Origin of the sequence: Oceanococcus atlanticus, assembly GCF_002088235.1 — a bacterium.
GTDB lineage: Bacteria > Pseudomonadota > Gammaproteobacteria > Nevskiales > Oceanococcaceae > Oceanococcus > Oceanococcus atlanticus.
In genome coordinates, this window is the sequence record NZ_AQQV01000001.1 from 1 (window position 1) to 114166 (window position 114166).

Annotated in this window: 110 protein-coding genes and 1 tRNA gene (1 of these 111 cut by a window edge); 36 read left to right on the plus strand and 75 right to left on the minus strand. The window is 60.4% G+C overall.

The window, feature by feature from the left end; translation table 11 throughout:
- Positions 1-54: 54 nt before the first annotated feature.
- The 19 genes from ATO7_RS00005 to ATO7_RS00095 form a co-directional block, all read right to left on the minus strand.
- Positions 55-780 carry an autoinducer binding domain-containing protein gene (locus ATO7_RS00005; protein WP_083558874.1) on the minus strand — a complete coding sequence of 242 codons (726 nt, stop codon included), beginning with the start codon at positions 778-780 and terminating at the stop codon, positions 55-57.
- Between the two features lie 159 nt (positions 781-939).
- The gene (locus tag ATO7_RS00010) at positions 940-1671 is read right to left on the minus strand and encodes a hypothetical protein (RefSeq protein WP_158522953.1); all 732 of its coding nucleotides are present in this window, start codon (positions 1669-1671) and stop codon (positions 940-942) included.
- A gap of 24 nt (positions 1672-1695) precedes the next feature.
- Positions 1696-2973 carry a tetratricopeptide repeat protein gene (locus tag ATO7_RS00015; RefSeq protein ID WP_083558876.1) on the minus strand — a complete coding sequence of 426 codons (1278 nt, stop codon included), beginning with the start codon at positions 2971-2973 and terminating at the stop codon, positions 1696-1698.
- A gap of 1 nt (position 2974) precedes the next feature.
- Positions 2975-3628 (minus strand): energy transducer TonB, encoded by a 654-nt coding sequence (locus ATO7_RS00020; protein ID WP_083558877.1) that lies wholly within the window; start codon positions 3626-3628, stop codon positions 2975-2977.
- An 11-nt stretch (positions 3629-3639) separates the two neighbouring features.
- A complete protein-coding gene (locus ATO7_RS00025) occupies positions 3640-4050 on the minus strand; it encodes an ExbD/TolR family protein (RefSeq protein ID WP_083558878.1) in 411 nt (136 codons plus the stop codon).
- Positions 4043-4588 carry a MotA/TolQ/ExbB proton channel family protein gene (locus tag ATO7_RS00030; RefSeq protein WP_083558879.1) on the minus strand — a complete coding sequence of 182 codons (546 nt, stop codon included), beginning with the start codon at positions 4586-4588 and terminating at the stop codon, positions 4043-4045. The genes ATO7_RS00025 and ATO7_RS00030 overlap by 8 nt, the downstream gene beginning before the upstream one ends.
- A gap of 10 nt (positions 4589-4598) precedes the next feature.
- Positions 4599-5981, minus strand: coding sequence for a MotA/TolQ/ExbB proton channel family protein (locus tag ATO7_RS00035; protein WP_083558880.1), 1383 nt, complete (start codon positions 5979-5981; stop codon positions 4599-4601).
- Complete coding sequence (locus ATO7_RS00040) at positions 5978-6820, minus strand: DUF3450 domain-containing protein (RefSeq protein WP_158522954.1); 843 nt, start codon at positions 6818-6820, stop codon at positions 5978-5980. The genes ATO7_RS00035 and ATO7_RS00040 overlap by 4 nt, the downstream gene beginning before the upstream one ends.
- 53 nt (positions 6821-6873) lie before the next feature.
- On the minus strand, positions 6874-7287 hold the full coding sequence (locus ATO7_RS00045; RefSeq protein WP_083558882.1) for an ExbD/TolR family protein: 414 nt from the start codon (positions 7285-7287) through the stop codon (positions 6874-6876).
- A gap of 11 nt (positions 7288-7298) precedes the next feature.
- The gene (locus ATO7_RS00050; RefSeq protein ID WP_158522955.1) at positions 7299-8621 is read right to left on the minus strand and encodes a MotA/TolQ/ExbB proton channel family protein; all 1323 of its coding nucleotides are present in this window, start codon (positions 8619-8621) and stop codon (positions 7299-7301) included.
- Between the two features lie 205 nt (positions 8622-8826).
- The gene (locus ATO7_RS00055) at positions 8827-9975 is read right to left on the minus strand and encodes an OmpA family protein (RefSeq protein ID WP_083558884.1); all 1149 of its coding nucleotides are present in this window, start codon (positions 9973-9975) and stop codon (positions 8827-8829) included.
- Between the two features lie 103 nt (positions 9976-10078).
- Positions 10079-12625 (minus strand): TonB-dependent receptor, encoded by a 2547-nt coding sequence (locus tag ATO7_RS00060; protein WP_083558885.1) that lies wholly within the window; start codon positions 12623-12625, stop codon positions 10079-10081.
- Between the two features lie 148 nt (positions 12626-12773).
- A complete protein-coding gene (locus ATO7_RS00065) occupies positions 12774-13103 on the minus strand; it encodes a hypothetical protein (RefSeq protein ID WP_146680084.1) in 330 nt (109 codons plus the stop codon).
- Between the two features lie 86 nt (positions 13104-13189).
- Positions 13190-13585: a nuclear transport factor 2 family protein gene (locus tag ATO7_RS00070; protein ID WP_083558887.1), complete on the minus strand. Its 396-nt coding sequence runs from the start codon at positions 13583-13585 to the stop codon at positions 13190-13192.
- A 20-nt stretch (positions 13586-13605) separates the two neighbouring features.
- Positions 13606-13914, minus strand: a complete 309-nt coding sequence (locus tag ATO7_RS00075; RefSeq protein ID WP_083558888.1) for a 2Fe-2S iron-sulfur cluster-binding protein — start codon at positions 13912-13914, stop codon at positions 13606-13608.
- A 5-nt stretch (positions 13915-13919) separates the two neighbouring features.
- The gene (locus tag ATO7_RS00080; protein ID WP_083558889.1) at positions 13920-15155 is read right to left on the minus strand and encodes an NAD(P)/FAD-dependent oxidoreductase; all 1236 of its coding nucleotides are present in this window, start codon (positions 15153-15155) and stop codon (positions 13920-13922) included.
- Positions 15152-15985: an enoyl-CoA hydratase-related protein gene (locus ATO7_RS00085; protein ID WP_083558890.1), complete on the minus strand. Its 834-nt coding sequence runs from the start codon at positions 15983-15985 to the stop codon at positions 15152-15154. Before ATO7_RS00085 ends, ATO7_RS00080 begins: the two co-directional genes overlap by 4 nt.
- Before the next feature lie 27 nt (positions 15986-16012).
- Positions 16013-17251, minus strand: a complete 1239-nt coding sequence (locus ATO7_RS00090) for a cytochrome P450 (protein WP_083558891.1) — start codon at positions 17249-17251, stop codon at positions 16013-16015.
- Between the two features lie 68 nt (positions 17252-17319).
- The gene (locus tag ATO7_RS00095; RefSeq protein ID WP_083558892.1) at positions 17320-18759 is read right to left on the minus strand and encodes a coniferyl aldehyde dehydrogenase; all 1440 of its coding nucleotides are present in this window, start codon (positions 18757-18759) and stop codon (positions 17320-17322) included.
- 131 nt (positions 18760-18890) lie between these two features.
- On the opposite strand from ATO7_RS00095, the gene ATO7_RS00100 reads away from it, so the two are divergent.
- Entirely contained in the window at positions 18891-19481 is a 591-nt protein-coding gene (locus ATO7_RS00100; protein ID WP_083558893.1) for a MarR family winged helix-turn-helix transcriptional regulator, read from the plus strand.
- A 21-nt stretch (positions 19482-19502) separates the two neighbouring features.
- Here ATO7_RS00100 and ATO7_RS00105 read toward each other — a convergent pair whose 3' ends face one another.
- The 4 genes from ATO7_RS00105 to ATO7_RS16880 all read right to left on the minus strand — a co-directional run bounded on the left by ATO7_RS00105 (position 19503) and on the right by ATO7_RS16880 (position 22230).
- Positions 19503-19838, minus strand: a complete 336-nt coding sequence (locus ATO7_RS00105) for a zinc ribbon domain-containing protein YjdM (protein ID WP_083558894.1) — start codon at positions 19836-19838, stop codon at positions 19503-19505.
- 118 nt (positions 19839-19956) lie between these two features.
- Entirely contained in the window at positions 19957-20823 is an 867-nt protein-coding gene (locus ATO7_RS00110) for a metal-dependent hydrolase (RefSeq protein ID WP_158522956.1), read from the minus strand.
- Positions 20824-20924: 101 nt separating this feature from the next.
- The gene (locus ATO7_RS00115; protein WP_158522957.1) at positions 20925-21950 is read right to left on the minus strand and encodes a helix-turn-helix transcriptional regulator; all 1026 of its coding nucleotides are present in this window, start codon (positions 21948-21950) and stop codon (positions 20925-20927) included.
- Positions 21951-22002: 52 nt separating this feature from the next.
- The gene (locus ATO7_RS16880; protein WP_158522958.1) at positions 22003-22230 is read right to left on the minus strand and encodes a hypothetical protein; all 228 of its coding nucleotides are present in this window, start codon (positions 22228-22230) and stop codon (positions 22003-22005) included.
- A gap of 153 nt (positions 22231-22383) precedes the next feature.
- Here ATO7_RS16880 and ATO7_RS16885 point away from each other — a divergent pair, with 153 nt between their 5' ends.
- Complete coding sequence (locus ATO7_RS16885; RefSeq protein WP_158522959.1) at positions 22384-23370, plus strand: NAD-dependent epimerase/dehydratase family protein; 987 nt, start codon at positions 22384-22386, stop codon at positions 23368-23370.
- Here ATO7_RS16885 and ATO7_RS00125 read toward each other — a convergent pair.
- Complete coding sequence (locus ATO7_RS00125) at positions 23367-23960, minus strand: DUF4124 domain-containing protein (RefSeq protein ID WP_158522960.1); 594 nt, start codon at positions 23958-23960, stop codon at positions 23367-23369. The two genes, ATO7_RS16885 and ATO7_RS00125, sit on opposite strands and share 4 nt — an antisense overlap.
- Before the next feature lie 115 nt (positions 23961-24075).
- On the opposite strand from ATO7_RS00125, the gene ATO7_RS00130 reads away from it, so the two are divergent.
- Both ATO7_RS00130 and ATO7_RS00135 read left to right on the plus strand, forming a co-directional pair.
- Positions 24076-24975 (plus strand): TraB/GumN family protein, encoded by a 900-nt coding sequence (locus ATO7_RS00130; RefSeq protein WP_158522961.1) that lies wholly within the window; start codon positions 24076-24078, stop codon positions 24973-24975.
- A gap of 71 nt (positions 24976-25046) precedes the next feature.
- Complete coding sequence (locus ATO7_RS00135) at positions 25047-25835, plus strand: enoyl-ACP reductase FabI (RefSeq protein WP_083558898.1); 789 nt, start codon at positions 25047-25049, stop codon at positions 25833-25835.
- Positions 25836-25844: 9 nt separating this feature from the next.
- Here the strand turns inward: ATO7_RS00135 and ATO7_RS00140 are convergent, their stop codons facing one another.
- Positions 25845-26753 (minus strand): hydroxymethylglutaryl-CoA lyase, encoded by a 909-nt coding sequence (locus ATO7_RS00140; RefSeq protein WP_456238501.1) that lies wholly within the window; start codon positions 26751-26753, stop codon positions 25845-25847.
- 10 nt (positions 26754-26763) lie between these two features.
- Entirely contained in the window at positions 26764-27705 is a 942-nt protein-coding gene (locus tag ATO7_RS00145; protein WP_146680085.1) for an MBL fold metallo-hydrolase, read from the minus strand.
- A 156-nt stretch (positions 27706-27861) separates the two neighbouring features.
- Here ATO7_RS00145 and ATO7_RS00150 point away from each other — a divergent pair, with 156 nt between their 5' ends.
- Positions 27862-29382 (plus strand): inorganic phosphate transporter, encoded by a 1521-nt coding sequence (locus tag ATO7_RS00150; protein WP_083558900.1) that lies wholly within the window; start codon positions 27862-27864, stop codon positions 29380-29382.
- Positions 29383-29392: 10 nt separating this feature from the next.
- Here ATO7_RS00150 and ATO7_RS00155 read toward each other — a convergent pair whose 3' ends face one another.
- Positions 29393-30553 carry an alpha/beta hydrolase family protein gene (locus ATO7_RS00155; RefSeq protein WP_083558901.1) on the minus strand — a complete coding sequence of 387 codons (1161 nt, stop codon included), beginning with the start codon at positions 30551-30553 and terminating at the stop codon, positions 29393-29395.
- A 57-nt stretch (positions 30554-30610) separates the two neighbouring features.
- Positions 30611-32080 carry a flavin-containing monooxygenase gene (locus ATO7_RS00160; protein WP_206044743.1) on the minus strand — a complete coding sequence of 490 codons (1470 nt, stop codon included), beginning with the start codon at positions 32078-32080 and terminating at the stop codon, positions 30611-30613.
- Between the two features lie 85 nt (positions 32081-32165).
- Between ATO7_RS00160 and ATO7_RS00165 the strand changes: the two genes are divergently transcribed.
- The 5 genes from ATO7_RS00165 (at position 32166) to ATO7_RS00185 (ending at position 36922) form a co-directional block, all read left to right on the plus strand.
- Positions 32166-32789 carry a TetR/AcrR family transcriptional regulator gene (locus ATO7_RS00165; protein WP_083558902.1) on the plus strand — a complete coding sequence of 208 codons (624 nt, stop codon included), beginning with the start codon at positions 32166-32168 and terminating at the stop codon, positions 32787-32789.
- A gap of 105 nt (positions 32790-32894) precedes the next feature.
- A complete protein-coding gene (locus ATO7_RS00170; protein ID WP_158522962.1) occupies positions 32895-33701 on the plus strand; it encodes an SDR family NAD(P)-dependent oxidoreductase in 807 nt (268 codons plus the stop codon).
- 3 nt (positions 33702-33704) lie between these two features.
- Positions 33705-34796 (plus strand): NAD-dependent epimerase/dehydratase family protein, encoded by a 1092-nt coding sequence (locus ATO7_RS00175; protein ID WP_083558904.1) that lies wholly within the window; start codon positions 33705-33707, stop codon positions 34794-34796.
- The gene (locus tag ATO7_RS00180) at positions 34793-35542 is read left to right on the plus strand and encodes a hypothetical protein (protein WP_083558905.1); all 750 of its coding nucleotides are present in this window, start codon (positions 34793-34795) and stop codon (positions 35540-35542) included. The genes ATO7_RS00175 and ATO7_RS00180 overlap by 4 nt, the downstream gene beginning before the upstream one ends.
- Positions 35543-35656: 114 nt before the next feature.
- Positions 35657-36922, plus strand: a complete 1266-nt coding sequence (locus ATO7_RS00185; RefSeq protein ID WP_083558906.1) for a serine hydrolase domain-containing protein — start codon at positions 35657-35659, stop codon at positions 36920-36922.
- 6 nt (positions 36923-36928) lie between these two features.
- Here the strand turns inward: ATO7_RS00185 and ATO7_RS00190 are convergent, their stop codons facing one another.
- Positions 36929-38320: a WS/DGAT/MGAT family O-acyltransferase gene (locus tag ATO7_RS00190; RefSeq protein ID WP_083558907.1), complete on the minus strand. Its 1392-nt coding sequence runs from the start codon at positions 38318-38320 to the stop codon at positions 36929-36931.
- A 62-nt stretch (positions 38321-38382) separates the two neighbouring features.
- Between ATO7_RS00190 and ATO7_RS00195 the strand changes: the two genes are divergently transcribed.
- Complete coding sequence (locus tag ATO7_RS00195) at positions 38383-39060, plus strand: acetoacetate decarboxylase family protein (RefSeq protein WP_083558908.1); 678 nt, start codon at positions 38383-38385, stop codon at positions 39058-39060.
- A gap of 17 nt (positions 39061-39077) precedes the next feature.
- On the opposite strand, the gene ATO7_RS00200 is transcribed toward ATO7_RS00195, so the two are convergent.
- On the minus strand, positions 39078-39377 hold the full coding sequence (locus tag ATO7_RS00200) for a hypothetical protein (RefSeq protein WP_083558909.1): 300 nt from the start codon (positions 39375-39377) through the stop codon (positions 39078-39080).
- 122 nt (positions 39378-39499) lie between these two features.
- Between ATO7_RS00200 and ATO7_RS00205 the strand changes: the two genes are divergently transcribed.
- Entirely contained in the window at positions 39500-39922 is a 423-nt protein-coding gene (locus ATO7_RS00205) for a PH domain-containing protein (protein ID WP_083558910.1), read from the plus strand.
- A complete protein-coding gene (locus ATO7_RS00210; RefSeq protein ID WP_083558911.1) occupies positions 39919-40326 on the plus strand; it encodes a GFA family protein in 408 nt (135 codons plus the stop codon). Before ATO7_RS00205 ends, ATO7_RS00210 begins: the two co-directional genes overlap by 4 nt.
- A gap of 47 nt (positions 40327-40373) precedes the next feature.
- Here the strand turns inward: ATO7_RS00210 and ATO7_RS00215 are convergent.
- The 3 genes from ATO7_RS00215 to dapA all read right to left on the minus strand — a co-directional run bounded on the left by ATO7_RS00215 (position 40374) and on the right by dapA (position 41690).
- Positions 40374-40463 (minus strand) — tRNA-Ser (locus ATO7_RS00215).
- Positions 40464-40524: 61 nt separating this feature from the next.
- Positions 40525-40803 carry a hypothetical protein gene (locus ATO7_RS00220; RefSeq protein WP_146680086.1) on the minus strand — a complete coding sequence of 93 codons (279 nt, stop codon included), beginning with the start codon at positions 40801-40803 and terminating at the stop codon, positions 40525-40527.
- Positions 40800-41690 (minus strand): 4-hydroxy-tetrahydrodipicolinate synthase, encoded by an 891-nt coding sequence (gene dapA / locus ATO7_RS00225; RefSeq protein ID WP_083560941.1) that lies wholly within the window; start codon positions 41688-41690, stop codon positions 40800-40802. The genes ATO7_RS00220 and dapA overlap by 4 nt, the downstream gene beginning before the upstream one ends.
- A gap of 78 nt (positions 41691-41768) precedes the next feature.
- Here dapA and ATO7_RS00230 point away from each other — a divergent pair, with 78 nt between their 5' ends.
- The 5 genes from ATO7_RS00230 (at position 41769) to ATO7_RS00250 (ending at position 47118) form a co-directional block, all read left to right on the plus strand.
- Positions 41769-42308 carry a glycine cleavage system protein R gene (locus ATO7_RS00230; RefSeq protein ID WP_083558913.1) on the plus strand — a complete coding sequence of 180 codons (540 nt, stop codon included), beginning with the start codon at positions 41769-41771 and terminating at the stop codon, positions 42306-42308.
- 36 nt (positions 42309-42344) lie between these two features.
- Positions 42345-42806, plus strand: a complete 462-nt coding sequence (locus ATO7_RS00235) for a peroxiredoxin (protein ID WP_083558914.1) — start codon at positions 42345-42347, stop codon at positions 42804-42806.
- A gap of 13 nt (positions 42807-42819) precedes the next feature.
- Positions 42820-44247, plus strand: coding sequence for a PhoH family protein (locus tag ATO7_RS00240; protein WP_083558915.1), 1428 nt, complete (start codon positions 42820-42822; stop codon positions 44245-44247).
- Positions 44248-44416: 169 nt separating this feature from the next.
- On the plus strand, positions 44417-45199 hold the full coding sequence (locus tag ATO7_RS00245) for a putative porin (protein ID WP_083558916.1): 783 nt from the start codon (positions 44417-44419) through the stop codon (positions 45197-45199).
- A gap of 8 nt (positions 45200-45207) precedes the next feature.
- Positions 45208-47118, plus strand: a complete 1911-nt coding sequence (locus ATO7_RS00250) for a hypothetical protein (RefSeq protein WP_206044744.1) — start codon at positions 45208-45210, stop codon at positions 47116-47118.
- A 3-nt stretch (positions 47119-47121) separates the two neighbouring features.
- Here the strand turns inward: ATO7_RS00250 and ATO7_RS00255 are convergent, their stop codons facing one another.
- Both ATO7_RS00255 and ATO7_RS00260 read right to left on the minus strand, forming a co-directional pair.
- A complete protein-coding gene (locus ATO7_RS00255) occupies positions 47122-48984 on the minus strand; it encodes a sensor histidine kinase (RefSeq protein WP_158522964.1) in 1863 nt (620 codons plus the stop codon).
- A 31-nt stretch (positions 48985-49015) separates the two neighbouring features.
- On the minus strand, positions 49016-49666 hold the full coding sequence (locus tag ATO7_RS00260) for a response regulator transcription factor (RefSeq protein ID WP_083558919.1): 651 nt from the start codon (positions 49664-49666) through the stop codon (positions 49016-49018).
- Between the two features lie 118 nt (positions 49667-49784).
- Between ATO7_RS00260 and ATO7_RS00265 the strand changes: the two genes are divergently transcribed.
- Positions 49785-50786, plus strand: coding sequence for a hypothetical protein (locus ATO7_RS00265; protein ID WP_083558920.1), 1002 nt, complete (start codon positions 49785-49787; stop codon positions 50784-50786).
- A 79-nt stretch (positions 50787-50865) separates the two neighbouring features.
- Here ATO7_RS00265 and ATO7_RS00270 read toward each other — a convergent pair whose 3' ends face one another.
- Both ATO7_RS00270 and ATO7_RS00275 read right to left on the minus strand, forming a co-directional pair.
- Positions 50866-51528, minus strand: a complete 663-nt coding sequence (locus tag ATO7_RS00270) for a response regulator (protein ID WP_083558921.1) — start codon at positions 51526-51528, stop codon at positions 50866-50868.
- Positions 51529-51572: 44 nt separating this feature from the next.
- Positions 51573-52190 (minus strand): sensor histidine kinase, encoded by a 618-nt coding sequence (locus ATO7_RS00275; RefSeq protein WP_158522965.1) that lies wholly within the window; start codon positions 52188-52190, stop codon positions 51573-51575.
- 281 nt (positions 52191-52471) lie between these two features.
- Here ATO7_RS00275 and ATO7_RS00280 point away from each other — a divergent pair, with 281 nt between their 5' ends.
- A complete protein-coding gene (locus ATO7_RS00280; RefSeq protein ID WP_083558923.1) occupies positions 52472-54820 on the plus strand; it encodes a serine/threonine-protein kinase in 2349 nt (782 codons plus the stop codon).
- 12 nt (positions 54821-54832) lie between these two features.
- Here ATO7_RS00280 and ATO7_RS00285 read toward each other — a convergent pair whose 3' ends face one another.
- Positions 54833-55930 (minus strand): AI-2E family transporter, encoded by a 1098-nt coding sequence (locus ATO7_RS00285; RefSeq protein WP_083558924.1) that lies wholly within the window; start codon positions 55928-55930, stop codon positions 54833-54835.
- Between the two features lie 67 nt (positions 55931-55997).
- On the opposite strand from ATO7_RS00285, the gene ATO7_RS00290 reads away from it, so the two are divergent.
- Positions 55998-57512, plus strand: a complete 1515-nt coding sequence (locus ATO7_RS00290) for a M48 family metalloprotease (RefSeq protein ID WP_083558925.1) — start codon at positions 55998-56000, stop codon at positions 57510-57512.
- Between the two features lie 3 nt (positions 57513-57515).
- Here the strand turns inward: ATO7_RS00290 and ATO7_RS00295 are convergent, their stop codons facing one another.
- Positions 57516-58655, minus strand: a complete 1140-nt coding sequence (locus ATO7_RS00295; protein WP_146680087.1) for a succinylglutamate desuccinylase/aspartoacylase family protein — start codon at positions 58653-58655, stop codon at positions 57516-57518.
- A 236-nt stretch (positions 58656-58891) separates the two neighbouring features.
- On the opposite strand from ATO7_RS00295, the gene ATO7_RS00300 reads away from it, so the two are divergent.
- From ATO7_RS00300 to ATO7_RS00310, 3 genes are read left to right on the plus strand one after another with little or no spacing between them, the layout of a single operon-like run.
- Entirely contained in the window at positions 58892-59440 is a 549-nt protein-coding gene (locus tag ATO7_RS00300) for an ATP-dependent zinc protease family protein (RefSeq protein WP_158522967.1), read from the plus strand.
- Positions 59437-60951: an inactive transglutaminase family protein gene (locus tag ATO7_RS00305; RefSeq protein ID WP_083558928.1), complete on the plus strand. Its 1515-nt coding sequence runs from the start codon at positions 59437-59439 to the stop codon at positions 60949-60951. The genes ATO7_RS00300 and ATO7_RS00305 overlap by 4 nt, the downstream gene beginning before the upstream one ends.
- Positions 60951-61988, plus strand: a complete 1038-nt coding sequence (locus tag ATO7_RS00310; RefSeq protein WP_083558929.1) for an alpha-L-glutamate ligase-like protein — start codon at positions 60951-60953, stop codon at positions 61986-61988. The genes ATO7_RS00305 and ATO7_RS00310 overlap by 1 nt, the downstream gene beginning before the upstream one ends.
- On the opposite strand, the gene lapB is transcribed toward ATO7_RS00310, so the two are convergent.
- The 12 genes from lapB to gyrA form a co-directional block, all read right to left on the minus strand.
- Complete coding sequence (lapB, locus tag ATO7_RS00315) at positions 61928-63172, minus strand: lipopolysaccharide assembly protein LapB (RefSeq protein WP_083558930.1); 1245 nt, start codon at positions 63170-63172, stop codon at positions 61928-61930. The two genes, ATO7_RS00310 and lapB, sit on opposite strands and share 61 nt — an antisense overlap.
- The gene (locus ATO7_RS00320) at positions 63165-63455 is read right to left on the minus strand and encodes a LapA family protein (RefSeq protein WP_083558931.1); all 291 of its coding nucleotides are present in this window, start codon (positions 63453-63455) and stop codon (positions 63165-63167) included. The genes lapB and ATO7_RS00320 overlap by 8 nt, the downstream gene beginning before the upstream one ends.
- Before the next feature lie 9 nt (positions 63456-63464).
- Positions 63465-63749, minus strand: coding sequence for an integration host factor subunit beta (locus ATO7_RS00325; protein WP_083558932.1), 285 nt, complete (start codon positions 63747-63749; stop codon positions 63465-63467).
- Between the two features lie 176 nt (positions 63750-63925).
- Entirely contained in the window at positions 63926-65608 is a 1683-nt protein-coding gene (gene rpsA, locus ATO7_RS00330) for a 30S ribosomal protein S1 (protein ID WP_083558933.1), read from the minus strand.
- Positions 65609-65737: 129 nt separating this feature from the next.
- Positions 65738-66400, minus strand: coding sequence for a (d)CMP kinase (cmk, locus tag ATO7_RS00335; RefSeq protein ID WP_083558934.1), 663 nt, complete (start codon positions 66398-66400; stop codon positions 65738-65740).
- Positions 66397-67716, minus strand: a complete 1320-nt coding sequence (gene aroA / locus ATO7_RS00340) for a 3-phosphoshikimate 1-carboxyvinyltransferase (protein WP_083558935.1) — start codon at positions 67714-67716, stop codon at positions 66397-66399. Before aroA ends, cmk begins: the two co-directional genes overlap by 4 nt.
- The gene (locus ATO7_RS00345) at positions 67716-68585 is read right to left on the minus strand and encodes a prephenate dehydrogenase (RefSeq protein WP_083558936.1); all 870 of its coding nucleotides are present in this window, start codon (positions 68583-68585) and stop codon (positions 67716-67718) included. Before ATO7_RS00345 ends, aroA begins: the two co-directional genes overlap by 1 nt.
- Positions 68582-69706, minus strand: coding sequence for a histidinol-phosphate transaminase (gene hisC, locus ATO7_RS00350; RefSeq protein ID WP_083558937.1), 1125 nt, complete (start codon positions 69704-69706; stop codon positions 68582-68584). Before hisC ends, ATO7_RS00345 begins: the two co-directional genes overlap by 4 nt.
- Before the next feature lie 8 nt (positions 69707-69714).
- On the minus strand, positions 69715-70794 hold the full coding sequence (pheA, locus tag ATO7_RS00355) for a prephenate dehydratase (protein ID WP_083558938.1): 1080 nt from the start codon (positions 70792-70794) through the stop codon (positions 69715-69717).
- A gap of 12 nt (positions 70795-70806) precedes the next feature.
- A complete protein-coding gene (locus ATO7_RS00360; protein ID WP_083558939.1) occupies positions 70807-71988 on the minus strand; it encodes a phosphoglycerate dehydrogenase in 1182 nt (393 codons plus the stop codon).
- 103 nt (positions 71989-72091) lie between these two features.
- A complete protein-coding gene (gene serC / locus ATO7_RS00365; protein WP_083558940.1) occupies positions 72092-73171 on the minus strand; it encodes a 3-phosphoserine/phosphohydroxythreonine transaminase in 1080 nt (359 codons plus the stop codon).
- A gap of 56 nt (positions 73172-73227) precedes the next feature.
- Entirely contained in the window at positions 73228-75798 is a 2571-nt protein-coding gene (gene gyrA / locus ATO7_RS00370; protein WP_083558941.1) for a DNA gyrase subunit A, read from the minus strand.
- 218 nt (positions 75799-76016) lie between these two features.
- Between gyrA and ATO7_RS00375 the strand changes: the two genes are divergently transcribed.
- The 4 genes from ATO7_RS00375 to ATO7_RS00390 are packed head-to-tail and all read left to right on the plus strand — an operon-like array spanning position 76017 to position 79515.
- Positions 76017-77336, plus strand: a complete 1320-nt coding sequence (locus tag ATO7_RS00375; protein ID WP_083558942.1) for a TRZ/ATZ family hydrolase — start codon at positions 76017-76019, stop codon at positions 77334-77336.
- Positions 77333-78049 (plus strand): bifunctional 2-polyprenyl-6-hydroxyphenol methylase/3-demethylubiquinol 3-O-methyltransferase UbiG, encoded by a 717-nt coding sequence (gene ubiG, locus ATO7_RS00380; RefSeq protein ID WP_083558943.1) that lies wholly within the window; start codon positions 77333-77335, stop codon positions 78047-78049. The genes ATO7_RS00375 and ubiG overlap by 4 nt, the downstream gene beginning before the upstream one ends.
- 13 nt (positions 78050-78062) lie before the next feature.
- On the plus strand, positions 78063-78773 hold the full coding sequence (locus tag ATO7_RS00385; RefSeq protein ID WP_083558944.1) for an SDR family NAD(P)-dependent oxidoreductase: 711 nt from the start codon (positions 78063-78065) through the stop codon (positions 78771-78773).
- Positions 78774-78831: 58 nt separating this feature from the next.
- A complete protein-coding gene (locus tag ATO7_RS00390; RefSeq protein WP_083558945.1) occupies positions 78832-79515 on the plus strand; it encodes a response regulator transcription factor in 684 nt (227 codons plus the stop codon).
- A gap of 33 nt (positions 79516-79548) precedes the next feature.
- Here the strand turns inward: ATO7_RS00390 and ATO7_RS00395 are convergent, their stop codons facing one another.
- From ATO7_RS00395 to ATO7_RS00430, 8 genes are all read right to left on the minus strand, one after another.
- Positions 79549-80460 carry a hypothetical protein gene (locus ATO7_RS00395; RefSeq protein ID WP_083558946.1) on the minus strand — a complete coding sequence of 304 codons (912 nt, stop codon included), beginning with the start codon at positions 80458-80460 and terminating at the stop codon, positions 79549-79551.
- Positions 80461-80573: 113 nt separating this feature from the next.
- Positions 80574-81242, minus strand: coding sequence for a lysophospholipid acyltransferase family protein (locus ATO7_RS00400; protein ID WP_158522968.1), 669 nt, complete (start codon positions 81240-81242; stop codon positions 80574-80576).
- 96 nt (positions 81243-81338) lie between these two features.
- Positions 81339-82079, minus strand: coding sequence for a putative porin (locus tag ATO7_RS00405; RefSeq protein WP_083558948.1), 741 nt, complete (start codon positions 82077-82079; stop codon positions 81339-81341).
- 130 nt (positions 82080-82209) lie between these two features.
- The gene (gene rluB / locus ATO7_RS00410) at positions 82210-83091 is read right to left on the minus strand and encodes a 23S rRNA pseudouridine(2605) synthase RluB (protein ID WP_083558949.1); all 882 of its coding nucleotides are present in this window, start codon (positions 83089-83091) and stop codon (positions 82210-82212) included.
- Positions 83024-83764 (minus strand): SMC-Scp complex subunit ScpB, encoded by a 741-nt coding sequence (scpB, locus tag ATO7_RS00415; RefSeq protein WP_083558950.1) that lies wholly within the window; start codon positions 83762-83764, stop codon positions 83024-83026. Before scpB ends, rluB begins: the two co-directional genes overlap by 68 nt.
- Positions 83764-84561, minus strand: a complete 798-nt coding sequence (locus tag ATO7_RS00420; protein WP_083558951.1) for a segregation and condensation protein A — start codon at positions 84559-84561, stop codon at positions 83764-83766. Before ATO7_RS00420 ends, scpB begins: the two co-directional genes overlap by 1 nt.
- A complete protein-coding gene (gene trpS, locus ATO7_RS00425; protein WP_083558952.1) occupies positions 84562-85566 on the minus strand; it encodes a tryptophan--tRNA ligase in 1005 nt (334 codons plus the stop codon). It abuts the gene before it with no gap.
- Positions 85567-85635: 69 nt separating this feature from the next.
- Positions 85636-86262 (minus strand): L-threonylcarbamoyladenylate synthase, encoded by a 627-nt coding sequence (locus tag ATO7_RS00430; RefSeq protein WP_083558953.1) that lies wholly within the window; start codon positions 86260-86262, stop codon positions 85636-85638.
- 43 nt (positions 86263-86305) lie between these two features.
- Here ATO7_RS00430 and ATO7_RS00435 point away from each other — a divergent pair, with 43 nt between their 5' ends.
- Genes ATO7_RS00435 through ATO7_RS00450 form a run of 4 tightly spaced genes read left to right on the plus strand, consistent with a single transcriptional unit; the run spans position 86306 to position 88237 of the window.
- Complete coding sequence (locus ATO7_RS00435; RefSeq protein WP_083558954.1) at positions 86306-86842, plus strand: inner membrane-spanning protein YciB; 537 nt, start codon at positions 86306-86308, stop codon at positions 86840-86842.
- Entirely contained in the window at positions 86842-87141 is a 300-nt protein-coding gene (locus ATO7_RS00440; RefSeq protein ID WP_083558955.1) for a YciI family protein, read from the plus strand. The genes ATO7_RS00435 and ATO7_RS00440 overlap by 1 nt, the downstream gene beginning before the upstream one ends.
- A complete protein-coding gene (locus ATO7_RS00445) occupies positions 87138-87398 on the plus strand; it encodes a BolA family protein (RefSeq protein WP_083558956.1) in 261 nt (86 codons plus the stop codon). Before ATO7_RS00440 ends, ATO7_RS00445 begins: the two co-directional genes overlap by 4 nt.
- Positions 87395-88237: a MipA/OmpV family protein gene (locus ATO7_RS00450; RefSeq protein ID WP_083558957.1), complete on the plus strand. Its 843-nt coding sequence runs from the start codon at positions 87395-87397 to the stop codon at positions 88235-88237. Before ATO7_RS00445 ends, ATO7_RS00450 begins: the two co-directional genes overlap by 4 nt.
- On the opposite strand, the gene ligA is transcribed toward ATO7_RS00450, so the two are convergent.
- The 3 genes from ligA to smc are packed head-to-tail and all read right to left on the minus strand — an operon-like array spanning position 88238 to position 94485.
- Complete coding sequence (gene ligA, locus ATO7_RS00455; RefSeq protein ID WP_083558958.1) at positions 88238-90271, minus strand: NAD-dependent DNA ligase LigA; 2034 nt, start codon at positions 90269-90271, stop codon at positions 88238-88240.
- Positions 90272-90280: 9 nt separating this feature from the next.
- The gene (locus ATO7_RS00460) at positions 90281-90955 is read right to left on the minus strand and encodes a cell division protein ZipA (protein ID WP_083558959.1); all 675 of its coding nucleotides are present in this window, start codon (positions 90953-90955) and stop codon (positions 90281-90283) included.
- 41 nt (positions 90956-90996) lie between these two features.
- Positions 90997-94485 carry a chromosome segregation protein SMC gene (smc, locus tag ATO7_RS00465; RefSeq protein ID WP_083558960.1) on the minus strand — a complete coding sequence of 1163 codons (3489 nt, stop codon included), beginning with the start codon at positions 94483-94485 and terminating at the stop codon, positions 90997-90999.
- A 103-nt stretch (positions 94486-94588) separates the two neighbouring features.
- On the opposite strand from smc, the gene queF reads away from it, so the two are divergent.
- Positions 94589-94981 (plus strand): preQ(1) synthase, encoded by a 393-nt coding sequence (queF, locus tag ATO7_RS00470; protein ID WP_083558961.1) that lies wholly within the window; start codon positions 94589-94591, stop codon positions 94979-94981.
- A 3-nt stretch (positions 94982-94984) separates the two neighbouring features.
- On the opposite strand, the gene ATO7_RS00475 is transcribed toward queF, so the two are convergent.
- Positions 94985-95770, minus strand: a complete 786-nt coding sequence (locus ATO7_RS00475) for an HAD-IA family hydrolase (RefSeq protein ID WP_083558962.1) — start codon at positions 95768-95770, stop codon at positions 94985-94987.
- A gap of 238 nt (positions 95771-96008) precedes the next feature.
- Here ATO7_RS00475 and dksA point away from each other — a divergent pair, with 238 nt between their 5' ends.
- From dksA to phaR, 3 genes are read left to right on the plus strand one after another with little or no spacing between them, the layout of a single operon-like run.
- On the plus strand, positions 96009-96458 hold the full coding sequence (gene dksA, locus ATO7_RS00480; protein WP_083558963.1) for an RNA polymerase-binding protein DksA: 450 nt from the start codon (positions 96009-96011) through the stop codon (positions 96456-96458).
- The gene (gene gluQRS, locus ATO7_RS00485) at positions 96406-97359 is read left to right on the plus strand and encodes a tRNA glutamyl-Q(34) synthetase GluQRS (protein WP_240499426.1); all 954 of its coding nucleotides are present in this window, start codon (positions 96406-96408) and stop codon (positions 97357-97359) included. Before dksA ends, gluQRS begins: the two co-directional genes overlap by 53 nt.
- Positions 97331-97945: a polyhydroxyalkanoate synthesis repressor PhaR gene (gene phaR / locus ATO7_RS00490; protein WP_083558964.1), complete on the plus strand. Its 615-nt coding sequence runs from the start codon at positions 97331-97333 to the stop codon at positions 97943-97945. Before gluQRS ends, phaR begins: the two co-directional genes overlap by 29 nt.
- Positions 97946-98325: 380 nt before the next feature.
- Here phaR and ATO7_RS00495 read toward each other — a convergent pair whose 3' ends face one another.
- From ATO7_RS00495 to ATO7_RS00550, 12 genes are all read right to left on the minus strand, one after another.
- Positions 98326-99348 carry an ABC transporter ATP-binding protein gene (locus tag ATO7_RS00495; protein WP_240499398.1) on the minus strand — a complete coding sequence of 341 codons (1023 nt, stop codon included), beginning with the start codon at positions 99346-99348 and terminating at the stop codon, positions 98326-98328.
- Complete coding sequence (locus tag ATO7_RS00500; protein ID WP_083558965.1) at positions 99345-100871, minus strand: ABC transporter permease; 1527 nt, start codon at positions 100869-100871, stop codon at positions 99345-99347. The genes ATO7_RS00495 and ATO7_RS00500 overlap by 4 nt, the downstream gene beginning before the upstream one ends.
- Positions 100868-101908 carry a substrate-binding domain-containing protein gene (locus ATO7_RS00505; protein WP_083558966.1) on the minus strand — a complete coding sequence of 347 codons (1041 nt, stop codon included), beginning with the start codon at positions 101906-101908 and terminating at the stop codon, positions 100868-100870. The genes ATO7_RS00500 and ATO7_RS00505 overlap by 4 nt, the downstream gene beginning before the upstream one ends.
- Position 101909: 1 nt before the next feature.
- On the minus strand, positions 101910-102719 hold the full coding sequence (locus ATO7_RS00510; protein WP_083558967.1) for a hypothetical protein: 810 nt from the start codon (positions 102717-102719) through the stop codon (positions 101910-101912).
- A gap of 122 nt (positions 102720-102841) precedes the next feature.
- Positions 102842-105730, minus strand: coding sequence for an RNA polymerase-associated protein RapA (gene rapA / locus ATO7_RS00515; RefSeq protein ID WP_240499399.1), 2889 nt, complete (start codon positions 105728-105730; stop codon positions 102842-102844).
- 129 nt (positions 105731-105859) lie between these two features.
- Entirely contained in the window at positions 105860-107773 is a 1914-nt protein-coding gene (locus ATO7_RS00520) for an N-acyl-D-amino-acid deacylase family protein (RefSeq protein WP_083558969.1), read from the minus strand.
- A gap of 64 nt (positions 107774-107837) precedes the next feature.
- Positions 107838-109256, minus strand: a complete 1419-nt coding sequence (der, locus tag ATO7_RS00525) for a ribosome biogenesis GTPase Der (RefSeq protein ID WP_083558970.1) — start codon at positions 109254-109256, stop codon at positions 107838-107840.
- A 6-nt stretch (positions 109257-109262) separates the two neighbouring features.
- On the minus strand, positions 109263-110408 hold the full coding sequence (gene bamB / locus ATO7_RS00530; RefSeq protein WP_083558971.1) for an outer membrane protein assembly factor BamB: 1146 nt from the start codon (positions 110406-110408) through the stop codon (positions 109263-109265).
- Positions 110409-110422: 14 nt separating this feature from the next.
- A complete protein-coding gene (locus tag ATO7_RS00535) occupies positions 110423-111067 on the minus strand; it encodes a YfgM family protein (protein WP_083558972.1) in 645 nt (214 codons plus the stop codon).
- Between the two features lie 23 nt (positions 111068-111090).
- Positions 111091-112362: a histidine--tRNA ligase gene (gene hisS, locus ATO7_RS00540; RefSeq protein ID WP_083558973.1), complete on the minus strand. Its 1272-nt coding sequence runs from the start codon at positions 112360-112362 to the stop codon at positions 111091-111093.
- Positions 112359-113450 carry a flavodoxin-dependent (E)-4-hydroxy-3-methylbut-2-enyl-diphosphate synthase gene (gene ispG / locus ATO7_RS00545; protein ID WP_083558974.1) on the minus strand — a complete coding sequence of 364 codons (1092 nt, stop codon included), beginning with the start codon at positions 113448-113450 and terminating at the stop codon, positions 112359-112361. Before ispG ends, hisS begins: the two co-directional genes overlap by 4 nt.
- Positions 113447-114166 carry the 3' portion of a helix-turn-helix domain-containing protein gene (locus tag ATO7_RS00550; RefSeq protein ID WP_083558975.1) on the minus strand. It continues 234 nt past the right edge of the window, so only the last 720 of its 954 coding nucleotides appear in the window; the start codon falls outside the window, past its right edge; its stop codon occupies positions 113447-113449. Before ATO7_RS00550 ends, ispG begins: the two co-directional genes overlap by 4 nt.

A 114166-nucleotide genomic window follows, 5' to 3' on the forward strand; every position in this document is an offset into this window, starting at 1 on the left:
TCCTCCTGAAGGAATCACCATCCGGTGTTTCAAGTTATCTGACGACGGACAGGCCTAGAGTTGTATCAGACCCATGGCAATCGCTTTAGCCACCGCCTCTGTTTTGTTGCTCGCCTTGAGCTTTCTTCGCGCGGCCTTGAGGTGAAAACGTATCGTTACTTCAGCAACATTTAGCTGCCCAGCAATCTGCTCGGACGACAGCCCAAGCGCCGACAAGCGCAAAATTTGATGCTCCCGCCCCGTCAATTGCGGCAGCTGCTCTTGGTCATGACGCCAATCTTGTAGAACCGCCTGGGTGGATTTCTCAAGCAAGACGCGGAGTTCTCGACGCTCCTGATCTTGTAGCAGGCGCATTGGAGATTCGCGGACATCCACCGTCGCACTGAGGACAGCTAATCCCAAACGGCCAAGGTGATGGCTCATGGTCAGCCCGTTCTTGTAACCAAAATCATCCGCCGCGCGCAGCACGGCCGACTTCGATGACATCAGTGACGGCTCATTCGTACCGGAAGACCATACGAAGTTACCGTGCGACCGGCGCGCAGCCAGCAATACCGGATCCTCAGCTGCGAAATTATTCTTATAGTAGTAGCTCAACCACGCTTTATCGGTACTCAACACAAAACGTCGACGCTCGTGCAAAGTGGCTGGCTCTTCAATGGTCAAGCAATAGCCGTTAAAGCCTAGTTTTTTCAGGCCCGCAACCAGTTCACCCAGCACATCCTGTGTGCTTGATGAATACTCGTCCGGATACCTGGGTTGTACAGTTTGGCTGTACATTGTCCCCCCCAAAAACTGCTGGCGAAGGCATCTCCCCTGCCCGCCTGCAGCTTATCTGAAACGATAGTATGCCCAGACTCAGTGTAGTCATAACGGGCAGGAAAGTAAGCCTATCGCTTTCGATAGCTTGAGTGCTTGGGCACACCGTGTTGCAAGGCGTCAGTACAGATATTGCACATCAACGCGGCTGGGAGCCCCTTCTGGCAAAGGGCAAGTCGGCGGCCCCTGATAACTCAGCAGGCGGCCATCGCTACGCATAATGATGCGCATGTCTGCCTGGCTATCAGAAAACCAACCCTGATCTTGCAAGCGGATGTCGAGCCGCTGTGCATCCAGCATGGACACCTGAACCGCGAAGCTCTGACGCCGCAAGTCAGGTGCGCGCACCACCACCAGTTTGTTCAGATTCTGCTGCTTGAGGTCATCAACATGGGACTGCAGAAAAGCCAGCAAATCGTCTTCGATCAAGTCATCGGCCCGAAGCCGGGGCCATCTGACTTCGCTGCGTCGTTGCTCGGACTTATAACGCGCGCGCCAGCGCGAGCCGCTTCGCGAAAGGTGCAGATGATCGCCATTCGCATCGGTCCACTCCATCTCAGCATACTCACCGCTCAGATCAAGGTTGATACGGCCGCTCACCTGACCCTGATCCGACAAACAAACCAGATCGGATTGAATCATGCGGGCGTCACTGTAAAGCGCCGAGCGCCGCTCCTCATAGACCACGCGTCCACTCGCAGGATCCAGCGCCTGTGCACCGGTTGGTAAACGCGCTTGTGCACTGAGCACGCTGGGCATCCATGCCAGGGCCAGCAAAAAAGAAAGCCGCAAAGGACGCATACAGCGGTTCAAGGTGTCATTGGGGAAGACTCGACCGGGACATGGCTGCATGCGGATCAACCCTTTGCGGTAAACCTAGAGATTGCGGATGGCGCGCTCGCGCTGTATTTCCTGATTCACAAACGCAACCCACTGACGTGCTTGCTGGGCGTAGTCTTCGTACGCCGCAGCTTCTTTAAAGGCCTGCAATGCGCGGCTGTAGCGCTTCAGATTGAACTGCGCCGTTCCCAGCTGCATATACACGCTACCCGGGCGGTCCAAGCCGCCAATATCCAGAGCCTTTTGCAAGGAACTTGCGGCGTCAGCCCACAGGTATTGACTGATCTGAGCCTGGCCCAGATACAAATACTGCCGGGCCTCGCCTGACAATTCCGCAGCACGCTGCAGAACCGGGATCTGGCCCTCGCTGTCCTTGGCCAACGCCATTGCCTGAGCCAGCAACTGCAGGTTCTGTGCATTGTCCTCGATAGTGCCGTCATCCAGGCCCTGCTTGATGATCTCAATCGCCGGGTACGGTGCATCCTCAGCCATGTACAAACGCGCCATGTTGAGCAACTCTGATTCGCCTTCAAGCATGCCGGCCGTATAGGCCGCGTGCATCACGTAAAGCTGACCTTTTTGCTGCCCCATCAAACCAAGCATGCCGGACAACTGCTTGTAGTAACTCGGGTTTGGCCAGCGCTGGATCAGCTGGGCCAGTACCTTGACCGCACTTTTATAATCACCAAGCTCGTAATACACCGCACGCAGAAGGGCCAGCCAGTTTTCCTGCAAAGGCTGTCCACGGCGGCGGGCTTCCTTCATCGCCTCGATAACAGGCGCCTTGGCTGCGTCGTAGTCCTCAAGCTGGTAGTACGCCTGCGCCAGTAACATGTGCGCTTCGGGTCGCACACTGTCGACATTTTTCTGCCATTCCTGCAACACCCGAATGGCCTTGCTGTAATCCTCCTGCACGAAATACAGCTGCGCCAGGCGGAACAGACTGTTGGTGCGAATCTGCTCCGGTGGGTTATCCAGCTTGAGAATGGCGATGTAGTCGGCAATGGTTGCCGCGATGTCGCCCTGCTCGTAGTGAATCGCCGCATAGAAGTTGTACATCTGCGACTTTTCGTAATCATTGAGCTTGTCTGCCGTAGCATTCAGCTCATCCATGATCGCCGCAGCACCCGCCAGATCCTTGGCTTCCAGTGCCTGCTGCGCAGCCTCGATCTTCTGATAAACCTTGGGCGACAACTTTTCCGTGACCCGCGTGGGCGGCTTACGACCAGCATCATCGTCCTTGGCCAGCACCGGAGATCCCAGCAGCGCGGCCAGCATCACCGAAACAAGCAACTTACTGAAGATTTTGGCCATGTCAGTCGTCCAGCTTGAAGGTGATCAGATGTTCAACGCCACGCACAACCTGAGCCTGGCCGTTGATCACGCGCGGTTTGTACTTGAAGCGTTCCACTGCCTTCTTGGCCGCTGTGTCGAAAACCCCGGACGGTTCAGCATCAACTACCACCGGATCAATCACGCTGCCGGTTTCGGTCACCGTGAAACTGAGCAAAACCCAGCCCTCAATGCCGCGGCTTTGCGCCCGACGCGGGTAGATCGGCGCCACCTTAACGATGGGCAGGTACTCGCCATCCGAGGCTGACAAGCCGGCACTGGTGTCGACGGCCAGATCACTGTCAACGGACAGCGCGCCAATGTTCACCGTATTGCCGCTGGGCTTGACCGCTTCGCTCTGCATTTGCGGGGTTTGCGGGGCAATCTGCGGCTTGTCTGGCTTCTGCGGTTTGGGTTGCTCTGTGCGCAATTGCGGCGGATCCGGCACCCGCACAAAGTCGACGATGCGCCCGGCTGGCGCCTGGGTCAGCGCATTCTTGCCCGCAGCAACCAGAGCGGACATCAACCAGTACAGCAAAATGGTGATCACCACACCGACGCTGACCGCCACCACAGCGCGCACAAACCCGTTCACAGGACTGTTGCGAACGACTTTATCGATAGCGCTTGTACTCATCGTTCCGCTTCCTAATTCGAGGCTATCGACACGTTGTAGACGCCGGCCTTGCGCGCCGCATCCATCACCGTAATCAGGCGCTCATTCTTCGAATCATCCTCGGCCTGAATGACCACAGCACCTTTGGGGTTTTCGGCATAAAGACGCTTGATATTCGGGACCAAGGCCGCGGCATCAACCGGCCGCCGGTTGATGAACAGCTGGCCATCGGCGGCCACGTTCACAAGGATGTTTTTGACTTCGTCATCTTTCGGCGGCTGCTGAGTATTGGGTGGTCGGTTGACATCAAAACCTGACTCTTTAACGAAGCTCGCCGTCACGATGAAGAAAATCAGCATGATGAAAACGACATCGAGCATCGGTGTCAGATCAATACCGGACTCCTCATCGCCACCGGTGTTTTCATCCAGAAACTCACGCATGTTCGGTATCCAGGTGGTCGGCCAGATCATCCATGCGCGTCCGCGCCTGCCAATCCAGCCAGTAGATGGCAAAAACACCGGACAGCGCCCCGACCATCCCCGCCATGGTGGGCACGGTCGCCTTGGCCACACCATCTGCCATCAGACGCGGGTTGCCCATGCCGGCATGAGCCATCACGTCGAACACCGCAATCATGCCGGTAACCGTACCCAGCAACCCCAGCAGCGGACACAGGGCCACCAGCGTCTTCACGGTATTGATGTAGGCCCGTGTTTGTTGGCGCATGGTCCCCAACAACGCGGTGCGAATCTGATGCGCCTGCCAGCTGCGGTGATCGGCACGCCCCTCCCACAAGGCTTTCACCTCACGTGCTTTGTGCGGATAACGCACATAAAAGAACAGCGCGCGCTCAATGATGAATACCCACATCACACAAATGGCCAGCGCGATCAGCAGCAACACATCACCGCCGAGGGTCAAAAAATTGCTGACCTGAAAGGCAATGTCGGTGTACAGAAAATGCAGCCTGTCGAACATCGCCGATCTCCTAGGCTGCCCGCGATTCCATACGCTCAGCGATCAGGCCTGCGGTCTGGTGCTTGAGCGTGTTGATCACTGCGGTGGCACGCGCACTTACAATCGCGTGCAACAGCACGGTCGGGATGGCCACGGTCAGACCCAGCACCGTCGTCACCAGGGCCTGGGAAATCCCGCCAGCCATGGTTTTCGGATCACCTGTGCCAAACAGGGTGATGGCCTGAAAAGTCGCAATCATGCCGATAACCGTGCCCATCAGCCCCATCAGCGGGGCCAGCGCGGAAATCACTTTAACCGCGCTGATGTAACGATCCAGCTTCGGCCGTTCTTCCAAAATGGCTTCGCCCAGGCGCATCTCCAAGGTTTCGGTGTCTGCGTCCTGATTCGCCTCGTAAACCAGCAACATGCGTCCCAGAGGGTTGTTGTCGCGCGGGTTCTCAATGTTGCGACGCTGAGCCGCCACATTGCTGCCGACGATCAAAATGCTTGCCAACTTGAAGATCGCGATCAGTACACCAACCGCGCCCAAAGCAATGATCAAATAACCGATCAAACCACCCTGATGCACACGGTCGAGCAAGGACGGCGCATCGACCAGGCGACTGAGCAGCGAACCACCGGTGGGGTCAATGCCAAGTGCCGCCACACCGTCGGTGTTGGCCCGATAGGCCGACACCTCATCAAGGTAACGCCCTTCCGGCTGGCGCTTGAGCAAGGAGGCACGCTGATTGTCAGCCTGCCAGGTTAGGTAGGCCGCCTCTGGCTGACTTGCAACCAGATTGAACTTGCCAACCCGGGTCATGGTGAGCGTCTTACGATCACCTGAAGCGGTAATGACCTCACCATCGACATTAACGATCTGACCGGATGCGGTGATCTCCTGCTGAATCAGAAACCACAGCTTCTCCAGATCTTCGATGGTGAAAATTTCAGAAGCTTTCTCCATCCGCGCAATCAGCTCAGCCAGCCACGCTTCGCGGCCGGGGTAATCAAGCGATGTTGGCGAATTGCGCAGGATCCCCACCAGATCCGCCGCATTCTGTTGCAACAGGCCAAAGAGTGCGGCGTTCGGCCCCATTTCCGAACGCAACTCATTGATCTTGCGCTCGTACGTCAACTTGTTGTCACGGGCGGTTTTCTCAAGCCCAGTGCTTTGCGCCTGCAGCGTATCGCGTCGTGCACGCGCCTCGGACAGACGGGCCCGCTTGTCGGCATCAGACAAGCGCCGGAAGCTGGCCATCTGGCGGGCTTCGTCAGCCCGGTTGCCCACCTGCCCTGTGCGCACTTTCTCAAGCAACGCATCTTCGCTCTGGGCGGTCACCGAGAAACTGGTGCAGGCCAGCGTAAGACCAACGGCCCACGCTGCAGTTATTGCCGAAAGTGTGCGCATCATTGGGCCTCCTGCAGCGCCACTTCAAGCTGTCCGCGTTGTGCCATCGACAACTCCAGACCGCCGTTGTAGCCAGCCCGGCGCCCCGGTTCGCGCGGCGGTGGCAGAGGCAGGCTCAACAGACTCGGCGCGGTCAGTTTGTTGGCCACACGAATCGCCTGATACACGCCATTGCGGTATTCCGCAGCCAAGGGTTCCCATTGCGCTGTTTCGGGATTCCAGCGCCCTGTATGCATACGGTCTGCGGTCTGGTAGTAGAGCCCGATACGGCCCAAACGCAAGACATTGACTTCACGCTCTCCGCCCTCGGTGACAATCACATCGTTGTAGGCCTCGATCGTGTTGCCGTACGACAGTTCGGTCATATAGGCGTCGAGCACCTGGCGGAATTTTTCCGCCGCAGCGACGTCTGCGCGATCAACCGTATCGCGCAAAAAACCTACCCGTTCGGCACGCTCGTCCGGCAGGAATGGTGGACTGACCTCAACCAGCTCCGCGTAGGTGTCAACCATATTGTTGAGCAGCGGGAGCAACTGACGGTCCACTTCGGTGGCTTTGGAAATCGACGCATCAGTCCGCGCGATCTCGCTCTCTTGCGCGTCAATCTGTGTTTGCAACTGGCGGTTGTAGGCTTCCAGACCTTCGATCTGGCGCAGCAAACGCTGATATTCGGCATCGACGTCCTGGGTCTGATTGTCCATGGCATCGATGCGTTGCTGCGATTCGCGTTGCGCAACCAGGAAGGCTTCGCCCTGGCCAAGCACATCGCGCACGCTTTCAGCCCAAACCGCACTGCTACCCAACAAGCCGAAGATCAGCCCCAAACCTACTGCTTTATTCATCATTCCCACTCCAGAGGTCACCGCGCGTGCGGCCTCATGCTTTGCAAAACTGCTCATCCTTCGTTCTCCGCGGCCACGGCAACCTGTCCAACGCCGGCCTTCTGAACCGCATCCATCACCTGTTTCAAGGTTTTGTGTGTGGAATCCCGATCGGCCTGAATCACGACCGACCCTTGCGGGTTTTCGGCGTGCAGGCGTTTGATCAGCGTGCTCATGTCGCGCACATCAACACGATTGCCGTCGATCCACACATCATCTTCTGGCGTGATGGCTATCAATATGTTGGCTAAATCCTGACGCTCTGCTGTGCTTGCCAACGGACGTTCCACATCGACACCGGCTTCCTTGACGAAAGTCGCCGTAACGATGAAGAAAATCAGCATGATGAACACCACATCAAGCATGGGCGTCAGGTCGATCGCGTTTTCGTCTTCGCGTGCATCGCCGTCGCCGAATACATCACTCATCGAAACACTCCTTAAGCTGGCGCGGTCGTCACGGACGGCAGCACCGCTGAGCCGTCCGCGGCATTGTCTTGGCGCGCGGCCAGCGCATCACCGGTGAGCGCGGCACTGTGCTGCTGCAATCGATTGACCAGGCGCTTGCCACGCGACGACACCAGGGCATGCAGCAGGACTGCAGGCACAGCGACGATCAAACCCAGCACCGTGGTGATCAATGCTTGCGAGATGCCGCCGGCCATGGTCTGCGGATCACCGGTGCCATACAGGGTGATCGCCTGGAAGGTATTGATCATACCGACCACCGTGCCCAGCAGCCCCATCAGCGGTGCAACCGCCGCGATGATGGCAAGGAATATGGTGAAACGATGGATGCGCCCCGATTCCTTGGCCACCCGGTCATGCAAACGCATGGCCAACACTTCAGCATCGCGTTGACGGTATTCATGCCAGGTCTGCAACAGGCGCCCCAAGGGATTGCCGCCACCCGGGCTACTGAGCTTGCGGGCCTGTATCGACATGCCCAGGCTCAGCAACAGAATATCGATCAGCTTGAACACCGCCAGCACCAGCGACAAGGCGCCCAATCCAAGAATCATGTAGCCGACCAACCCACCCTGATCAACACGCTCGCGCAGGCTGGGCTTTTCAACCAGCAGGCCAAGCAAGGGACCGCGGGTGGGATCAAGCGAAAGCGTGTGCAAGCCTTGTGATGCCGACAGATAGTTCTCGACCTGTAAGAGCTCGTCTCCACCCGGCTGGCGGGCCAGGGTCTCGACCCGCTGATGGCCGCCGTCCCAACGCAGATAAGCCGGCTGAGGATCTGCCGTCAGAAGGTTAAAGGTGCCCACGCGGACGATATCGCGCTCTGTCACACCATCCTGCAGGTCAACCACAGGCGCCCGCAGCCATACGATATCGTCGGTGGCCGCAATCTCACGCTGAATCTCAAACCACAAGCTACGAATGTCGTCGGCAGACGAAACCTCTGTCGCATTCTTCATGCGATTGGCGAAGCCTTCCAACCACACATCACGATCGGCAAATTCAAGACTGGTGGGCGAATTCACAAATGCCCCGATCAGATCGGACGCATTCTGCTGGAAGACCCCAAAGAGCTCTTTTAGCGCGCCGATCTTGTCACTGAGCAGCTTGGCCTTGTCATCAAGTTCAACACGGTTGGACTCAAAACTGTTTTCCAAACGTACGCCTTGTGCCTCGAGACGCCCGAGGCGCGCTTTGGCCTGTGCCAGCTTCTGTTGTGCGTTTTCGAGCCGCGTCTGATAGCGCGTTTCACGCTGTTGCAATCTGGCCAATGCATCCTCTTGATGCGCGGCCATGCTTTCGAGAACTGAACGCAGCGCATACGGCGCCTCGGCATCCTCCTGCGCATAGGCAGGTCCGCCAGCACATGCCAGCAGCAAACACAGCCCTACCCACGCGCGCAGGCGTCTCGCTAAGAAAACTGCCATTCACTCCCCCCCAGGACCGATGCAGATCAGCGCGAAAGCATACCGGGGATGCTGAGGATCGCAAACCACGGCCTTAACCAGCGCTGTCGGCATCAAGAATTCGCAATTCGACGCGGCGATTTAGCGCGCGCCCCGCCGCATCATCGTTGCTGGTCATGGGCGATGTCTCACCAAACCCGCGTGTGCTCAGACGTGACGACTCAACACCCCGTTCAATCAGGTAGCTGCGGACCGTTTGCGCACGCCGCTCCGACAAATCCAGGTTATACGATGCCCGGCCTTGATTGTCCGTATGTCCGGCGACTTCAATCTGCATAGAAGGATGCTCTCGCAACTGCTGTGCCACTTCGCTCAGCAACGCTTCGCTGGTCTCAGTCAGCTCGGCCTTGTCGGTGTCAAAGTTGACCCCACGCAAGGCGATCACATCACCAGCCGCACAGCCCCTAAGTTCAACCTCATCAACGTTTTCAAGCGTTTGCGGACATGGCGGAGGCGGCGGTGGTGGCGCACAACCGCGCTCATCCACGCGACTGCCATAGGTGGTTCCTGGGCACTGGTCATCTCGATCCAGCACACCATCGCTATCGCTGTCGGCCGGTGCAACAACCACCGGCTCTGGTGCAGGCGGCGGCGGTGGCGGCGGCTGCAGCCCGAACGGCAGCTGCAGGCCCAGGTTGTAGAGGATGTCCTGTATACCCGAGGCCTCTTCATCCAGACGCTGGCCATCCTGCCCGTTGTGATGACGAAAACGTGCGTCGGCACGCAGCCCAAAGCGATAGCGGCCAAAGCTGATCGGCAGCAAATAGCCAAGCCCGGCCTCAAAGCTGAGCCCCTTGTACTCTTCTCCGGCACTGCCCTGATGATCGCTGTTGAGATAGCCGATGGCCAAAGGCAGATGCAGGCCACCAAGTTGGGGCACGAATACCAGCGCGGCAATGCCACCACCGCTGAGCGTGGAGCTAGTGCCATCACCGTCCACCGCATCAAGCTCGCTGAACGCGCCGTAGAGCTCAATCGCCAACCCGGGATTGACCCTGTAGCCCAGGGCCAGCGTGCCCCCCAGACCGTCATCCAGTGTGCGGTCTGAATCAGGCTCAACATAAGACGCCATGGGCGCCACGTAGAGACCTCGCTCAAACGGTGCCAAGTTTTCAGCGGCTGCGATCGTCGGCAAACCCATGGCCAAAGCCAAACCTGCCGAGACCAGATTGATGGCCTTCATGTCTCTCTCCTCCAGCGAATTGCTGCGCCTGTGCGTGGATCCGGTGATGCCGCGCAGAAGATTTATGTTTTGGTATATCGGTGTCGACGGCCGTTGCCGGGCGTCAGAAGGTCCACTTCATGCGCAGTCCGTACAAGCGCGGCGGCGCCAGCGTGACCGTGCGACCAAAATCCTGTTGCAGGATGGATTGGTAGTAGTCGGTGTTCTGTGCATTCTCGACAAACGCCGTGAGCTGAAGCCCCCAGGGGTTGTAGAAATACGACACGCGCCCGGCCCAAGTGTCATAAGCCGGCTGCTCGAAGAACGGTGAATTTTGCGGCGTGTAGTTGAAACCACTGTTGTAGTAGTAGTCGACGCCCAGCTCAAAATCACCCCACGAACCACCACCGATGAACTGATTGACCGACAAGGTGGCGGTCAGGTCTGGCGTGCGAACAATGTCGTTGCCGGTAAAATCTCGCGCCGGACCGCCGATCAGACTGTCCTCACCAAAATACAGCCCGGTGTCATCATCGTAGCCCGACCCATTGGGGTAGTCGGTGTAGGTTCCGTCCAGATAGGTTGCCCCCGCCGCAATCGCAAGTCCGGGGTTGGACACCGGCATCGGCTGCCACAACATGTCGAATTCCGCACCGGTGATTTCAGCCTCGCCGGCGTTTTTGAAGGTCACGATGCCGCCCGAGCCAATCGACACAATCGCGGTCAGCAAGCCGTCAATCTGGGTATGGAACACCGCAGCGTTCAAGCGCAGTGAGTTGTCGAACAAATCCGATTTGAAGCCCAGCTCGAAGGCTGTCGCCGTTTCACGCTCCACCGCGTCGGGATTGGTGAAGAAGTTGACGATGTTATAGGTCGGACTCTTGTAAGCGCGCTGGGCCGAAGCAAAGATCTGAAAGTTGTCGTCGAGACGGAACTGAAGCGCAATCTTGGGCGACCAGGTTTCGTCCTTCAGATCGGGCACGCTGAAGTTGAAGATCCGAATATTCTGATCCGTGCGGTGGGCATCAAAGTAGGCGTTTGGTGGCTCGCCTGCCGTCGGCAGCACCACGTCCAGATAGCTATTGGTCAAACCGCGGGTTTCTTCCTGATAACGTACACCCAGCGTTACATCCAGCCAGTCCGTTGCAAATATCGTGGACTGCAGATAAGCCGCGTTGGATTCAGTGGTCAGAATCCCGCCATTGCCGAGCACAATGTCATTGGTTGAGTTGATCAGGTTGTTGACCAGGCCGCTCAGGTTGGTGCCGCCCAGCACGTTGTCGAGTCGGTCCAGCAAGCTTGTTCCGCCGATCACATTGGAGCCGAATCCCACTGCATTCAAGCTGAGGTACAAACTTCCGAAACCACCCTCACCCTCCAGGCGGTAGAGCCCCGCCACCCACTGCATGAAATCGGCAAACGGCGAGTTGGCGTTGGACAAAATCTGCAGCTCATAGGTGTTCTGCAGGTTGAATTGGTCATTGCTGTAGAACTTGGCCTGCGATGTTTCCGTTGAGTCCAGGTCATACATGGCCTCATCAACATACGCATTGTTGTCCGAGTAAATCAGCTTGATGTCGGCAAAATCGGTCAACCATTCCAGGGTCGCGCCGAACAATTCGTTGGTGGTGTCATTGCCGCCCTGATAGTCGTTGTGCCAAACGCGGTCAGGCTCATCCGCTTCGACGCCTGCGGCAAAGATCGGCGCAGGCCGGGTATTTTCCTGCGACAACGAGTTGCTGTTGAACTGCTCGTTATAGGCGCCCACCAGCGTCAGTGTCAGGTTGTCCGTGGGAAACGCCTGCAGCTTGAGACGACCACCCTGAACATAGTCCTCACGCATTGGACCCGGCTCACCGCCCACCTCATTGCGACCGTAGAGATCCTGGGTTTCCTTATACAGCGCCAAGGTTGCGCCCGCGTATTCCGTGAGCGGTGAACCCAGATAAAGCTGGTACTTCTGCGAGTTGTAATTGCCAATGGAATACTTGGCCGTGCCGATAAACTCATCAGGCGAGTCAGCCGTGACAATATTGATCGCGCCGCCGGTGGCATTGCGCCCAAACAAAGTACCTTGCGGGCCTTTGAGCACTTCGACCCGCTCGACAGGCCCTAACGTATCCTGCTTGCCCTGACTGGGGCCGATGTTGATCCCGTCGATGTAGGTGGCAACGCTGGGATCTGCATTGGGCAAAAAGGCGTCCGTGCCAACACCGCGGATATAGATCAAGCTGTAGCCGTAGGTGTAGGTGTAGGTCAGGCCCGGGGTGATCTTTTGCAGATCTGCTGTCGACTCGACCCCGAATGCATCCAGCTTCTCACCGCTGAAGGCGTTGATCATGATCGGCACATCCTGGACATCTTCCTCGCGCTTCTGCGCGGTCACGATGACCTCCTCGATCAAACGACTACCGCTGCCACGCACCGGCTTGATGTCGTCGTCCTGCCCTACGGGAATGGTGTCCAACTCGGCGTCAGCGGCCTGCTCTGGCGCGGTTTCGGCCGAAGCTTGCGGTACCTGCTGAGCCTCGGATGCGGTCTGCTGTTCGTCCGCTGTCGAGGATTCGCTCGGGCCGAACAAGTCATCCAGATCGTCCTGCGCGTGCAACGTTGCGCTGCTCAGCGCGAAAAACAGACCTGGCAAGGCCCGCCAAACAAATCCCTTCGTCATGTCTCACTCCGCATCTCTTGCGCCGGTTCAGGGGGAGCGCCGGCACACGTTGACGTTTCGATGTTTTATGGCGGCCTGATTTAGTTGTATGTGGCCGCACCTGTCAGATGTCACATTACACAACTTGCGACATCATGTCTATTAATAATTATGTCTTTTCGACATCTTTTAAATGGCTCGATTGAAAGCGGCAAAAAACCAACAAAATCAAAGCCTGAATCAGATCGACCGCGCCCAGAACCAGGAATATGGATGGCGCTCCCATCCCAACTCCCAGGCCAAACAAAGCGGCCGCAGTAAATTTCACCGCCACACTGACGCGCAAGGTTTGCGGCATCAGCCCCAGGCTCAAGCGCAACCATGCCAGCCCGGCGCCAAGCACCCCAATCAGGTGAACCAGCAGCGCACTACCCGGCGCTATCTGCAACGCACCAGACCACTGCATGCTGGCGTTCATCTGAACCAGCAAACCAATCATCCAGCTGCCAAGACCCGGCACCGCCAAAACGGTGAAAAGCAGCAGATCACCCAGTGCGATCTGCCGGTATGCCACAGCAGGATTCATCAACTGAATGCTGCGACCGCCTCAGCGGTATTCATGAAGTCGCGAAAACGTGTCCACTTGCCATTCTCAACTGTAATGACATGGGCAAAATCCGAGCGAATATCCCGGCCGGTTGAACGCGCCGTGAGATGAAGTTGGCCGGTCACGGTCACCATCTTGCCGTCGCTCAGAAACTGCTCCGGCTCAAACTGATGAATGTCGACGGAGCTGAGCACGGTCGAAAAGAAAGTCTCTGCCTCGGCCAAACCACGGTAGTTGCCCGCATACGGAATGACCGATGGGCCATAAAACTCGATCACTACATCGTCGTTGAGCAGTTCAAGAATCGCTGGCACGTCCTTGTTGCCGAAACGGGTAAACACTTCAATGGTGGTGTCGACTTCTGGGGTACTCATTGTTGTCTCCTGATATGGATTTATTCCGCGGGCGCAACGGTGATCGGAATGCCATCCAGCTCATCACTGAGATGAATCTGGCACGCCAAGCGGCTGGTCTCGCGGGTGTTGAGCAGCTCATCAAGCAGCTCAAGTTCAAGCTCATCTTTGGGTGGCAGTCGATTCAGCCAATCCGCATCGACATACACCTGGCAGGTCGCACAGGAGCATTCGCCGCCGCACGTGGCCTCGACCAAGTCGAGTTCCGCCAGTACATCCATGAGCCGATCTCCGCTCTCGTAGTGCAGGTCCATGACCGTGCCTGAGCGATCGATGACTTTGATTTTCATATCTTTTATTCCGAAGCCGTAGTGAGCAGATCGCGCAATGCGATCGCCGGATTTGTGAGCGCTGCGGGGTCCACAGCCTGGCCTGTCGCGATCAAGCGCTTGGCCACAATGAAATCCCCGGCGGCATTCAGACACTGCGCCGCACGCAGACGATTGCCATCAAGCAGGAAGCAGCTCAGGCGCGTTCCATCGGCACTGGCACGCTGCAACCAGCCTTGCGCCGCTGGCGCCAAACCCACCATCTGCAGTTTGCTTTTGTATTGGTCGGACCAGAACCAGGGGGCCACCGGCTGCGGCGGCGTGGCACCTGTGATCGCAGCAGCCACCACATTGGCGGTGTGAATGGCGTTGTCTACTGATTCCAGTCGCACGCCGCCATGGCCTTGAGTCAGGCGTGGGCGCGCCACATCACCGATGGCGTATATGCGGGCATCGCTGCTCTGCCCCGTGGTATCGACCAGGATGCCATCGTCGCAGGCCAGACCTGCGGCCTCGGCCAGCTCACTATTGGCCTGCATGCCGATGCCCACGACTAAAACATCCGCCTCCAGTCGCTCGCCGGCACTGGTCTCTACGCCGGCAAAAGCGTCCTGGCCAAGCACGCGTGAAACGCCAACACCACAATGCACCTGGCTGCCCTGGCGGAGATGCTCTTCCACCAGTCGCTGCGCGATGGGCGCTGCGGCTGAGCGCTCCAATACTCTGGATTGCATTTCAAGCACGCTGACCTGACAACCCAACGTGCGTAGCGACGCCGCGACCTCAAGGCCAATGTAGCCACCGCCCACCAGCACCACCCGCTCGGCGCCATTCAAACGTTCACGCAGGGCCTGACTGTCGGCATAGGTCCGCATGGTAAATACACCGCTCATGCCCTGCGGAACCAATGCAAGATCGCGCGGCCGTCCGCCTGTCGCCAGCACCAGTGCGTCATAGGGCGTGGTCTGTCCGGCCTCATCAACAACGCATTGCGTGGCCGTATCAATTGCGACCACCGCTCGGCCAAGATGCACATCGACGTTGTGCGTCTGGTAGTAAGCTGCTTTGCGAATCGCAAGCTTTTCCAGCGGCAGTTCGCCGAGCAGGAATTTTTTCGACAACGGCGGGCGGTGATAAGGCAGCACGTCTTCATCACAGAACAAAGTGATCTGCCCTTCATAGCCGTGCCCACGCAAGCTGCCAATCAGTTGGGTCGCGGCCTGCCCTCCGCCAACAACCACAACACGCTGGGGCGCATTCATGGCAATAAGTCCTGGAACGCTGCGGCTTGGCGTTGGCGCTGAGCCTCTATGGCCTGCGGGATATCGTCGGTGACGAACATGGCCGCGTTCCACACCGTCATGTAATCAAGTCCGTCAGCAATCTCGCTACGCCGGTTACGCCGCAATGCCGTTTTGGTGCCGGCCAGAGCCAACGGCGACAGAGCCGCCAGTTGCTCGGCCAACTGCATCGCGGCTGCCGGCAGATCTTGCGGCGCATCGACAAGCTGACGCACAAATCCGCTGCCGCGTGCTTCATCTGCCGGCATACGCCGCCCGGTCAGCGCCAGATCGTCCACGATCGCCGGGGCGATCAGGTTCGGCATCCGCTGCAGCACACCAAGGTCTGCGGTAATCGCAACATTGATCTCGTGGATGCAGTAAAACGCTTCGGCCGAGCACAGGCGAAGATCTGTTGCACAGACAAGATCCAGCCCGGCACCGATGCACGCCCCTTGCGTGGCGGCAATCACCGGAATACGCAAAGCCTCGATCTGGTCCATCGGGCGTTGCAAATAGCGAATCTTGCGTCTCAGCCATTCACGATAGCGGCCCGGCTCCGCGTCGCCATGGGCACGCACCGCGGCGAAGAAATCCAGATCCATGCCCGCACAGAAGTGTTCACCCTCTGCACGCAAAATCAGCACGCGCAGCGTTGGGTCAGCGTCTACACGCTCCAAGGCATCAGACAAGTCGCCCCAGAAAGCATCCTGCAAGGTGTTCAGCTGCTCTGCTCGGGTCAGTGTCAGCTCGGCAATCGCACCTTGGCGATTCAGACAAAAGGCATCGGTTTGCAACATCAGCTTGGCCATGTCCTGCTCGATTTTCGGAGTGTGAATCTAGGACTTGAGCACCACCGGCAGGCTCTGCAGTCCGAAGGTCAGCAATCCACCACGCTGGCGCTGCTTGGGCTTCGATCCCGCATCAATGCCGCTGCAGTTATCGAGAATGACCTCAAGCATCTTTTCGGCCTCCATCCGCGCCACGCTGGATCCCAGGCAATGATGAATGCCATGACCAAAGGTGACGTGGCGACCGATATTGGGGCGATTGAGAATGAACTTGTCCGGCTGTTCGAACATATCCGGATCGCGGTTGGCCGCAGCCATGAAAAATGCCACCCAGTCGCCCTGCTTGATCTGCACACCGCCATGTTCGATATCCTGCGTTGCCACGCGGAACAATCGCTGCGGCGGACCGTCTCGCCGCAGGCTCTCCTCGATGAACGGGCGCACCTGGGTACGATCACGTTTAAGCAGGTCGAAAAATTCAGGCTCTTCCTGCAGCGTTGCGACCAGATTCCCAAGCAGATAGGTGGTGGTTTCCGCCCCCGCGACGACTAAGGTGATGCAGAACAGCACAACCTCTTCCTTGGTCAAATGCTGGCCTTCATCCTCAGCCCGGATGAACGCTGCCATCAAAGTGTCAGGCACCTCGTCACCGCGCTCAATCGCGGCGTAGCACTCCGCCACTTTGGTGCTGTAGTAGGTAAACAATTCGATGTTGCACTGCTGACGCTCTTCAGGGGTGAAATCCGAAGAAACCATGAACGCATTGGCCCAGCGCACCAGCTTGGGATAATCCTCACGCGGCGTGCCAATCAAAAAGGTCATGACCACCGAAGGCAGCACCCCAGCCACTTCCTGCATGAAGTCGATGTCGTTATCAATCAGACCATTGACCATCTCGCTGATCGTTTGCGTGACCAAAGGCGCAATGTCGGTGCCCACGCGCTTGGGCGTAAAGGCTTTTTTGGCAATGTTGCGCAACAGGGTATGGCGCGGCCGGTCATGGTTGACCAGCATCAGCGTGGGCGCTTCCGAGGCCTCTTGCATCGGGTCACGTGACGAGAAGGCGTCATGGTTCTTCATCACCCCCTGGACATCTTCGTAGCGGGTAAAAACCCAGGCCGGATTGGGCTGGTCCACACCCGGCACAGTGCCGGGCGGATAGTCGAGCAAACCAAACTGAGGCGGCCGCGCTCGCAGCAGTGCGTAGTAGGGGTATGGATTCGCAATGACGTCCGGATCGAGCAGTTTCGTCACATCGAAATCCGCTCCGTATTTCAGCTCGGCCACGTCAGTCTCCTTGGTATTTTCTAATGTCGGATAATAGTGTCATTTGGACACTATTTCTGTCAAACAATTTATCCGCGTGTCATGACGTGGCGCGAAAACAGCTCGAAAGCACGGCCATACGGGGGTCGGATGATGCGACCAAGATCAAAGCGCGTCTGGTGATACACGGCGCGCGCATGGGAAAACTGCCGGAAACCGTCGAAGCCGTGATAAGCCCCCATGCCACTCGGCCCTACGCCCCCAAATGGCAGATCATCGAAGGTGTAGTGCATCACCACATCGTTGATGGTGACGCCACCGGAGACCGTGTCCTGGATAACCTGCCGACGCTGTGTGGCGTTGTTGCCAAAGTAGTACAGGGCCAACGGCCGTGGCCGTGCATTGATGTAATCCAGGGCCTGTGCAAACTGGGCATAACTTCGCACCACCAGCAAGGGCCCAAAGATTTCCTCATGGCAGACCCGCAAATCTTCCGGCGGGTCCACGATCAGTGTGATCGGTATACGTCGTCCCTGCCCTGCATCGGCTGACCAGACCCGCGCACCGGCGGCCCGCGCCTCATCCAGGTAGGCCTTGATCCGGTCACTTTGGCGTTCATTGATGACGGCAACGTAGTCGTCGCTCATCGCGCCCTCAGGCAGAGTTGCCTGAATTTCCGCCTGAATCGCAGACACCAAGGCTTCGCGCTGACGTTCATGCACGAGCACATAATCAGGTGCCAGGCAGACCTGCCCGGCATTGAAGACCTTGCCGAATACGGTGCGCTTGGCGGCTAGATTGAGATCCGCATCCTCGCCGACCAGCACCGGTGATTTCCCTCCCAACTCAAGCGTCAGCGGTGTCAGGTTGTCAGCCGCTGCACGCATGATGTGTCGCGCAATGGCGGTGCCTCCGGTGAACACCAGGTGATCGAATGCCAGCGCACTGAAGCGCTGCCCAATATCCGCACCTCCGGTCACCGTGGTGACTTCATCATCGGAAAATGCCGAAGCAATCAGCTCCACCATGACCTGCGATGTCGCCGGCGTGTGCTCAGAGGGTTTGATCATGGCCCGGTTGCCAGCGCCCAATACCCCCGCCAGGGGTGTCAGTGTCAGGTTCACCGGCACGTTCCATGGGCTCAGAATGCCGACCACGCCAAGCGGCTGGTACTCAACGCGTGCCGACGCACCCAGCACAGAAAATGGGAAATCCACCTTGCGCTTTTCCGGCTTCATCCAACGGGCCAAGCCTTTGCGAGTGAGGCGTATTGATTTCCCGGTGGTCGCAATATCGGTGAAGTACGACTGTTTGGGTGAGCGGTGACCGAAATCGCTGTTCAGGGCTTCGCACAAACGCCGAGCGTGCGTATCCAGCGCCGACCACAAGCGCTGCAGGCGGTCCTTGCGAACCTCAATATCGGGATAGCGCTCGGCTTCGTAGGCGTCTCGTAATACAGCCAGCTTGCGGCTGAGTTCGTCCGGGGCGCTATGCCCTCGCTCAGCAACGGCCTGCGACTCTGCGGTCATGTCTCCACCTTGGTGCGTTGATAAACGCCGGCAGATTATTGTCTAGATTTAATAGTGTCAATTCGACATTATTGCCCGCTAACAGGCGAGACAATCATAATGACGGTTTACGACATCACGGATCGAGACACTTGATAAAACTAAAAACCACCGTCAAGAAGATCACCCACGACGATGCTGCAGGGCACTTCCTGGAGCTGTTCTACCCGATCCATTACGCCATCGGCATGCAGGTCGAGGATGCCCTGCGCTGTAGCGGTGAACTCGATCGTCACCAAACCGTCATCATGTGGCTGCTGCGCACCGAGGGGCTGAAAAATGGCAGCTCCAGCCTGCGCCGCAAAGACATCGAACGCTGCCTGACGTCCTGGTACGACATCACCAGCAGCACCGTGTCCAAGGCCTTGCGCTCACTGGCAAAACCGCCGCACAACTTCATCACCATCAGCGAAGACCCCAATTCAGGACGCGAAAAACTGGTCACCGTAACGCCGGCCGGCCAACGCTACTATCGCCGCATGGTTGAGAACGCCACCACATTCATCAAGCTGGCAACCGACCGCATGACGGAAGAGGAAAATTCCATGGGTATTCACATGTTCCAGCGCATCACCGATATCTTTCAGGACCTGCGTGATGAGGGCCGAATCGACTCGGTGGAAAACAAGGCGAATGCCAAGGCCAAGGGGCGGCCACGCACACGCAAACCCGCCGCGACATAGCGCGGCGCCCGGCGTCTGAAACTAGATTTTCTTGACGAACTCAGATTTCAATTTCATCGCGCCGATACCATCGATCTTGCAATCGATGTTGTGATCGCCATCGACAAGACGAATGTTTTTCACTTTGGTGCCGACCTTAACCACCGAAGATGAGCCCTTGATCTTGAGGTCCTTGATCACGCTGACGCTGTCACCATCCTGCAACGCATTACCGTGCGCATCTTTGTATTGCGGAGCGTTGCTTTGCGGGGCTGCATCAAGCGACCATTCATGACCACATTCCGGGCACACCAGCAGATGTCCATCCTCATAGGTATAGGCCGACTGGCAGGCCGGACACGGTGGCAGGCTGTTCATCTTGAGTCTCCGAATCGGTAGGTCTAAATAAAAATGCGGGTCGCCTCCAGGAGACGACCCGCATGTCCACACGATGTGGCCGGCACTGATTTTAGTCCGACCACAAAATCTTGCCTACTTAGGCTGCCGCTCCGGCCGAGACCGCATCAGCGGCCGCGATGGCATCACCACTTTGCTCATACACCTCGGTCCAACGGTTGTACGTATCCATGGAACCGTGTTTCCAGGGGTGAAAACCCGGGCGGAAGTAGGTCAGAAAGTGCGGCAACAGGCGCGGAAACAAACCGCCCGGGCCATACAACCACCACAGCCCTCGCAGCCACACACGCCCGGGTTTGCGCACACCGTCCACCTCGAACATATGGCGCATGATCATGAACACATGCAACGGGAAGGTCAGCCCCACCTGCAGCATCGCCGCAACACGCACAAAGTAGCCACCTTTGGCCACCTTGTCATAAACATCGTAAGCCACTGCCTTATGTTCAATTTCCTCAACCGCATGCCAGGCATACATGGCGCGGATGCGTGGATCAGCCTTGTCGAGCAAGCCGGCGGAGAAGAAACCATGCGCCATCAGGGCGGTCATGTGCTCCGCTGCCGCGGTTTGCGCCAAGGTATAAGAGGCCGGTAAGCGCTTGCGGAAGAACCCGAACATGATGCGCTTCTGCTCATCCAGGATGCGATCAACCGCCACGCCTTGGGCCTTGAGGCGATTGTTGAACTGGGTATGCACCATGCCGTGCTGCCCTTCCTGATAAATGAAATCCTTGACCTCGGCCTGCAGTTTCGGATCGGTGATCTGGTCACGGTAATCACGAACACAGCAGATGAAGAATTTCTCACCCTCGGGGAACAACACGGACATGGCATCGAAAAAACGACTCTTGAACGGGTCGTTATCAAACCAGTATTTGGGTATGTCTCCGTCGAGACCGAAATCCGGCCCCTTGCGAGGAACAATGGCTTGTGGCGCTGCGGACATAAGCATCATCCTAATAATTGACTGACCTTCACTGTAAGCACAGTCAACAAGGCGGACTATGACCGCCGACGACCAAAAAGGAACATTTGGCGACAGCGCAACTAGTGCTGTGTGCGGCGGTACTGCCCAGGCGTCATGCCCATCCAGCGTTTGAAAGCCCGCGTAAAGCTGCGCCGGTCGGAAAATCCCAGACGCTCACTGATGGTCTCCATATCGAGTGCCGGATTCTGCAAATCCGCGACCGCGCGACGTTGCCGCACCTGATCCTGGATATCGGCATATACGGCCCCTTCGGCCTGCAAGCGGCGTTGCAAGGTTCTCGGATGCAGACCCAGATGATCCGCCATACGCTCCAGACCACGCCCCAACAGACGCGGCTCACGCAAAAACGCCTGTTCCAGCACAACGGCCGAACGTGTGCCCGCCGATTGTCGCGCCAGACGCTCATCGACACGACGCTCGGCCTGCCCATGCAGATCGGGAAAACCGCCATCCAAGGGCCGGTCCAGATAGCCGCTCGGAAAACACAAGGCGTCATGCGGCTGATCGAAACGAATCGGCAAGTGCAGATGATCACCATAGCGCGCGGCGTGCTCGGGTTGCGGGTAGCTCAATGCCATGTGCGACACATGCGCCAACTCTGGCGACAGCCCCAAACCAAACTTGACCACCGCAGCAAACGTCGACTCAACAAAATAAATCGAAGTCAGGCCACCGACACGCGTATCAATCCCGTATTGCACCAGGCGCGCTTGGCTGCCGTCCTCTTCCAGGCGCAGGTCCACCATCGGATTGATCAACATGCGCACCCAATCCAGCACGCGCACCGCTTCACGCAACGTAGGGCTGGTTGCCAGAAACGTGGCGATGTCGGGCAGATAATCAAAAGCAAAGGTTTCGCCCAGCACAAAGGGGAAATGATGCTGCCGCGCGCGCGCCACACAACGCTGCATCAGCTCTCCGAGGTGCGCCAGACTGATGGTGGCCTCATCAAGGCGCTCAAGATCGGTGCGGATGCCGAGTTCATCGAAAACCGGACGTACGTTGAAACCACAGTGCGCCGCCGCGCTGACCCAATTGGGCAACGTGATAAACGGCACCGTGATTTGTGTATCCGGGGTATTCATCGGGGCGCAGTATGCCGCGTCACCCGCCCGCCGCAAACTCCTGGCGCAAAGCTCATCCCAGCCACTGACCGATCCAGTAAAACAAGGTTGGATGCAGACACAGCATGGCCAACCAGAAAAGTATCCACAGATACTGACGCCGTTTATAGCGGCGTCTTTGCTCGCGCCCGTCATCGTAAGCACGCTGCAATTGCGCCCAGCTCATCATGTCGTCGTCCCAGTGGCTGGTGTGACGATCCTTGACCTCATCCAGGACAATCCGCGTTTTCTTGCTCGGCATGTTCGATCACGCTTTGCGGGCTCGCACCACTATTGCGCCACGCAAACCCTCAGATCAAGGCTTTCAGCCCGGATAGCCACCCTCGCCTGTTTGGTGGAGGCCACAGCCGCGCACCCAAGCCACAGTGAGCAAAACAACACAGGCCTTGGGGATATGCAAAAACAAGTTACCGTGACCGGCGGCGGCGGTCGTCTGGGATGTGCGCTGGTCCGTACACTGCTCGAAAACGGCCTGAAGGTGCGCGTTCTCGAACCTGCCAGTGCGCTGCCAGCATCATTGGCAGGGTTGACTGTAGAGCTGGTCAGTGGCTCGGTTCTGGATCCAACCGCCGTTGCCAAAGCCATAGAAGGCGCCAGCGTGGTTTATCACCTGGCCGCAAAAATCGATCTGGATCGCGATCTTGATGGCAGTGTTTACGCGGTGAATGTTGAAGGCACGCGACAGGTCGCGGAAGCCTGCCTGGCCCGAGACCTTAGATTGGTTCACTGCTCCTCCCACCATGCCCTGGACCTGGAGCCTTTAAGCGAACCACTGGATGAATCCAGACCGCTGGCGGTGGATCACAAATGCACCTATCACCGCTCAAAAGCGCGCGCCGAGCAATTGGTTCATGAACTCATCCGCGAACGCGCACTGAACGCGGTTGTAGTGAACCCCGGCACCTTGGTCGGCCCGCTGGATTTTGAACCGTCCCTGTTTGGGCAAGGCATGCTCGACCTCTACCACGGCAAGCTGCCCGCCTTGCTCAACATCGCCACTGACTGCGCGGATGTCCGCGATGTGGCGCAAGCCATCATGGTGGCGGCCCAACGCGGCCGCACCGGCGAGCGTTACCTGCTCAGCGGCAAGCCATTGCACATGCGTGAGATCGCCGCGCTGTGGAGCGACATCACCGGCTGCCAGACACCGGCGGTGTTCCTCCCACGCTGGTTCGGCTGGTTTATCGTGCCCTTCACCGTGGGTGCCGCACGCATAAAACGGCAAAAACCATTGTTCACACCGAATATGTTGCGCGCCAGCGTGGCCAACGACAGTGTCTGTTGTGACAAAGCCGCGCGCGAGCTGGATTACCAGCCACGCCCGGTCGAGGATTCACTGCGTGACGCTTTTGCGTTCTATCAGGAGCAAGGCTGGGCCTAACCGCCGACGGCACGTCGTAGCCGTAGATACTCGTAACGCGCCATATCTTTGTTGAGGCCTTCAAACTCTGACTGACGCTGGCGTTTGATCTCTGCAATCTTGGCCGCAATACCCGCCGAATCACTTTCCAAAGCGCGGATGGTGTTCTGCTGTGCCAGCGGGCGCTCGGTGCGTCGACTGCGTTCGCGCGCCAGAGCCCGCTCAATGTTCTGCATGTCTTTGTTCAGCAGTTCGATCTGCTGATCACGCACGGACAGGCGCTCATCACGGAGCTTTTCCAAGGCATCCAGGTTCTCGAACGTGGTCCACAAATAGCGGTCGTATTCGTCTTGCTGCGCCCGCCGGTCACGCTCGGTATCCATGGCGTCCATGCGCCGACGATGTGCTTCCAGCTCTTCGACTGTGCGCTGGCGACGCAGAACTTCACGCAAATTTCCATGCTGATCGAGAACATGGCGTTCCAGCTTGGACACTTCCGGCGGAATCGAGTCACTGAAGTGCACCTGGCCGTTTTCATCAACCCAACGGTAGATTTGCGACCACCCGGCAGTGGACAATAGACACAGGCACAGCGCAGTGACAATCTGCACGAAAAAGGGTCGTTGCCGGCGTCCCGACACGCGCGAACTTATTAAGGTAACTACAGACATCATGGGCACGTTTTGCAAGTCATGGGCCGCTTGGATGCAGCAGTGTATTTTAGCATTGATCCTGGCCTCCCTATCGACACAATCTGCCTGGGCACAAGACAACGACGACGGCCCTGGCAAGAAAACCTTTGATCTACTGTGGTCCATCAAAGGTGAAAAAAATCACATCTATCTGCTCGGCTCGGTACATTTGCTGCCGCATGGCGCCCGCAGTCTGCCTGATGTGGTGCATGCGGCTTATATGACCAGTGATCTGATCGTATTTGAATCCGATTTGTTCCTCATTGGTTCCGTGGCTTTTGAGGCTGATGAGCTGGCACAGGCGCGCTACGCCGCAGGTCACAGCATTCATGACGAGATGCCGGCAGATTTGATGCTGCAGGTCGAGAACAAGGTCGAAGACCTCGGCTTGCCGATGGCCATATTGCAGCGCTACCGCCCATGGTTCTTCGCGCAAACGCTGGCCACCGCTCAGTTCGCACGTGACGGCTTCCCCATCGACAATGGCGTGGACGTGCGCCTCTACCGTGAAGCGGTCAACGACATGAAGCTGACCGCAGGCCTGACGCCGCCGCGTCAACATCTTGCCACCTTCGCCGAAATGACGCGCGAACAGAATGAGGCGTTTCTGCGCAGTGCGCTGGATGACCTGGAAGACACGCGCGCCCAAATCTCCCGAATTCTGGACATTTACCGGAACGCCGATCTGGACCTGCTGAACACGCTGGCTGAGGAAATGCGCGAGCAGACCCCTTCGCTGTATAAACGCCTGGTGATCGATCGCAACGAAGCCTGGATGGCCAAGTTCGAGGAGTACCGCAAGGAACCGAACAACATTCTGGTGGTGGTCGGGGCAATGCAGCTGGTCGGTGATCAGGGCCTGATCGCACGTTTTGAGCGGGCCGGCTGGAAGCCCTCGGTGCCCAAATACCGCGGCTTCCGCCCGCCCGAGTAGTCCGCCCGCGAATGCACTAAACTCCCGACCCTGTTCACACACCGGCTTAAGCCGGGACTACGGAGGGAGTTATGGGTTTCTTGCAGGGAAAGCGCGCACTGATTACCGGTGTTGCCAGTGACCGATCGATTGCCACCGGCATTGCCGAAGCCATGCACCGCGAAGGCGCCGAACTGGCCTTCACCTATCAGGGTGAAAAACTGCTGTCGCGGGTTGAAGCCTGCGCTGCGCGCACCAATGCTGCCGGCATCTTTCCCTGCGACGTGGCCGAAGATGCGTCCATCGAAGCACTGGCCGAGAGTTTGGCCAGCACTTGGTCGGACGGTTTCGACATCCTGGTTCACTCCATCGGCTTTGCACCACGCGAGCAACTTCAGGGCAGCTATCTTGATGCGGTGACCCGCGAAGGTTTCCAGGTCGCTCACGACATCAGCTCCTACAGCTTTGCAGCCATGGCCAAAGCCCTGCGCGGGCAGTTGCGTGAAGGCGGCTCGCTGCTCACCCTGACCTATCTCGGTGCGGTGCGCGCCGTGCCCATGTACAACGTGATGGGGCCGGCCAAGGCCAGCCTGGAAGCCAATGTGCGCTTCATGGCGGCGGAACTTGGAGCCCGCAATATCCGCGTCAACGGCATCTCGGCCGGGCCGATCAAGACCCTCGCTGCGGCCGGCATCAAAGGCTTTCGCGGCATGCTGGCCAGCGCCGAAAGCGCATCACCGCTGCGCCGTAATGTCACCCCGGAGGAAGTCGGCAACGCGGCGGCTTTCATGTGTTCCAACCTGGCCTCCGGCATTACCGGCGAGATTCTCTACGTCGACGCCGGCTACAACATTCAGGGCTTGGCCAACGACGACAGCTGAGCGGCAGCCCTAGCGTTTGGCGAGCATGGCGCGGGCCACCCGCGACTGATTGGCGCGCCCCAGCGCCTGACAAATGTCGTCACCGGCAGTGACCAGCTTTTCCAGGTCAACGCCGGTGTCGACGCCCAGCCCCTGGCACAGGTAAACCAGATCTTCGGTGGCCAGGTTGCCACTGGCACCCTTGGCATACGGACAACCTCCGAGCCCGGCAACCGAAGCATCGAACACGCGTACACCGGCTTCCATGGCTGCGTAGACATTGGCCAGCGCCTGTCCGTAGGTGTCATGAAAATGGCCGGCCACCAGGCTCACCGGTATGCGGCGTGAGACCGATTCAATCAAAGCCCGGGTCTGATGCGGTGTGCCCACACCAATGGTGTCGCCCAGCGAAACCTCATAGCAGCCCGCGCTGATCAGTCGTGCGGCCAGCTCACTGACCTTGTGTGCCGATACGGCGCCGGAATACGGACAACCCAGTACGCAGGACAGATAGCCGCGCACCGCGATACCGTCCTGCGCCGCGGCCTCGAGCAGCGGTCGAAAGCGCGCTAGGCTTTCGTCGATCGAACAATTGATGTTCTTCTGCGAAAACGCTTCGGACGCCGCAGCGAACACCGCAACTTCGCGCGCACCGGCATCGCGGGCGGCCTCATAGCCCTTGAGATTGGGCGTTAACACCGGAAAGCGTGCCCGTTGGGCCAGCGGACCACGCATCAGGGTGGTCAGCACCTCGGCATGATCGGCCATCTGCGGCACCCAGCGCGGCGACACGAATGCGGTGGCCTCGACACAGGCCAACCCCGCATCGACCAGGGCCTCGATCAGGGCCAGCTTCTGCGCGGTGGACACGTCGGACGGCTCATTCTGCAGCCCATCACGCGGCCCCACCTCGACGATCTTCACGGCGTCACTCGGCATATCGGCCATCTCAGGCCGCCTTGTGCTGCTGCCAGAACAACAGCCCTTGAGCATTGAGATTGAGATCCATGCCCAGCACCCGATCGAACACCTCACGCACCTCGCGACCGCCCGCATCCTGATACTCGGCAAACAGGGCATCACCAAGCTTTGTCGCCAGCTGCTCTTCGCTCAGATCCGCCCAGCGCTCACCCAGGGCTGCATGCGCATCCAGCCGCCGGGCCAGTTGCTCCGACAGCATCGCGGGGTTCTCAACCCGCCCGTAGTGGGTCAAGTACATGTAACGCGGCGCATATGCGGCCATCTTGCTCAGGGTTTGATGCCAGGCCTGCGGGTCAAACTGGACCGGGGTGGTCGTCGGCACGATAAAGGTCTGCTGGTTGATATCCAGCTGCGGGTAACCCAGCCCGAACACATCGCCGGTGAAAAAGCCCTGACTGCGTTCGTCCCACACTACCAGATGATGTTTGGCGTGCCCGGGCGCATCCAGCAGGTGCAGAGCACGCCCTGCAAGATCAAGCTGCGTGCCGTCTTCAGCCGCAAAGCTGCGCGCTTGCGGGCAGGCCAGAATCTCACCATTGAGGCGCTTGAAACTGTCCTCACCGTAAACCGCCATAGCGCCCGCAAGCAGTTTGCTCGGGTCGACCAGATGACGCAGACCTCGCGGATGCACGTGCAGCTCGGCGCGCGGCAGCGCCTGCATCAGCCCGCCGGCCCCACCGGCATGATCCAGATGCACATGGGTGGGGATGATGTAGCGCAGTGCATCACGCTCGACACCCAACGCATCCAGTGCTGCGAGTATCGGTTCCACCGAAAGACCGGTCCCGCATTCAACCAGCGCGTATTGCCCCGCGCTGTGGATCAGGTAGCACGCGGCGACACCATCAGCCACATAAGCCGTATCGATACGCCAGATGTCGTGCTCATAGGCCTGAATATTGGGGGTCAAAACCGCTCTCCTGAAGTAAAGGTTTTGGGCCCAGACCAAGCGAAATATGACAAAATGATGACAGTGTCATTCACAGTCTCCGTCGGCGCCCACGGCACGCAAAGATATCAGGGATAGCGGGACCAGCCCACCCAAACGGAACGAGCTCTCTACAGCATGCAGCGCGTACTCAAGCTGGCCATTGCCGGCCTATTTTTGTTTTGTATTGGCTGGTTTATCGAAACCAACTACGCCGATCTTCCGCATTACGAGCTGTTGCTGGTCGCAGCTGTCATCGGCGGTTACATGGCGCTTAACATCGGCGCCAACGACGTAGCCAACAATGTCGGCCCAGCGGTTGGATCATTCGCCCTGAGCATGACCGCGGCCATTCTTATCGCGGCGGTGTTCGAGGCTTCAGGCGCGCTGATCGCCGGCGGCGATGTCGTCCAAACCGTTAAGAAAGGCATCGTCGACACCAGTCTGATCAAAAGTGACCAAGTTTATGTCTGGGTCATGATGGCTGCCCTGCTGGGCGGCGCAATCTGGCTCAACATCGCGACCGCCTTGGGCGCCCCGGTATCGACCACCCATTCCATCGTCGGTGGTGTGATGGGCGCTGGCATTGCAGCCGCTGGTTGGCAAGCGGTCAATTGGGGAAGCATGGGCGCGATCGCCTCCAGCTGGGTCATCTCTCCGTTGATGGGCGGCATCATTGCAGCCGGGCTGCTGCTGCTGATCAAGAAACGTATCTTTTTCCGTGAAGACGTGCTCGAAGCGGCCGCCAAGGTGGTGCCGATATTGATCGCGCTGATGGCCATGGCCTTCGCCACCTACCTCTCGCTTAAAGGCCTCAAACACATTGTTAAATTGAACATGTGGCAGGCCGCCAGCATCGGCGCAATCACCGCTTTTGCCGCTTTTCACTGGGTCCGCCCGCGCATTCACGCACGCTTGACGCAGCTGAACGCCGACCGCGAGAGCGTCAACGACCTGTTCACCATGCCCCTGATCTGTGCTGCCGCATTGCTCAGTTTCGCTCATGGCGCCAACGACGTGGCCAACGCAATTGGTCCACTGGCAGGTATTTACGATGCCATCGCCAACCATGGCGTGGCCGCCAAGGTGAGCATTCCAACCTGGGTCATGATCAGTGGCGCGCTGGGTATCTCGCTGGGGCTAGCCTTGTTCGGGCCGCGCCTGATCCGCACGGTGGGCTCTGAAATCACCGAGCTGGATCGCAGCCGCGCGTTCTGCATCGCGCTGTCTGCCGCAGTCACGGTGATCATCGCCAGCCAACTCGGACTGCCCGTCAGCTCCACTCACGTTGCACTGGGCGCGGTGTTTGGTGTCGGTTTCCTGCGCGAATACCTCGACAACCAGCTGGGCGCAACGATTGAGCAGGTGCTCAAGGCGCATGGCGATGCCGCACACGGCGAACTCGAAGCGCGTTTGCACCAATTCTATGAAGCCGAGCCGGAAGACAAAAACCGGGTGCTCAAACAGCTCAAGAAAATGGGCAAAAATGGTGTGCTGACCAAACAGGAAAGCAAGCATCTTCGCCTGCTCTTCCAACGCAAGCTGGTCAAACGCCAGGCGTTTCTGAAGATTGTCGCTGCCTGGCTGATCACCGTACCGGTCTCGGCCGGCCTCAGCGCCCTGTTCTTCTTCGCCCTGCGCGGGGCCCTGCTGCCCTGAGGCCGGGGCTTTACACCATAGGATGAACGGTGTGGCGGTCCATGAAATTCTTCATGCGCCGGAGGTAGGCCCCCTGGCTGAGATGAATCACATGGTTACCGGGGAACCAGTGCAGATGGCTTTCCTGCCAGTGCTGATGCAACAAACGCACGAAGCGCGGTGAGGTCAGGCGGTCGCCGGCCCCACCGATGATCAGGGCACGATCGCCATCAAGCTGCGGGGCGTAGGTCAGCGGGCTGTGGACCGCCAAATCACGACGCAACTCGCGCACGCTCAGTCCGCTGCGCTTCATGACCGCGCGCAACAGCGCCCCGGTAGGCTCCCAGTCCAGCACCATGTCGATCGGCGCGACCACCGGTGAATTGGGAATGGCAAATGCCAGACGCGGATCGGCGGTCGCCAGCATGGCGGTGTGATAGCCGCCCAGGCTCAGGCCACTGACACCCACCGAGGGCGCACCGCGCGCATACAGGTAATCCAGCAGGACGCGCAGATCACACACCCCCTGCAGCATGGCTTCGTTGATGTGGGCGAAACCACCGGAGAAAAAACCGATCCCGCTGACCGCATGCCGCGGCTCAGTACGGTAGCCATGAAACGGCAAAGTGAACTGCACCACATCGTAGCCACGCCGGTAGAACCATTTGAGCGCGAACCATATGGCGTTGAGGCCGTACCAGCCCTCTATCACGCCGTGCACGAAGATCAGCGTGCGCCGCGGCCCCTGCGGATGGCGCCAGTACTGTGCATGCGCGACACGGTTGCGCTTGTAGCCCAGATAGCGGTCACGCATGGCTGGATTCAACGGTACGAAAGGACTGTCGAAACTGAGATCTTCGGCCGCAATCCCGAACGGACGGTAATGCCCCATACGCGGCTTACTGACCCGCATGCGCACCGGCTCGGGCGCCTGAAAGGTGGCCTGCACATCGCCTTTCTCGGCGAAGTCGCGGTAAAACGCAAGGCGCTCCAGCTCATCGCTGAGCGCCTTCTTTGAGACCAGCAGCGGCGTCATCGAGGCGCCCATGACCGAGCCCAGCCCGGCCCGCAGCACCCGATCCGCCACCGCTGTCGAGCGCACCTTGAACCAGTGCTGGCGGTCCAGTTCGGTGCCGTCGCTGTGCTTGTAGAAATCCTCGGGGAGCTGATCCCACCAGTAGGCCGCGGACATCGCAAACTCCGTTTTTATGCTTTTCCGGAGTATAGGAAGTCCAATTGGTAATAGGGGTTACGCCGCCCGCCAGTCGAAACTGTCTGCATCCAACTGCGCCAGCAACTGCTTGTATTCCTGCGTCAGACCAGGCCAGTTGTTGGTCACCTTGCCCTGGGCGTTGTGATACCAGGAACTGCAGCCCGCACTCCACACCGAATTCTTGAGCTTGCTCTGTATGTCCACGTTATAACGGGCCATAACGTCAGCTTTGACATCCACGGCGCGAAAACCGCCCTGCCTGAGGCGCGCCAGGCACTGCATGATGTAACCGACCTGGCACTCGATCATGAAGATGATCGAATTGCTGCCCAGATTGGTGTTCGGCCCGTAGAGCATGAACAGATTGGGGAAACCGTGAACGCTGACCCCCTTGTAGGCCTCGGCGCCATCAGCCCAGACCTCACTCAACTCACGGCCGCCGGCGCCACGAATGCGCATGGGCGCGAGAAACTCGGTGGCCAAAAATCCGGTGCCGTAAATCAGGGCATCAAAGGCGTACGCCTGGCCGCCGGCCTCCAGCCCTTGAGGCGTCACCCGCTCGATTGGCGCCGTGATCACATCCACATTGTCCTGGGCCAGAGCCTGGAAATAATTGTGCGAGAACAGCACCCGCTTGCAGCCTATCGGATAATCCGGGGTCAGCTTGGCGCGCAGCTGTGGGTCCTTGATGTGGCGGCGCATGTACCACAGGGTCAGGCGCTTGTAGGCGCTGGCCAGGCGACTGTCGCTGTTGAAGGCACCGGTGGATTTCTCGCCCGCGGTATACCAGATACGCCGATTGAGTTCCTTGTAGCCGGGTACGTACCTCATCATCCAGCGGTCCATCGCGGTGTAATCGCGATCCGGTTTGGGCATGACATAGGGCGGCGTGCGCTGAAAGACGTCCACGCGCGCGGCCGACTTGGCCAGCTCCGGAATGAACTGAATCGCGCTGGCCCCGGTGCCGATCACCCCGATGCGCTTGCCGCTGGGGTCGAAGTCCGCATCCCACTGCGCCGAGTGGAAACGCGTGCCGGTGAAACGTTCCAGTCCTTCCACACGCGGCATGGCCGGGCGGCTGAGCTGGCCGACACCGGTGACCAGCACGCGAGCACTGAGCACCTCGCCGCTGTCCAGCTCGACCTGCCACAGTGCGCGACGCTCGTCGTACTGCGCACCCGCCACTGGCGTGTTGAAGCGGATGAACGGATACAGGCCGAAACGCTCGGCACATTCTTTCATGTAGCGCTGAATCTCCGGCTGCGGCGGATACCGCCGACTCCAGTCGGTTTTCATCGCAAAGCTGAAGGAATACAGTTCTGCGGGTATGTCGCAGGCTGCTCCGGGATAGGTGTTCTCACGCCACACCCCGCCCACTTCGGGGCCTTTTTCCAGCACCACAAAGTTGTCGATGCCGGCCTCTTTCAGCTTGATCGCCATGCACAGACCGGAGAATCCGGTCCCGATCACGATCGCATCCAGCGTCTGGTCGTGGCTAGTCGTCACGTGCTCACACCTCAATGATTTGACGGATGTCAAAAGTTACATATGTTACTTTTAACTGTCAACCTCTTTCGCATAAGATAACCGGATGAGCTCCACGTCCAGCCACCTTGCCCGGCAACCACAACAACAGCGCGCGCGCCAGCGCTTTGAAGATGTGCTGGTCGGGGCCGAGAAACTGCTGCTCAGCAAGGGGCTGGATGGTTTCAATATTTCCGAACTGGCCCAGGATCTGGGCTACACACGGGCCAGCATTTACAAGTTCTTCCCCACCCCGCAGGCGGTCTTCCACGAGATCAACAGCCGCCAGCTCGACCAGCTGGAAGACAAGCTACGCCGCCGTGTGACCGAGCTGCAAAGCGACTGCTGGGAAGCTCAGTTGCGAGAGGTCACCGCCACAGCCACCGAATTTCACAACGACAACCCGGTGGCCAGCCTGCTGATCCTGGGGCCGGTCCAGGGTGAAAGCGCCTATCGCTCGCTGCATTCGATGATCGGCCGGCTGGGCGATCTGCTCGCGCAGGTTATGCTGGCCAACGATTTGCCGGTCAGCCGCGAGCCGGTCGACCACGCCATGCTCACGGTGGAGATTGCCACCGCCTGTTTGCGCACCTCGTATCACCTGCACGGCTACATCACCCCGGCTTACGAAAATGCGGCCTGGACGGCGATGGTCGCCTACCTGCGTCAGGTCCTGAATTTCAGCGCCTGAACCAAATCGGACAGGCCGACCTACACCAAAATGATGAAGTCTCCTTAATTTCTTCGGCCTATGTTCGACGGGTTGCCCTCAACCCCGCCTGCAAGACCGGACAACATGATTCTTCAGCCTGATTTTCACTCGCGCTACGGCCCCTGGGCCGTCATCGCCGGCGCCTCCGAAGGCATTGGCCAGCAATATGCCCATGTCCTGGCCGAACGCGGCTTCAACTTGGTGACCTTGGCCCGGCGCCTTGAGCCACTGGAAAAAGATGCGGAGCTGATTCGCCGCCGCCATCGAGTCGAGGTCAAACCCTGCTCCGTCGACCTGGCTGCCGACAATCTGGCCGAGCTGACCGCCGAAGCCTGCGCTGGGCTGGAGATCGGCCTGCTGATCTACAACGCCTGTTATTCGGTCATCGGCGAATTCCTCGACATTGCAGAGACAGACCATCACAAGATGCTCGACGTCAACTGTCGCGCACCGGTGATCATGACCCGTACACTGGCCCCGGCCATGATCGAGCGCGGGCGCGGCGGCGTGATCCTGATGTCGAGCATGTCTGGCTTTCAGGGCACCGCCATGGTGGCTAACTACGCCGCCACCAAAGCCTGGAACATCAACCTGGCCCAGGGTCTGTGGGAGGAATTCCGTCCCCACGGGGTAGATGTGCTGGCCTGCGTGGCCGGTGCGACATCAACCCCGGGCTTTGAAGGCAACACCCCGCAGGACAAACGCAGCAAAGCTTTCCCCATGGCCCCGGACCTGGTCGCACGTGAGGGTCTCAAAGCATTGGGCAAACGCCCGCTGCACATCACCGGACGCATCAACCGCGCGGTCGATGTCATGGGTCATTTGATGACCCGTCGTCAGCGCACCCGCTTTTTCAGCAACGCCACCCGCGGCATATACGGAGACAACTGAATCATGGCGAACACTCAGGACATCGCCCCCACCCCCAAGTTTGAACCCGCAGAGCTAGGCGAAGTTTGCCTGGTCACCGGCGGTGGCGGCTACGTCGGGTCGGCGCTGGTTCGTCGCCTGCGTGAAAACGGCTGCCGCGTGCGCAGCCTCGATGTTGTGCCCCATGATTTTGACGACCCAGGCGTGGAAACCGTGGTCGCCGACTTGCGTCACTACGCGGACGTGCGGCGCGCCTGCGAAGGTGTCGACACGGTGTTTCACACCGCCGCCATCATCAACCTGCTGAGCCTGTATCGACCGGCGCAAAAGCGCATGGTCTACGAGGTCAATTGCGTGGGCACCCGCAATCTGGTCAAGGCGGCTGAGGCGGCCGGCGTGGCCGCACTGGTGCAAACCAGCACCTTCAGCGTGGTGCTTGATCGTGTCCTCGACAACCAGGACGAAAGCGTGCCCTACGCCACACGCACGCGGGATCTGTACTCGATGACCAAGATCGAAGCCGAGCGCACCGTGCTGGCGGCCGACCAGAACGACGGCCTGCGCACCTGCGCGCTGCGTCCCGGCGGCGTGTGGGGCAGCGACTGCAACTCCATCATGATTCGCAGTTTCCTTGAGGAGCTGGCGGCCGGGCGTTTCAAGGCGCTGATCGGCAATGGCCGGGCAACCATGGACAACACCCATGTCGACAACCTGATCGACGCGCATTTTCTCGCCGCCAAGGCGCTGCGCGAAAAACCCGAGGTGGTCGGCGGGCAGGCCTATTTCATCAATGACGATGAGCAGGTCAACGGTCTGGTCTGGTTCAAACCGCTGGTTGAGGCCCTGGGTGAAAAATTTCCCCGTCTGACCCTGCCTGCACCGATGATGAAAATGATCGGGCGCGGCATGGAACTGGCGCATTTCTTCGGCGGCCCCGAGCCGACCCTGACCCACCGCGGCATTCGCAACCTGACCGAAAGCTCCAGCTTCCGTATCGACAAGGCGCGCCGTGATCTCGGTTACACACCGCGCTTCACCCGCGACAACGGCTTTGCCCTGCTGCTGCCCAATGCACGCCGTTTTGTCGACGACTTGAGAGGCAAAGCTGCGGCGTGAAAAAGCTGATCTATCTGCTCTGGTCAACGCGCGAGATGGCTCCGGCCGAACGCCGCGAGATCCTGCTCGATAGCGTGGCGCCAACCCTGCTGGACTACGACCCGATCGGTCTTCAGATCAACATCTGCGACGATCTCGCAACCACACCGTCACCAGCGCCCACCCCGGCCTTCAGCGAGCCGTTCATTGCCATGGTCGATGTGTGGCTGGATGACGCGACAGATCCGCTGCCCTACGAGGACGCCCTGCGTCGGGCCGGCTTTCAGCTGGCCGGCTATCAGGTCGATGAATGGCTCTACACCGACTACGGCGAACACCACAGCGCCAACCAGCCACGCGACTGGGCCGATGGCCAGCGTAGCCGCGGCATCCTCGCCGTCACCCTGCTGCGCAAACCCAAACGCCTGAACCGTGAACAATGGATGGCCCGCTGGTTTGGTCATCAGTCACCCATGAGCGAACGCATGCAGCCCCGCGCTCGCTACGTGCGCCATGTGGTCGAGACCAGCCTGACCCCGGGCGCGGAGGCGATCGACGGCATCGTTGAGGAAGACTGGCCGTCCGGCGAGCATGTCACCAACCTCAAGCTGTTTTACGGCGCCAAATCGTGGTGGGGTGTGATGCGCAACATGGCGATCATGCTGCATTCGGTGGTGCGCATCCTCAATCTGTTCAACATCACCACGGTGATGATGAGCGAGTATCTGATCAGGACACCGCCTGGCCACGCGCAAGCCCCGGCCTGAGAACCTCGGTGCAATGCACCGCCCTGCCCGCGCACATGACAGGCTCATGACAGCCAGGGCGCAGCCTTCTATGATGCCCGGCTGACCCGTGTGCCCGCTGCTGGAGCCAAGCACTTGAAAAACCCTTTCCGCCCGCTGCTGATTCCGCGTCCAGGCGACCTGGATGCGATCACCGACATTCGTCAGGCTGACGAGACTGATCCGCAGGATCTGGGGCTGTCCGCCCAGGTCCCAGGGCACATCTGGGCCGCAGTGGAAAAGCTTTACCGCACGCGCACCATGCCGGCGATCAGCCTGGCCATCCGCCACAAAGGCCAGATCCTCATGCATCGCAGCATTGGCCATGCACGTGGCAACGGGCCGCTCGACAGCCCCGATACGCCGCGCCGGGTCATGCAGGCCGACACCCCGGTGTGCCTGTTTTCAGCCTCCAAGGCGATCACCGCGATGCTGGTGCACAAACTGGCCGAGGAAGGCGTGATCCGCCTGCATGATCCGGTTGCCGAATACGTGCCCGAGTTTGCCGCCAAGGGCAAGCAGTACATCACGGTGGGCCAGGTCCTGGCCCACCGTGGCGGCGTGCCCGTAATCAAGCAGAAAGTGCCCGATCCGAGCCTGCTGTGGGACTGGGATGCCTGCGTCAAAACCCTGTGCGAAGCCACCCCACGCAAGGATGCCGGGCGCACCCAGGCCTATCACGCCATCACCGGCGGCTTCATTCTCGGCGAGGTCATGCGCCGGGCCACCGGCCAGGAGCTTGATGACATCCTGCAGACCCGCATCGCCAAGCCACTGGGCAGTCGCCACATGACCCTGGGCTTGCCGCCCGAGCACCATGGGGACGTCGCCCTCAACCACTTCACCGGTTATCCGGAACGTTTTCCGATCAAGCTGCTGTCGACCCGCGCGCTCGGCGCCCCGTTTCCGCTGGTCACCGAAATCTCCAACTCACCCGAGTTCATGTCGGCCAAAATCCCGGCCGGCAACATCTACGCCAGCGCCTTGGAAACCTGCGACTTTTTCCAATGCCTGCTCAACGGCGGACATTTCGGCCAGCAACGCCTGTTTGAACGGGCGACCGTCACCCGCGCGATCAGCGAGGCCGCCGCGCGACAGTTCGATCGCACCCTGATGGTGCCGATCCGCACCAGCGAAGGCTTCATGCTCGGCGACGAACCGTTCGGCATGTACGGCCCGCACACACGCGAAGCGTTCGGCCATCTGGGCTTTATTTCGATCTTCTGCTGGGCCGACCCGGCGCGTGACATCTCTGTTGCGCTGCTGACCACCGGCAAGCCGATCGTGGCCCTGCATTACGGCCCGCTGCTCAAATTGCTGGCGACCATCAACCGCAGCTTCGGCAAATTCGAAGGCCGCTAGGCGCTGCTACAGCAGCGCCGCCTTGAGTTCGTCCAGGGCCTCACCGGTAAACACGGCCAAACGCTGCAAATGCGGCAAGGTGTCCCGACAGCCGACAAATCCGAAGTTCAGGGTACCGGCATAGCTTTGCACCGTGATGTTCAGGGCCATGCCGTGGGCCGGAATCGACACCGGATAGGTCGCCTCTATGCGTGAGCCCCTGAAATACAGCGGTTCATCCGGGCCAGGCACGTTGGAAATGCACAGGTTGAAGGTGATCGGCAGGCGCCCGCGTATGCCGCTGACCGCCTTGAGCGTCTGCAGGCCGAACGGCGCCATGATCAAGGAACTATAGGCAATGATGGCCGCAGCGGACATCGCCTCCATCTGGTGTTTGGCTTCGCGCGTTGACGCCACAATCGCATTGAGGCGCGCCACCGGGTCTTCGATGTCGGTGGCCAGCGAAGCCAGCATGGCACCCACTGCATTGCCGCCGCCTGGGTCATCCTTGGGCCGCACATTGACCGGCAGAAACGCCACCAGCGGCTTGTCTGGCAACTCCCCCATATCCAGCAGGAAGCGACGCAGACCACCCGCACACAACGCCATGACGATGTCGTTCAGTGTGCCACCCGATGCTTTGCTCAGGGCTTTGAGTTCGGCCAGCTGATACTGCTGGGTCGCGAAGCGCCGGTTGCGCCCGATGCGCCCATTGAGCACTGAATTGGGCGCCTGCATGGAGTTGACCAGATCGCCGATTTCGCCGCGCGCGGTGCGGCTCAGACGCCACAACGCCTTGCCCACGTCGCGCACCGAATCGAACTGAGACACCACCGAATCCCACACCGCCGACATGTCCACGCCGGCCGCCTTGGCCGCGATTTGGCGGCGCGGCTGCGACTGGCTGTAGAACATCGGCGTGTCGCGTTCATCGGGATCACGCGCCATGCTGCGCGAAAGAATCTTCATCGCCGTGTAGCCATCGACCAGGGCGTGATGAATCTTCATGTACAGGGCCAGCCGACCGCCTTCCAGCCCTTCGATCAGGTGCAACTCCCAGGGCGGGCGCGACAGATCCAGGGCGTTGCTGTGCAGACGCGAAATCAGCACCCCCAGCTCGCGTTCATCGCCAGGCGCCGGCAAGGCCGAACGACGGACGTGGTATTCGATATCGAAGTTGTCATCCTCGATCCAGCGATGCATCGGATTGAGCATGAAATTGGGCGTACGCAGCTTCAGATTCCACGGTGCCTCGACCTGAACCGAGGCCTTGATCTCATCCATCAGCTCACGCAGATAATCCGGCCCGGCATCTTTTGGCGGCGTCAGCGGCAGCAAGCCCGCCACGTGCATCTTGATGTCGCGCGTCTCGCCGTAGAGAAACATCGCGTCCATGGGGCTCAGGCGTTTGCCGGCCATCGGTCTCCTCCCTCGTTGTTGTGTTGTGTATCGTATACGCAACACGTCCAATCGACCTTTGCATGAGCGAAATAATTGATGCGCCTGCGCCCTGGGAACTGACCGGTCGCGCGTATATCTGCGTGCTTCGCGCCGATCCCCGCATACTTGATGAACACAGCTGGGTGCCGGCCAGTCTGGCCGGGAAACGGCGCAGCGGCCTTTCGCTGATGATGTTTGTCGACTACGCCGATTCACCCGCCGGCCCCTACCATGAACTGCTGTTCATTCCCGGGCTGTATGCCTTTGAGGACGGTCGCAAGTATTTCAGTATCAGCCGCATCTTCGTGTCCACCATGGACAGCGTGGTCAACGGCCGGCGCAACTGGGGCATCCCCAAGGAACTTGCGCAATTCGAGGTGCAGGACCAGGGCCATCGCACCCATGTCAGGATCAGCACCAACGACCAGGTTTTTGCGGACCTGCGCTTTCGCGCGTTCGGGCCCACCCTGCCAGCGCCACGTGGCCTGTTACCCAAAGCCTGGCGCACGCTGGCTCAGCACTGGGACGATCAGACCTTTATCTACCAGCCGAACGCCGGTGGTCGTGCACGCCTGGCCAAAACCGAGCAGATGCAGTTCGATGCCAGCCAGTTCCCGGACCTGAGTGCGGCACGCGTGCTGGCCACCGTCAACCTGCGCCAGTTCAACATGAGCTTTCCGGTCTCACAGATTCACCCACACAACACGCCACAGACATAAGTCCTGCCCGCGCCTTCTTAATCCAGGGTTTCACAAACGCTGCGCGCTGTGCCGCCATCAACCCAGACCCTGACGGTTTTGGGGTTGTAGCCATCGACGTAGTAAATCCAGTCCTCACCGGCATAGGCACCGTAACGGTTCTGCCTGGGAACGACCCGGGTCGGCTGTCCCAGCACCTTGAAGACGCGCTGCTCAGAATCACCCGCGATCACCAGCTGCCCGTTGGCTCCGCGGCTGCTGCCGTTGCACTCGCGCGCATCGGCCGACGCCACGCTGAACACACTCAGCAGCAGGATCACCCCCCATGAATGGCGCATCGCGCTCCCCCTGACCAAAGACATTGAGAGCTGCATCATGGTGGAAAGTTCGCTATGACGACTATCCAACGTTGTGAAGCCGACCTAAGCTTAAGGTCGGGTCAGCCCAAGGATGAGCATGCATGCGAGTGCACCGATCGAAAATTGATGCCTGGTTTATCGTGGTGATGGTGATCGCCGCTGTATTTACGCTGTTGGTTACGCTGCGCACAGCATCGCCAGGACCATTTACCGCGCTGGCCCTGGGCGGCGCTGCTGCGCTGAGCGCCTGGATCGCCCTGAGTACCCGCTACACGCTGGACGAATCCTTTCTGACGGTGCGCTGCGGTCCCTTTTGCTGGCGTATTCCACTGCAGGACATACATCGCATCACGCCGTCGCGAAACCCGATTTCAAGCCCGGCCTTGTCGCTGGACCGGTTACGCATCGAGTACGGCGAGGCGCGCTCTGTGCTGATCTCACCGCGCCATAGCGAGCGTTTCATTCGCGAGCTCAATGCCTTGCGCCCGCAAGCGTCCACAGCAAAATCGGTTTCATCATCGTGAGCGATACGCAACGCGGTTCCTGCCTGTGCGGCGCGGTGCAGTTTGAAATCGACGGCGCGTTTGACAGCTTTTACCTGTGCCATTGCTCGCGCTGTCGCAAAGACACCGGTTCGGCCCATGCCGCCAACTTGTTTGCCACCTCCGCGCAATTGCACTGGCGGCGCGGCGAGCATGAAGTCAGCCATTTCAAGCTTCAGGGCACCGCGCATAGCCGCAGCTTTTGCCGCCACTGCGGCTCGGCACTTCCCGGTCTGCACATGGACGGGGCTTTGCTGGTGGTCCCCGCCGGCAGCCTGGACAGCGAGGTGAACCAGTCGCCAACGGCGCACATCTTCCGCGCCAGCGCAGCCAACTGGGACCACGAACTGGAACAGCTTCACGCCTTCGCCGGCCTGCCCGAATAGGGCACGATAGGCACAAAAAAGCCCGCATCAGCGGGCTTTTTCTAATCTGGCGGAGAGAAAGGGATTCGAACCCTTGAGGGGCGTTCACCCCAACACGCTTTCCAGGCGTGCGCCTTAAACCGCTCGGCCATCTCTCCGGATTCACACAGCCTGGCGGCCATGCGGGCGGTGGATTCTATACGAACCCGGCCGCGGGCGCTACGACTGTTGCGGGACAACCAATCGAGGCGGGCGATCCAAACAATCGGTACGCGACTCACCGGAGCCATCGGTGTACTGCCGCGCGGCCTTGTAGTCCTGCTCCGGAATCGGCGGAATCATGTAAGCCGGGTCGCGCGGCGGCAACTCACCGTTATCCACGCTTTGCAAATCGGGATATTCCTGAGCATCCAGATAGGCCCCGTCGAAAGCACACTGGCGTGCGCTACAGGCCATCAGCAGCATGCTGACAAGACTGATTCCTACGATACGAATCAAAGCTTTACTCCTGCCTGAATCAGGGCGTTTTCTACCAATGGATAAAAATCTTCGGCCAACGGTGTCATCGGCAATCGTATGCCTTCGGGTATACGCCCCATACGATTGAGCGCCCATTTGACCGGGATCGGATTGGGTTCAGCGAACAGATGCTGATGCAGACCCGCCAGATCCGCATCCAGCGCCATCGCGGTTTCACGGTCGCCATCAATGGCCGCCATACACATCTGATGCATGCGCGCCGGCGCCACATTGGCGGTCACCGAAATATCACCGCGCGCTCCGATGAGCATGGACGCACAAGCCGTGGCGTCGTCGCCGGTGTAGACCACAAAGTCCGGGTCCAGTTCGACCAGCGCCTTGATACGCTCCAGCGTGCCGGTGGCTTCCTTGATCGCGACAATCGCCTCGCACGGCAGCAAGCGCTCCACGGTTTCCGGCTTGAGGTCGCAAGCGGTGCGCCCCGGCACGTTGTACAGAATCAACGGACCGTCCGCATTGCCGGCAATCGCGGCATAGTGACGATACAGGCCTTCCTGGGTCGGCTTGTTGTAATACGGCGTAACCAGCAGGCATGCATCAGCGCCTACCGCAAAGGCCTCGCGGGTCAGCAGCTGCGCCTCGGCGGTCGCATTGGCGCCGGTGCCGGCAATCACCGGAATCCGTTTGGCCACGCGGTCGATGGTGTACTGAATAACCTGCAGATGCTCAGCCACCCCCAGGGTGGCGGATTCACCGGTGGTGCCGACCGACACGATCGCGTCGGTGCCCTGCTCTATATGCCACTCGATCAGGCGATCCAGGCACGGATAATCCACCGCGCCGTCAGCACTCATCGGGGTGACCAGGGCGACCAGGCTGCCCTTGATTTGTGTTCGGTATGTCATGGCGCGGCGATTATACATTCCACAGGCTCCGGCTGGCGGTTACACTCTTGATGCACTTTCGAATCCGACCCGGCGGGCATGCAGGACATCCACAAATATCTCATCGTCAACGCCCTGGGCGCCTGGCGTGACAATCTCAGCGCCAGACTGATGCAGGAGATCCGCGAACGCGGTTGCGAGATTCTCGACAGCCGTATCGGCATGCTCGGTGACGCCATGACCGCCCAGTTGATGGTATCCGGCAACTGGAGCAGCGTCGGCAAGCTGGAAACCGCCCTGCCGGCCATCGGTGACAAGCTTGAGGTTTACCTCAGCGGTCTGCGCACGCGCGATCGCAGCGAGCGCCCCGATACGCGGCCGTATGCCGTGGAGATCAACGCGCCACAGCAGCCTGACTTGCTGCCTGCGCTTGTCGCCTTCTTCAATAACCAGGACACCGTGGTGGCCGAACTGGTCTGCCAGGACTACAGCGCGGGCCAGACCGGCGCGCGCATGGTCAATATTCAGATGGTGGTCCTGGTGCCGATCACCGCGCAGCCTCCGGCACTGCGCGAGTCGTTCATGGACACCTGCGACGAACTCAACGCCGACGGCATGCTGGACCCGATCAAATCCTGACACTTACGCAGCAAACCACCGCAGACGGAGAAACGTATGAATCTTGAGCTGGGTGATGCCTTACCCGCGCTTGAACGGCCCGCCACTGGCGACCAGACCATCGCTCTTAACAAGCTGCCTCAACGCATCGTGGTGGTGTATTTCTACCCCAAGGACAGCACGCCAGGCTGCACCACCGAAGGCCGTGATTTTGCCGCGGCGCATGAGCAGTTTGTCGCTGCGGATGCCTGCGTGCTCGGGGTCTCCAAGGACAGCATACGACGCCACGAGAACTTCAAGGCCAAGCAGGAGTTTCCGTTTGAGCTGTTGTCCGATGAAGACGAAAACCTGTGTCAGGCCTTCGGCGTGATTCAGGAAAAGAAGCTGTACGGCAAGACCTACATGGGCATCGTGCGCAGCACATTCGTCTTCGTTGACGGCAAGCTGGCCAAAATCTGGCCCAAGGTCAAAGTCAAAGGTCACGCCGAAGAGGTCCTGGCGTTCGTCCAATCCGTCTAACCGGAACCCGCTCATGAGCAAACGTCTGTTCGTGCTGGACACCAATGTCCTGATGCATGATCCCTCCTGCCTGTTCCGCTTCGAAGAACACGACCTGTTTCTGCCCATGGTTGTGCTCGAAGAGCTCGACAACGGCAAAAAAGGCATGTCGGAGGTCTCGCGCAACGTCCGTCAGGTCAGCCGCTACATGGACACCCTGCTGACCGACAAAACCGATGCCGACATCACCAAAGGTCTGGCCCTGTCGGAACTGCAGGCGCTGGAAAGCGACGCCGCGGCCAGCGGGCGGTTGTTTTTCCAGACCGAACAACTGGAAACCGACCTGCCGCGCAGCCTGCCCGGCAACAAGCCCGACAACACCATTCTCAACACCGCGCTGGCGTTGCAGTCGGCCATGCCGGAACGTCAGGTCACCCTGGTCTCCAAAGACATCAACCTGCGCATCAAGGCCGCCATTGTCGGGGTCGACGCCGAGGATTATCAAAATGACCGGGTGCTGGACGACCTGGACCTGCTGTACAGCGGTTACGACGTGCTGCCGGCAGACTTCTGGAACCGTCAGCCGGATGGCCTGAAATCGTGGACTGACGAGGTCGGCCGCACGTTTTATGAGGTGCATGGCGAGGACACCAGCACCTGGCACCCGAATCAGTTCTTCCACATTGCCCATGACACAACGGACGAACTCGCCGGTGCCAGCGATAACCAGATGGAGTTGCTGGTGCGCAGCGTCCAGTCTGACACGGCCAAGCTTGAGCTGATCCGCGATTACCGCGAGGGCAAGACCAGCGCCTGGGGGGTGCATGCGCGCAACCGCGAACAGAACTATGCGCTCAATCTGCTGATGGACCCGGACATCGAGTTCGTCACCCTGTTGGGGGCTGCCGGCACCGGCAAAACCTTACTGACTCTGGCCGCCGGGCTGGCCCAGGTCCTGGATGAGCCGCGCTACCGCGAAATCATCATGACGCGCGTCACCGTGCCGGTTGGCGAGGACATCGGCTTTTTACCGGGCACCGAAGAGGAGAAAATGACGCCGTGGATGGGCGCGTTGATGGACAACCTCGAAGTGCTGACAGGCTCGCTCGACGGCGGTGACTGGGAACGCGCTGCAACCAACGAGCTGCTGTCCAAACGGATCAAGATCCGTTCGCTCAATTTCATGCGTGGACGCACCTTCCTCAACCGTTTTCTGATCCTGGACGAGGCCCAGAACCTCACCTCCAAGCAGATGAAAACTCTGATTACGCGCGCCGGGCCGGGCACCAAGATCGTCTGCCTGGGCAATCTGTCGCAAATCGACACACCCTATCTGACCGAAACCACCTCCGGCCTCACCTATGTCGTGGACCGTTTCCGGGGCTGGCCACATGGCGGCCATGTGACCCTGGCGCGTGGTGAGCGTTCACGTCTGGCTGACTTCGCCTCCAACCACTTGTAGAGGCTTGCGCCGATCCGGGCGGTCCGCACGCGTGACCCGGATCACAGTTGTTACTGGCTTGATTGCGGCTGTCCCATGAATACGGGACAGCCGCAAGGGCAACCCGTCGCTAGGCTGAGACCCATGCGTAATCCGCATGTGAATTGCACGGCGCACACGGGAGCCCAACATGAACAGACACCTTCACTCCGCCAGTTTCATCGCACTGCTGGCCACATCGACACTGGCTCAGGCATGGCAGATTGAAGCCAGCGGCAGCTACACCGACTTCGATGGTGCCGATGATGCCCAACTTGGCGTGCTCGGCAGCTATCACTTCAAGCCGGTCAATGATGCCGACAAGGCGCGCGCCGAATCCGCCTTCCTGGCCCGGTCCAGTCAACTTTTCGCCGGTTACACGACATTTGACGAGGCCGACGCGGACGGCCTTGGTGTCGGTGGCGAGCTGTTCTTCGAAGATCTCTATGCACGCGGCTCGCTGACCCAGATTGATGTCGGCATCGACGACGGCACCGCAATCGACCTGCGTGTAGGTTTTCTGCCCCGCGACGGCGTTCTGCTCAGTCTTGGCTACAACGACATCGGCTTGGATATCGTTGACGTAAGCATGCTTTCGCTCAACGCCAAATGGGTGCAGTCGCTGGATCAGGGCATGGCTTACAACGCCGAAGCATCAATCGCCAAGGTCGACGGTTTCGGCGATCCGATCACCTACATGCTGGGCGGCGACCTGTACCTCAATCAGGATCTCAGCGTCGGCTTGGCCTACCGCGACAGCGACGCCGACAACGCCAACGAAGAATGGGAATTGCGCGCACGCCTGTTCGTTGTACCCACGCTGAGCCTGGCACTGGCCTATGCCATGCAGGATGGCGGCAGCGCCATGGGCGCAGCAACCGGCATCGGTGGAGCCGGCGATCGCATCACAGTCAGCCTTGCCGGCCGCTTCTGAGACACGCCATGACTATGAACAAACATACAGCAGTAGGCATGCTTGCCAGCCTCATTTTGGCCAGTGGCTGTGGCGGCAGTTCAGGCGGTGGTGTGACGCCCCCCCAGAACTTCGACGAAGCCTGCGCTCTGGTACCCGATTGCGCCCAGCCTCGCTATAGCGACGCGGAGGCCAAACAAGGCATCTACCGGGTTCTGGTGGAGCGCGATGCCAGCGGTAGCATCCGCATTGTGAGTGTCGATCAGGCCGAGGTTTTCGCCGGCGACGGGGTGCCACTGTCCAATGTCGGCGCCAGTCATCTGCTGGTTGGCATGGACGCAAACGGCGATCAGGTCGATGCACAAGGCCTACGCTTTGCATCCGCTCTCGGTCTCGAGTCATTGGACGACTTCAAGCGTGTGGAGATTGATCTGAGCGATCAGAGCGTCAACACGGTTGCCTACCTGGAGGCCAATGAGGCCATCGAGACGCTCGGCGTGGTCGACGTCGACGGCAATCTGCTGACAGTCGAAAACCTTCCACAGCAAGCGCGCCGTAAACGGGCCCATACGCTCAAGAGCGACGCTCAACCGGCCGGGCACTGTGCCCACGTGCGCATACTCGAAGGTGAGGCTGACCGCTTCCACGCCCAGAACATGGCGTTTTACGATGACACCGTGCTGCTCACCCCGACTCCGACGCAGCGCGCCGTAATTGTGGCCGCACTCAACCGCATGACCCCTCTGATGTGCCACGCTGTCAGTCGTATTGCGGTTGGCACGGTCAAAAACCGCGGTGAACTCAATGGCGCTGTGGCCCAGATCGGCGGCGGCGACTTCATGCTGATCAACGCCGGCAATCTGCGCTACACCGAAAACAATCTGGCCAGCTTTGAGTCCGTGCGGGTGGCGATGATGCGCACCATCCTGCATGAAGCCGGTCATGCACTCGAAGCCCTGCTCAACGCCAATTCGGCAAACCCCGGCGACTACGGCGGACACTGGACAGCAGCCAACCGCAGCGTGGCCAGCCAGACGCTTGACAATGTGCGCCTGAATGTCGGCCTGCGCGATGAATGGCGGCGCACCCACCGGGCCTTTGCCAGCGAAGATTTCGCCAAGCTGTGGGCCAACGACGGCGGTCCGGCGCGCGAGGTGGTACAGGAATTCAGCGCGATGGAAACCGCCGAGGCCGGTTTTATGTCGCGCTACGGTGGCACCGGTTATACCGACGATATCGCTGAAATGATCTCTTGGGTTTACGCGGCCGAGCTTTACGAAAACGCAGGGATTCCAGAGGGTCGTCGCGAGAAGGAGGATTACGCCTGTCAGCTGATGCGTCAGCACACCGAAACCTCGGTGCCCGGCCGCCTCGCCGCGGTCTACACCAAAGTCATGTTTCTGCATGACCTGGGCGCACTCCACAGCGAGGATGTCGCGCGCTGCCTTGGCCCGCACATCGGACTGGCGACCAGCAATGACGGCATGCACGTTCATCAGGGCGGCAGCCACCAAAGCAGCTTTGAAGATCAGGTTGAGGCCGTCATCGGCAACACCAGCAGCGGGGAACTGGTGTTCGAAATGAGTGCCCACGGCGAAGCCAACTTCGGCGACAACCGCTATCCGGCGCTGTTTCGCCTGCAGCTGGACCTGCTCAACCAGGCCAGCCAGCACGAGGCGAGCTACCGGGCCAATCCACCTTGGCCACGTGGCTTGTATCCGTTGACTTCATCCAGCCTCAACGTGCTGGAGTTGCGCCTGGACGGCGAACCGGCCGGCGACTTCGACTCGACTGAAGGCTTTGTGTTGGTTGCCGAAGCTTCCAATCAGCGTATTTCCGGTTCGATTTTCCTGACCAAGGTGTGGCGCCCACACGCCCCGGTGCCGGTCCCCGAGGTCTACGACCCACCGCTGATCATTCGTTTCCAGATCAGCAACTAGCGCTCAGCCCGCCCGACGGTTGGCAGTCGGGCGGGCGTCTTGCTGCAACGGCAACCACAAGCGCACGGACGTACCCCGGCCCGGCTGGCTGTTCAGACTCAGCTGCCCACCCAAAGCACTCGCCCGCGCCTGCATGTTGGCCAGCCCCCGCCCCTGCGAGGCCATTGTGGGGTCGAAGCCGCAGCCATCATCACGAATGTCCACCCAGATCCCACCAGGATCCTGCGACACCCCTGTTTCCACGCTCACCCGATGCGCGTGAGCATGCTGAATCATGTTGCTCAAAGCCTCCTGCAACAGACGCAGGATGTGCAGAGCATGCGGCGGCTGCAGCCAGGCCAGCGCCGGCAGTGGTGTCACGGCCCAGTTCACATCCAGGCCGGCATGGCGAAATTGCGGCGTCAACCGATAACGCAGATTGCCCAGTAAGCTGGGCAAGTCACCGTCGACCGGCTCTAGCGAGTCCACCGTCAGCTTGAGATCGGCGATGGCCGAACGCAACGCGCGTACCGCCTGTTCGTCAGAGCGACCGCCGTGCTCCGCTGCGGCCAGCGCAGTGGTCAGCTGAGCCCCAATGCCATCATGGATTTCGCGCATCAGGCGCTGACGCTCCTCCGCCCTGACCTGATCTGCCAGCGCCACACTCAAACGCTGATGGGTTCGCTCAAGTTCGAGCTGCCGCTCGCGCACACGCGCCTCAAGTTTTTCATTGAGCGCAGCGACCTCGCCCAGCGACTGGCTGTACCGCGTGGTCAGGGCAATGATGAAACTGCCGCACATTAAAACGGCGCCAATCGGCCCCAGAAACGGTCGCTCAATCGAAATCCAGCGCTGCTGTATGGCCAGATCATTCAGGTTCAGCACCAGATTGATCAGATAACCACCGGCCAGTAGCAGCTGCGGCAAGCCCGGCTCGCGAACAGCCCGGCGCAACAGAATCACACCCGCTATGACCGCAATGGGTGCCAGTGCAATATAGATCAGCCCCGCGTAAGCGTAGGCATCAACGCCGTAACCCGGCACGGTGGCCAACGATATGGCCAGCGCAGCACCCACCAGCGAGGTTTCCATCCAGCCGCGCGGATGGTCGTAGTAACGCAGTGCAAACAACAGGATCAGGCACATCGCCCAGGCCATGGAAATGACCGCCAGCCACCAAAACAATGGCGGGCTGCCCCACGGCACAACAACAAAAAAATGCGCCTGACGCACGGCGAAACTGGCCGCCGCCAGCCCCAGCAATAAATGCTTGGTATCGGCCGGCTGGGCCAGCCAGATGGCAAAACCGAACAAGGCGATCACGCTGAGCACACCGGCGGCTATTTCAGCGCTGCGGATACGCATCAGATAGCTGCTTTCGAAAAGGCTGTTAACCGTTTCGTCCGTTCCGATGCGGGGGCGCGCCAGTTGCACCCGACCCAAATACGGCGAATCCAGGGCCAGCATCAGGGTATTGCCGTGAGCGCTCTGCAGCCGTGCCGGCAGCACGCCGTGAAAAGGCCGGTTCCAGCCCAACTCAACCCGTGTGGGATCGCGAAACGAGCGAGCCACTCGCTCACCGTTGAAATACACCCGGATGCGGTCCGCATAGCGCGGAATAAACACACCCAGATCGCTGCCATCGAACAGTGCATCGTCAAGACGCAGTCTGTACCAATGCCAGGGTGCATCAAATCCGTGCGGACGGTCGCCCAGATAACGCCCTTCGTGACGCAGCACCGCGTGCGAATCCGGCAAATCCACGCGCTGCCATTCACTGGCCTCGTCCGGCCTTGAATTGGCGGCGGTGACAGTCCAGTCCGCCTGATCAAACGTATTCAGGGTTTGGGCCGTTTGGGCCGCCTGGGCCGGGCTGAGCCATAGCATGCTCAGCAGGCACAATGTGATGGTTGCCGCGCTAACGCTGCAGCAACCCCATGCGCTGTCCTTCGAATACCGCTTCCCCACGCGAGTGAACCTGCAGCTTTTCGTAAAGTCTTTTGACATAGGTTCCCACGGTGTGTGGTGAAACATCCAGCAAGCGGGCGATCTCCTGATACGCAAAACCACGTGCGAGCAGATTAAGCACCTCCTGCTCGCGTTCAGACAGCGGCTGTGACGGCCCAGACTGTTCCGGCGTGGATGACTGAAAGCGCTGCAGGATGCGGCGAGCAATGATCGGGGTGATGGGTGAGCCGCCGGCGCGCAGTTCAAATATGCGCGCAACAAAGTCCTCTTCGGAATCGTCTTTGAGTAAGTAGCCCGTGGCGCCGGCCTCGATGCTGGCGAGCACGCTGCGTTCATCGCCAAATACACTGACCACCATAATGTCGCAGCGCGGATGATGGCGATGACCGTGCTCGATCACATGTATGCCGCTGGTATCAGGCAGGCCAAGATCAACCAGAAGCACGTCTGGACGATGCGTATCCAAGGCCGTGAGCGCTTCGCGTGCGGTCGATGCCCAGGCCAGCACCTTGATCCGACCATCCGTGTCGAATGACCGGGCGAAGCGATCCCGCATACGCGGATCATCCTCGACCACGATCAGATTTAGCGATGTACTCATAGAGCCATTGTGCCGCGTCACTGCTGACACCGCAGCTTGCGCATGTCCCGTGAATTGGGGACACATGGCCTGCCTCGAATCCGGATACTGCCCGTACGCTTAAAAAACAGGATCTGTCATGCGCAAAATCACCTTTCAACCCGTCTTGCCAATCGCCGCCGGCTTATTGCTCGTCGCCTGCGGTGGCTCGGGCGGAGGCAGCAATGGCGGCCAAACACCCGGCGACAACAGCAATGACCCGGTGCGCGCAGCGGTCGCCGGTGCCGCAGCGTTGAGCTTTGCGCAGTCGGGCATCAGCGCATCGCAAGATGCGGACGAAAGCAACGGCGGCGCAAAGTCGACTGAGCAAGTGGCCTGCGACAGCGGCAGCCAAACCATCACCGAAGACACGGGCGCCGGCCCGGGTGGCGGTATCGCATCGCCTTACCACAGCGGTGACTTCCAACGATTGATCACCAGTGCCGACGCCTGCCGACACTCAGCCAGTGGCGACGGCTTCAACTTTGAGTCGTACATAGACGGCATGCTCAACAGCGGTGAAGCCGAAGATGGACGCGTGATCTACATCGTGGCCAGCGATCAAAACGGGAACTACTACAACGATTTCGTCACCGAGTTCAGCGGCAGCGCCTTCGACGGCACGCAATCCACACGTATGGGTGGAATCATGCATCTGTGTGACGGCTGTTCGGCACCCGAGTACGGCCATGACATGGAAATGCGCGCTTTCATGCGCATGGATCTGACCCTTGAGCAAGCCGAGTTTTCCATGGAACTGGGCGGCACCAACGGCACCGATGCCACCGATCAGCTCAGCCTGCGCATGTCCGGCACTCAAGGTGGTGCCGGCGAGCACGAAATTTACGGCCGCATGGCGGTCGATGTGATCGGCACCGGGTGCCAGTTCGACGCCCGCTACAACACGCTGTCACCACTGGTCACGGAAAACACCTTCAACGCGGACGAGCGCGTGGTCAGCGGCGAAGTTCAAGTCACCCTGGCTGATGGCGGAGATTTCAACGTGGTCATCTCCAACGGCGTCATTTCGGTGAACGGGGTCACGTACAGCCAGGCCGAGCTGGACGCTTTCAGCGAAGACTGCAGCGTCATCACGCAGTAAATTCCACGGCGCGGCGGTGGTGGCCGTGTTGGCCACCGTCGTCGCGATGCGGCGGCGATGCGACAGCACTTCGGGATCGCTAGATTTCCGTTCGCACCAACCCCAAACGCACCGCTTCGATAGTCGCCTCGGAGCGATTGTTCACATCCAGCTTGCGGTAGACCGATTTGACGTAGCCTGAAGCGGTGTTGGTAGTGACCTGCATATGCTCAGCCACCTCGCTCACCTTCCATCCTTTGGCGACCAACGTCAGTGTTTGTTTCTCGCGTGGACTCAGACGAACCGCCTCGTCGGCGTCGCTTTCGGGTTGCGAGAACACCGCCATCAAGCGCCGCGCGATGGTCGGCGACAACGGCGGTTCGCCCTGGACGATCCCCTGCAGCGCCGCCGACACCTTGTGAGGCGGCTGATCCTTGAGCAGGTAGCCTTGCGCCCCTGCGCGTAAAGCCGGGAATACATGGTGATCATCGGTGTAGATGGTGGTCACCACACGAATGCAATCAGGCTGTTCGGTGACCAGCAGGCGAATCAAATCAAGACCACTGCCGTCCGGCAACCCCAGATCCAGTAGAGCCACATCAAAGCGCTGCGCGGCGATCAGTTTTCGCCCTTGCGCAAGATTTGCCGCCAGGCTGACCTGCAAATCCGGGAAGGTTTCATGGGCGCGGGCAAGCAGCCACTCGGCCGTGGCCGGCTGATCCTCAACAATCAAGCCCTGCTTGAGTACGGGTTTAGACTCCATAAGCACAACAGTATGCCCCTTCAGGCCGTGATGTGAGCCCCGATTCAGGGGGATTCCGGCAGCGGAAACTCCAGCACGATTTTGGTCCCGCCCAGGGTGCCCTCGGTCCAGTTCACGCGGCCATGCAGCTCCTCGGCGCGGGAACGAATATTGCCCGTCCCGGCACCATGACTGGAGTGTGCATCGGTGTGTGGTTCTGGGCCATCATCGGTGTAATCCAGCAGCAATCGATCGCCACTGCAGCGCGCCCGGATACGCAACTGCTGAGCGCCGCCATGACGCAATGCGTTGGTCACCGCTTCACGCGAAATGCGAAACAAGTGCAATGCGTCTCTTTCGCTCAGCGGCGGATCTGGCACCTCTGCACTGACATCCCACAGCAAGACGCCGCCCGCGATATCCAACCGTTGCTCGGTTTCATCGCGAATCTGACCCAACACTTCGAGCAAGCTGCCGCTAACGGTGTGTCCGCGCGAAACCACATCACGCAAGTCCTGCATGATCTCGCGCACCTGATCGGCTTGCGCGCTATCCCCCAGAGTGTGCAGTAAGGTCAGCAACTTGCTACCAATATCATCGTGGATATCACGATAGATACGTCGCCGTTCTGCTTCCGCCGCATCGGCCGTGACTGCGACATCCGGTGGGCTTGATTCGGCCAAGCGAGGCGATGGCGGTGTTGACCTGCCGCGGCGACCGCACAAATAGCCCACAACCGCACCGATTAACAGGGCGAAAAGCGCAACAGGCGCTGAACTCATCGGTTACTTACTCCAGCTGGGCGAGCGCGAACAAGATCATGTTCTTAAGCGCATCCTACTAAAAAGGCAGCCACCGTGGCGGCGCCTGCGCCACTGACTGCCGGGCGGACTTTTGCTGCAACAACAGGCTGTGCGCTCGGATAGAATCAGGCGCAGTATGGATGCGCTAGGCCAAAAACGTGATGGAAATGGATTCCGATAATTCGCTGGGGTATATCGGCGGCTACCGTTTGTCATGCTTGCTCGGTGAGGGATCGGGGGGGCGGGTCTACCAGGCGCATCAGGAGCAACCCGCCCGCGACGTTGCAATCAAGGTCTTGCTCGCACAATCCGGGCTGGCGCGTAAGCGCTTTGAGCGTGAGGCCGAACTGCTGGCCGCACTGGAGCACAACAACATCGCCCGCCTGTACGAATCGGGCGCCGGCGCCACCCCGCTGGGCGATGCGCCCTATCTGGTTATGGAATTGGTGCGCGGGCACGACATCATTCATTTCACCCGCGCCAACAAGCTGTCCGACAGCGCCAAGCTTGAGCTGATCGTCAAAATCGCGCGCGCGGTGCATTTCGCGCACACCAAGGGCGTAATTCATCGCGATCTCAAGCCCGGCAACATCCTGATCAACGAGCAAGGCGAGCCGAAAATCCTCGACTTCGGCATCGCCCGCGTCGTCGACCTGGATCAGGCCGATATGACCCGCGCCGGCGAAGTGCTCGGCACCCTGTCGTACATGAGTCCGGAGCAACTCAACGGCCAGGGCGTCAATGCCGATGCCAGCAGCGATGTCTACGCCCTGGGTGTGATCACCTATGAACTGCTCAGCGGTCAGTCGCCCTACCCGGATCTCAAGAACGACACCCTGCTTTCAGCCGTGACCCGACTCAATCGGGAACGCCCCGTACCGCTGTCCCAGGGCACCGCGCATGCACGCGGTGATCTTGAAACCATCGTCATGAAAGCCATCGCTTTCGACGCTTCGGCGCGCTATGCCTCAGCCGCCGAGTTCGCCGCGGACATTGAACGTTTTCTCAACCAGCGCCCGATCGAAGCGCGCCCACCAACGCTGGGTTACACCCTGAGTCTGTTCACCCGGCGGCACAAAGCCGCCACCGCGGCTGCCGGCGTGATCGTGCTGGCCCTGCTGACGGCCGTCTCCGTGTCGCTGCGCTTTGCCTATTCGGAAGCGCAGGCGCGCAGCGTGGCGGAGCAGCGGGCCCACGAGCGTGAGGCGGTCAACCAGTTTCTGATCGGTATGCTCACCGCTGCCGATCCAGAACATGCGCTGGGCGAGCGGGTCACCGTGCTGCACGTGCTTGATGTGGCGCGCGCCGAGCTCAGCGGCCGCAACGCGCTGTCCGCCACCAGTCGTTTCCAGTTGCAGCGCTCGCTCGGCAACACCTACGTCAAACTGGGCCGTGCCGACGATGGCCTGGCCCTGCTGCGCGCCGCCAGCCAGATGCCGCAGGGTGCCGTAGATGATCGTCTGGCCATCGAGATCGGTGAGGCACTGACCGCCAACGGTCAGGAACAGGATGCACTGGACTGGCTGGAAAACCTGCCCGACGACAGCAGCGGCGGCACTGAGATCCAGGTGCGACGCGCGTTGGCCCGGGCCGAGGCCCTGCTGTTGCTGGGACGTTTTCCTGAGGCCGAAAGCCTGTTGCAGACACTCAATGAACAGGCCGAACATACGCTGGATCTGGCGCCTCAAAGCGAGCTGACCATGCGCATACTCAGCGCCTACGGCCAGGCCTTGCAGCAGCAAGGCAAGTACAAGGACGCCCTGCCGGTGGCGCTCAGCGCGGTTGAGCGCATGCGCGAGCAGTGGGGCAGCGAGCATCCGCGCACCAGCAACGCCGAAGAGGTTGTTGCCAATATCTATCAGCAAAGCGGGGACGTCGAAGGTGCGCTGGCGATCTACCAGCGCATCGCCGAAACCCGCAAGCGCGTGCTCGGCCCCAATCACCCGCACAGCCTGTCTGCCTTGAGCTCGGTGGGCAGCACGCTGGCCATCGTCGGCCGCGCCCAGGACGGACTTGAACCAGCCCGCCAGGCTTACGAAGGCATCCTCCATCAACTTGGCGAGGACGCCGAGCTGACCCGCGCTGTGGCCAGTCTCTACGCTTATGTCGCTGCGACCGCAGGAGAACGTGAAACCTCGGCGCAGATCAACCGCATGCTCATCGCTCAGGCCGAGCGCAAACCCGATGGCCCCGCGGTTAACGATCTGATCGAGTACAACAACTTGGGCAATGACTACCGCGTGCTTGAGCGCATGGACGAGGCAGTCGCGACCTATGCCCGCCTCATCGCCCTGGCCGAAGGCATCCTGGAGCCAGAGCATCTGCATCTGGCGCTGTATCGCGGCAACTACGCCGAGGTGCTGCGCCGGCGCGGTGATTTTTCCGCGGCCATGACCCAGCTCGACCTGGCTTTACCGGTTGTTGTCGGCGCGCTTGGCGCGGATCATCCACGCAGCGCGCTGTTCCAGCAGCGTCGCGCGCGTGCCGCGCAGGGTGACCGCGACGCCTGAACTTACCTGAACTTAGGAGCTGGCCGGCTCCGCAATCGGCTCGGTCTGGCTGTCCGCCGCGCTGCTCATTTGCGATGGCCAGGCCACCAGTATGGCGTTGACCACGGTGGCCAGCGGAATCGCGAAAAACACACCCCAGAAGCCCCAGATCCCGCCGAAGAACAGCACCGAGGCAATGATCGCCACCGGATGCAGGTTGACCGCCTCGGAAAACAGCAAGGGCACCAGCACGTTGCCGTCCAGCGCCTGAATCAGGCCGTAAAGGAAGAAGATCCAGGTGAATTCCGGGCCGAAGCCCCATTGCGCATAGGCCACCAGCAACACCGGCACGGTCACCACCAAAGCTCCCAGATAAGGCACCAGTACGGACACCCCCACCAGCGCCGCCAACAAGGCTGCGTAGTTGAGGTCACGCCACACGAAGATGGCAAAGCTGACTACGCCGACAATGACAATCTCGACGAATTTGCCGCGTACATAATTGGCCAGCTGACGGTCCACATCACTCCAGATGCGACGGATCAGGCCGATTTCCGTGGGCATGAACTGATTGGCCCACTGCACGATGCGAGTCTTGTCCTTGAGCAGGAAGAACACCAGCAAGGGCACCAGCACCAGATACACCGCCAGGTACATCACCCCGACACCGACCACCCAGGAGCGCGCGACCAGCACATTGCGGAACTCGCCGACCCCCTGTGTCATCGACATCACCACCTGATCCACCTGGGCTGAGGTGAAGACCTGCGGATAGCGCTCCGGCAAGGTCTGCAGAAAGTCCCGCGTGTTGGCGATGATGAAAGGAATCTCCTGCACCACCTGCCCGGCCTGGCGCATGATCAACGGCACAAACGCGAACACCAGCAGCAGAACGGCAGCTACGAAGGTCGACCACACGATCAGGGTCGCAACCCAGCGCGAGCAATGATTGCGCTCGAGAATCGCCACCGGCCCTTCCAGCAGATAGGCAAAGACGATGGCGGCCAGCAACGGCGATAGAATCTTGCCAAACCAGGTAATGGTCAGCAGGGCCACGGTGAGCACAACCGCCAGACTGACGATCTGGGGATTGGCGAGGTGACGACGGAACCAGCTTCGTACTACATCCATGAACTTTACAACCGCAAGACTGTTCTAAACTGTTCTTCAACGACCTGATCAGGCCATCGCAGCCACGATGCAATCACTTCCCTGCCCGCAACGCACTCATGCTACGCGATTTCCCGCACTGCAGTGCGTGCTCGCCCTGATCCTGGCCATCGCACTTGGCAGCACGCATGCGGCCAGCGAAATCGATGTGCCCTACATTGGCGAGCCGGCCGACCGCAGCCTGTCTCCACTGGAAGAACAACGCCTTGGGCGGGAGGTCATGCGTCAGCTGCTGACCCACCAGTACGTCCTCGAAGATCCACAAATTGAGGACTACATCGCTGGCCTGGGACAACAATTGCTGCAGCACACCAACGACCAGCATATTGGCTTTAAGTTCTTCGCCGTGCGCGATGCGGCAATCAACGCCTTCGCCATGCCTGGCGGTTACATCGGCATCAATGCCGGTCTTCTCATGGCCAGCGATAGCGAAAGCGAGCTGGCCGGGGTTGTGGCCCACGAAATCGCCCACGTCACCCAGCGCCACATCGCTCGCAGCATGGATGACACACGCGGTTGGGATGTAGCCTCCACGGCGCTGTTGCTGGCCGCGCTGATCGCCGGTGCGCATGACCCCGAATTGGCCCAGGCCGCGCTGGGCATCGGCATGTCGGCGGCCATGCAGAAACAAATCAATTTCACCCGCGCGAACGAGTTGGAAGCTGACCGTCTGGGCATCAAGACGTTGTCGGCTGCGGGCTTCGACCCGCAGGGCATGGCCAGCTTCTTCCATAGACTGTCGCAGAAATCCCAGCTCTATGGCGAAGGCGTGCCAGAAATCCTGCGCACCCACCCGGTCAACACCACGCGTATCTCCGAAGCCCAGGCTCGCGCCGCATCGCTGCCCAGTGATGGTCATGATTCAAGCCTGAACTACGCCTTGATGAAGGCGCGTGCCCGGGTGTTGATGACCGAACTTTCGAGCGATGCCGTGCGCTATTTCCAGGCCACCCATCAAGCTGATCCCAGCCCTGAAAACCGCTACGGCCTGGCCCTGGCCTTGCGCCGGGCGCGTGCATTTGAGCAGAGCGAGGACTTGCTCCAGGCGCTGCATCGCGACAACCCCGAAGAGGTGACCTACAAAATCGCGCTGGGCGAGCTCTATCTGTATCGCGGAGACTACGACACCGCGATCCGGCAACTGCGCCAGACCCGCAAGGCTCACCAGAAAAACCGCACGGTGCTGCTGTTGCTGGCCGACGCCATGGTCCGCAATGCACAACCGCAGCAAGCGCGTCAGTTGATGCTGGAGACCGATCTGCTCAATCGTGGTGATTCGGAAGCTTTCCGCCTGCTGGCCCTGGCCGCACGCGATATGAATGAACCGGCCGAAGCCCATTTTCAGATGTCCGCCTACTCACACAGCCGTGGCGACTATGTCGACGCCATTCGCCAATTGCGCAACGGTCTCCGTGTTAAAGACCTTGACGCACACGACCGTAAACGCCTGCAGGGTCGGCTGAACGAGTACATCGGGCAGATTCCCGAAAGCGAACGCCGCCGCGCCGAAAGCGAGGAGCGTCAGCGCCGCCAGGGTTACTGACCCTCAGTTCTGCTCCGGCTCATCAATCGACTCGGTCGAGCTCGACGTCTCGTCTGGCGCCGCCGTTGCGGCCGGCTCTTCGGCAATCTGCTCTTCGCTGGTCTCCACACCCAGTCGAAATGCGGCAAACCCAGGCATGACAAACTGATTCAGGGCCTTGCCCAGCACCCGCCCGCGCACCGGCGCGATCACATCGGTGCGCACATTGCTCAGCGGATCAGTCACTGTGCCCAGAATGTCACCGGCGTTGACCACATCACCCAACTGGGTGTCGGTAAAGAAAATGCCACCGCGATCAGCCCGCACCCACTGCGACTCGTAGAACACCGGCTGGGGGTTACGCCAGACGAACTTCTTCGGCGTCATGCCCATGGCGCTCATCAGCGACTCCACACCTTTGACCCCCTGCACCACCTCCTCGGTCTGTAGACGTTCGGGCTCACCGGCCTCCAGGGTCACTGAGGGAATCCCGGCCAACGCCGCAGCGCGGCGCAAGGTGCCATCGGCGCCGGTGGAATGCAGCACTGCAATCGCGCCAAAGCCCTTGGTCATCTCGACAATGGCGTGATCGGTCAGATCGGCGCGCAGCTGCGGCAAATTGGTGCGCGCGAACGAACCGGTGTGCAAATCCACCAGCTGATCGCAGTGGCGGATGATACGTTCGAAGAAATCATGCGCAATACGCGACGCCAGGCTGCCATTGGGGTCACCTGGAAAGTAGCGATTCAAATCACGGCGGTCTGGCAGATAACGCGACCCGCGCAGAAAACCCGGAATATTGACGATCGGCACGCCGATGACCGTGCCGCTGAGTTCGTTCAGATCGATACCGTGCATGACCCGCCGCACAATCTCGATGCCGTTGAGTTCGTCACCGTGCACGGCCGCCGTCAGACACAGTGTTGGGCCCGACTTCGCCCCATGCGCAACCTGTACCGGTGCCGAAGCATCCAGTTCCCCGAAACCATAGCGCGCTTTCCAGGTCAGACGTTGGGATTGTCCGCGCACCAGTTCGCGCCCGAGCAGACTGAACACTTCGGGTGTGGGCGTCGGACTGGGGCTCGCTGTGGGGGTGGCTGTTGCTGTGGCCTGCGGCGAAGGCGACGGGCTCGGTGTGGGCTTGGGCGTGATCACAGGCGTCATCGCTGGCCACGCTTCGGGGGCTGCCGTCTGGGCCAACACAGGCGCTGCCAGTATCATCAGTCCGGCAAGACACAAACGCTGACTCAAGTGTGCAAACTCGACGTTCTTCACAAACAAACCTTAAAAAAATGAGACACTTGTCGCCCCGGTATCGTAATCGGGCTCACGTCCAAATGCATCCGGAGCCTGCCGGACGCAGCCCACGCTTTCGAAACTCCGACCACAGGAAAGACAAGATGCTCCCACGCTGGATGACCGCTGGTTTTTTCACCCTGGTACTGCTGCTGACCAGCTCCGCAAGCTGGGCCGACGATGCTGTCGAAACCAACCGCACCGTCGCCGGTTGGGTTGAACGGATCAAGCTCGCACCGTGGGGCGATACTGTCAAAGCCAAACTCGATACCGGCGCCAAAACCTCATCCATCAATGCCCTGAACATCGAACGCTTTGAGCGCGACGGTGACGACTGGGTGCGTTTCACCCTGAGCTACGAAACAGCCAAGGACGTGCGAAAAGAACACACCCTGGAGCGCCCGGTCGTACGCAATATCCTGATCAAGGAGCACGACCGCGAAAACGACCGCAGGGCGGTGGTGGAACTGAGCTTCTGCTTCGCCGGGCAGATCCACAGCACCCAGTTCAGCCTGGTTGATCGCAGCAAGTTCATCTATCCGGTGCTGCTCGGCCGGCGCTTTCTGAAATCCGCAACCCTGATCGACCCGAGCGCGACCTTCATCACCGAAGCCAGCTGCAAGACGAGTGACATCAAGGACGCCGGCCAATGAAAGCACCCCGCGTGTGGCTGCTTGCCGCCCTTCTGGCAAGCGTGGGTATCGGGCTGTGTGTGTACAAGTGGAAGGTCCTGCACATCCCGATCACACCCGGCTCGCACACCGCGGTATGGACGGTCGAAGCGCGCGCCAGCTTCGAAAGTCACGGCAAAGTCAAAGCGCAACTGGAACTGCCATCGGCAACGCCTGGTTTCGAGATTCTGGACGAGAACTTTGTCTCGCGTGACTTTGGTCTGGTCTTGGAAGAAACACGTGCGCAGCGCCACGCCCTGTGGTCGATTCGCCGCGCCAACGGGCCGCAAACCCTGTACTACCGGCTTAGCGTGAACCCGCTTGAGCCGGTCAAATCGCGGGCCGGACCGTTTCCGGGCTACCCGGCCAAACCGGACTATCCGGAGCTCTATCGCACCGCCATCGAAGCCTTGCTGAGCAATGTACGCGCCCAGTCGGCCGATATTGCGTCCTTCACCCGCCAGTTGATCCACAAACTCAGCACCGACCAGAGCGACCCCACGGTTGCCCTGCTGCGTAATGAATCCGGTCCGGGTGGCGCCGATTGGGTCCGTCAATTGATTCACGTGTTGGCCGGCGCGCGCATCCCTGCCCGCATCGTATGGGGTCTGGAGCTGCGTCATGGCGCTCTGGATGCACGCCTGCAACCCTGGCTTGAGGTGCACAACGAGCAGGAATGGCTGCCGTTCGATCCGATCACCGGCGAGCAGGGCTATCCGGAGAATTTCCTGCTCTGGAAAGCCGGCCCGCAAGCCGCGCTTGAAGTCGACGGCGGCAGCCTGCCCGACCTGCGTTTCTCGATCCGCCGCGGTCTCAAGGAAACCCTGCAGCTGGCGCGCCATTCCGATTCCAATCTGGTCTCGTTCTCGCTGCTGGGGCTGCCGCTCTACGTGCAGAACGTCTACACGATTCTGCTGATGGTGCCGTTGGGCGCCTTTTTAGTGGTGATGCTGCGCAACCTGATCGGGGTCAAGACCTTTGGCACCTTCATGCCGGTGCTGATCGCCATGTCCTTCCGCGAAACCCAGCTAATCTGGGGTGTCACCCTGTTTACCGTGCTGGTGGCGCTGGGCCTGGCGCTGCGTTTTGTGCTCGAGCATCTCAAGCTGCTGCTGGTGCCACGCCTGGCCGCAGTGCTGATCATCGTGATCCTGCTCATGCTCGGCATCAGCATTGCCAGCTACCGGCTGGGCTTTGATCACGGCTTGTCTGTAGCGCTGTTCCCGATGGTGATTCTGGCCATGACCATCGAACGCATGTCCATCGTGTGGGAAGAACACGGTGCCTATGAAGCCGTGATCCAGGGTATGGGCAGCCTGCTGGTCGCCATCATGGCCTATCTGGTCATGAACATCGGTCAGCTGCAGTACATGGTCGGGCTGTTTCCGGAACTGCTGCTGGTGGTGCTTGCGGCAACCTTGCTGATGGGCCGCTACACCGGTTACCGGCTAACCGAGTTGTGGCGCTTTCGTTCGGTCTGGATGAAACCGTGATGGGCCGCATGGTGTGGCCCTGGACCCGCCTGCGCGAGGCCGGCATCATCGGCATGAACGAGCGCAACGGCCTGTACATCGCCGGTTTCAACCCGCGCCGTCTGTATCCCCTGGTTGACGACAAACTGCGCACCAAACAACTGGCCGTGGATGCCGGCATTGCGGTGCCGGCGTTGTATCACGAGGTCAGCATCGAGCACGAAATCATCGCCCTGGAGCAGACCTTACAGGCTCACCAGAGCTTTGTGGTCAAACCGTCCAAGGGCGCTGGCGGTGATGGCATCGTGGTCATCACCGGGCGTCAGGGCAAGGATTTTCTGCGTGCCAGCGGTGCGCGCATGAGTTTCGATGATCTGGCCCACCATATCTCCAACATCCTGTCCGGCATGTTCAGCCTGGGTGGTCTACCGGACCGCGCCATGATCGAGTACTGCGTGCAGTTCGATCCTGTGTTCGCCCCGATCAGCTACCAGGGCGTTCCTGACATCCGCACCCTGGTTTTTCGCGGTGTACCAGTCGCCGCCATGCTGCGCCTGCCCACCCGGGCGTCGGACGGCAAAGCCAATCTGCATCAAGGCGCGGTCGGCGTGGGTATCGATCTGGCCAGCGGTCGCACCCTGCATGGGGTCATGCACAATGCCCCGGTCACCCATCATCCTGACACCCTGCACAGCGTGGGTGATTTCAGCGTGCCCGGCTGGGAACAGGTTCTGCTGCTGGCGGCACAGTGCTATGACCTGGCGCGCCTTGGCTATCTCGGGGTGGATATCGTGCTTGATCGCGACAAAGGCCCCCTGGTGCTGGAACTCAACGCCCGCCCGGGTCTTGCGATACAGCTGGCCAACGGGCGCGGACTGCGTCCGGCCCTGCAGGCCATCAGTGCCCTGGACAGCATCCCCTCATCAGCCGAAGAGCGTGTTGCCTTGGCCTTATCACTGTTTGCTCCGGGGGCCGACGAAGGCTGCCCTGCAACGTCTCAGGACACTGATTTGCCCGCGGCGCCAGTGCCTGATTCGGGCAAGGACGAAGCGCCGTGAACCTGTTCCTCCAGCGCTGAATAGGTCATATCCGGCAAAGGCTGCGTGGTATTCCAGTGCTGGCAACTGGGACACTGCCAGTTGAGCTGGCGGCCACTGTAACCGCAGTGGTCGCAGCGGTAAGTCGGTGATTTTTCCAGCGGCACGCGCAGCACATCGGCAAAGCCCTTGAGCAAGCCCGCGGCCTGCGACGGCAAGTTCGACCAATCCTGATCCAACGCCGCGTGCAAGCCGACCCAGCTGGGCTGCTGAACCAGTTGATCCAGTGCCTGCTGGCGCGCATCAGTCTGCCCGCTCTGCGCCTGAGCCTGAATCAGGGCGACCTGAAGATGCGGATGCGGATGACGGCGGTAAACCCGCTCCAGCTCAGCGGCCCATTGCTGAGCGCTGTGCTCACGCAGAAAGGCATCACGCCAGGGAGCCAGAACATCCGGGATAAAAGCCTCATGGTGCTGGATCACATCGCGGTAGATCTTGAGTGCTTGCGCCACCTTGCCGCTGTCCACGGCCTGCCCGGCCCGGGTCAGCTGGGCACGCACGCAGTGCGGGTCCGCGGCCAGCGCGCGCTTGAGACATTGCTGCTGGCCACGTGCATCGTCGCGGCGCAGCGCGCTGTCGGCCAGCTCACACCAGTACTGGGCGATACGCGGGCCCATGTCGCGCCCCTGTGCACTACTCAGCCACTGGGCGGTATCAATCGCGCGTTCCCACTCACGCTCACGTTCGTATATGCGCATCAGGCGTGACAGGCAGTCACTCAGAAACATGCCTTGATGGGCCAGCTCGAGAAAGATTTCCTCGGCCCGATCCAGCACCCCCGCAGCCTGGTAATCGCGGGCCAGCTCGAAGCGTGCCTGATTGCGATGCAGGGGCTTGAGGCGCGGTCGCTGGACCAGATTCTGGTGAATGCGCAATGCGCGATCGACCTCACCACGGCGCCGGAACAGACTGCCCAGCGCCAGATGCAGGTCAATGGTGCCTTCATCCGCTTCAATCAGGCCAATGAAGATTTCAATCGCCTGATCGGTGTCGTTGTTGACCAGATGACTCAGGCCACGCACGTAGTCCGGATTAAGGCTGCTCGCCTCAAGCTCCTCCCGAGGGCGCGACTGGCGTGCAACGAACCAGCCCGTTGCTGCTGCCAAGGGCAGCAACAACAACACCAGTCCGGTGAAGTCACCCATCCTTCAGAGGCAACTGGCGCAGGTTGTGGAGTTCGTTCTCGGCTTTTTCCAGACGCCGCCGCAAGCGCAGGGTTTCGGCCCGGCGCGGCAGGGAGATCAGCCAGAACGTCAGCACCATCACCGCCACGCTGAGCGCAACGGTCGCCATGACCAGCGCACCGAGCGCAATCTCGGTTTGTCCGGCCAGATAGTTGAGGGTCACGGCTTGCGGATTGTGATAGCTGAAGGCTGCACCCAGGCAAAAGGTCGCAATTACCAGCAAAAGAACGACAATCCTACGCATTGATGATCCCTATCCTTCGTTATTAACCCGCTCGCGCAATTCCTTGCCCGGCTTGAAATGTGGCACACGCTTGGACGGAATGGCCACAGCTTCGCCGGTCTTGGGGTTGCGCCCCGTGCGTGCCGGACGATGATGCAAGGAAAAACTTCCGAAACCGCGTATCTCGATCCGTTCGTTTGCCGACAGGGCATCCGAGATCGTGTCGAGCAACAGTTTGACACCCAGCTCCACATCCTTATGTGACAGGTGTCGCTGACTCATGGCCAGCCGGTCAATCAGCTCTGATTTGGTCATACAAAATTCCCCGATACCCCCACGCAACGGACGCCCGTAACCTTGTCAGCCGCGCGGACTGGAGACAGCCCCAAAAGCGAAAGGCCCGGTTGCGAACAACCGAGCCTACCGAAAAATCTTTAGAAAATCCAGTGACATAGCCGGGGATCACCCCGGCCATGTCACGCATCCTGCAATCAGGAATCCTGGTTGCCGATCTGCTGCTTGAGCAAGTCGCCCATGGTCGTGGCGCCTTCGGCGTCCTGACCCTGGTTGTACTCCTTCATGGCCTGGTCTTCGTCGTACATTTCCTTGGCCTTGATGGACACACCCAGCGTGCGGTTCTTGCGATCGATGGTCACGATACGTGCTTCGATTTCCTCGCCCACATTCAGCTCGGTGCGAGCATCTTCAACGCGCTCACGCGAGATGTCGGAGGCACGCAGGAAGCCTTCCACGCCTTCGGCCAGTTCCAGCTTGGCCACGCGCTGCTCCACTTCGGTGATCTTGCCGGTAACGATCGAGCCCTTGGGATGCTCGGCAATGAACGCGGTCAGCGGATCGGTCTGCAGCTGCTTGATGCCCAGCGAGATACGCTCGCGGCCGGCTTCGATAGCCAGCACCACAGCTTCGACTTCTTCGCCTTTCTGGAACTGACGCAGTGCATCTTCGCCATCCAGGTCCCAGGCCACGTCGGAGGCATGAACCAGACCGTCGATGCCGCCGTCCAGGCCGATGAACACACCGAAGTCGGTGATCGACTTGATGGTGCCGGCCACGCGGTCGCCCTTCTGATGGTTCTGAGCGAACTCTTCCCACGGGTTCGGCACACACTGTTTCATGCCGAGGGAAATACGACGACGCTCTTCGTCGATGTCCAGGATCATCACTTCGACTTCCTGGCCCACGTGAACAGTCTTGTTCGGGTTGCAGTTCTTGTTGGTCCAGTCCATTTCGGAGACGTGAACCAGGCCTTCCACACCGTCTTCGATTTCGACGAACGAACCGTAGTCAGTGATGTTAGTGACCTTGCCGAACATGCGGGTGCCTTCCGGGTAGCGACGTGCGATGTCGATCCACGGATCGTCGCCCAGCTGCTTCAGGCCCAGCGAAACGCGCATGCGCTCACGGTCGAACTTGAGGACCTTGACTTCAACTTCCTGGCCCACTTCGATGACTTCCGACGGGTCCTTGACGCGCTTCCACGACATGTCGGTGATGTGCAGCAGGCCATCGATGCCGCCCAGGTCAACGAACGCACCGTAATCGACCAGGTTCTTGACCACACCGGTGAGCACGACGCCTTCTTGCAGGCGCTCGAGCAGCATTTCGCGTTCCTGGCTGTACTCGGCTTCGAGCACTTCGCGACGCGAAACCACCACGTTGTTGCGCAGGCGATCCAGCTTGATCACCTTGAATTCAAGCGGCTTGCCTTCCAGGTAGGAGGTGTCGCGCACCGGACGGATATCGACCAGCGAACCCGGCAGGAACGCACGGACGCGATCGACGTCGACGGTGTAACCACCCTTGACCTTGCCCGAGATCGTACCGATGACGATCTGCTTCTCTTCGTGGGCCTTGTTGAGGCGGTCCCAGGTGCGGATGCGCTCCGCCTTGTCCTTGGAGAGTTTGGTTTCGCCGAAACCGTCTTCCACGGCTTCCAGCGCAACTTCAACATCGTCGCCCGGCTGGATTTCAACCTCACCATTGAGGTTTTTGAACTCATCCAGGGGAATGACACCCTCGGATTTGAGACCGGCGTCAACGATCACGACGTCGGGTTTAATTTCCAGCACGGTGGCGTGGACGATGGCGCCAGGCTGCATGCTCTGGCCGGCTTTTAAACTCTCTTCAAAGAGTTCGGCGAAACTTTCAGACATTATAAAAAGTCAATCCAAACAATGATTCAAGGCCACATCGATCCCTGATGCGACGGTCAAAAACAATAAATCCGCCGTCCGTGGCGGATTTGCGTAAATCTTTCCGGGCTTCTCAGTCCGGGGATGGTGTTAGTCGGTCAGGTTCCGCTGACGCGCCCATTGCATCACCGTGTCCAGAACTTCAGCGGCATTCAGGCCACTGCTGTCGAGAACTTGCGCATCCTGCGCCGGTCTCAATGGGGCGACGGAACGCTCCCGATCGCGCCGATCCCGCTCACAAATTTCACGGAAAATCTTTTCAAATATAGCGCTTTTACCAGCGTCTAGCAATTCTTTTTCTCGCCGCCTAGCCCGCACCTCGGCACTGGCATCGAGAAACACTTTGAGCGGCGCATCCGCAAACACTACCGTGCCCATGTCACGACCGTCGGCAATCAGCCCGGGCGCACGAGCAAAATCGCGCTGTCTCGCCAGCAATGCCTGGCGCACATCATCGCGCACCGCCACTTTCGAGGCCATGTCGCCAACCTCTTCTGTGCGGATGCGTGCCGCCACCGGCTCGCCGGCCAGATAGACCTCGTTGCTTTCGACCGGGAAGCTCACATCCAGCTCGCGGGCCAGCGCGGCCGCCTGTTCGGCAGGCACACCCAGCTGATGCGCACGCAAGCCCAGCAGCCGGTAAAGCGCACCGGAATCCAGATAGTGCCAGCCCAGAGCCCGGGCCAGACCACGGCACAAGGTGCCCTTGCCTGCCCCGCCCGGACCATCCACGGTGATCACCGGCACATTCACGCCAGCGGCTCCACCCTCAATCCGGCTTGCGTGGCACACTCAAGAAAGCCCGGGAATGACGTCGCCACATTGGCGCAATCACGCAAAACAATAGGCTCGATGCTGCGTTGCGCGGCCACCGCGAACGACATCGCAATACGGTGATCGCCATGGCTGTTGATCTCGCCACCGCGAATCTGGCCACCGACGATACGAATACCATCCGGACGCGCCTCGGCTTCGATGCCAACCGCCTGCAGTCCATCAGCCATGGTGGCGACACGGTCGCTTTCCTTGACCCGCAATTCCTCGGCCCCGCTGACCACGGTTTCGCCTTCAGCACAGGCGGCCGCCACAAACAGCACCGGCAGCTCGTCAATCGCCAGGGCAACCAGATCCTCGTCGATCTCGATACCCTTGAGCGGCGCGCCGGTCACGCTAACTGTCGCCACCGGCTCACCCATGCTTTCGCGCTGCGCGCTGATCTCGACCTGTGCACCCATGCGACGCAGGACTTCCAGTACACCGACACGGGTCGGGTTGATGCCGACGTTGTCGATCCGGATCGTCGCTCCAGGCTGGATCGCCGCCGCGACGAAGAAAAACGCCGCCGAGGACAGATCACCCGGCACTTCGATATTGCTGGCACGCAGCTGCCCGCCGCCGCTCAGCGAGACGCGGGAACCCTCGCGATCCACCGCATAGCCGAAACCGCGCAGCATGCGCTCGGTGTGGTCACGTGTGACCTTGGGCTCGGTCACCGCCGTGCAACCATCGGCATACAGCCCCGCCAGCAGCACCGCCGACTTGACCTGAGCACTGGCCATCGGCATGACATAGTCCAGCGCGCTCAGTTCGGCCGCAGCATGAATGGTCAGCGGCGCCGTACCCGCCTCAGTGGTGCTGAAACGCGCGCCCATCTGGCTCAGCGGGTCGGTGACCCGGCGCATCGGGCGTTTGCTCAGGGACTCATCCCCGGTCAGGGTCAGCTCGAAACCCTGCCCGGCCAGCAGCCCGCAGAACAAGCGCATCGAGGTCCCGGAATTGCCCAGATCCAGCGTCGTGGTCGGCGGTTTCAGGCCGCGCATGCCCACGCCGTGAACACGCAAATGACGCTCGCTCAGCGTGTCGATGCGCACGCCCATGGCCTGCATGGCTGCAGCCGTGGCGCGGCAGTCGGCACCGGTCAGAAAATTACTGATCTCGCACACGCCATCCGCCAACGCGCTGAACATGACCGCGCGGTGCGAGATGGATTTGTCCCCGGGCACCTGCAGGCGGCCGCCAATCGCGCCACCAGGTCGGGCTATCCAGTCTTCAGACACAGCACTGCTCATCAACTCGCCTCCGCGGTATGTATCCACTGATCGCGTGCGTTCTTGGCACGCTCGAAATGCGCCAGCACACGCTCGGCGTCGCCGGCAGCCAGCAGTTCACGCAAGGCCTGCAAATCTTCGATATAGCGGTCCAGGCCCTCAAGCACCGCCGTGTCATTCGCCATCATGATGTCGGTCCACATCTGCGGATTGCTTGAGGCAATGCGGGTCAGGTCCTTGAGACCGCCAGCGGCAAAACTGAAAATTTCGCGCTGATCATCAAGACGCGCCAGCGTCTCGATCAGCTGATAGGCAATCACGTGAGGCAGATGGCTGGTCAGCGCCAGCACCTCATCATGATGCTGCGCACTCATGACATGAACCTGCGCCCCCACGCTCTCCCACATGGCGCGCACCGCCTGCAGCGCTGCGGCTGAGGTGTCGTCCTGCGGTGTGAGGATGACCCGGCGGTGGCGGAACAGATCGGCGATGGCCGCGGCCGGACCACTTTTCTCGGTACCGGCAACCGGGTGGCCAGGCACAAAATTGCTGGGTACGTGACCGAACACGGCGCGTGCATCTTCGATCACACTGAGCTTGCTCGAGCCTGCGTCGGTAACCACCGCATGCTCGGGCCAGATCGGCTTGAGTGCACTGAAAACCTCACGGTAAGCACCCATGGGTACGGCCAGCACGACCATATCAGCACCGGCGATGGCGCTGGCCAGATCGGTACTGCCGTCGTCGATCAGTTGCAGATAGCGGGCCGTATCCAGGGTTTCCTGACGCCGCGCGCAAGCGGTTACCCGCTCGACCTGCCCCACCGTGCGCAAGCCCGCCGCCAGCGATCCGCCGATCAGACCGATGCCGATCAGGCTGAGTTGCTTCATTCCGCCAACACCGTTTTGAGCGCCTCAACGCAACGCCGGTTCTCGTCCGGCGTCCCGATGGTGATACGCAGATGCTGCGGCAATTTGTAACCATCCAGCGGTCGCACAATCACGCCCTGGCGCAACAGAGCTTGGTAGATCGGCTGGGCCGGGCGCGCGAAATCCACACACACGAAGTTGGCCTGACTGGGCAGGATGCTCAATCCCAGCGCCGGCAGGCTGTCATGGAAATACGCCATGCCTTCGTCATTGAGCGCCACCGAGGCCGCCACATGGGCCTGATCCTGCAAAGCCGCCTGTGCCGCGGCCAGGGCCAGAGCGTTGTTGTTGAACGGCTGGCGCACCCGGTTGAGCAAATCCGCCACCTGCGGATTGGACAAGGCATAGCCGATACGCAGGGCAGCCAGACCATAGACCTTGGAGAAGGTCCGCGTCACCACCAGGTTTTCATGTTCCCGCATCAACGCCACGGCATCCGGCCGCTGACTCTGATCCTGGTATTCGCAATAAGCTTCGTCGAGGATCACCAGCACGCGCTTGGGCACACGCTTGAGCAGCGCTTGCAGCGCGTCCGGATCAACCCAGGTCCCGGTCGGGTTGTTGGGGTTGGCAATGAACACAAGGCCGGTGTTGTCATCAATGTAATCGGCAAATGCATTCAGATCATGGCCGTAGGCCTGCGCCGCATCGGCTGCCAGCGCCGGCACCTCGCGCAGCTCCGCGCCCGCCGCCAGGGTGGCCAGCGGATAAACCGCGAAAGCATGCGCCGAACACACCGCATTACGCCCCGGTGCCAGAAACACCCGCGCCATCAACTCCAGTACATCGTTGGAGCCATTACCCAGCGTGATCTGCGCCGTATCCACTTCCAGGTTAGCCGCCAGCGCCGCTTTCAGGGCGAAACCGCTGCCATCGGGGTAACGCGCCAGATCCTGGCTGGCCGCGGCAATGGCCGCGTCAACCGCGGCACTGGGGCCCAGCGGATTTTCATTGGAGGCCAGCTTGATGATGTCGGAAATGCCCAGCTCACGCTCCAGCGCCTCAACCGGCTTGCCCGGCTCGTAGGGACGCAGCTTCTGGACACCGGCACCGGCCAGCGCAAGGTAATCGACTTCACTCATGAGCACACTCAGACCACGGCCTTGGGATAAGAACCGAGGAATTTGTAGAACACCGCGGCATCCTTCATGCCATCAAGCACATCCCGGATCACCGGATCCTGCGAGTGCCCTTCGATATCCACAAAATAGTTGTAGTCCCACTGCGCACGCCGCGAGGGCCGCGACTCGATGCGGGTCAGATTGACCCCGGCATCGGAAAACGGGCGCAGCAACGCATACAGCGCGCCGGGACGGTTGTACGAGGACAGCAGGATCGAGGTCATGTCGTGCCCGCTGGGCGGCACGATCTGACGACCAATCACCAGAAAACGTGTGGTGTTGTCCGGCTCATCTTCGATGTTGGCCGCAATAATGTTGAGACCGTAACGCTCAGCAGCGGGCTTGCCCGCGATCGCAGCGCCATCCGACTCGGCCGCCATGCGCGCCCCTTCGCCATTGCTCGCCACGGTGATGCGCTCGGCCTTGGGCAGCTTGCGATCCAGCCACTGACGACACTGCGCAAACGACTGCGAATGGGCGTAGATCTCTTTGACCTCGCCCAGGTCACCGGCTTTCTTGAGCAGATGATGATGCACCGGCAACGACACTTCGCCACAGATCAACAAGCTGGAGGTGGCGAACATGTCGAGGGTGTAATTGACCACGCCCTCGGTGCTGTTTTCCACCGGCACCACGCCGTAGTCCGCATTGCCGGCTTCGACGTCGCGGAAGATTTCGTTGATCGCCGCCAGAGGACGAGCCTTAACCGCATTGCCGAAGTGCTTGTACACCGCGGCCTGGGTGTAGGTGCCTTCCGGCCCGAGATAGGCCACTTCCAGCGGCGATTCCAAGGACAAACAGGCCGACATGATCTCGCGCATGACCCGCACGATGCTCTGATCGGTCAGCGGCCCCTTGTTGCGCTCGATCACCCGGCGCAGCACCTCGGCCTCACGCGACGGACGGTAGCAATCGGCACCATCGCCCATATCGGCCTTGATCCGCGCCACATCCTGGGCAATCAGAGCACGCTCGCTGATCAGCGACTGGATCTGCTCGTCCAGCGTATCGATACGCTGGCGAGCATTTAGCAGCTTGTCGTCACTCACACCGACACCAGGTCAGGCGTCTTTCGGCTCAAGCAAGCGCACGGTCAGCACGCCCTTGATACCACGCAGGTTTTCGATGATTTCCAAGGGCGGCTGGGAGTCGGTGTCGACCAGGGTGTAAGCCAGTTCGCCGCGCGATTTGTTAAGCAGATCAACGATGTTGATGTTGTGCTCACCCAGCTGACCGGAGATCTGGCCCACCATATTGGGCACATTGGCGTTGACGATGCACAGTCGCCACAGACCGCCCGACAGCGGCAGCTGCGCTTCGGGGAAGTTCACCGAGTTGCGAACGTTGCCGGTTTCCAGGTAATCACGCACCTGATCCGCCACCATCACTGCACAGTTGTCTTCGGCCTCACCGGTCGACGCCCCCAGATGCGGCAGCGCAATCACTTTGTCGTGACAGCGCAGACGATTGGTCGGGAAATCGGTCACGAAGGAGGCCAGCTTGCCAGCGTTGAGGGCTTCTTCAACGGCCGCCTCGTCAACCACACCACCACGGGCAAAATTCATCAGCACGGTGGTTTTCTTGACCAGCCGCAGACGCTCGGCATTGATCAGATCACGCGTGGCATCGATCAACGGCACATGCAGGGTGATGAAATCCGAACGTGCAAGCAGATCATCCACCGAACTGGCTTGCTCGACACCGGCGTTGAGTTTCCACGCATTGGTCACCGTGATGCTCGGGTCGTAACCCAGCACACGCATACCCAGCGCCTGAGCCGCATTGGCCACCTTGACGCCGATCGCACCCAGGCCGATCACGCCCAGCGTGCGCCCCGGCAATTCGTAGCCGGCATATTTCTTCTTGCCGGCCTCGACCTGCTTTTCGACCTCTTCGTCGCTGCCTTCCAGGGCACGCACGTAATCGTAGGCCTGGCACACATTGCGCGCGGCGATCAGCATGCCGGTTACGACCAGTTCCTTGACCGCGTTGGCGTTGGCGCCCGGCGCATTGAACACCGGCACACCCGCCTCGCTCATGCGCTGCACCGGAATGTTGTTGGTGCCCGCACCGGCACGGCCGATGGCCTTGACACTGCCCGGGATGTCCATGTCGTGCATTTTGTAGGAACGCAGGATGATCGCGTCCGGCGCCGACATGTCCGAAGCCACTTCATAGCCATCACGCGGGAAGCGCTCCAGACCGACGACAGAAATGTTGTTCAGGGTGAGGATTTTGTACATGAGTTTGCGTTTTCCATATCCGCAAAAATTTATGATTTCAGCGGCTTGGAGAATAAACCACGAAACCACTTAAACTTTGGAGCGGGCAGTAAACCCGCCCCGATCAGCCTTGTCGGCGGGCGAAATCAAGCATGAATTCGATCAAGGCATCAACGCCGCCTTCCGGCATCGCGTTGTAGATCGAAGCGCGCATGCCGCCAACCGAACGGTGGCCCTTGAGGGTGCTCAAACCGGCCGCCTCGGCCTGCTTCAGGAACTCGCCATCGAGCGCGGCATCGGCCAGGGTGAACGGTACGTTCATCCACGAACGCGACACCGGGTCCACCGGGTTGGCGTAGAAATCGAGCTCGTCAATGGTCGCGTACAGACGTGCGGCCTTGCGTTCGTTGATCTCGGCCATGGCCTCAAGGCCGCCCTGCTGCTTGATCCACTTGAACACTTCGCCGGCCACGTACCAGGTGAAACACGGCGGCGTGTTGAGCATGGAATCGGCTTCGGCCTGCTGCGCGTAGTTCAGCACCATCGGGCACTGCGTGCTGGCACGATCGAGCAGATCTTCACGCACGATCACGATCACCATGCCGGCCGGGCCGACATTCTTCTGTGCGCCGGCGTAAATCAGGCCAAATTTGGACACATCCAGCGGACGCGACAGGAAGGTCGACGAGAAATCCGCCACCAGCGGCACGTCACCGCTGTCCGGAATCCAGTGGTACTCGACCCCTTCGATCGTTTCGTTGGGGGTGTAATGCAGATAGGCGGCATCCGCACGGGTCTGCCAACTGGCCGGATCCGGAATCGAGGTAAACGCCCCTTGCGGCTGGGCCACGACTTTGGCGTCGCAGAACTTGGCGCCTTCCTTGACGGCCTTCTTGCCCCAGCTGCCGGTCACCACATAATCGGCGGCCTGCTTGTCGCCCAGGAGATTGAGCGGAATGCCGGCAAACTGGCCAGCGGCACCGCCCTGCAGAAACAGCACTTTGTAGTTGGACGGAATGGCCAGCAGCTCACGCAGATTGGCCTCGGCCTGCTCGGCGATCGAAACAAAGGCCTTGCCGCGATGGCTCATTTCCATCACCGACATGCCACTGCCCTGCCAATCCAGCATGTCCTGCTGAACCTGCGTCAATACCGCCTCCGGCAGTGTCGCCGGACCTGCGCTGAAGTTGTAAACCCTGCTCATAACTGTCTTCGTGTGGGGGTCGGGGGAAACCCGACGATGACTGAATTGTGTGTCGTTTATGCGTCGTCGCCCGCCGTGCTTTCGGCGTCTTCGCCGGCTTCGTCCTCGCTGCTGTCGGCCAGATCGGCAGCAATCCGGTCCAGACCCACAAGCTGGCTGTCGCGCAGGGAGATCAGTTTGACCCCCTGGGTGTTGCGACTGAGCACGGAGATTTCGTTGACACGGGTACGCACCAACTGGCCGCTGTTGGCGATCAACATGATTTCGTCGTCCTCGCTGACCTGCACGGCACCGATAAGCTCGCCGGTCTTGTCACTCTTCTTGAGCGCCAGCACACCCTGGGTGCCACGCCCACGCAGCGGGTAATCATCGATCGGCGTACGTTTGCCATAGCCATTTTCGCTGCAGGTGAGAATGTCACCGTCGTTGTTGATGATCAGGGCCATGACCTGATCGTTATCGATCAGCCGGATACCGCGCACACCCAGCGCCGTGCGGCCCATGGCCCGCACCTGATCTTCACGGAAGCGCACCACCTTGCCCTGGCGCGAGAACAGCATGATGTCGCATTCGCCGTCGGTGATACCGACGTTGACCAGCGCATCATCTGCACGCAGATCCAGCGCGATAAGGCCAACGCTGCGCGGACGCGAGAACTGCTCCAGCGGCACCTTCTTGACCGTACCGCGACGGGTCGCCATGAAGATGAACTTGTCTTCGGGGTAATCCTTGACCGGCAAGATGGCGCTGATGCGCTCGCCGTTTTCCAGCGGCAGCAGATTGACGATCGGGCGCCCGCGCGCCTCGCGACTGCCTCGCGGCAAGCGATAAACCTTGATCCAGTAAACCTTGCCCAGCGACGAGAAGCACAACAACGTGTCGTGGGTGTGGGTCACCCACAGGCGGTCGACGAAATCCTCATCCTTGGTCTTGGCTGCACTGCGCCCGACACCACCGCGCTTCTGCGCCTGGTAAGCCTCCAGCGGTTGCGCCTTGACGTAGCCTTCGTGCGACAGGGTCACAACCATGTCTTCCGGCGTGATCAGATCTTCGACTTCCAGATCTTCCTGGGTTGCGACAATCTCGGTGCGCCGCGCATCACCGAAGGCGTCGCGGGATTCAACCAGCTCATCACGGATCACTTCGAGCAGACGTTCGCGGCTGCCAAGAATTTCCAGGTAACCGGCAATCTGCTCCAGCAGCGTGTTGAATTCATCACGCAGCTTGTCCTGCTCCAGCCCGGTCAGGCGATGCAGACGCAATTCCAAAATGGCCTGCGCCTGGGCTTCGCTGAGATGGTAGCCATCGTCCTTGAAACCGTATTCCGGATGCTGTTCAGCCTCGGCCCCGGCGCGCTCGAGCAACGCACCAACCTCACCCGGCGGCCAGGCCCGGCCCAACAGGGCGATCTTGGCTTCAGCCGGCGATGGCGCCGCCTTGATCAGGGCGATGATGTCGTCGATATTGGTCAGCGCAACGGTCAGGCCTTCGAGAATATGGGCCCGTTCACGCGCCTTGCGCAGCAGGTAGCGGGTCCGTCGTGTCACTACCTCGCGGCGATGACGCAGGAACGCCTCCAGCACCTGCTTGAGATTCATCAGGCGCGGCTGGCCACCGTCCAGCGCCACCATGTTGATGCCGAACACCGACTGCAACTGCGTCTGCTGGTACAAATTGTTGAGCACCACGTCGCTGTTCTCGCCGCGACGCAGCTCGATCACCACGCGATAGCCGTCCTTGTCTGACTCGTCGCGAATTTCGGTGATGCCCTCGATCTTCTTTTCCTTGACCAGCTCGGCGATGTGCTTGATCAGCTTGGCCTTGTTGACCTGGAAAGGCAGTTCGGTGATGACAATGGCTTCGCGGCCTTTGTCGAACTCTTCAAAGTCTGCACGTGCGCGCATGTAAATGCGCCCACGACCGGTGCGATAGGCCTGCAGGATGCCGGCGGCGCCGTTGATGATGCCTGCGGTCGGGAAATCCGGCCCCGGCAGACGCTCCATCAGTTCGTCGATGTCAGCTTCGGGATTTTCGATCAGCAGCAGGCAGGCGTCGATAACCTCACTGAGGTTGTGCGGCGGGATGTTGGTCGCCATCCCCACGGCAATCCCGGTACTGCCATTGATCAGCAGATTGGGCAGCCGCGTGGGCATGACTGTCGGTTCGAACTCCGACTCGTCATAGTTGGGTGTGAAATCGACCGTGTCCTTGTCGATGTCGGCCAGCAGTTCATGCGCCAGCTTGGACATGCGCACTTCGGTGTAACGCATGGCCGCGGGCGAGTCGCCATCAATCGAGCCGAAGTTGCCCTGGCCATCGACCAGCATGTAGCGCAGGGAGAAATCCTGGGCCATGCGCACGATGGTGTCGTACACCGCCGAGTCACCATGCGGGTGGTACTTACCGATCACGTCACCGACCACACGGGCCGATTTCTTGTAGGGCTTGTTGTAGTCGTTGCCGAGTTCGCGCATCGCGTGCAACACGCGGCGGTGGACCGGCTTGAGACCGTCGCGCACATCCGGCAACGCGCGGCCCACAATCACGCTCATCGCGTAATCCAGGTAGGACTGCCGCATCTCGTCTTCGAGATTGATCGGCAACACTTCCTTGGCAAATTCGCTCATGCTCTACCTTGTCTGGCCATTCACAAACGGCACTGCGGCGACCGCTGGGCGGCCCTCTCCCCCGCTGCGCACAACAGGCTTGAAAAAAGAGCCAATTCTACCATGCGCAGGCGTCTACGGCGCGTCATCGACGCCAATTTGGCGAGCAAAGCGCAGCCGCGGCGCAAGCGCCATCGGCGGATGGGTACAATGCGCCTGCATTTGCCCCGGCTCCGTCGATGTCGCGCCCCACTCCTGATCTGCTCATCAGCCCGCGCTGGCTGATTCCGGTCGTGCCGCATGGCACGGTGCTGGAGAACCACAGCCTGCTGATTGGCGGCGGCCGCATCCTCGACATCCTGCCCACCGGGGCCCAGAGCTTCAGCGATGTGCGCGAAATCAGACTGCCTGGCCATGCGCTGATCCCGGGGCTTATCAACATGCACACGCATGCGGCGATGAACCTGATGCGCGGGATTGCCGACGACCTGCCGCTGATGACCTGGCTGGAACAACACATCTGGCCGCTGGAAGGGCGCTTCGTCGACGAGCATTACTGTCACATCGGGGTGCGTCATGCCATCGCCGAGATGCTGCGCGGCGGGGTCACCTGTTTCAACGACATGTATTTCTTCCCCGAAGCCACCGCGGCAGAGGCCTCGGCGGCCGGCATGCGCGCGCAGGTCGGCATGCTGCTGATTGATGGCCCCACCGCCTACGCACAAGGGCCGGATGAATATTTCAGCAAGGGCTTGGCGTTGCATGACGCCTGGCAGGGCGACAGCCTGATCAGCACCTGCTTCGCCCCCCACGCACCCTACACGGTGGGCGATGATTCGCTCAAACGCTGCCGGGTGCTGGCCGACGAGCTGGGTGTGGGCATCCACATGCACGTGCACGAAACCGCATTCGAGGTCGACAGCGCACTCAAGGCCACCGGTTTGCGTCCACTGCAGCGCCTGGAACAGCTGGGCCTGATCAACCCTCGCCTGCTTGCGGTGCACATGACCCAGCTCAACGCTCAGGACATCAGCATGCTCGCCGGGGCCGGCGCGCATGTCCTGCATTGCCCCGAATCCAACCTCAAACTGGCCAGCGGCTTCTGCCCCACCGCGGCACTGGCCGATGCCGGGGTCAACCTGACCCTGGGCACCGACGGAGCAGCCAGCAACAATGACCTGGACATGCTCGGCGAAATGCGCAGCGCTGCCCTGCTGGCCAAGGCCGTGGCCCAGCGCGCCGACGCCATGCCCGCGGCCGATGTCCTGGCCATGGCCACCATCAATGCTGCCCGCGCGCTGGGCCGCGACGACATCGGCTCGCTGGAGCCCGGAAAATGGGCTGACCTGTGCGCCATTGACCTCTCCGGACTGGAGCAACAGCCGCTGTACGATCCGGTGTCGCAGATCGTCTACGCCAGCAACCGCAGCCAGGTCACCCACACCTGGATCGGCGGACGCGCTGTCCTGCGCGAGCGCAAACTGACCACGCTTGATGAGGCGGACCTGCTGCAGCAAGTTGCCGCCTACCGCGAAAAGATCGCCGGAGCACGCCCATGAACACAGCCACACACAAGACCAATGCCGATCCCGGCGAACTGCAACACTTTGCCGCGCTGGCCCAACAATGGTGGGACACCAAAGGCCCCATGGGCCCGTTGCACGAAATCAACCCGCTGCGCCTGTCTTTCATCCAACGCTTTGAATCACTGGATGGCCTTAAGGCACTGGATGTGGGCTGCGGCGGCGGCATCCTGAGCGAAGCTTTGGCACGGGCCGGCGCCCACACCTGCGCCATCGATCTGGCTCACGAATCCGTTGAAGTGGCGCGCCAGCACGCCGCAGAACAAGGCCTGGAGGTGGAGTATCTGGAAATCTCCGCCGAAGATCTGGCCGAGCAGCGCGAGGCCCAGTTCGACGTCATCACCTGCATGGAGATGCTCGAGCACGTACCCGACCCGCAATCGGTGATCGCCGCCTGCACCCGCCTGCTCAAACCCGGCGGACGCCTTTACCTGTCAACCATCAACCGCAACCCCAAAGCCTTCGCCCTGGCCATCGTCGGCGCCGAGCATGTGCTTGGCCTGATTCCCAAGGGCACCCATGAATACGCCAAGTTCATCAAACCTTCGGAGCTGGCCGGCTGGTGCCGGCAATGCGGCCTGCACAGCGGGCCAACCGAAGGCATGACCTACAACCCGCTGACCCGCACACATCGCTTAAGCCGCGATGTGTCCGTCAATTACCTGATGCGCGCCATCAAGCCCGCCTGAGACTTTGTCCACGATGCAAACCCCTTCCGCCCTCGCCGGCCGCAAGATACTGATCACCGGTGCCACCGGTGTGCTTGGCCGTGCCCTGTCCGTCACACTGGCGCAAATGGGCGCCGAACTGATCCTGCTGGCGCGACGCAAAAGTCGCCTGGAAGAACTCGACGATGTCATTGCCGAAGCAGGCGGCACACCACCCACCCTGGTCGAACTGGATTTCCTGCGCGCTGACGACATCCTCTATCAAGAGCTAGCTGGCGCGCTGGCACAAGAACATGCTGCCGACGGCCTGCATGGCCTCGTTTTGGCCTCCGGCCTGCACACCGGCCTGCATCCGCTGGAACACCTCAGTATCAAAGACTGGCGCAAAATCTTCGACGTCAATCTGAACGGGCCCTTCCTGCTCGTCCATCAACTGCTGCCGCTGCTCAAACAGGCCCAGGGTCACCTCATTGGCATCACTGCACCGCAAGACAATATGAGCCATGCGTTCTGGGGTGCCTACGGCGCCAGCAAGGCGGCGCTGGATGCGCTGCTGGCCGGTTGCGCCGAAGAAAACGAAAAGACTTTGCAGGTCACCCGTTTTGCACCGGCGCCCATGCCCAGCCCGATTCGCGGGGCGGTCTACCCAGGAGAAACGCTGGACAGCTTGCCGCCGGTACAAAACAATGTCGATCAGATCGTGGCGTTACTGGAACGTCCGCTCAGCCCTGCCGGCAGGATTTAGCAACAAACCGACCGACAGCGTGTAACCTTTAGCAAAATAAATCTGGTGGGGGCCAGTCATGTCGCTACGCATATTGATCATTGATGACGATCCGGATATCCAGGATCTGCTGTTCGCAGCGCTGGACGAGGAGACGTACATCCTGGATGCGGCCAGTGACGGCCCCAGCGGACTCGCGCTGGCCACTGAAAACGAATACGACGCGATCATCCTGGATATCAATATGCCGGGCATGAACGGATTCGAGCTGTGCAAGGAGCTGCGCGACAACGCGCGCATATCCACCCCCATCATGATGCTCACCTCGCGCGCCGAGGTTGAAGACCGCATCGCCGGCCTGGATTACGGGGCCGACGACTATCTGGCCAAACCCTTTGCTGTCGAGGAACTGGAAGCGCGCCTGCGCGCCATGACCCGACGCGGACGCCCGGTATTGGGCAACAAGATGAGCGTGGGCGACCTGGAGCTTGATCTGGAATCCAAATCAGCCAGCCGCGGCGGCAAGCACATTGCCCTGGCGCCGATCCACATCAAGATCCTGGCCATGCTGATGCGAGAATCGCCCAATCTGGTCAGCCGAGCCAAGCTCGAGGCTGACATCTGGGGCGATGAACCACCGGACTCGGATGCGTTGCGGGCGCATATCTATGCCCTGCGCACGGCGATCGACAAGCCGTTTGAAAACAAGCTGCTGCACACAGTGCCCAAACTCGGTTACCGCTTGGCTTTGCAGGCCGAATAAAGCACCAGCGCCCGGCCTGCGGCTCAACGCTGACTAGTCGTTGAGCTCCACACTGTCTGGCATGCGGCTACCCTGAAAACGCAGCAAACGCCCGAACAGGCGATCCGGGTCCACCCCCATGTCCTCGAACGAACCGGCGATGGGCTCGAGCATGCCAACCATACCGGCGCGGGTCAGGTCGTAGGCATCATGGAAACTGTCTTCGGAAAAGCCCAGCGCCACCGCATGATCTCTGGACTTCTTCACGTGGGTCGCCTCATCCCGCCGGATGTGCTTGATCAAGCGCGCAAAGCCGGTGTGCTTGCGCACATCGCCTGAGCTGAGCAACGCGGTCAGAGAAATACACACACCGGAATCCAGACCGGTGATGCGGGCGAAATGAGTACCCAGATCCCGGCTGGCCACGCGCATGAACAAACGCCGCGTACGACGTCGAATCTGCGGCACATCATCCGGCACGGGCAGATGGCCACGGGCCTGATGGATCAACCAGTTGTGGACCCGCTCTTCCGATTCAATCTCGCGCAAGGCGCGATGGTTGTAGGCCGTTTCTTCCGGACTCAGACGATTACACTCGTGGTGAAAAATATTGATCGCCGATTCTTCTGCACACACCAACACCGCCAAGATCCGCGCCGCGGCTTCCTGCTGCTTGTCAGCAATACCACCAAGCAGACTCATTTCGGTGGCCTGGGTATCGCAGTAATCCGCCATCATGGTCGCGGCGCGCTCACGCGAGCGCGGCTCCCAGGCCAGGCCGGCCAGAATAGAGGCCGGGTCTTCCGCGGTAAGATCCGGGTCCGGCACATCGAAGCAAAACGGCGTAATGCCCTGCGGCTGACTCAGCGCAGCGGGCAAGTGAGCCAGATCAGCATGAATGTCTTCGGCCTCCGCCTGAATCGCCTGCAACTGCTCGTCGAAAGAGGCTTCGAAGTTTTCACTCATAACGGGGTCTTGATTCGCCAAATAATCGGATAAGCGTACGTTCGCGTACGCGTGCGACCCAATGGTACGGAAAAACTCCCGGAAAATCAGGCGTCACCCTGCAGGCTGCTCGCTCAGTCGAAATGCTCAGCCAGTTCACCGATGCGCATCAGAGCCTGCTCAACCTGCAGACGCAGGCGCTCGCACTCCGCTTCGTCGGCGTCCCGCGGAACCTGAATCGGGTCACCGTAAACATAGTGCAGCTGACCAAACGGATACGGCACGATCATCGCATCCCAGGACGACAGCTCTTTGCGCCGCCGCGCCTGGTACGTCATCGGGATGATTGGCGCACCGGTCAACCGGGCCGCAGCTATCACCCCCGCCTGCACCTTGTATTTAGGACCACGCGGGCCATCGGGCGTAATCCCGAGATCGTGTCCGCGCTTGGCCGCGCGCAACATTTCGCGTAGCGCTTGGGCGCCACCGCGGCTGGATGAGCCGCGTATGCATTCAACCCCGAGATTGTCCATCGCCGCCGCAGCCAGGCTGCCATCACGTGACGCGCTGGCCAGCGGCGAAAACACCCGCCCCGGCGGACGGTGCGCCAAGTATCCAAAAGGCCCAAGAATATTGCGGTTATGCCAAGCCACAATAATGCACGGCTTGCCCGAATCGAACTGCGCCTTGAGCACGGCAAGATTGGTATAGCGCTTGCGGCTGGTGGCATGTATGAAGCGCATCAGGCCAGACATCAACGCCGCGAGCACGCGGGTTTTCCAAGGGTAGTTTTGAGCGGACACGGGGATCAGATCGAAAAGCGAGCGTGTATTTTGCCACCGATAACAAAAAAGCCCCCGCATGGCGGGGGCTTTCCATAACGCTATTAAGCGGCTGGCTTAGAAGCGGCCAGTCACACCGAGCACGAAACGATCGTTGAACTCTTGCATCTGATAGTCGATCTGCACACTCAGCGTCGGAATCACGAACATGCGCGCATGCAGGCCAATATCTTCTTCCGAGGCGTCTGCATCGGTATCCGCGTAGGACAGCCCCAGGCTGAGGTCGTTGTTGACGAAGAAATCACCACGCAGCAGGTACGAAATGGTGTCATCGACATCATCCGTCTGACCCACGCTGGCCTCAACATTCACCGCGCTCTCACCACTCAGCGGACGCACCATTTTGCCGTTCAGAGAGATGGTCGACAGATCAGCCAGATCCGCATCGGCATAGCTGACGCTCAGCAACACACCGTCCATCGGCAGAAAACCGACTTCAACCAGCAAGTCGTCGCTCTCGGTACCGGCGAAATCCGTCCGGGTCAGGCCAGCAGCCGCGTAGAAGTCCTGGATGTAGAACTCGCCGCCGAAGCCAATCATGTCGACATCCGCTTCATCAAACGTCGAGTAGAACGCGCCGATGTTGCTGGAGCGACGCAGGAAACCTGCTTCAGCACGCGGCACACCATTGTCGTCAACCGGCGCGAAGTGGTATTCGGCCATCACGCCCAGCGCTGAATCATCCGCGTCATCAAAATCGAAGTAGGCACCAGTGGCTTCAACCTGGTACGCCCCAGCCGAGGCGCAAGTCAGCGCCGCAACCATCCCAAACCCCACACCGCGAATCACGTGCTTCATGAATAAAACTCCCGTGCTGTATAGATTTTTTTGGATCAGGATCAAACCTGACCGCGCCAGAATAGTGCAGCTAGGGAATTAATGCAAAACCGTGATCTGCGTCACAAGTTATTCTTATTATTGAAATAATTCAGTCATCTTTTGTTGCTGAACCAGGGCTTTTTGCCACCAATTGGTGCAAGGCTTTGAGTTCCTGTCTGTCCAGAGGGCGGCTGCGCCCACTGGCCAGATTGTTGGGCAGGGTAATCGGCCCGAAACGCACACGTATCAAGCGGCTAACCTGGCAATCCATGGCTTCCCAAAGACGTCGCACGATGCGGTTGCGGCCCTCGCTGACGGTGACGTGATACCAGCGGTTGGCCCCTTCACTGCCCTGATCCACCAGACTGTCGAACGCCGCAAAGCCGTCCTCCAGCTCAATACCCTCGCGCAACTGGCGCAAGGTGTCGTCATTGATATCACCAATCACCCGCACCGCGTATTCCCGTGCGATCTGACTCGAGGGGTGCATCAGGCGTCGCGCCAGCTCACCGTCGGTGGTAAACAGCATCAGCCCGGAGGTGTTGAGGTCCAGGCGGCCAACCGCAACCCAGCGCCCGGCGCTCAGCTTGGGCAAACGCTGGAACACGGTGGGGCGACCCTGCGGGTCCTTGCGCGTAACAATCTCGCCGACCCGCTTGCGGTACACAATGGTCTGGTTTTCCGGCGGGGTGAAACGCAGAGTTCGACCGTCCAGGGTGATGCGATCGGTGGGCGTGACCTTCTGTCCCAGTTCGGCAGGCTGACCATTGACCCGAATGCGCCCGGCACGAATCCAGTCCTCAGCCTGGCGGCGGGAACCGTAGCCGTGCTGGGCAAGAAACTTCTGCAGACGCTCGGGCGGTGCTTTGCTGACCGGCGGACGCAGCGAGCGTGCCCGTTTCGGTGCAGCGACTTCGGCACGCTCAGTGTCTTGTCGCTTCTTGATCTGGCGGCGGGAATTGGGATTCGGGCTGGGATTGCGCTTCTTCATCAGCAGACGTGTCCGGTGTGCTGGCAGGGAGGGAATCGTCGACGTTCGGGTCGGCATCCCCATGAGATTGGGCCGCGAGCTGCGCTTTGAGCGCCTCCGGCAATTCGTCTTGCGGCGCCAGACGAACCAGCGCAGCCTCGAGCTTCTCCGGATCGGTCAGCTCGGGCAAAGGCGGCAGGTCTTCCAGCGACTTGAGATTCAGATCATCCAGGAACTGACGCGTGGTGGCGAGCAATGCAGGGCGCCCCGGCCCTTCACGATGGCCCACCTCACGAATCCACTCGCGCTCGAACAGGGTTTTCAGAATCCCGCCCGACAGGCTCACACCGCGAATTTCTTCAATGTCGCCTCGTGTCAGCGGCTGGCGATAGCAAATCAGCGCCAGTGTCTCGAGCAGCGCACGCGAATACTTCTGCGGCTTTTCTTCGTACAAGCGACCGACCCAGGGGGCCAGCTCCTTGCGCACTTGGAAACGATAACCACTGGCCACTTCCAGTAGCTCGATGCTGCTGCCCTCAAGCTCCTGCTGCAACTCGCGCAACGCAGTGCGGATGGCACTGCCGGAGATCTCGATATCGTCATTGAGCACCTGCTCGATGCGCCGGATCGACAACGGGGCATCGGCCACAAGCAGCAGGGCGCGAATGATTTCCTTGTGGGCGATCCGTGCCATCAGGCCTGCCCCGCGCCGGCCAGCCGAATATGCACTGGCGCATATGGCGCATCCTGCTCGAGCTGGATCAGGCCATTGCGGACCAGTTCCAGCGTGGCCAGAAACGTGACCAGCAAACCTTTGCGCCCCTCTTCCGGATCCCACAATTCCATCAGGCTAGCTTGGCGGATATCGGACAAACGATCCAGCACCCGGCTCATACGTTCACGCACCGACAGCGGCTCGGAGGTGATCTTGTGCGATTGCAGCAGCTCGGCGCGCTGCAGCAGATCCTGCAGGGACAACAGCAGATCACGCAATGCGGGCGGCGGCTGCAGCGGGGCCTCGACGCTCATCGGCTGTGCCTGCGCGGGGAAGGTGTCGCGATGCAGACGCGGCAGCTCATCGATGTTCACCGCAGCCTGCTGCACCTCGGCATAGGCCTGCAGACGTCGGACCAGCTCGGCGCGCGGGTCTTCGGCATCATCGCCCTCCTCGCTGGGTGGCTTGGGCAGCAACACGCGCGACTTGATCTCGGCCAGCCAGGCCGCCATGACCAGATATTCCGCCGCCAGATCAAAGCGCAGCTCCTCCATCACATTGATGTAATCGAGGTATTGCTGGGTGATCAGGGCCACCGGAATATCCAGCACATTGAGGTTCTGCCGCCGGATCAGATACAGCAAAAGGTCCAGCGGCCCCTCAAAGGTTTCCAGAAAAACCTCCAGCGCATCCGGCGGGATATACAGATCCTGCGGCAGCTCGGTGAATGCCTCACCGGCGACATGCGCAATAACGGTGGCCTGGGGGTCGTTCATTCAGGCGCGGGGCAGAAACCCGAGCTTGTCGTAAACCTGGCGAATCTTCTGATCGGCACGTGCGTTGGCCTGCTCGGCGCTGCGCGCCAGAATCCCATCAAGGTAGGCCGGGTCATCCTGCAACGCACGGTAGCGCGCCTGCATCGGCTCCATGAAGGCCACCACCGCGTCGGCCACGTCGCCCTTGAAGCGCCCGTAACCGGAATCACCGTAGTCGGCTTCCAGATCCTCAATGCTGCGGCCGGTCACCGCCGCCATGATGTTGAGCAAATTGGTCACACCGGGTTTGTCGTCTGCGGCGCGCACTTCACTGCCGGAATCGGTGACCGCGCGCTTGATCTTCTTGGCGATCTTTTTCGGCTCATCCAGCAGATAGATGCCATTGCCCTCGTTGTCATCCGACTTGGACATTTTCGCCTCCGGGTTCTGCAAGCCCATGATGCGCGCCCCCACCGGCGGAATGAAAGGCTCCGGAATGCGGAACACCTCTTCCTTGTGGGCGAAGTTGAAGCGCTGCGCCACATCGCGCGCCAGCTCCAGATGCTGTTTCTGGTCGTTCCCCACCGGGACCAGCTGGGTGTCGTAGATCAGAATGTCGGCCGCCATCAACACCGGGTAGTTGTACAGACCGGCATTGATGTTATCGGCATGCTTGGCCGATTTGTCCTTGAACTGGGTCATGCGATTGAGCTCGCCGACCATGGTGTAGCAGTCGAGAATCCAGGCCAGCTGACTGTGCCCGGCCACGTGCGACTGGGCGCACAGCAGATTCTTCTCGGGGTCGATGCCGCAGGCGATGTACAGGCTGAGGAAATCGCGACAGCGCTGACGCAGCACGGCCGGGTCCTGACGCACCGTGATGGCATGCAGGTCGACCAGCAGGAAAATGCAGTCGTAGTCCGCCTGCAGGTCCACCCAGTTGCGGATCGCGCCGATGTAATTGCCCAGCGTGAGCTGGCCTGAAGGCTGGATTCCGGAAAGCAGGACGGGTTTGGACGTCGACATGACTACACAGATGAGAAAACAGCGCGCGATTATAGACTGAGAGTGGCTCGCGCCGGGGAGCAATCCCGGTTATAAACCCAATGCCGCCGGATCCGCCTTGCCGGCGCGGATCAGTTCGACCTTGCCGTCGGAGATATCGACCACGGTGGTGGGCTCGAAACCGCACGGCCCGCCGTCAACGATCAGATCCAGGTCGTTGGCCAGCGCATCGCGAATATCGTCCGCCTCATGAAACGGCAGCTCCTCACCCGGCAATTGCGCGGTGCAGCTCAGAATCGGCTCGCCCATCTCCTCCAACAGCGCATGGGCAATGGCGTTGTCCGGAACGCGCACGCCAATGGTTTTGCGCTTGCCGGTCTGCAAGCGCCGCGGCACTTGCAAGGTGGCGCGCAGCACGAAGGTGAACGCGCCAGGCGTGGTGTTGCGCAGCATGCGGAACTGCCAGTTATCAACGCGCGCGTAGTTGGCGATCTCCGACAGATCACTGCACATCAGCGTCATGTTGTGATGCTTGTCGACCTGGCGAATGCGCTTGATCCGCTCCACCGCCTGCTTGTCACCGATGTGACAACCGAAGGCGTAACAGGAGTCGGTTGGATAGGCGATGATGGCGCCCTCGCGCAGGCGGCTGACCACGTGCCGGATCTGGCGCCCATGGGGGTTGTCCGGATGAACCTCCAGATATTCGGCGGACATCGCTTCGCAAAAGTGAAATCAGCCACAGAGTATAATCGGCAGCATGCAGAAATGGATTGATTCGATCCCCGCCCTGGCCTTTCTCGGCGCGGTGATCTGGCGCGACATCTATGTCGCCACCGTGGTGCTCATCGTTGCACTGTTCGCTCTGGTCCTCTGGTATGCGTTGGTGCACAAGCGTTTGCACCGTATGCATCTGGGCACGGCCGTGGTCGCCCTGGTGCTGGGCGGCATCACCCTGGGCCTCAAGGACCCGGTGTTCATCAAGTTCAAACCCACTGCGGTGTATCTGGCTTTCGCCCTGGTCATCGGTGGCAGCCAGTTCATCGGCAAAACGGTGATGATGCAGCGCCTGGGCAGCAGCGTTGCCGAGTTACCCGAGCCCCTGTGGCGACGCATCAATATCGCCTGGGCGGTGTTTTTCGTGTTCTGCGCCGGCCTTAATGTGGTGCTGGCGCTGAGCCTCAATGATGAGATGTGGGCATTGGTCAAAACCTTCGGGTTCACCGCCCTGATGTTCCTATTCGTGCTGGCGCACCTGCCGTTCGTGCACCAGCACCTGCCCAAGGAAGAAGTCTGATGTGGTATGCGATCACCGCGCTGGATGTGCCCAACAGCCTGGCCAAGCGCCTAGCCGCACGCCCGGATCATCTGGCCCGCCTGCAGGACCTCAAAGCCGACGGCCGCTTGTTGCTGGCCGGGCCGTTCCCGGCTGTGGATGCCAGCGACCCCGGCGAGCTGGGTTTTGAAGGCAGCCTGATCGTGGCCGAATTCAACGACATTGAATCGGCCCGCGCCTGGGCTGACGATGACCCTTATCGCCATGCCGGCGTGTACGCCGAAGTCAGTGTGCGCCCGTTCAAACCGGTGCTGCCATGAGTGATCGTGTTGAGCGCATACGCGCGCTGCTCGAGCAGGCCTTCGCCCCCACCGAACTGGACATCCGCGACGACAGCCACCTGCATGTCGGCCATGCCGGCGCCCGTGGTGGTGCTGGCCACTACAGTGTGAGCATTCGTGCTGCGGCATTTGCCGGCAAAAAGCCGCTCGAAGCCCACCGCATGGTCTACGCTGCGGTGGACGAGATGATGGGCAGCGAGATTCATGCCCTGTCGATTTCCGCACGCGCGCAATGAGCCGAGGCTGCCTCGGAGCACTGCTGCTGCTCACGAGCCTGTGCACATCCGCAGCCACCGAACCGACCCTGCCTGACGCTGACAGCGGTCACTTTCGCTGGGACGCCGGGCTCGGGCTGGCCAGCCTCAGCTTTCCTGCCTATCGCGGCTCCAAGGTGCGTGAGGTGCTGGCCCTGCCGGTGCCCATCGTCTCGTTCAGCAGCAAGCATTTAAGCCTCAGCCGTGATGGCGCCAAGCTTGATGTCTACGACACCCGGCGCGTGCGCTTCAACCTCTCAGCAGCCGGATCCCTGCCGGTCGACAGCGACGATGTGCCGCTGCGCGAAGGCATGCCCGACCTCAACCCCAGCATCGAACTTGGGCCTGTGCTCATTATTGCGCTGCCCTGCTGGAGTGGCTGGACCTGCGTGCAGGAAACCCTGGCGCGCGGTGTGATCGCATCGGATTTCGAGCAGATTGAAACCATAGGCTGGACGTTGCAGCCACGGCTCAATCTCAGACGCAGCGCCCCGGCCACACAGCGCCACCGTCACGATTGGGAACTGACTGCCGGACCGGTCTACGCAACGCGCCGCTACCACGACTACTTCTATACTGTCGAAGCGCCTTATGCGACCGCCGAGCGCCCGGCCTACGCCGCGCGCAGCGGCTTCAGCGGCTGGCGTTTTTCCGCCACCCATGTTTACCAGTTCGGCGATTTCGGGATTTACAGCTACGTCTCGTATGACAATTTGCGCGACAGCGCATTCGCCGACAGCCCGCTGCTGGAAACCAAGGACTACATTCTGGGCGGCATCATGATGCGCTGGACCCTGTGGGGCTCGCATCTGAAGCGCTGATCAGTCGCTTGCCAGCATCTTCTCTAACGCGGCCAGATCGAGCACCGGCACCCCCAGCTTTTGCGCCTTGGCCAGCTTCGAACCGGCCTTTTCCCCGGCCAGCAGAAAGTCGGTCTTGCCCGACAGCGAACCGCTGACCTTGCCACCGGCGGCGATGATGCGCGCTTTGGCCTGATCACGGCTCATGCCCTCCAGCGTGCCGGTGATCACGAACTGCTGGCCATCCAGCGGGCCACCGGACGCAGGCTTTTGCGGCGTCGGCCAGTGGATCGCGCAATCATCGGGATCAACCAGCCGGGCAATGATCGCCCGGTTGTGCTCATCATCGAAGAAGTCCCGAATACGTCCGGCCACCACCGTGCCCACATCCGGCACCTGCTGCAGCCGCTCCAAGTCCGCCGCCATCAAGGCCGGCAGTTCAGCGAAATCCTCGGCCAGCTGGGCCGCAGTTACCTCGCCCACATCGCGGATGCCCAGCGCGAACAGAAAACGTGCAAAGCTGGTCTGGGCACTGCGCCGAATCGCTGCAATGAGATTGCTGGCTGATTTCTCGGCCATGCGCGGCAAGGCCGCCACCTGTTCTTCGCTGAGGCGATAGATATCGGCGGGACTTTTCAGCAAACCCAGTTCGGCCATTTGATCGATCAGCTTGTCGCCCAGACCCTCGATGTCCATGGCGCGGCGCGAGGCAAAATGCTTGAGGCTTTCTCGCAGTTGCGCATCGCAACTCAGACTGCCGGTGCAGCGTGCAACCGCTTCTCCCTCGATACGCGTCACCGGTGAATCACACACCGGGCAAGCCTGCGGCAGCTCGATCTTGGCAGCGTCATCAGGGCGCTTGTCGAGCACCACCCGGGCAACTTCGGGAATCACATCCCCGGCCCGGCGCACCACCACGGTGTCACCCACGCGTACGTCCTTGCGCGCCACCTCGTCCATATTGTGCAAAGTGGCATTGGACACGGTCACGCCGCCGACAAACACAGGCTCCAGACGGGCAACCGGCGTCAGCGCGCCGGTACGCCCAACCTGGAACTCCACCGCGCGCAAGCGCGTGGTCGCTTCCTCGGCCGGAAATTTGTGCGCAATGGCCCAGCGCGGTGCCCGCGCAACCTGGCCAAGCTCGTCTCGCACTGCCAGATCATCGACCTTGTAGACCACACCGTCGATGTCGAAATCGAGGCTGTCACGCAGTTCGCCGATACGCTGATAGTAGGCCAGCAAGGCATCGCGATCGGCACAATCCTGACGCAGCTGCGTGACCACGAAGCCCCATTCAGCCAGCGCTGCCATGACCTGATTATTGCGTGTGAGACCGTGCTCACCCTCAAACACGCCCTGACTGTCACCGACCGCATAGGCAAAAAACTTGAGCGGTCGCTGCGCTGTCACCTGCGGATTGAGCTGACGCAATGCGCCAGCTGCGGCATTGCGCGGGTTCACGTAGGTCTTTTCGCCTTGGGCTTCCAGGCGTGAATTCAACTCGGCAAAGCCGCTGCGCGGCATGACCACTTCACCGCGCACCTCAAGCACGGGGGGCGCCGCGCCCTGCAGGCGCAGGGGCACCGACCCCACAGTGCGCAAATTGGCCGTCACATCCTCGCCCTCACGCCCGTCACCGCGTGTGGCGCCGCTGACCAGCACACCCTCTTCATAGACCAGGCTTACGGCCAGGCCATCAAACTTGGGCTCGGCGCCAAACAAGGGCAAGGTCCCCATGGCCTTGCGTACGCGCTCCAGGAAGTCATCCAACTCGTCGTCACTGAAGCAGTTGGCCAGCGACAACATGGGCTGACGATGCACCACGGCGGCAAAAGCATTATCCGGTGGCGCCCCAACCCGCTGGGTCGGTGAATCCGCCGTGCGCAGCTCGGGGTAGCGCGCTTCGAGCTGCTCCAGTTCGCGGCGCAAGGCATCGTAGTTGGCGTCGTCCAGCTGCGGATCATCCAGCACGTAATAGCGGTGATCGTGCTCGCGCAACTGATCCGCCAGCTCGGCGGCTCGCTTGCGCGCCGCCGTGGGGATAGCAGTCATTACAGGGCGTTATTGCGCGGTGTAGGTGGCGCTGGCCTCGCGCATCCGCGCGATCATGTCTGTGGTCAAAGGCTGGCGCTGACGATCCAGCAAGGTGGCGTCGAGACGATCGGCCAGGGTCTGCGCGGTGGTCAGCAGATCATCAAATGCGGCCTCGCCATCCATGCTGCCCGGCAGCTGCAGGAACAGGCTCACGCCCGGGGTGTGCAGCTCATGTTTCTCTTCCGGGATCAGAAAGCCCGGCTTAACCATCGACGTGACCGAGAACACACGCTCGCCGTTCGGGCTGAAGCGGTGAAACACATCGTGAGCGCCGAACTGCAGGCCGCAGCTTTCCAGCGCCTGATGCAGCGCCTCGCCATCCATGTGACTGAGGTCGCTGCGGTGGACCGATATCACGAAAAGACCGCCAAACTCGTCGGTACTCTCACCGCTGACTGGATCTTCCACCGCCACCGACTCGTCCGGCTGACCGGCGTCACGCGGACGCGCTTTGCCCACGCCGAATTCGTCGAAGGAGGCGCTGTCGCTCTTGAAGAAATCGAGCTGATCCTCTTCCTGTCCTTCGCGCCGCCGCTTGTTGTTCCAAACGGCCTGCTTGGCAGCCTGGCGTCGGGCATGAAGATACACCCCCACCACGACGATCACGCCGATGACGAGGAGTGCCCACTGCATCTCATTCATGTTCGATTCCTGGTGTTTTTCTGGTATCCGGCATGGTGCCTTTATCCCGCCAGCGCCACGGCCTGTTGCACGTCGACACTGACCAGACGCGACACGCCGGGTTCCTGCATGGTCACGCCATTGAGCTGGTCGGCCAGCTCCATGGTGACCTTGTTATGGGTCACGATAATAAACTGTACCTGCTCGGACATCTCGCGCACCACCTCGCAATAACGCACGACATTGGCGTCATCCAACGGCGCATCAACCTCATCCAGCATGCAGAACGGGGCCGGGTTGAGTTCGAACAGGGCAAAAACCAGCGCCACTGCGGTCATGGCTTTTTCGCCACCGGAAAGCAGCTGGATGGTGGCGTTGCGCTTGCCGGGCGGCCGCGCCATCACCCGCACACCAGCATCCAGAACATCTTCGCCAGTCAGCTCGAGATAGGCCTCACCACCACCAAACAGTTTGGGGAAACGCGCTTTGAAGCGCTCGTTGACCGACTCGAACGTGGCCCGGAAGCGCGCCCGGGTTTCCTTGTCGATCTGCCGGATTGCATCCTCCAGCTTGTCCAGGGCCTCGACCAGATCCGCTTCCTGAGCGCGCAGATGATCGGCCCGCTGCTTTTCTTCGTCGTATTCCTCGACCGCAGCCAGATTGACGGCGCCAAGCCGCTGAATACGGCTGTCCAGTTTCTCGAGCTCTTCCTCACAGGCGCGTGCCTGCATGCTCTCATCCAGTTCGGCGATGATGTCATCGAGCCGTGCACCGGCCTCGCGAACCTGTTCTTCCAGCCCATCGCGCCGCGCCAGCAGACGCTGCTCGCCCAGCTGCATTTCCTGCAAACGAGCGCGTACGTTCTGTGAGGCCTGCTCGCACTGATGCACTGCGGCAGCGGCCTCACGTGCCTTGCTCACGCTCAGCTCCTGAGTCTGACGCGAGGTTTTGAGGGCCTCGGTTGCCGCCTCCCGGGCTTTGCTGGCAGCTGCAACCGCGTCCTGCAAGGCCGGCAACGGGGTCTGGATACTGTCCTGGTTTTGCTGCGATGCGGCCAGATTCTGTTCGACATCCTTGCGGCGCGCATCCAGCGCATCGCGCGCCGCCTGGGCCGCAGCCAGTTCGCTGCTCAATGCCGCACGACGCTCACGCGAACTGTCGAGCTGACGCTGCAAATCCTGCTGACGATGCCGCGCATCCTGCAATGCCTTGCGCGCAGCGTCGCTTTTTTCCAGTTGCGCACGCTCCTGCCGCTCCAGCGCCTCCAGCTCACCCCGACTGGCCTCCAGCAATTTCTCAGCCTGGTCACGGTCACGGCGCAGCTCGTCGAGCAACTTGCCAACCTCGGCCAGCTCTTCGCTGCGCTGCTGACGACGTTGCTCCAGCGTGCTTTTCTTCTCGCTCAGACGCTGACTCACGCTGCGCGCCTCAGCATGCTGGCGCCGCGCCTGATCCAGCGCCTGCAGCGCCTGCTGCTGGGCCTGCTCGGATTGTTTGAGCTGCTCCACCGCAGCCTGTTGCTGCTGATGCGCCTGCTCGGCGGCCTGCTGCGCCGCGCTGTTCTCATCACGCGCTTCGGCCAGCAGACGCTCACGCAGCAGTACACCATCGGCCTGCTGGCCTTTGCGGCGATGACTCAAACCCGGCCACAGCATATGGCCCTGCGCCGTGACCACGCTGTGCCCGGCGGCCAAAGTCGCCAGCTGCGTTTGTGCGGCGGCTGGTGATGCCGCCGTGAACACGGTCGCGAGCAGCTTGCGGATGGCCAACGGACCTTCGACCTGCGCCGCCAGCGAACCCTCCGGGGCCTGCCAGCTGGCATCGTCGAGTTCGATCAGGCGGGCCGGCTGGGCCTCGTCATCGCTGATCAGGGCCAGCTGTCCATCAATGCAAGGCGCTTGCAGCCACGGACCAAGCACCGCTTCAGCGGCGTCTTCCCAGCCCGGCTGTACGCGCATCACCCGTGCCAGCGGCTGCGCCTGCGACCAGCCCTTGTCGGCCAGCCAGCGCGTATCTGATTTGTCATCGTCACCCAGCGCCCGCGCCTGCTCCGCAGTGAGCGCGGCCAGACGTGCATGAACACTCTGCGCCTGCTTGCGCGCCTCGTGCAAAGCAGCGTCGCTGTCACCCCGCTCACGGCGCGCTTGCTCGACCTGCTGAACGGCCTGAGCAGCACGCACGTCGGCATCTTCCAGGGCCGCCGATGCGGCCTGCATGGCCTGCTCAGCGGCGGTGATTTGTTGCTCGACCTCACTCACGTCGATGGCCGCGAGATCCTGTTCGCACTGAGTTGCGCGCGCCTGGGTACGCTCCAGTTGCCGCCCCAGCTGCTCCAGACGCACCTTTTCTGTGGCCGCGACGGTGCGCGGTTTCTGCAGGGCATCGCGCAGGGTTTCCAGCGCGCGCTGTTCATCGGCCGCATGCTGCTCAGCCTGGGCCAGGCCGGATTCCAGGGTGGCCAGTTCCTGCTGGGCATCAGCCAACGTCTGTTGCAGCACGGTCAGCTGGGCGCCGAGTTCACGCCCACGCTCGTCGCGCTCCTTGAACTGGGCCAGCAACCGCTCACTTTCGCTGCGCAGGTCCTGCGCTTCCTTGTCGCGCAGGCGAATCATTTCCTGGGCGTGCTTGAGTTCCTGCTCGGCGCGCCCAAGTGCGGCTTCAGCCTCGTAATAGCGGGCCTGAACCGCCTGGGTCTCCTGGTTGCTCTGCTCGGCGGCATCGGCGGTCTGCTTGCGCGCCACGATGGCATCCTTGAGCCGCGCTTCGGCCTGATCCAGCTGCTGCTGGCAGGTCTGCAAACGTTCACGCGCTGCGGCGTGTTCGGTTTCCAGTTCGCGCCAGCGCAGGCCCAGCAACTGGCGACGCAAACGCCGCTGATCCTGCTTGTACTGCTTGAAGCGCTGGGCCGCCGCAGCTTGGCGCTGCAGTTTGCTCAAACGTTCATCGATCTCGCCCAGCAGATCTTCCAGGCGATCAAGGTTTTCCCGCGTGTGCCGAATGCGGATTTCGGTCTCCCGGCGCTTTTCCTTGTAGCGCGAGATCCCGGCCGACTCTTCCAGCATCTGGCGCAGTTCTTCGGGCTGCGCCTCAATCAGGCGCGAAACCGTACCCTGCTCGATGATGGCGTAGTTGGAGCGGCCGCCCAGACCGGTGCCCAGGAACAACTCGGTGATGTCCTTGCGCCGACAACGTGTGCCGTTGATATAGAACTGCGAGCCGCCATCACGCGACAGCTCACGACGCACGGCAATTTCGCCGTACTGCGCGTAGGGCCCTTCAATGGTCGCGTCACTGTTGTCGAACACCAGCTCGATCATGGCGCGCCCAACCGGCTTGCGCGTGCGCGAACCGTTGAAGATCACATCCGACAGCGCGGCGCCACGCAGCTGCTTGGCGCTGGATTCACCCAATACCCAACGCACGGCGTCGATCAGATTCGACTTGCCACACCCGTTCGGCCCGACCACAGCGGTCAGGTTGCTGGTCAGGGTCAGCTGAGTCTTGTCTACAAAGGACTTGAATCCGGCCAGCCGGATAGCGCTCAGGCGCATGCGCGAATCACGTCGGAAAACGAGCTAGTGTAAATTATGTTTCCCGGCGCCAACACTGCCGCCGCGGGTTCTTTCCTCAACATTGCGGTAATTCCTGAGCTCCATGTCCACTCGCCCGTCCAAAACCCTCGAAACCTTCCCCAATCCGAAGCCTGAGCGCGACTATGTGATCAGCATGCGCATGCCGGAATTCACCTGCCTGTGCCCCAAGACCGGTCAGCCGGACTTCGCCACGCTGTACCTGGACTTCATCGCCGACGAGCTGTGCGTGGAACTCAAGGCACTGAAGCTTTACCTGTGGTCGTTCCGTGACGAGGGTGCCTTTCACGAAGATGTGACCAACCGCATTGCCGATGATCTGGTTGCCGCCATCAACCCGCGCTATCTGCGCCTAAAGGCCGAGTTCTACGTGCGCGGCGGCATCTACACCACGGTGGTTGCGGAACACCGCAAAGCCGGTTGGACGCCAGCACCGCGGGTCGATCTGCCGGCCTGAGGCTCAGGCCGCGTCAACCAGATTCTGCAGAACCTGTGGGGTCGCGAACTGGTATCCATTGAGCACCTGGTCCCCCTTGAGCACCTGCCAGGGGGCGTCCGGCTCACCCAAATCCGACACCACCGCCTGAGCGGCAGCGAAATCATGCTCAAGGGTGTCCTGGTTGGCCGTGATCAAGGTGCGCACACCGGCCGCGGCCGCTGCGCATAGGCCCATGCCGGAATCTTCGATCGCCAGGCATTCCTCAGGCTTGAGACCGAGCAGCTCCACCGCGCGCAAATACAAATCCGGTGACGGTTTCTTGCGTGCGACCTGCTCACCACTGACGATGAAGTCAAACTGCTCAAGCAGTTCCGGCCCCAGGGCATAGTGCAAGAATGGCTGCAAACTGCGCTCGCTGGCGTTGGTGACCACAGCCAGACGCAAGCCTTCGGCCCGGGCCAACGCAATCAGTCGGGCCACGCCCGGCCGCAGGGTGACCTTGCCCTCTTCCAGACGCCGCCGGAACCAGCGCGATTTGGCTTCATGCACCAGATTGACCCAGTGCATCTGGTCCTTGTGCAGCTCATCAACAAACGCGTCAACCCGCGGCTTGTGCTTGATCAGATAATGCCGGATGCGCTCACGCCCACCAGGCAACAGCAGCAGCTCTTTGCGGTAAAGCTCGGGAGACCAGTGCCAGCTCAGGCCAATTTCGCTGAACGCGGCATTGTAGGCGGGCAGATGGCCCTGTTGCTCGGTATCGGACAGCGTGCCATCGACATCGAACAGCAACGCTTTCAAACGCATTGAACCCCTCGCCGTGGGCGGCGTGTCGCAGCCCGGAATACGGAATTCCGGTGCGAGGCCGAGGCGGTTTCAGGCCTGAGGTTCATAAGCGACAAATCAAGCAACTTTTACGTCTTGAAATCATACCGTATCGCACCCATGTTGCGGTGCTGCTTTGAAAAATTTTGAGCCAGTGCTCAGGCGCGTTGCCGCGCCCAAAAGTTTCTGGTACTACTAGCCGATTTCCGAACGAATAACTATGGCAGGATCAGTGGACAATAAAGCCTCCTCCAGCTCGAGCTACACCGACTTCACACCTTATGAGTTGAAGGACGGTGAGGAATACATGAATGATGCTCAGGTTGAGCATTTTCGGAGCATCCTCCTGAACTGGAAACGTTCGCTGATGGAAGAAGTTGATCGCACCGTGCATCACATGCAGGACGAAGCGGCCAACTTCCCGGACCCGACCGACCGTGCCACCCAGGAATCCGAGTTCAGCCTGGAATTGCGCACACGCGATCGCGAACGCAAGTTGATCCGCAAGATCGACAGCTCGCTGCGGCGCATTGACGACCACGATTTCGGCTTCTGCGAATCCTGCGGCGCCGATATCGGTATTCGTCGCCTCGAAGCACGCCCCACTGCCGAAATGTGTGTCGACTGCAAGAGCCTGGAAGAAATCCGCGAGCGCCAGCTCGGTCGCTGACCTTCTACGAGGCGCGTCGGGCCCGAGCATTTCCTACGTCGGACGATTCGCACCATCCCCCAGCGGACCGCTGCATGCCGGTTCGCTGGTAGCCGCCCTTGCCAGCTGGCTGGATGCGCGTGCCCATGGTGGTCGCTGGCTGTTACGCATCGAAGATATTGATGCAGCCCGCTGCGACCATAAACTTGGTTTGCACATCTGCGAAACCCTGCACGCTTTGGGCCTGCACTGGGACGGCCCGGTCATGTGGCAAAGCGAACGCCTTGAACGCTACGACGCAGTTCTCGAGGCACTCAAGCAAAGTGACCGGGTCTTTCCCTGCGCCTGCACCCGAAGGCATCTTCAACCCGCCGCCGACGCAAGCGGCGAAAAACGCTACCCCGGCCACTGCCGTCAAGGTATGCCGGCCGGCGAAACTCTGCGCAGTTGGCGCTTTCGCATTGAAGATGGCGCGGTGCCATTCACCGACCGACTGCTTGGCCCGCAAGTACACACTCCGGCCCAGCAATGCGGTGACATGGTCGTGCACCGCGCTGACGGCCTTTTCGCCTATCAGCTGGTTGTCGTCATCGATGATGCCGATCAAGGCGTCACCGATGTGGTGCGCGGTGCTGACCTGCTCACATCGACGGGACGGCAAATCCTGCTGCAGCGCACTTTAGGCGCCGCTCAGCCGCGTTACATGCACATCCCTTTGCTGACAGGTCACGACGGCGCCAAATTGAGCAAACAAAATGGTGCGGAAGAAATTCCCTGGCAGCACAGACCAGCTGACTGCCTGAATCAGGCCCTGGAATTTCTAGGTCTCCCCCCTCAAACCGGCTCAGTTAGCCAGATACTTGAATCCGCAACAGAAATCTGGCGGACGACCCATGTTGCAGCACGCCCTGCACCAAAATGAACGATTTCTGCACCTAGGGGTATGCCACGCTGATCTGATCTGGCAAACTAACTTTTTCGCATTGCAGCAATACATACCGACAGTGTCCCGCCGACAGACTGCTTCCGAGACCCGCATCATTAATAAGTATCCGAACCGGAGGCTTTATGACACGGTGATCTCGCGGTACATCACGCTCGATGAGATTCGTCAGCTGGTGCTCAAAAATGTCGATTTCAAAGTCATCGACAAACGCAGCAAAGACGACATCACCCGCAGCATCCTGCTGCAGGTGATCATGGAACAGGAAGAAGCTGGCACACCGATTCTGCGGGAAGAGGTGCTGCTCAACATCATTCGCTTCTACGGCGATTCCATGCAGCACAGTGTTAGCCACTACCTGGAACTGAGCATGGAGCTGTTCATTGATCAGCAAGCCCAGTTCAAGGAACAGGTCAAGCAAGTGCTCGGCTCGGCGGGTAATCCGCTACACGCCCTCAAAGAACTGGCGGATCAGAATCTGCCACTGTGGCGCAAGGTCCGCCAGGAACTGCTCAAAAACATCGGGCTACGTGGCGACAGCAAAGATCGCTCTGACGGCAACTAAGCCGCTCAAAAGCCTCTAAAAGAAGCCTCAGAAACTATGTCGAGGCGACAACAAGTTCCCTAAGCTGCGGATCGGCACGCTTTGTGCTTTTGATTAATAAATCCGTAATTTCAGAATGTTAGTGTCGAATTCGGGTCGCGAAATTTTTTTCGCAGCGCAACAAAAAAAGCTTGACGCAGTGCAACAAGACCTCTATACTGCACCGCAACATGAGTTAACACTCAACAAGACGGAAGCGACATTCGATTCGCGTCTTAAACCAAGTCTCCTCCAGAAAGACCTCGTGTCTTTCTCGCACCTTGGCCCCCTGCTCTCAGGGGGCTTTTTTTTGCCTGCCTCACAGACAGCCCCCGCGATATGCTCAAACGCGTCGGAACTGTCTAGGCGCGAGGGAAAGCAGTCAGCGGTTCTGTGGCATTGATGCGTAATACCACACGCTGGCCCGGCGACAGGCTCTGTTCATGATTGACCCGAACACGCACGCTGCCACCTTCATCAAGCGCCACACGGTAAAGACGCGTGCCACCCTCGTAGCGACTCCAACTGATTTCGCCCTGCCCTTGGCTGGCAGAAGCCTGCGTCAATTCAAGGTCATCCGGACGCACCAGCAAATCAACCTCAGTCGCGACATCGCTATCGGCCATCATCGCCGGCGCACTGCCCAGCGCTGTTTTCGCGACCCCGCCACCAAACTGGCCAGGTACAAAGCTCGCCTCACCCAAAAAGCCCGCGACAAACCGATTGGCAGGCCGCCCAAAGCAATGTTCCGGCGGTGCAACCTGCTGCAGACGACCAGCATTGAGTACGCCGACCTGATCACCCACTGACAGCGCTTCAGCCTGATCGTGGGTCACCCAGATCGCAGGCACACCTGCCTCCTTCAATGCGTCGCGAATTTCCCAGCGCACCACGTCCTTCAAACTCGCATCAAGACTGGACAACGGCTCATCCAGCAGCATCAGTGAGGGCTCGTGAGCCAGCGCTCTTGCCAGCGCTACCCGCTGTTTTTGCCCACCCGACAAACGCTCAGGCCTGGCCTCGCGCAGCGGCTCCAGTCCAAGTCGGTTCAGCCAGTGATTGACCGGTGCCTGGTTGCTCAAACGAAAGCCAACATTCTGCGCCACGCTCAGATGCGGGAACAGGGCAAAGTCCTGAAAAACCATACCAATATGACGCTTCTCGGGCGGCACATGGTCCGCTGCGCCGATGCGTCGGTCGCCCAGCTGAATCTGGCCACACTCGATCGGCACCAACCCCGCCACCGCCTGCAAAATGGTCGTTTTGCCGCAGCCCGTGGGCCCCACCAGCATCAAGATGTCATCACCGTCGAGCGTGAAGTTCAGGTCGCGAACAACTGGCGTTGCACCGTAACTCACCCCAAGATCACGTACTTCAAGCTTCAACGACGATTATCCTCAAGAACACTGCGTCCACCGCGCGCTTCTCCAGACAGCATCAGCACCAGCCCCAGCGCGGAAATCAAAATCAGCAAGAGCCCCGGCACCGCCGCACGACCAAAGTAGCCTGCTTCGTAAACGCGCCAGAGGTAGGTGGCCAAGGTCTCATAGCCGGTAGGCCCCAACAGCAGAGTTGCCGGCAACTCGCGCATCACTTCCAGAAAGACAAGCGCGCCGCCAGCCACGATACCACGCAGTGTCAGCGGCAAAGTGATGCGCCGAAAGGCCTCCCCGCGGCTGGCTCCAAGAGTACGTGCTGCATTGACTAGTTTGGGATCGATTCGCTCGCTGGTAGAGCGCACCGCGCCGACTGCTAGCGGTAGAAAACGCAGAACATAGGCCAGCACCAGCAAAGCCAAGGTTTGATAGAGCAACGGCAACTTCAGGCCAAGATAAACCAAGGCCGTACCCATCACGATGCCCGGCACCCCAAAGCCCAGATAGGTCAACCGCTCCATGAGCCGACCCGCACGACCGCTCATCGCAGCATGCGCCACCGGCACCGCCAGTACCACGGCGACCAACGCCGCCAACAGCGCCGCGTAGGCCGAGTTCCAGGCATACGCCAACTCGAACCCCTCTGCACCATCACGCCACAGCCATATGCCGAACACCGCCAAAGGCAAGGCGATGGCCAAAAGAACTATGGGCGCAACAGCAGCGAACAGAGCAACGCTCTGTCTACGGCTTGGCCATATCGACAAACTTCTTCCGGGCAGTTCCTGCGGCGTCTTGACCCGTGATTCCAGATACAGCACCAGCCCGACAATGCTCAGCAATTGCAACGACAACATCGCCGCCTGACTCAGGCCGAAGGCGTTGTACTCGACAAAGATCACCCGGGTGAATGTATCCAGCCGCATGATTGCCGGCGTGCCAAAATCTGACAAGGCGTACATGGCCGCGAGCAAGGCACCGGCCGCAATGCCATTGCGCACACGCGGCAGCACCACCCGCCACAGGCTCATCGGCAACGATAAGCCCAGCGTGCGCGCAGCATTGACCTGACTGGCATCAAGACTGCACAACGATGCGCGCGTGGTGAGCAAAACAAACGGATAGGTGTACAGCGCCATCACCAGCGCCGCACCAAACATGCCATCCAGGCTTGGCGTGGAGAGCCCGGTGAGCGTTTCAATCTCACCGCCAGGCCCAAACGCAGCGTAAAAGGTGAAGGCTCCGATGTAGCTGGGCAATGCCAGTGGCGCAGCCAAGGCCACCAGCCACACGCGGCGCCATGGCACTTCGACATACGCCGTCAAAAGCGCCAGCGGTACGCCGATCAACACCGAACCCAGCACCGTGAGCGCCATGAGCACTACGGTGTTGAGCAAGACCTTTAGATTGTAAGGACTGAACGGATCTGGCGCGTCACCGACCAGCGTGACCAGAACCACCACGGGCAAGACCGCAACCAGCGCAATAAGCCCGGCCAGCGGGTAGGACGGCGGCGGCCAGCGAACCCTCATAACACGCCAGCATCACGCATCAAATTCAGAGTCGGGCGCAAATCGGCCAGCTGAGTCAGGTCGATCTTGGGCGGCTGGACGCTGGCCAAAGGCGGCAAACCCTGCGGCATTGCCACGCCATCCACCAGCGGAATCTCATACGCCTCCTCAGCAAGATACGACTGTACTTCGCGGGTCAGCAGATAACGAATAAAGGTCACCGCAGCAGGGTTCTCACCCAACGCCAGAATGCCCGAAGCATTGACCAGGCAACCGGCATCGTTGTTGGTAAACGCCAGGGCCACATTGGCATCAGGTTTACCGGCCTTGAGACGCAAGGTGTAGTAGTGATTGGCAAACCCCAGGTCAACCTCACCACGCTCCACACCCATCACCACGCCCAATTCACCGGCGTAGCTCTTGGCATGACGCTTAACCCCCTTGAGCCAATCGCGTGTGGCTTGATCACCACGATCCAGCCGCATTGCCGTCACGAATGACTGAAACGACGCGTAAGCCGGTGCCCAACCCACTTTAAGCGAGCTGTCAGCCAGCGCCATCACATCGTCGGGCACCTGTTCAGCACTCACGCTTGTCGGGTTATACGGCAAAGTGCGAATACGCCCGGTCACCGGCGCCCAAGCTTCGTAGCGAAATCCGGGCTTAAGTTGAGCACTGATATCGGCCGGTAAATCACGCGCCAAGCCGGCCTCTTCCACAACCCCGATCGCGCCAGAGTCGACCGCCCAGAACAAATCAGCACGCCGCACATTCGCGCGCCCTTCGGCCACTATGGCATTCGCCAGTGCCGCGGTGGGACCGCGCCGAACACCCAGTTTCAGCTTGGGATTGCGTTTGCGAATCGCATCAAGCACACGTTCGTACAAACCGCCCTCGCCCCGCCCCAGGTAGAGGGTCAACTCGCCCTCAATCGGCGGCAGATCCTCAACTGAGACGGCCTCGCTCGCATCTGCAGCAAAGACCGTGTTCAGCCCTGCCGGCAATGCCCCCACGACACCACCTGCAGCCAGGGTTTGCAGGAATTGACGGCGGCGCATGCTAGAACACGTCCCGTCGATTCTTGTCCGCTTCCTTGAGCAATTTACGCGCACGCTCAAGCTTGGTCTGCATAGCGCTGACAACGCCCTGCACCGTTCGGGTCGCATTTTTGCTCTGCAACGCCTTGAGCAAGGTCACGTTGAAATCTTTTTCCAGATCTTCAACCAGATCCGCGTCCTGCTCAATCAGCGCGCCCTCAACCCCTTCAAATCGATTCAGATACGTCGCATGCACCAATGATTTGGCTTTCTCAATCTCGCCCTTACGATACAGCGCGAGCACGTCATCCAGCGTATCGGCAATCTCTTCCAGCGTCGCTGTAGGGCTTTGTGCCGCCTCGTCAGTCGAGGTGCTGGGTGCTGGTTGAGCAAGCTGATGCTGGGCGGCCAACTTCACAACCCCCATGCCCTGCCACAGGGCCTTGGCAAAGGCCATGCGTTGCGCCTCTGCCTCGGCTGCTGGCTTGCCTTCCTCCATCGCCTGCTTCATGCCGTAAATGCCTTGCCAAACTTCGGCATAGATCGGCACGTAATTCAGCTCGATCGCCAGATGGACTTTAACCGCCTCAAAGTTATCAATGAGTTCATCGGTATTCACACCTTTTGAACCCTTGTCAGCGTAGACCTGAATCAAAGCCTGCGCCTTGTCGAGCAACCATTTGATTTCGGCTTCGTACTCGGCGAGATGATTGCTCAACTCACGCACATGCGCATCGCTGCCACCGTGCGCACTGGCATTGCCCGGTGCGTCGGCAAAAACCGGCGCGCACAGTGCAAAGGACAACAGTCCGGCACAAATCTTCAGTTTCATCGACATCCCTTCTCTCACTTGCGTCCGAATAAAACGCAAATGCTAGTCATTATCAATTGCTGCGTAAACACTTGACGGCACAATTTCCGGCATGCCCCGCAACCGACTGCAGGCTTTCCAGGCTAGGTCGCAATTGCGATGCGCACAGCATCCAGCTGCAATGCTGCCGCCCGCAATCGTTCTTCCAGCTGAGCCGTCTCGGCTTGATACTGATCTATCTCCTGCTGGCGTACATTGGGATTGACCTCCGCCAATGCCAGCAAGCGCTGCAAGCCATCGTCACGCTCCGCCCTCATCTGATTCATCGCAGCATCGATCAGTTCATCCTGCAGCGCTGCAGCCTGCTTTTCAGAGGTATCAAGCAAACTCTGCAGCACCTTTTCGGCACGTTTGACCAGCGCATGCGCGGTTTGTTTTGGAACACGCTCCGCAATCATGTGCAATTGATCCGCCGGGAGCTGCTCGGACAAGTCACGTCCCAGATTGTCACGCAACAAACGCACCGGCTCGGCAGGCAGATAACGCTCAAGCTGCAAAGCCCGCGGCGCCTGAACTCCGAGCACAAACAAGCTTTCAACCAGCAGCGTGCCTGGCGCGACACCACCGAGCTTGACCGTGCACAAGGCTGTGTTGCCAAAGTCTCCACTCAGGATCATGTCCATGGCCCCGGTCACCATGGGGTGTTCCCAGGTCAGGAAATGCATGTCTTCGCGGCTCATGGCAACGTCTCGGCGAAACGTTGCGGTCAACCCATCTTCCGGCAGTGCAGGAAAATGCTGGCCATGCATGTGGTTTCCTGGCCGCGCGATGACCGCCTCAGCACTGTGCGATTCGTGCTCGACCCCGAACGCATCAAAGACCTGTTCCATATACGGCGCAAGGACGCCAGGGCGCTCGTACTCGCGCACCATGTTGACCCATTCATCCGCCTTGTCAGGCTGGCAGGAGTTCAGTTCGAGCAGGCGATCACGCCCTTGCTCCTGTCGTGCCTGCTCCTGAGCAACAAAGCTTTGTGCATCGGAAATCAGGCTCTGCAACGGCTGCTCATCGGCGGCTTGCAGGGCTTGCAGCAGGGCCTCACCGTAACGATTGATGACCGCTTGGCCGATTTGGAAGGGGCTTTCAAATGCGCCCAGCCCGTCGGCGTACCAGTTCAGAAGACGTTGCTGGGCCGTGCCCTCAAGGTAGGGCACATGAATCTGGATGACGCCGGTTTGACCGATGCGATCCAGGCGGCCAATTCGTTGCTCCAGCAAATCCGGATCCAGCGGCAGATCAAACAGGATAAGGTGTCGCGCGAACTGGAAATTACGCCCTTCGCTGCCGATTTCCGAGCACAGCAGGATCTGTACACCGTCCTCATCATCCGCAAACCAGGCTGCGGCCCGGTCGCGTTCCAGCAGGCTCATGCCTTCATGGAAGAGCCCCGAGTAGCAGCCGGCAAGACGCAGTTGCTGCTCCAGTTCGCAAACGGTTTCGGCCGAGCGGCAAATCAGCAGCACCTTGTCCTGGCGATGCTGTTTGAGAAATTCGACCAACCAACCCAAGCGGGGGTCGTCATCCAGGCCGAGTACTTGCTCTGGATGCAGCTGATCATCAAGCGCCACATCGGCAGGCAAAGCTTGCGATCCGCTAAGTGGCCAGGCATGCAGCTCGCGGCCGGGAAAGCCCTTCACCGAAGCACGGGTATTGCGGAACAGCACGCGCCCCGTGCCATGTCGATCAAGCAAATCACGGGTCAGGCGCTCAAGCGCCACCGTCTGGGCGGAAGCATCAGCGCCATCAACCTCGGCAACGACCGCAGCAACCCGATCGGTACCCAGATAGGCATCCAGCACCTCACGCAAGCCCTGCTCCGAGCTCAAGCGCTGCCAGGCGTTGTCCTGACGCAATGCCATCAGCACATCACTGATCTGCTGGTACTGCTGCTCCTGATCAACGAATTGCTGTAAATCGTGATAGCGATCAGGATCCAGCAGGCGCAGACGCGCAAAGTGTCCCGAACGCCCGAGTTGCTCGGGAGTCGCGGTCAACAAAAGCAAACCGGGAACCTGCTCTGCCAGGCGTTCAACGCACGCATAGGCGGGACTGCTGTTTTCCGGTGTCCAGGCCAGGTGATGCGCTTCGTCAACCACCAGGATATCCCAGCCAGCCGCACGAGCCTGCTCGGCCCGGGAAGTATCAGCGGCCAGAAAATTCTCGCCGCACAACACCAGCTGTGCGCTTTCGAACGGATTGATGTCGTCAGCACTGACGTCATCCTCTTGCAACCCACTCGCCTCACCCTCCAGGGCCATGCAGCGGGCTTCATCGAGTATCGTGAAACGCAGATTGAAGCGCCGCAGCATCTCAACCAGCCATTGATGCAACAGGGCCTCGGGCACCACCACCAGCACACGGCTGGCGCGCCCACTGATCAACTGCTGGTGCACGATCATGCCTGCCTCAATGGTTTTGCCCAGGCCGACCTCGTCGGCCAGCAAAACGCGCGGGGCGTGGCGGCTTGCCACTTCGTGTGCAATGTAAATCTGGTGCGGTAACAGCTGAACCCGTGGTCCCAGCAACCCCCGCACAGGGCTTTGCATCTGCACCCCGTGATGCAGGCGCGTGTTGTAGCGCAAGCGGTAACGTGACAAGCGATCGATCTGACCGGCAAACAGCCTCTCGCGCGGGCTGTTTAGACGGATCACCGCATGCAGCTGCTCTTCCGGCAGCAGCACATCTTTGCCGTCTTCATCTTCACACAGATAGATAATGACGCCGTTGTTTTCCAGGGTGTCCGTAACCTTGAGCCGGCGCTCCTGGTTGTCATGGATCATCTCACCCTGACGAAATTGCACCCGGCTAAGCGGTGCCGAGCGCGCGGCGTAAGCGCGCTCCTCATCGGCGGCGGGAAAGCACACCTGGACCACCCGGCCCTCGGCCTGCACCACCAGGCCCAGGCCCAGTTCCGGTTCGGTACTACTGATCCATCGCTGCCCGACGGCAAAGACGGTGACGCTGTCTGTCAAAACCACTCCTGTCATTGTGCGCGCGGCGTCGCGGCGCGCAGTTTACTGGGCTCGGCAAAAATTGAACACAGGCCTGTCATTCGGACATAAAAAAGCCCGCCGGACAGCGGGCCTTTCCGACAGTAGCGTTCAGGCCGCTTGTGGCAAGCTGGAAGATCCGGCCTGGTTCGTCTGGCCGGCGCGCAAGACCTGCCCCAGACGGGCTTTGCCCACCACCGGTGTAAAACCACCATTTTGCCAGGCCGCCTGACCGGCCACCCAGACCGCGGTCACCACACCATCAGAGCGGTTCACCATCTGTTTGTGACCAAACTCCTCGCGATATTCCAGGCGGGTCTTGCGCTCAGAGTCATACGCGCGCAGCGCACGCGGGTCCAGCAACACCAAGTCTGCGGCGCAACCGACCTCAACCAGCCCCACATCAAGCCCAAAAAACTCCGCCGGGTCGCGGGTCAAGCGACGCACATGCTCCGCCACCGCGGCATCACCATCCGTCATGATGAGCTGCAACCCCCGCAGATTGGCATCGTAAAAAGCCATGTTGGTCAGGTGAGCACCGGAATCATTGAAGCCTGGCAGGCTCATGGGATCGGTCAGCGCACGTTTGTAAACCGCCGCATCGGCGTTCGCCGCCAGTACGTACCAGCGCAGGTCGGTATCAAACAGCTGCAGCAGTGCCAGCAGGAAATCGCAGTCGTCTTCAACCGTAAAGGCCAGACGCCCGAACACTTGTGCTTCGTCCTGGTTAATGGCCCGACCGCTGCGCTTCCAGTCCATGAAACGGACATAAATCTGCGCCAGGGTCTGATCCTTCCAGGCGGCCACGGGCCGCTCGGTCATGACCATGTCAGCCAGATCGCGCGTCAGTGTGTCGTCCATGATGTTGAGGCGGCGCTTGAGACGTGCCAAGGAAAAACCGCGCTTGTCGTGATTCCACATGCGTTTGAAGCGCGCGCGATAAGCCGGGTCATTGAGCAAGGCCATACGCGCTTCGCGATCTTCAAGATCCGGCTCATTGAGCTCCCGCATTTCCGGCACTTCTTCCGCCAGCGGCGTGATCATGCCATCGGCATAAACCTTGAACGGCGCCGCCAAGGCTTGCAGGCGAAAGCGCCCCTGCAGCCAGCGTGAGTTGATCAGACGCATCAGGAACAGGCCCATGCGCAGAATGGATTTGTTCGAACTCACGTCCAACGCGGCGACGGCGGTAACCTTGAGTGGCTTGCCAAACAGACGGCCGCTGCTGAGCAGGAAATTGCGCAAGGTGCCCAAACGACTGTCCTTGGGCGGCGTGGCCTGCCAAACGCGATCGTAGCGCCGCACCACCTGAGTCAAGCGCTTGAGTTCGGAGAACGAACCAAACTGGGTCGGGATTTTGCGTCGACGGTTAGGATCATTGGCCAGGTAGTGAAACGGCAAGGCATCGGTGGAAAAACCGGCGTAGCCCTCCTGCATGCCCTTCTCAACCAACGCCTCCATTTGTGCGAGTTCGTCAGATGTCGGCTCACGACTGACCGAACCTTGCAGCCCCATAACCTCGGCTCGCAACATCGAATGCGGGATCAGTGGCACCACATTGGGGCCCAGCGCAAGCCGATCGAAGTGGTTCAGATAACTCCCGCTATCGTTCCAGTCGACCGCGTCGGCAACTTTGCTGAGAACCGCTTTGGGCACATTCTCAACGCGCGCAAAGCAGTCCACGATGGGATCTTCGCCATTGCGACGCTGCGCGCCGAAAGCCAGGCCCAGCGAGCAATTCGACATGACCACGGTGGTGGTGCCGTGGCGCAGCACTTCCGGCAGACCAGGCGCCAGTTCAACCTCCAGATCCAGATGGGTATGAACATCCAGCAACCCGGGCATCAACCATTGCCCTTCAGCGTCAACCACCTCACTGGCCTTGGTCGCATCCAGCTGCGCCCCGCGTGCCACGACACGCCCATCAGCCAGCGCCACATCATGCATCACGGGCGGTGCACCCGTGCCATCAAACAACTTGGCGCCGCGGATCAGTACATCCCAGCGCTCGGTTTGCAGCGTCATCGCTCTCTCCTCTTTGCTGCCTGGGATGCTACCGCGTCAGCTGCAACGTCGGCGTCGTAAAATCTCAGGACTTGCCGGATTTGATGCGGTGGCGAATCATCCGGTCACGCTTGCGCCGCTGACCGGTTGACAGCTCATTCTTGCGATCTTTATAGGGGTTATCGCTGGTCTTGAAGTGCAAATGCACCGGCGTGCCGTCAAGCTCGAAGGCTTGGCGAAACGCATTGACCAGATAACGCCGATAGTTGTTATTGAGCTTTTCGGTCTGATTGCCGTGAATCACGATGGTCGGCGGATTGCGACCACCCTGATGGGCATAGCGCAGCTTGATGCGCCGCCCGGCCACCGCGGGTGGCGGATGTGCATGCACGGCCTTTTCCAGCACAGCAGACAGTGCCGAGGTGCTCAGATCACAAAATGCGGCACGATGGGCCTTACTCACCGCTTGCATCAGTTCTTTCAGACGCGAGCCGTGCAAGGCCGAAATGCTCACAAAGCTGGCGTAATCCAGAAATGGCAGTTTGCGCTCAACCTCGGATTTGATCTGCGCGCGCTGCTCGTCTTCGAGGCCATCCCATTTGTTGATGGCGACCACGATGGCGCGACCACTTTCCGCCACCATGCCAAGAATCCGCGCATCCTGGGCACCAACACCTTCTCGGGCATCGATCAGCGCCACCACAACATTGGAGGCTTCGATAGCCTGCAGGGTTTTGACCACGCTGAACTTTTCGATGCGATCATAAACCTTGGCCTTACGCCGCAAACCCGCCGTATCAATAAGCGTGTACGGCTTGCCGTTGTACTCGAAGGCAACCTCCACGCTGTCACGGGTCGTGCCAGCCACATCTGAAGCAATCACCCGGTTTTCACCCACCAGTCGATTCAACAGGGTCGACTTGCCGGCGTTTGGTCGACCGACCAGGGCAACAGCCACACGACCGTGCTCACGCCGAGGTTTATTGCTTGGCGCCAGCGCAATGCGCTGAGCCAGCAGTTCACGCAGCAGCCCCATGCCCTGCCCGTGCGCGGCCGCAATCCCCAGGGGATCACCCAGCCCCAGCGCGAAGAAATCCGCCGCCAGCACATCGCGGTCCAGCCCTTCACATTTGTTCATGACCAGGCAAGTCTTGGCCGTATGGGGCCGCAACATTTCCGCGATGGCCTGGTCTTCACTCACCACACCGGCGCGACCATCAACCATGAACAGAACGAAATCGGCCTCTTCTATCGCCAGGCGGCTTTGTTCGGCAACGCTGGCGTCCAGACCTTCTGCCTGCTCCATGATGCCGCCGGTATCGACCACAATGCAGTGGCCATCGGCGATATCGGCAAGACCGTACTGCCGGTCACGGGTGAGACCGGCTTCGTCAGCAACCAACGCATCACGCGTGCGCGTCAGCTGATTGAACAGCGTGCTTTTGCCAACGTTCGGGCGCCCCACCAGCGCCACCGTAGGCGCAACCAACGGGGCATGTTCCATGTTGTGTTATCCAGCCGAATTAACAGGCACCCAGTCGAGTGCGCGCAAACGCCCACCCCGACCAAGCACATAAACCACGCCATCAGCCGCCTGCATGGGGCGATTGACGGCATCGTCCACCACCTTACGCCGACCGATGATCGCACCGTCTGCAGACGACACGGCGTGCATATAACCTTCGAAATCACTGACCAGCACGTTGCCCTTGAACGCTAACGGAGCGCTCAAACCACGATGCTTGAGCTGATTCTGTTCCCAGATCGCAGCACCATTGCTGGGGTCCAGGCACCACAGCACAGCCTCGGCATCGGTCACATAGAGGCAGCGGCCATCAAAATCCATACCGGTGTAGCTGGCCAGACTGCGGCGCCATAGCGTGCGCCCATTGGTGGTGGCCAGCGCAACCAGATCGCCGCCGTAACTGGCCGCAAAAAGCACATCATTGACCAGCAGCAGATCTGCATCCACGTCCACGATGCGTTCGATCTCCGAACGCCCGGTCGGCAGACTCACAGCCTCTTCCCACAACGGCTCGCCAGTGGTGCGATCCAGCGCGATGACGCGACCGTTGTCCATGCCGACATACGCTGCATTGCTGTCCAGCAGGGTGTTACCGGCACCGCGAAGAATCAGCGCAGGCACCGAGCGGTTCAGGGTCCAACGACGCTCACCATCAGCTGGATTGAGGCCGTAGATGCGTCCATCGCCGCTGCGCATCACAACCAGGTCTCGATCACCCACCGGCGGCGCGATGACCTCGCTGCTCAGCTCGGTGCTCCAGCGCACGCTGCCGTCACTGGCTTCAACGGCAACCGCCTGCCCGCTCAAGGTACCGAAGATCAGCGCACCATCAGCCAAGGCCGGCCCGGCCGACAGACGAAAATCCGTTTTCTGTGACCACAGGGTTTCGCCCTGCGCATCCAGCGCCTGGATATGGCCTTTGCTGTCGCCGACAAAGACACGCCCTGCAGCCAGCAACGGGCGCAAGCCACTAAGCCCCTGACTGTCCGCCGTTTTTGTCGCCCAGCGGCTTTCGCCACGTACCTGAGGATCGGCAATCTGACGCAGCGGCTCAGGCTTGGCGACGGTGGATTTTCCGGAACACGCCGCAAGGGCGCTGGCGGCAAGCAACAGGAGCAGGGTTTGACGCATGATCAAGGTCGGCCTTAGTTAAGCGCGTCCAGCTTCTGCTGAACTGTGTTGTTATCAATGAAATCGGCGTTGCTGGCCAGGGCCGCCTGATAGGCTTCCCGTGCGGCGGCTGCATCGCCCGCTGCCCGCGCAATGTCACCCTTGAGATCGCTGTACAAGGGGCCATAGCCATTCTCCGGGGCCTCATTCAGCAGTGTCAGCGCTTGGTCGCTTTTGTCCTGCGCCCACAGCGCGCGAGCCAGACGCAAAATGGCCAGCCCCTCAATCGCAACATCAGCCTGCCCGTCAATGACTTCGCGCAAGCTGGCTTCTGCCGCTGCCCAGTCGCCGCTATCTGCCTGCGCTTGGGCCAGGGCCAGCTGCGACTGCGCAACGTACGGCGACTTGGGATGCGCCGCAACCAAAGCTTCGATCTCGGCATTTGCCGCATCAAGCTGCTCGCTGGCGAGCATCGCTTTGATCGACTCATAGCGGGTCGATGCCGTTGCGGCCTGGGCGTCACTGTAATCGCCGTAGTACTGCCAGCCCAGGATGCCGCCAAGGCCCAAGACCAGGCCACCCAGCAGCGACAGCCAGTTCTCCTTCCACCACTTCTGCAGGGCTTCTACTTGTTCCTGATCGGATTTCTCGAATTCCACCGTTTGTCCTCGAATCAACATCGCGGCTTTGCTGCCGCTTCAAATCATGCAGCCGGATAGTGCTGCTGAATAAATTCCACTGCTTCGGACCAGCCCATCAGGGTCTGGTTCTGTTCGCCGCGCAGGGCTTTGACCTGCACCTGCCGCTGGTCGAGTTCATCCTCGCCCAGTATCAATGCCCAGTCCGCGCCGGACTGATCCGCGCGCTTGAGCTGCGCCTTGAGCTTGCCGCTGACCGACACCTGCACCCGTAGCCCGGCATCACGCAACAGCTCGGCCACCTGGGTGGCCGCGCAACCAACCTCACCCAGCGCGCAGATAAAGGCCTGCGGTGCGCGCGTGACACGCACGTCACCCTCCACAGCCTTGATCAGCAACACCACCCGCTCCAGGCCCATGGCGAAACCGATGGCCGGCACATCACCGCCGCCCAGCTGGCTGACCAGCGCATCATAACGCCCACCGGCACACACCGTACCCTGAGCACCCAGACGATCGGTGGTCCACTCGAACACGGTGCGGCTGTAGTAGTCTAGCCCGCGCACCAAACGCGGATTCAGCGTATAGCCAATACCCAGCGCATCCAGCCCTTGCTGGACAGCGGCGAAGTGCTCACGTGATTCGGCATCGATGTAATCATCGAACACCGGCGCATCGGCAACGATCTCGCGGGTGCGCGCGACCTTGCTGTCAAAGATGCGCAAGGGGTTGGTCTTCAGGCGCCGCTGCGAATCCTCATCCAGCTCCGCTTCAAAGGGCGTTAAATAGTCCACCACCGCCTGACGATACGCGGCGCGCGACTCGCTGGTACCCAGGGTGTTGAGCTCCAGGGTCACCACATCAGCCAGGCCCAGTGCGGCCAGCAAACGTGCCGACAAGGCGATCACCTCGACATCCACATCCGGCCCGGCCATGCCGTAGGCCTCAACGCCGATCTGCTCGAACTGACGGTAGCGGCCCGCCTGTGGGCGCTCATGTCGGAACATCGGCCCGGCGTACCAGAAACGCTGCTGCTGGTTGTGCAGCAAGCCGTTGTCGATGCCGGCGCGGACGCAGCCTGCGGTACCTTCCGGACGCAGACTCATGGAGGTCTTTTCGCGATCAGAGAAGGTGAACATCTCCTTCTCAACGATGTCGGTGGCCTCGCCGACCGAGCGACTGAACAGCTCGGTCGCCTCCATCAGCGGCAGGCGCACCTCACGGTAGCCGTACAGGTCCATGACCTGTTGCGCATGGCTCAGAACGCCACGCCACCAAGCGGTGTCCTCGGGCAGAACATCATTAAAGCCCCGCAGGGCGCGGACACGTTGACTCATGGGTTACCGCAGGGTTTCTTGCCGATCTTCTGACGCACCAGGTCTTCCAGGCCGATCACCAGATCTTCATTCTTGAGTTTGTGTTGAATCTTGCCGTCGACGAACACGCTGTTGGGATTGCCGCCGGTCACGCCGATGTGCGCTTCGCGCGCTTCACCCGGCCCGTTGACCACGCAACCAATCACCGCGACATCCATGGACTCGTCGATGTCGTCAAAGCGCGCTTCAAGTTCGTTGACCGTCTTGATCACATCAAAATTCTGCCGTGAGCACGACGGACAGGCGATCAGGTTGATCCCGCGAGAACGCAGGTGCAGAGACTTGAGCATGTCCCAGCCGACCTTGATTTCCTGCACCGGATCAGCCGCCAGCGAAACCCGGATGGTGTCGCCGATACCATCGGCCAGCAGCATGCCCAGGCCAATCGACGACTTCACCGCGCCGGCGCGCTCACCACCGGCCTCGGTAATACCCAGATGCAGCGGCTGTTCAATCTGTGCTGCCAGCTTGCGGTAGGCAAACACGGTCATGAAAACTTCCGAAGCCTTAAGGCTGATCTTGAAGTCCTGAAAATCGTGCCGATCAAGAATGTCGATGTGGCGAAATGCGGACTCAACCAGTGCATCGGAATTCGGCTCGCCGTATTTTTCCTGCAGATCCTTTTCCAGCGACCCGGCGTTGACCCCGACACGAATCGGAATACCGTGATGGCGAGCACAGGCGATCACCTCGGCCACCTTGCGCTCGCTGCCGATATTGCCCGGGTTGATGCGCAGACAATCGGCGCCCTGCTCGGCCGCCGCCAGCCCGACCTTGTAGTTGAAATGGATGTCGGCCACCAGCGGGATGGTCACCCGCTTGCGAATCTTGCCGAAAGCTTCGGCCGCATCCAGGGTCGGCACGGACACCCGCACGATGTCGGCGCCCGCCTTCTGGATGGCCTGAATCTGGGCCACGGTGGCTTCCACATCACGTGTTTCGGTGTTGGTCATGCTCTGCACCGAGATCGGTGCATCACCACCGACCGGGACATGGCCAACCATGATCTGACGCGACTTGCGCCGGGTGATCGTGTGATGGGACTTCACGGGGTCACCTCGTCGCTCACGCGCCCTTGCGCGTCAATGTAGAAAAACGCGCGCAGATCACTCTCAATCTGCGCTTTGAATTCAACCGGTTGGCCCTGCACCCAGATGCGCACGTTGTCGGCCCGCCCCAGTGATAGCTTGAACGGCGGCTGACCCGTGAATTCACGCACGGAGCCGGGCTGCAGAAGTTTGTAGAGCAACTTGTTGCCCGAGGGATCACGCACATCCAGCCAGGCCTCGCCACCCTGCACCTCAACCCGCACCTCGGGGCGTACAGGCGCTGCTGCCGGCGCGGCGGCGCTGGCTTGCGGCGTGGCCGTGGGGCGCACCTCAGGCGTGGGCTGCGCAGTGACGGCTGCCAGTGTTGGCGCGGGGGTCACCAGCGGGCTCTGCATCGGCGCCTCATTGCGAGAAGACGCGTCGACTTCAGTTCGCGCTGGACGTTCGACGGGGGCAGTGCTTGGTTGCGGCGTTGGTATGGCTCCCACCGGCGACGGCGCGGTCTGCGCCGCGGCCTCAGCAGCGCCATCCTTGTCCCACAACCACAGGGCACTGATCGCAAAAACCACGAGGATCAACCCGATGGCGACAGCCAGTGCAACACGACCTGGCCCCTCGCGGTAGGCAATCGAAGGACGCTGATCGATGGTCGGCACCGGCGACATGGTGCCGCTGTGACGCTCATAGGCTTCAACCAGCAAATCACCATTCAGACC

What these genes read in the sequence shown, in the direction of transcription:
- ATO7_RS00005 (WP_083558874.1), bottom strand. Translation starts at nt 780, where the DNA reads ATGTACAGCCAAACTGTACAACCCAGGTATCCGGACGAGTATTCATCA.
- ATO7_RS00010 (WP_158522953.1), bottom strand. Translation starts at nt 1,671, where the DNA reads ATGCAGCCATGTCCCGGTCGAGTCTTCCCCAATGACACCTTGAACCGC.
- ATO7_RS00015 (WP_083558876.1), bottom strand. Translation starts at nt 2,973, where the DNA reads ATGGCCAAAATCTTCAGTAAGTTGCTTGTTTCGGTGATGCTGGCCGCG.
- ATO7_RS00020 (WP_083558877.1), bottom strand. Translation starts at nt 3,628, where the DNA reads ATGAGTACAAGCGCTATCGATAAAGTCGTTCGCAACAGTCCTGTGAAC.
- ATO7_RS00025 (WP_083558878.1), bottom strand. Translation starts at nt 4,050, where the DNA reads ATGCGTGAGTTTCTGGATGAAAACACCGGTGGCGATGAGGAGTCCGGT.
- ATO7_RS00030 (WP_083558879.1), bottom strand. Translation starts at nt 4,588, where the DNA reads ATGTTCGACAGGCTGCATTTTCTGTACACCGACATTGCCTTTCAGGTC.
- ATO7_RS00035 (WP_083558880.1), bottom strand. Translation starts at nt 5,981, where the DNA reads ATGATGCGCACACTTTCGGCAATAACTGCAGCGTGGGCCGTTGGTCTT.
- ATO7_RS00040 (WP_158522954.1), bottom strand. Translation starts at nt 6,820, where the DNA reads ATGAATAAAGCAGTAGGTTTGGGGCTGATCTTCGGCTTGTTGGGTAGC.
- ATO7_RS00045 (WP_083558882.1), bottom strand. Translation starts at nt 7,287, where the DNA reads ATGAGTGATGTATTCGGCGACGGCGATGCACGCGAAGACGAAAACGCG.
- ATO7_RS00050 (WP_158522955.1), bottom strand. Translation starts at nt 8,621, where the DNA reads ATGGCCGCGCATCAAGAGGATGCATTGGCCAGATTGCAACAGCGTGAA.
- ATO7_RS00055 (WP_083558884.1), bottom strand. Translation starts at nt 9,975, where the DNA reads ATGAAGGCCATCAATCTGGTCTCGGCAGGTTTGGCTTTGGCCATGGGT.
- ATO7_RS00060 (WP_083558885.1), bottom strand. Translation starts at nt 12,625, where the DNA reads ATGACGAAGGGATTTGTTTGGCGGGCCTTGCCAGGTCTGTTTTTCGCG.
- ATO7_RS00065 (WP_146680084.1), bottom strand. Translation starts at nt 13,103, where the DNA reads ATGATTGGTTTGCTGGTTCAGATGAACGCCAGCATGCAGTGGTCTGGT.
- ATO7_RS00070 (WP_083558887.1), bottom strand. Translation starts at nt 13,585, where the DNA reads ATGAGTACCCCAGAAGTCGACACCACCATTGAAGTGTTTACCCGTTTC.
- ATO7_RS00075 (WP_083558888.1), bottom strand. Translation starts at nt 13,914, where the DNA reads ATGAAAATCAAAGTCATCGATCGCTCAGGCACGGTCATGGACCTGCAC.
- ATO7_RS00080 (WP_083558889.1), bottom strand. Translation starts at nt 15,155, where the DNA reads ATGAATGCGCCCCAGCGTGTTGTGGTTGTTGGCGGAGGGCAGGCCGCG.
- ATO7_RS00085 (WP_083558890.1), bottom strand. Translation starts at nt 15,985, where the DNA reads ATGGCCAAGCTGATGTTGCAAACCGATGCCTTTTGTCTGAATCGCCAA.
- ATO7_RS00095 (WP_083558892.1), bottom strand. Translation starts at nt 18,759, where the DNA reads ATGACCGCAGAGTCGCAGGCCGTTGCTGAGCGAGGGCATAGCGCCCCG.
- ATO7_RS00105 (WP_083558894.1), bottom strand. Translation starts at nt 19,838, where the DNA reads ATGAACAGCCTGCCACCGTGTCCGGCCTGCCAGTCGGCCTATACCTAT.
- ATO7_RS00110 (WP_158522956.1), bottom strand. Translation starts at nt 20,823, where the DNA reads ATGTCCGCAGCGCCACAAGCCATTGTTCCTCGCAAGGGGCCGGATTTC.
- ATO7_RS00115 (WP_158522957.1), bottom strand. Translation starts at nt 21,950, where the DNA reads ATGAATACCCCGGATACACAAATCACGGTGCCGTTTATCACGTTGCCC.
- ATO7_RS16880 (WP_158522958.1), bottom strand. Translation starts at nt 22,230, where the DNA reads ATGCCGAGCAAGAAAACGCGGATTGTCCTGGATGAGGTCAAGGATCGT.
- ATO7_RS16885 (WP_158522959.1), top strand. Translation starts at nt 22,384, where the DNA reads ATGCAAAAACAAGTTACCGTGACCGGCGGCGGCGGTCGTCTGGGATGT.
- ATO7_RS00135 (WP_083558898.1), top strand. Translation starts at nt 25,047, where the DNA reads ATGGGTTTCTTGCAGGGAAAGCGCGCACTGATTACCGGTGTTGCCAGT.
- ATO7_RS00140 (WP_456238501.1), bottom strand. Translation starts at nt 26,753, where the DNA reads ATGCCGAGTGACGCCGTGAAGATCGTCGAGGTGGGGCCGCGTGATGGG.
- ATO7_RS00150 (WP_083558900.1), top strand. Translation starts at nt 27,862, where the DNA reads ATGCAGCGCGTACTCAAGCTGGCCATTGCCGGCCTATTTTTGTTTTGT.
- ATO7_RS00155 (WP_083558901.1), bottom strand. Translation starts at nt 30,553, where the DNA reads ATGTCCGCGGCCTACTGGTGGGATCAGCTCCCCGAGGATTTCTACAAG.
- ATO7_RS00165 (WP_083558902.1), top strand. Translation starts at nt 32,166, where the DNA reads ATGAGCTCCACGTCCAGCCACCTTGCCCGGCAACCACAACAACAGCGC.
- ATO7_RS00170 (WP_158522962.1), top strand. Translation starts at nt 32,895, where the DNA reads ATGATTCTTCAGCCTGATTTTCACTCGCGCTACGGCCCCTGGGCCGTC.
- ATO7_RS00175 (WP_083558904.1), top strand. Translation starts at nt 33,705, where the DNA reads ATGGCGAACACTCAGGACATCGCCCCCACCCCCAAGTTTGAACCCGCA.
- ATO7_RS00190 (WP_083558907.1), bottom strand. Translation starts at nt 38,320, where the DNA reads ATGGCCGGCAAACGCCTGAGCCCCATGGACGCGATGTTTCTCTACGGC.
- ATO7_RS00195 (WP_083558908.1), top strand. Translation starts at nt 38,383, where the DNA reads ATGAGCGAAATAATTGATGCGCCTGCGCCCTGGGAACTGACCGGTCGC.
- ATO7_RS00200 (WP_083558909.1), bottom strand. Translation starts at nt 39,377, where the DNA reads ATGCGCCATTCATGGGGGGTGATCCTGCTGCTGAGTGTGTTCAGCGTG.
- ATO7_RS00205 (WP_083558910.1), top strand. Translation starts at nt 39,500, where the DNA reads ATGCGAGTGCACCGATCGAAAATTGATGCCTGGTTTATCGTGGTGATG.
- dapA (WP_083560941.1), bottom strand. Translation starts at nt 41,690, where the DNA reads ATGACATACCGAACACAAATCAAGGGCAGCCTGGTCGCCCTGGTCACC.
- ATO7_RS00230 (WP_083558913.1), top strand. Translation starts at nt 41,769, where the DNA reads ATGCAGGACATCCACAAATATCTCATCGTCAACGCCCTGGGCGCCTGG.
- ATO7_RS00235 (WP_083558914.1), top strand. Translation starts at nt 42,345, where the DNA reads ATGAATCTTGAGCTGGGTGATGCCTTACCCGCGCTTGAACGGCCCGCC.
- ATO7_RS00240 (WP_083558915.1), top strand. Translation starts at nt 42,820, where the DNA reads ATGAGCAAACGTCTGTTCGTGCTGGACACCAATGTCCTGATGCATGAT.
- ATO7_RS00245 (WP_083558916.1), top strand. Translation starts at nt 44,417, where the DNA reads ATGAACAGACACCTTCACTCCGCCAGTTTCATCGCACTGCTGGCCACA.
- ATO7_RS00250 (WP_206044744.1), top strand. Translation starts at nt 45,208, where the DNA reads ATGACTATGAACAAACATACAGCAGTAGGCATGCTTGCCAGCCTCATT.
- ATO7_RS00255 (WP_158522964.1), bottom strand. Translation starts at nt 48,984, where the DNA reads ATGCTATGGCTCAGCCCGGCCCAGGCGGCCCAAACGGCCCAAACCCTG.
- ATO7_RS00260 (WP_083558919.1), bottom strand. Translation starts at nt 49,666, where the DNA reads ATGAGTACATCGCTAAATCTGATCGTGGTCGAGGATGATCCGCGTATG.
- ATO7_RS00265 (WP_083558920.1), top strand. Translation starts at nt 49,785, where the DNA reads ATGCGCAAAATCACCTTTCAACCCGTCTTGCCAATCGCCGCCGGCTTA.
- ATO7_RS00270 (WP_083558921.1), bottom strand. Translation starts at nt 51,528, where the DNA reads ATGGAGTCTAAACCCGTACTCAAGCAGGGCTTGATTGTTGAGGATCAG.
- ATO7_RS00280 (WP_083558923.1), top strand. Translation starts at nt 52,472, where the DNA reads ATGGAAATGGATTCCGATAATTCGCTGGGGTATATCGGCGGCTACCGT.
- ATO7_RS00285 (WP_083558924.1), bottom strand. Translation starts at nt 55,930, where the DNA reads ATGGATGTAGTACGAAGCTGGTTCCGTCGTCACCTCGCCAATCCCCAG.
- ATO7_RS00290 (WP_083558925.1), top strand. Translation starts at nt 55,998, where the DNA reads ATGCAATCACTTCCCTGCCCGCAACGCACTCATGCTACGCGATTTCCC.
- ATO7_RS00295 (WP_146680087.1), bottom strand. Translation starts at nt 58,655, where the DNA reads ATGACGCCTGTGATCACGCCCAAGCCCACACCGAGCCCGTCGCCTTCG.
- ATO7_RS00300 (WP_158522967.1), top strand. Translation starts at nt 58,892, where the DNA reads ATGCTCCCACGCTGGATGACCGCTGGTTTTTTCACCCTGGTACTGCTG.
- ATO7_RS00305 (WP_083558928.1), top strand. Translation starts at nt 59,437, where the DNA reads ATGAAAGCACCCCGCGTGTGGCTGCTTGCCGCCCTTCTGGCAAGCGTG.
- ATO7_RS00310 (WP_083558929.1), top strand. Translation starts at nt 60,951, where the DNA reads ATGGGCCGCATGGTGTGGCCCTGGACCCGCCTGCGCGAGGCCGGCATC.
- lapB (WP_083558930.1), bottom strand. Translation starts at nt 63,172, where the DNA reads ATGGGTGACTTCACCGGACTGGTGTTGTTGTTGCTGCCCTTGGCAGCA.
- ATO7_RS00320 (WP_083558931.1), bottom strand. Translation starts at nt 63,455, where the DNA reads ATGCGTAGGATTGTCGTTCTTTTGCTGGTAATTGCGACCTTTTGCCTG.
- ATO7_RS00325 (WP_083558932.1), bottom strand. Translation starts at nt 63,749, where the DNA reads ATGACCAAATCAGAGCTGATTGACCGGCTGGCCATGAGTCAGCGACAC.
- rpsA (WP_083558933.1), bottom strand. Translation starts at nt 65,608, where the DNA reads ATGTCTGAAAGTTTCGCCGAACTCTTTGAAGAGAGTTTAAAAGCCGGC.
- aroA (WP_083558935.1), bottom strand. Translation starts at nt 67,716, where the DNA reads ATGAGCAGTGCTGTGTCTGAAGACTGGATAGCCCGACCTGGTGGCGCG.
- ATO7_RS00345 (WP_083558936.1), bottom strand. Translation starts at nt 68,585, where the DNA reads ATGAAGCAACTCAGCCTGATCGGCATCGGTCTGATCGGCGGATCGCTG.
- hisC (WP_083558937.1), bottom strand. Translation starts at nt 69,706, where the DNA reads ATGAGTGAAGTCGATTACCTTGCGCTGGCCGGTGCCGGTGTCCAGAAG.
- ATO7_RS00360 (WP_083558939.1), bottom strand. Translation starts at nt 71,988, where the DNA reads ATGTACAAAATCCTCACCCTGAACAACATTTCTGTCGTCGGTCTGGAG.
- serC (WP_083558940.1), bottom strand. Translation starts at nt 73,171, where the DNA reads ATGAGCAGGGTTTACAACTTCAGCGCAGGTCCGGCGACACTGCCGGAG.
- gyrA (WP_083558941.1), bottom strand. Translation starts at nt 75,798, where the DNA reads ATGAGCGAATTTGCCAAGGAAGTGTTGCCGATCAATCTCGAAGACGAG.
- ATO7_RS00375 (WP_083558942.1), top strand. Translation starts at nt 76,017, where the DNA reads ATGTCGCGCCCCACTCCTGATCTGCTCATCAGCCCGCGCTGGCTGATT.
- ubiG (WP_083558943.1), top strand. Translation starts at nt 77,333, where the DNA reads ATGAACACAGCCACACACAAGACCAATGCCGATCCCGGCGAACTGCAA.
- ATO7_RS00385 (WP_083558944.1), top strand. Translation starts at nt 78,063, where the DNA reads ATGCAAACCCCTTCCGCCCTCGCCGGCCGCAAGATACTGATCACCGGT.
- ATO7_RS00390 (WP_083558945.1), top strand. Translation starts at nt 78,832, where the DNA reads ATGTCGCTACGCATATTGATCATTGATGACGATCCGGATATCCAGGAT.
- ATO7_RS00395 (WP_083558946.1), bottom strand. Translation starts at nt 80,460, where the DNA reads ATGAGTGAAAACTTCGAAGCCTCTTTCGACGAGCAGTTGCAGGCGATT.
- ATO7_RS00405 (WP_083558948.1), bottom strand. Translation starts at nt 82,079, where the DNA reads ATGAAGCACGTGATTCGCGGTGTGGGGTTTGGGATGGTTGCGGCGCTG.
- rluB (WP_083558949.1), bottom strand. Translation starts at nt 83,091, where the DNA reads ATGAAGAAGCGCAATCCCAGCCCGAATCCCAATTCCCGCCGCCAGATC.
- scpB (WP_083558950.1), bottom strand. Translation starts at nt 83,764, where the DNA reads ATGGCACGGATCGCCCACAAGGAAATCATTCGCGCCCTGCTGCTTGTG.
- ATO7_RS00420 (WP_083558951.1), bottom strand. Translation starts at nt 84,561, where the DNA reads ATGAACGACCCCCAGGCCACCGTTATTGCGCATGTCGCCGGTGAGGCA.
- trpS (WP_083558952.1), bottom strand. Translation starts at nt 85,566, where the DNA reads ATGTCGACGTCCAAACCCGTCCTGCTTTCCGGAATCCAGCCTTCAGGC.
- ATO7_RS00430 (WP_083558953.1), bottom strand. Translation starts at nt 86,262, where the DNA reads ATGTCCGCCGAATATCTGGAGGTTCATCCGGACAACCCCCATGGGCGC.
- ATO7_RS00435 (WP_083558954.1), top strand. Translation starts at nt 86,306, where the DNA reads ATGCAGAAATGGATTGATTCGATCCCCGCCCTGGCCTTTCTCGGCGCG.
- ATO7_RS00440 (WP_083558955.1), top strand. Translation starts at nt 86,842, where the DNA reads ATGTGGTATGCGATCACCGCGCTGGATGTGCCCAACAGCCTGGCCAAG.
- ATO7_RS00445 (WP_083558956.1), top strand. Translation starts at nt 87,138, where the DNA reads ATGAGTGATCGTGTTGAGCGCATACGCGCGCTGCTCGAGCAGGCCTTC.
- ATO7_RS00450 (WP_083558957.1), top strand. Translation starts at nt 87,395, where the DNA reads ATGAGCCGAGGCTGCCTCGGAGCACTGCTGCTGCTCACGAGCCTGTGC.
- ligA (WP_083558958.1), bottom strand. Translation starts at nt 90,271, where the DNA reads ATGACTGCTATCCCCACGGCGGCGCGCAAGCGAGCCGCCGAGCTGGCG.
- ATO7_RS00460 (WP_083558959.1), bottom strand. Translation starts at nt 90,955, where the DNA reads ATGAATGAGATGCAGTGGGCACTCCTCGTCATCGGCGTGATCGTCGTG.
- smc (WP_083558960.1), bottom strand. Translation starts at nt 94,485, where the DNA reads ATGCGCCTGAGCGCTATCCGGCTGGCCGGATTCAAGTCCTTTGTAGAC.
- queF (WP_083558961.1), top strand. Translation starts at nt 94,589, where the DNA reads ATGTCCACTCGCCCGTCCAAAACCCTCGAAACCTTCCCCAATCCGAAG.
- ATO7_RS00475 (WP_083558962.1), bottom strand. Translation starts at nt 95,770, where the DNA reads ATGCGTTTGAAAGCGTTGCTGTTCGATGTCGATGGCACGCTGTCCGAT.
- dksA (WP_083558963.1), top strand. Translation starts at nt 96,009, where the DNA reads ATGGCAGGATCAGTGGACAATAAAGCCTCCTCCAGCTCGAGCTACACC.
- phaR (WP_083558964.1), top strand. Translation starts at nt 97,331, where the DNA reads ATGTTGCAGCACGCCCTGCACCAAAATGAACGATTTCTGCACCTAGGG.
- ATO7_RS00500 (WP_083558965.1), bottom strand. Translation starts at nt 100,871, where the DNA reads ATGAGGGTTCGCTGGCCGCCGCCGTCCTACCCGCTGGCCGGGCTTATT.
- ATO7_RS00505 (WP_083558966.1), bottom strand. Translation starts at nt 101,908, where the DNA reads ATGCGCCGCCGTCAATTCCTGCAAACCCTGGCTGCAGGTGGTGTCGTG.
- ATO7_RS00510 (WP_083558967.1), bottom strand. Translation starts at nt 102,719, where the DNA reads ATGAAACTGAAGATTTGTGCCGGACTGTTGTCCTTTGCACTGTGCGCG.
- ATO7_RS00520 (WP_083558969.1), bottom strand. Translation starts at nt 107,773, where the DNA reads ATGACGCTGCAAACCGAGCGCTGGGATGTACTGATCCGCGGCGCCAAG.
- der (WP_083558970.1), bottom strand. Translation starts at nt 109,256, where the DNA reads ATGGAACATGCCCCGTTGGTTGCGCCTACGGTGGCGCTGGTGGGGCGC.
- bamB (WP_083558971.1), bottom strand. Translation starts at nt 110,408, where the DNA reads ATGCGTCAAACCCTGCTCCTGTTGCTTGCCGCCAGCGCCCTTGCGGCG.
- ATO7_RS00535 (WP_083558972.1), bottom strand. Translation starts at nt 111,067, where the DNA reads ATGTTGATTCGAGGACAAACGGTGGAATTCGAGAAATCCGATCAGGAA.
- hisS (WP_083558973.1), bottom strand. Translation starts at nt 112,362, where the DNA reads ATGAGTCAACGTGTCCGCGCCCTGCGGGGCTTTAATGATGTTCTGCCC.